The sequence below is a fragment of the Oryzifoliimicrobium ureilyticum genome (genome assembly GCF_037199735.1).
Taxonomy (GTDB): domain Bacteria; phylum Pseudomonadota; class Alphaproteobacteria; order Rhizobiales; family Rhizobiaceae; genus Rhizobium; species Rhizobium ureilyticus.
This window is the reverse complement of record NZ_JBBBVQ010000010.1, coordinates 112449-224030: the sequence shown is the minus strand read 5'-3', so window position 1 is coordinate 224030 and position 111582 is coordinate 112449. Positions and strand designations below refer to the sequence as shown.

Genomic DNA, 111582 nt, shown 5'->3' with positions numbered 1-111582 from the left:
GATCTCGGATATATCGACTTGGAACAGAGGACTTTGCAAACCATCGACAACCCGTTCGGCACGAGGTTGTTACCTATGTCTTAGGAACAGATTGTTACCTATGTATCCGGGTTGGACATTTGGAGAAATGGCGCACCCGACAGGATTCGAACCTGTGACCTTTGGAATCGGAATCCAACACTCTATCCAGCTGAGCTACGGGTGCATGCCCTAAGCGATGACTCGCTTTGTCCGATGGGTGGTTGTTAGCCCAGATCGGCGGCCGCATCAATGCCTATCGAGCGGCTCATGAGGAAATTTGATTGGGTGCATGAACCATGCGTGCGGCTTAGGCGTATCGTTGTCGAGAAAAACAGCACGCGCGGGAGCAGGCGGATGGAAACACTGGCGGATGGGTATCGTGCGTTGGTCGTTGGCGAGAGCGGCGGGATTGGATCGGCTGTTCTGGCCGAACTTGCCAGCGATCCGCGCTGCGGCAATGCGGTGGGACTATCGCGCAAGACCTCGGCCGGCTTCGATCTGACGGTGCCGGGCTCGATCGAGCGGGCGGCCGATGATCTGAAAGGGGAGGGACCCTTCGATCTCATCTTCGATGCAACAGGCGCACTTATCATCGAAGGCGTGCCGCCTGAGAAAACGATCAAGGCCTTGGACGCCGAGGCAATGGCGCGCCAGTTTGCGGTCAATGCCATTGGGCCTGCGCTTCTCTTCAAACACTTCCTGCCACTTTTGAACCGCAACCAACGTTCGCTGTTTGCCACTCTCTCAGCCCGTGTCGGTTCGATTGGGGACAATCATCTGGGAGGTTGGATTTCCTATCGCGCCTCCAAGGCGGCCCTCAACCAGATCGTGCGCACGGTGTCGCGTGAGGCGGCACGAACGCATCGCCAGTCCGTCATTGCCGCTTTTCATCCTGGGACCGTCGAGACGCGCCTGTCGGATGCTTATTGTTCGGGCAAGGAGCGTCAAAAGCCTGCGCAGTCGGCGACTGCCATGCTGTCGGTCCTCGATCGGCTGACGGCAGAGCAAAGCGGCGGGTTTTTCGCTTATGACGGAACCGCCATCGAATGGTAGCGGTACGTCATCTCATCCTTATTCTTGGCGATCAGCTCTCGCTGGACATCACAAGCCTTCAGGGTGCCGATCCGGCGCATGATCACATCCTGATGTGCGAGGTCATGGAGGAGGCTACCTATGTGCGCCACCATAAGCGAAAGATCGCCTTCATCTTCTCGGCGATGCGCCATTTCGCCAAGGAATTGAAAGATCGCGGCTTCAAGGTTACCTATGTGCATCTTGACGACGACGGCAATAGTGGATCGTTCACCGGCGAGGCCGAGCGCGCTGCCGCTCGCCTGAAGCCGCAGCGCGTTCGGGTCACCGAGGCCGGCGAGTGGCGGGTCATGGAAATGATGCGGGGCTGGGAACAGAACCTCGGCTGTCCCGTCGATGTTCTACCCGATCGCCGCTTTATCTGCTCGCATGAGGAATTCCGCTCCTGGGCAGGCGATAAGACACAGTTGCGGATGGAATTCTTCTATCGCGAGATGCGACGCAAGACGGGACTGTTGATGAACGGCGATGAGCCGGAAGGTGGGCGCTGGAACTTCGACAGCGAAAATCGCGAACCTGCCAATCCCGATCTCTTCCAGCCGCGGCATCTCGACTTCAAACCGGATAAAGTGACCAACGATGTGCTTTCCCTCGTCGCCAGCCGCTTCGACAACAATATTGGCAGCCTGGAGGATTTCAATTTCGCGGTGACGCGCCAAGACGCCGAAGCGGTACTCGATCATTTCATCGAGACCTTCCTGAAGGATTTCGGCGCGAAGCAGGACGCGATGATTTCCCGCGAGCCGTTCCTCAATCACTCTCTCCTGTCCTTTTACATCAATATCGGGTTCCTCGATGCATTGTCTGTCTGCCGCGCCGTCGAGCGCGCTTATCACGAAGGACAGGTGCCGTTGAATTCGGCCGAGGGCTTCATTCGCCAGATCATCGGGTGGCGAGAGTTCATGCGCGGAGTCTATTGGTTGAAAATGCCTGATTATACCGAAGGGAACTTCTTCAAAGCCAAGCGATCGCTTCCGGATTTTTACTGGACAGGCGAGACCGATATGAACTGCCTGTCGATCACCATTAGGGATACGATCCGGCATGCCTATGCCCACCACATCCAGCGGCTCATGATAACAGGCAATTTTGCCATGTTGGCCGGCATCAATCCGCGCGAGGTGCATGAATGGTACCTCGAAGTCTATGCCGACGCCTATGAATGGGTGGAGCTACCGAATGTGATCGGCATGAGCCAGTTTGCCGATGGCGGCTTCCTGGGCAGCAAGCCTTATGCCGGTGGTGGAAACTATATCGACAAGATGTCCGATTACTGCGGCGAATGCCGTTATGACGTCAAGAAGAAGACAGGTGAGGGTGCCTGTCCGTTCAATGCGCTCTACTGGGATTTCATAGCCCGCAACGAAGACAAGCTTGGTCGCAACAATCGCCTGCGACCGATCTATTCGGCATGGCGCCGCATGAGCCAGGAAAAGCGTCATGACTATCGAAAAAGCGCAGAGAGGTTCCTCTCCAAGCTTTGAAGTCAAATGAAGAAGGAGGCGGCTGAGGACGCCGCCTCCAAAGATCAGGCCACTTTCATGGCGCCGGGGCCTGGAATGGCGCCGGGCGGAACCTTGCCGAGAATGATCATGCCGAGCACTTCATCCTTGGTGACATCCTCTGTGCGGGCCTGTCCCACGACCTGGCCATTCTTCATGACCGTGACGCGGTCGGCGAGATCGAAGACGTCATGAATGTCATGGCTGATCAGGAAAATGCCAATCCCTTCCTTCTTCAACTGCTTGATCAGTTCGCCAACCTGCGCGGTTTCCTGCGGACCAAGAGCGGCTGTCGGTTCGTCCATGATCAGGATGCGGGCGTTGAACAGGATCGCGCGAGCGATCGCCACCGATTGCCGCTGGCCACCGGACAGCGCTTTGACCGGCTCCTTGAAGCGTTTGAAATTGGGATTGAGACGTCCCATCACTTCGCGCGTCGATGCTTCCATTGCAACATCGTCCAAAGTGCCCCACCGCGTCCTCAGTTCCCGGCCGAGGTAAAGGTTGGCGGCGGCATCGACGTTGTCGGCGACGGCAAGGGTCTGATAGATCGTCTCGATGCCATATTTTTTCGCATCGCGCGGGTTCTTGATATCGGCGGGCTCGCCGTTGATCATGATATCGCCCGTGTCGCGCTTATAGGCTCCGGACAGGATTTTGATCAGTGTCGACTTGCCGGCACCGTTATGGCCAAGCAGGGCCACGACTTCACCGGGGTAAAGGTTGATCGAGGCATTGTCCACGGCGTGGATGCCGCCGAAAGAGATCGAGATATTCTTCATCTCGACAAGAGGCGTCTGGGTGCCCGCCGAAATAGACTGGTCGGTCATGGGTATGTTCCTCTTGATCTGTTACTTGGCGCGGGCGCGATAGACGGTGTCGAGCCAGACGGCCACGACGAGCACGGCGCCGACGACGATGCTTTGCAGCGGTGTATCGACATGCGCTAGCACCATGCCTGATTGGAGCGACTGCATGACGAGTGCACCCAGCATAGCGCCGGCAATGGTGCCGGTGCCGCCCGCAAGCGACGTGCCGCCGATAACGGCTGCCGCGATCGTGTAAAGCTCATCCAGCGTACCCTGCGCATTGGTCGCCGCGTTGAGGCGAGCTGTGGAAATTGCGCCGGCAATCGCGCATAAAATGCCCATCAGCGTGAAAATGCGTACCGTAACCCAGCGCGTCTTGATGCCGGCAAGTTCTGCGGCTTCCGGGTTGCCGCCAATAGCGAACACGTAACGGCCGAAGCGAAGGCGCGTTGATATGAACGTCATGACAATGCCGACGACGATGGTAATCAGGACAGGGACGGCGATCCCGTAGGGGATATCGAGCCCGGTCTCCGGCCAAGGAATATTGTTAGCCTCGGCATATCTGCGAGCAATATTGATTGGCCAGTAATAGCTGTTGGCGATCCAGATCGCGCCAAGGATCAGCACGCAGGAGAGGATCACCAGAAAATACTCCGCCCAGACCGGGCGCTGCGGGAAACCGAAGCGCTTGCGCTGACGGCGCGCGTTCAAAATACCGCCGATGACGAAGAGGCAGGCAATGATGCCGACGATCCAACTCCAGGTCGCGCCAATCGAGCCTTCAGCCCCGCCGCCCATGATGCGGAAGGTCTGATCCATGGGGGCAACGGTCTGACCGCTGGTGACGAGCCAGGTTGCGCCGCGCCAGACCAGCAAACCGCCGAGCGTTACGATGAAGGACGGCACGTTGAGAAAAGCAATGATGAGCCCCTGGAAGCAGCCGATCAGGGCGCCAGCGGCAATCCCGACAATCAGCGTGATGAACCAGGTTGCGGAATTGTCGAAGCCGATCAGCTCAGGTAAGACCTTTGCCTGCATGACGCCCATGATCATGGCGCAAAGACCCAGCATCGAGCCGACAGAAAGGTCGATATTGCGCGTGACGATGACCAGCACCATGCCCGTGGTCATGATGGCGATATCGGTCGTTTGAACGGAAAGATTCCAAAGGTTGCGGGGCGTGAGAAACAGCCCACCTGTCATGAAGTGGAAGCCGATCCAGATGATCAACAGGGCGCCGACCATTCCCAAGAGGCGCGTGTCGATCTCGGTCGCGCGGAAGAAGCGGGTGATCAGCCCGGCTTCGGCGGTTCTCGGTCCGCTTGTTGTCGTTGTATTCACCATGTCGGTCATCGCTGTGCCAGTTCCCTTGCGAGCTTCCGCTGGGACGAGGTTGTCCTTTTGGATACTCAGACGCTTTTATTGCCCTTGACCCGGGCGAAGAGGGCTCGCTTTCGAGCGCCTGTCCATGTTGATGCGGAATTACCAATCAAGGTGCCGCGCCTCTGCATCCGAACCAAGTGTTACCTGGATGCCGGGGCCTAACGGCAACAATGCACTGCGACGGAGACCGTCGCAGCGCTCTTCAAGCCATCAATCGCAGGCCTTGATGCTCTTTGCCTTGACGCCCTGGCAGGCTTCAGCCTTGCTGATCCAGCCAGCCTTGATGACGACGTCGAGGTTGTCCTTGGTGATGGCAATCGGCTTCAGGAAGACCGACTGCATTTTGACGTGCTTCGGGCCGCCGTCAAAAGTCGTCACGCCCTTGATCTTGTCCATGGTCGTGCCTTTGGCGAGATCGAGTGCAATTTCAGCGGCACGCTTGCCGAGTTCACGGCTATCCTTCCAGATCGACACGGTCTGCGTGCCGAGCGCGATGCGGTTAAGAGCTGCCTTGTCGGCGTCCTGACCCGAGACCGGTACGGAGCCGGCGAGGCCCTGCGCGTCGAGAGCAGCGATTGCACCGCCTGCGGTGCCATCGTTCGAGGCGACGACGGCGTCGACCTTGTTGTTGTTGGCAGTCAGGAACTGCTCCATGTTACGCTGAGCATTTTCCGGCAACCAGCCGTCGGTATAAGCTTCGCCGACATTCTTGATCTTGCCAGCATCCATCGCCTTCTTCAGCACTTCCATTTGACCTGCGAAGAGGAAGTCTGCATTCGGGTCGGATGACGAGCCCTTGATGAAGACGTAGTTGCCTTCCGGCTTGACCTTGTAGACGCCTTCGGCCTGCATGCGGCCGACTTCCTTGTTGTCGAAGGTGATGTAGAAGGCATCCTTGTTCTCGATCAGGCGGTCATAGCCGACGACCGGAATACCTTCATCAGCGGCCTTCTCGATGGCAGGCGCGATGGCGCTCGAGTCCTGCGCAAGAACGATGATCGCATTCGCGCCCTGGGAAATCAGCGACTCGATGTCGGTCAGCTGCTTGCTGGCGGAAGACTGTGCGTCAGCGGAAATGTACTTTGCGCCTTTGGCTTCCAAAGCCTTCTTGATGGCGGCTTCGTCCGTCTTCCAACGCTCTTCCTGGAAGTTAGACCAGGAAACGCCGACCACCATGTCCTTGGCCATAGCAACCGTGTGCAGGCTCACCAAGACGGCCGCGCCGGCCATCAGTTTCAAAACAGACTTCATCATGTCCTCCCAATTGATATGGCAGCCGGGGCCAATGCCTCCTCCGGCCGCTGCTCCCGCTGTTCAGAGAAATTATTATTTTCTCGACAGTCGAGAAATTAACTGGCAGAGAATTTGGAGGCTGTCAACGGCCTCATTTTAGACGAAATGCAGAAAGGTTCTGGCACTCCATGCTGGCCAAATCGAGCACCGAGCTCATCAGGCAGCGCAACAGCCTTCTCGTTCTGGCGGCCTTGCGACGCCATGGCGCGTTGGCGCATACCGATGTGTCCGATCATACTGGCCTGTCGTCTGCAACCGTGTCCGCCATTACGGCCGATCTTGAAACGGCCGGCATTATCGAGAAGTCGGAGCAGCAGCCGGCCGGTGGGCGCGGCAGGCCACGCGTGCTTCTTCGTCAGCGGCGAGACTGTGCTTATCTGGCGGTTGTGATCATCACCTCCGACGGCGTCGAATATTCCCTTGTCGATTATTCCGGCCGGCTGATCGACCGCTTCAACGAGCAGCGTTCGCACGATCCCGCCGGGGCAGGGCTTTTCCTGGAAGTCATCGGCCAGGGCCTGGAGCGGCTCGCCGAACGGTCCCGGATAGAGCGCGACAAGCTTTTGATCATTTCCATCAGTAGCAAGGGCCTGGTCGACAAGACGCGCCCCATTTTGCTCTGGTCGCCCATTTTCGGCGCGGACCGAATCGATTTCGACGCAGGCCTGAAAAGTCGATGGAAAGGCCGGGTCATGCTGGCCAATGAGACTCTTCTGGTCGCAGCCGCACTTGGCGAAGAGGAGGAGAAGCGCCATTCGCACAAGCATTATGCGCTCGCGGCGCTTTCCCTCGGCCACAGCATCGGGCTCGGGATTGCTCGCATGACGCCACTTGGCGAGATGGACCTGACCGCATCTAACTTCGGCCATATGATGCATCAGCCTGATGGTGCGCTATGCCGCTGCGGCGCCCGCGGATGTGTCGAGGCCTATGCTGGCTTTTATGCGATCTTGCGCACTGCATTCGAGGTGCGGCTCGACACGATCCCTGCCAAGTTCGTGCCCTTATCGGAGATGGACAAGATTGCGCAGCGCGCAAGACAGGGTGACCGAATGGCCGGCTTTGCATTTCGTCAGGCCGGCTTGGCCCTCGGGAACGGTCTGTCGCGGCTGCTAAGCCTGACGGAGCCGATGCCGGTCGTCATCACAGGCGTAGGCACCCGGTACTACGATCTGATGCGGCGTGGCGTGGAAGAGGGATTTGCTCAGTCGCATATCGGCCGCTTGTCCGGCCTGCCGGAAATTCAGATCGCGGCCGATGAGCGCAATCTCGTTTATCAGGGACATCTGCGTCACGCGTTTGCGGAGATGGACCGCAGCATCGTCATGGCGGGCGCGTTGTCGTCCGGATAGGTTTGGCGGCAAAAAGCACTAAGAATGAAAAACGCCGCGCTCGATGAAAAGCGCGGCGTGAACTTCAAATATTTGATCGGCACTTTGGCTTAAACCGCGATCAGCTTGCCTTCCTTGACGGAGCGAAGGGCGGCATCGGCCAGTGCCAGTGCTTTCAGCCCATCGGTTCCANTGAAAAACGCCGCGCTCGATGAAAAGCGCGGCGTGAACTTCAAATATTTGATCGGCACTTTGGCTTAAACCGCGATCAGCTTGCCTTCCTTGACGGAGCGAAGGGCGGCATCGGCCAGTGCCAGTGCTTTCAGCCCATCGGTTCCAGTCGGTGTGATGGCAGCGCCCTGTTCGATTGCAGCAATGAAGCCTGCAATTTCGTTCGCATAGGCCTCGACATAGCGGGTCATAAAGAAGTCGTGGAGCGGTGGGCGTGTATAGCCATCGCCATTGGCGATTTCGATGGAGACAGCCCGCTGGTTTTCCGCTGCAACCATGCCTTTTGAACCGTGAATTTCAATCCGCTGATCATAGCCATATGTCGCGCGGCGCGAGTTTGAAATGATCGCCTGCTTACCGGATTTAGTTTGCAGGATGACAGAGACGCTGTCGTAATCGCCGGCTTGCCCAATCGCCTTGTCGACAAGAACGGCTGCCGTTGCAAGAACGGATACCGGCTCCTCGCCGAGAAGGAAGCGCGCCATATCGAAATCGTGGATGGTCATGTCGCGGAAAATGCCGCCGGAGCGCTTGACGTAATCGACCGGTGGGGCGCCAGGGTCGCGCGAGGTGATCGTCACCATTTCAACGTCGCCGATCCGGCCGTCGTCAATCGCCTTCTTGACCGCCATAAAGTGCGGGTCGAAACGGCGATTGAAGCCAACCATCAGCTTTGCCTTGGTCTCTTCAACGACCTTGATGCAGGACTTGACGCGTTCAAGGTCGAGATCGACAGGCTTTTCGCAGAATATTGCCTTGCCGGCGCGCGCGAAGCGCTCGATCAGGTCGGCGTGCGTGTCCGTAGGCGTGCAGATAACCACCGCATCGATATCCGTTGCGGTTTCAATGGCTTCGATGCTGCGAACTTCACATCCATATTGTTTCGCAATCGCATTCGCTGCCTCCGGGAAGGCGTCTGCAACAGCCACCAGCTTGGCATTTGCATCTCCCGTCACGGCGCGCGCGTGTACTTTACCGATGCGACCTGCACCGAGAAGGCCAAATCTGACAGTCATTACTTCCTCCCTGCATGCGGAACAAATGAACCGAATAGAAAATCGAATGGAATTTTCATTCCATTTTCCAAGGCTTGCGTCAAGCTTCGTTTTACCGTCTGACAGACGCATCCAGCCCGTCGGCGATTGATATGAATCAGGACTTACTCGTCAAGCTGAGATCGCCTAGGGACTTTTATAAAAGGCACAATCCTGTATGGTCCCGCTCCTTGCACGCGGAGGCACAATGCAGCTCATCGACCCGAAACATCCTGTCTATCGCCACCTTTGGGTTCGACTTTCCATCATTGCAGTCTGCTTTGCTTGGTGCTTGGTCGAGATCTTCGGAGGAGATCCGTTGTGGGCGGTCTTGTCCGGGGCCTGCGGCGTCTACGCGCTTTATATGCTCGTCATTACGTACAAGCCGCAGCCTGAAGAGGATGCGACACTCTCGAACGACCAGACATCGGAATGAGTCAGTAAGCGAGCCTGCGCAGGGCTTTGTCGATCAGACTGTTGGCAATCGTCATGCGGATCGTTGCATTAGGCCGAAAGTCGGCATGAACGCTGTCTGGATGGTTGGTCTTGGCAAAATGACGGCGCTTATCGCCGAGGCTTTGGACCGTATCTTCTGCGCTGATTGCAAGTTCGGCCTCAATTTCCTCAAGCGTGATGTGATTGAGATGCTCCGGCATTTGCGGGGCAGGGGGTTCTTCGGCAGGTTTCTCAAGATCGATAGCCTCTGCTGGCATGACGTCCAGCAGGTTATCCACATAATCCTGATCGGGCCGGCGGCTCGATTGCACGCTGAGGCACGGTTGCTCAACCGCAAATCCGCTGCCCAGGCCCTGAATGCGAGAAAACGAGGAGGCTTCGCCGTCGGCTTGCTCCTCGTTTTCAGCGTCCAGCCTGTCGAGAACGGATTGAAAGGGCGTGCGGCCCAACAGCATGCAACGGCTCTCCCGTAAAATTCTGTCAGGGCAACCTTTTCACCATGAACGTAGTGCGAGGCTTGTGAGCCTCTTCAGCCTGCCAACTGGTTGATCATCGCCTGCCTGCGTTCGGCGTCGCGGCTCTGGCTTTCCTTGACGATCAAATCATAAAGGAGACGGGCGCTGGGCGGCAGCGCGCGCTCGCGCACGGTGATCAGGCTGTAAGGCTTGACGGAAATGTCGAAATCGATCGGCAAAACCCGCACTTCCGAGGCGCGAGAACTTTGACCGGTCAGGAACTCGGCGACATCGACGGCGATGGGGGCGATCGCATCTGTGGCGCAGACCAGAGCACAGGTGAACAGAAGAGAGGACGTGTTCACGATATTGTTTGGTAGCGGAACGTCGTTCTTGAGGAAAAGATCCTCCAGCGTGCGCCTCAGCAATGTGCCTGGGGGCTGGAAGACCCAGTCTCGCCCGGCAAGATCTTCCATCGAAACGCGCTGTTGCAATAACAGCGGATGGCCGTTGCGCACAATCAGACAGGCTTTTTCCACACCTATTTCACGCGCATCGAACAAGCGCGGGTTCAGATCTTCGGGAACACGGCCGATGATAAAGTCCTGACGGGCGGCAAGAAGCTCACGAGCAAGCACATTGCTGGTCTCGATATCGATATTGACCTCGATGCCGGGGAAGGCGCGGCGAACCTTATCGATGACGGGCACAACGAGGCTCATGGCGGGGGCGGTGACTGCGCCGACGTAAACTGCCCCGCCTTTTCCGGTCTTCAACTCGGTGATTTCACGGTTGGCCTCACGCAGTTCCAGCATGATTTTCCGGGCGCGTCTGGCCAGTGCCGAACCGAATGTCGTCAGTTCCACGCCTCGGGCCAGCCGCTCGCAAAGCGGGGCCTTCATGACGGCCTCCATCTCCGACAGCATGCGCGATGCAGCGGGCTGTGAAATGTTGAGAAGTTCAGCTGCAGCCGATATTTGGCCGCTATCTTCGATTGCGATGATCATCCTCAGATGATTCAATTTCAATCCTGATCGCAGAAGCGGATCATTGCCGAATCTCTCGGATTCTAGGTCGATAAGACTGCCACTCATACCCGATTCATCTAACGCCATGGTTGCAGCCTCCCAACTGCGCACCCTCAAAAGTAATACTTTTTAACCGTATATCAAATTTGTTATGGCCTTAGCTAGTTATTCTATTTGACAGTTATGGGAATCCATACCAGTTTGCCGCCGTGTGCTGGACGGCGCACGACGCGTGGGATCGTGGAGGAGATCTACTTCTTTCTCACCAAGCTGAAGTAAGAATCCAAGACGGAACCTGCCACAGTTGGGGCGGGCGGTTTCGCGTCTCCGTAATTAACAAGGGAGAGAGAAATGAAATCCATTATCTCGTTGATGGCTGCAGCGGCCTTTGGCGTTGCTTCAATGGTCGTTCCTGCGATGGCGCAGGACAAGGGTTCGGTTGGTATTGCTATGCCAACCAAGTCGTCTGCACGCTGGATCGACGACGGTAATAACATCGTCAAGCAGCTCCAGGCTGCCGGTTATACGACTGATCTGCAGTATGCAGACGACGATATTCCGAACCAGCTTTCGCAGATCGAAAACATGGTAACGAAGGGCGTCAAGGTTCTTGTTATCGCTTCCATCGACGGCACCACGCTGTCCGACGTATTGCAGAAGGCGCACGATGCCGGCATCAAGGTCATCGCATATGACCGTCTGATCCGTAATTCACCGAATGTCGACTATTACGCAACCTTCGACAACTTCAAGGTTGGCGTCCTGCAGGCAACGTCCATCGTCGATGGCCTGAAGCTGAAGGACGGCAAGGGCCCGTTCAACATCGAGCTCTTCGGCGGTTCGCCGGACGACAACAACGCCTTCTTCTTCTATGATGGCGCGATGTCTGTTCTGCAGCCATACATCGACAGCGGCAAGCTCGTCGTAAAGTCCGGCCAGACCGGCATGGACAAGGTCGGTACGCTTCGTTGGGACCCGGCAACGGCTCAGGCTCGCATGGATAACCTCCTGTCGGCTTACTACACCGATGCCAAGGTCAATGCCGTTCTGTCGCCTTACGACGGTCTTTCGATTGGTATCATTTCGTCGCTGAAGGGCGTTGGTTACGGTACGCCTGACCAGCCGCTTCCGATCGTTACCGGTCAGGACGCTGAAGTTCCTTCCGTGAAGTCGATCATTGCTGGCGAACAGCATTCGACGATCTTCAAGGACACCCGCGAACTTGCAAAGGTTACGGTTGGCATGGTCAACGCGCTGATGGAAGGCAAGCAGCCTGAAGTCAACGACACCAAGACCTACGACAACGGTGTGAAGGTCATTCCGTCCTACCTGCTGACGCCAGTTGCTGTTGATAAGTCGAACTACGAGAAGGTTCTCGTAGAAAGCGGCTACTACAAGGCTGACCAGCTGAAGTAATAAACAAACGAGGGGCCGGTGCTTCAAAGCGTCGGCCCCGATTCCATTGATCGCCGCTCCAGCCTTGGGCTAGGCGGCGCTGGATTAAGAGAACATGACCAATACAATCCTCGAAATGCGGAATATCACCAAGACGTTTCCAGGCGTTAAGGCGCTGTCCAACGTCAATCTGAAGGTCAAGCAGGGTGAAATCCACGCATTGGTAGGCGAAAACGGCGCCGGTAAATCCACGCTGATGAAGGTCCTGTCAGGTGTTTATCCTGCCGGAACCTATGAAGGCGAGATTGCCTATGAAGGCGAAGTTCGCAACTTCAAGGCTTTGAAGGATTCCGAAGATATCGGCATCGTGATCATTCACCAGGAACTTGCCCTGGTGCCGATGTTGTCCATCGCTGAAAATATCTTCCTCGGAAATGAAGTGGCCACCAAAGGCGTCATCAAGTGGGAAGAAGCGTTCAATCGCACGCGTCAGCTGCTTGGAAAGGTAGGCCTTCGGGAATCGCCAGAGACGTTGGTGACCGATATCGGCGTCGGCAAGCAGCAGCTGGTCGAAATCGCCAAGGCGCTGTCCAAGAGCGTGAAGCTTCTGATCCTCGATGAGCCGACCGCCTCGCTCAACGAAAAAGACTCCGACGCCTTGCTCAACCTGCTCATGGAATTCCGCAAGCAGGGCATGACGTCGATCATCATCACGCACAAGCTCAATGAAGTGCGAAAAGTTGCCGACCAGATTACGGTTCTGCGCGACGGCATGACGGTCAAGACACTCGACTGTCACACCGAGGAAGTCAGCGAAGACGTCATCATTCGCAACATGGTCGGACGTGATCTCGAAGACCGCTATCCGCCACGCTCCGTGCCGATCGGCGAAACCATACTTGAAGTCAAGAACTGGAATGCCTTCCATCAGCAGCATCGCGATCGTCAGGTTCTGCACGATATCAACATCACTGTGCGCAAGGGCGAAGTCGTCGGTATCGCGGGTCTTATGGGCGCTGGCCGTACCGAGTTCGCGATGAGCGTTTTCGGCCGTTCCTATGGCCACAAGATTTCAGGCGACGTCCTGATGAACGGCAAGTCCGTCGATGTCAGCACTGTGCGCAAGGCAATCGATGCCGGACTGGCCTATGTGACCGAAGATAGAAAACATCTCGGTCTCGTCTTGGACGACTCGATCGTTCACAACACGACGCTTGCCAATCTTGTCGGTGTTTCGAACAACGCGGTTATCGATTCCATCAAGGAATCGAAGGTCGCGACGAATTATCGTTCGAAGTTGCGCATTCGCTCGTCTGGTATCTTCCAGCAGGCAGTCAACCTTTCAGGCGGCAATCAGCAGAAGGTCGTCCTGTCGAAGTGGTTGTTCTCGAACCCAGAGGTTCTGATCCTGGACGAACCGACGCGCGGTATCGACGTCGGCGCGAAATACGAAATCTACACTATCATCAACCAGCTGGCTGCCGACGGAAAGGGCGTTCTGATGATCTCATCGGAAATGCCGGAGCTCCTCGGAAACTGCGACCGCATCTACGTCATGAACGAAGGACGCATCGTCGCTGAGCTGCCGAAAGGCGAGGCAAGCCAGGAAAGCATCATGCGCGCTATCATGCGCTCAGGGGAGAAAAAATAAAATGACTCCTGTCAACACACCAGCATCCGAGGAGAGCCACGTGATGTCCGTCATGGATTATATCCGTGGCAACATCCGCGAATATGGCATGCTGATTGCCCTCGTGGCGATCATGGTCTTCTTCCAGGTTTACACCCAGGGCGTTCTGTTCAGACCGGTTAATCTCACGAACCTCGTGCTGCAGAACTCATTTATCGTCATCATGGCGCTTGGCATGCTTTTGGTGATTGTCGCCGGTCACATCGACCTTTCGGTCGGCTCGATCGTGGCGATTGTGGGTGCTCTAGCGGCGATCTTTACCGTCAATTGGCAGATGAACTATGTGCTCGCCGGCCTTCTATGCCTCATGCTTGGCGGGGTTATCGGAGCAACGCAGGGCTATTTCATCGCCTATCATCGCATTCCCTCCTTTATCGTTACCTTGGCGGGCATGCTCGTCTTCCGCGGGCTGACGCTCTTCATCCTTGACGGCAAGAACATTGGTCCGTTTCCGCGGGATTTCCAAATCATCAGCACCGGCTTCCTGCCCGGCGATATGATCACCGTTGCCGGAATGCCGCTGCATTCGACATCGATCATTTTGACCATCCTCATTCCCGTGATCCTGCTGGTTCTTGGCTGGCGTCGCCGTAAAGTGAACGAGAGCCACGGTATTGATGTTGCTCCTTTGAGCTTCTTTCTCGCCCAGAACGTCATCATCATGGGCGCGATTGTGTGGCTCGGCTACCAGCTGTCCACCTATAAGGGACTTCCAAACGTTCTTGTCGTCATGCTGGTGCTGATTGCCATCTACAGCTTCGTGACGCGCCGCACCACGATCGGCCGCCGCATCTATGCAATGGGTGGCAATGAAAAGGCGACCAAGCTTTCCGGCATCAATACCGAGCGCCTCAGCTTCCTGACCTTCGTTAACATGGGCGTCCTGGCAGGTCTTGCCGGCATGATCGTGGCAGCACGTCTGAACTCTGCTACGCCAAAGGCTGGCGTTGGCTTCGAACTGGACGTGATTGCGGCCTGCTTCATCGGCGGTGCATCTGCATCGGGTGGCGTTGGCAAGATCACGGGTGCCGTCATCGGCGCGTTCATCATGGGCGTCATGAACAACGGCATGTCGATCATCGGTCTCGGCATTGACTTCCAGCAGATGGTCAAGGGACTCGTGCTGCTCGCCGCCGTCTTCTTCGACATCTATAACAAGAACAAAGGCTAAGGCTTGGAAGGGGCTGTTTTGGCGGCCCCTTATTCTCTAAGGCGGCATGGGCGATGTGAGCCGACTCGATCGGAAGGCTCCCTCCTAGGTCCAGATGATGCCCCAATGGATTCAAGAGGACAGAAACGTGCTTATATCTCAGATCAAAGGATCGAACGGAGAGCTTCAAGTCGTCGTTCGTGAAGTGGGCCAGGCCGCCCATCTCGTTAAAGGTGCCAAGAGCGTTTACGCACTTGCTATGGAAGCTGCCAATGGCGGCAAGTCGCTCATCGAGGTCATCAAGGCCCATGGTTTTGGCGATGTCGTCGATCTGGGGGCCGCCTATGCCGAGGGCCGGTTCCTGACCCCCATTAGCCATCCGGATGCAGCCCACCTTCACTTGACCGGAACCGGTCTGACGCATCTCGGCTCGGCTGCGACGCGTGATTCCATGCATAAAAAAGCAAGCGAAGCCGACGCGGAAACGCTAACGGACTCGATGAAAATGTTCCGCATGGGCCTCGAAGGCGGCAAGCCGAAGCCTGGCGAAAAGGGTGTGCAGCCGGAATGGTTCTACAAAGGTAACGGTTATGCAGCCGTTGCCGCTGGCCAGCCTCTCGTCTCGCCATCTTTCGCGCTTGATAGCGGTGAAGAGCCTGAAATGGCTGGCATCTACGTGATCTCCGACAAGGGACAGCCGTTCCGCATCGGCTTTGCACTTTCAAATGAGTTTTCTGACCACGTCACGGAGCGCCAGAACTATCTGTTCCTCGCGCATTCCAAGCTGCGACAGGCAAGCTTCGGTCCTGAGATCCGCATCGGTGCGGCTCCTGAAGACATTAGGGGAACATCGCGTATTCGCCGCGGCAGCGAAGTCTTGTTCGAAAAGCCCTTCCTGTCAGGCGAAGCCAACATGTCCCACACCTTCGCCAACTTGGAATATCACCACTTCAAGTACGATCTCTTCCGCGTTCCCGGCGATGTCCATGTTCACATGTTCGGCACGGCAACGCTGTCTTTTGCCGATGGCATCAAGACGCAGCAAGGCGACGTTTTCGAAATCGAGGCTGCGGATTTCGGCCTGCCCTTGAAGAACCCGCTGAAGATCGCGAGCGAAGAGACGATCTCCGTCCAGCAGCTTTAAGCTTCTTCCATAGGGCGCATCGGATTTTTTCCGCTGCGCCCTTCTTCATGCTGCCGACCATCGGCAGTTTCCCGTCTCCGTCGGGTGTCTACCGGAAGAAATCCCCTATATTGCGCCCCTATCGCTCCCTCCCAAGCTATGGAGCGTCCCTTATCTTATATGGAAAGGATCAAATTCATGACGAATGCTGTGATTGACGTTATCAAGAAGCGCCGTACACAATATGCTCTCGGCAAAGACCTCCCACTTTCGCCAGATGCTGTCACTCATCTCATCAAGGAAGCTGTGCGCCATGCGCCTTCGTCCTTCAACTCGCAGAGCTCGCGCGCTGTCATCTTGTTTGGCGCTGAAAGCGAAAAGTTCTGGTCGATGGTCAAGGAAGCGCTTCGTAAGATCGTTCCAGAAGATGCTTTTGCAGCCTCCGAAGCGCGCGTGAATGGTTTTGCCGCCGGTGCAGGCACGATTTTGTTCTTCGAAGATCAGGACGTGGTCAAGGAACTGCAGGAAAAGTTCGCTCTTTATGCCGATAATTTCCCAATCTGGTCAGAGCAGTCGAGCGGTATGGCGCAGTTTGCAGTTTGGACAGCACTTGCTGAGTCCGGTATCGGCGCAAGCCTGCAGCATTACAATCCCCTGGTCGACGCAGAAGTCGCGCAGACCTGGGACGTTCCACCGTCATGGAAGCTGCGCGCCCAGATGCCGTTTGGTTCGAATTTACAGCCGTTTGGCGACAAGGCGTTTATTGACGATGCCGTTCGCTTCAAGGTTTTCGGCTAACAGTATTGGCGGTCGGCGGCAGCGCCCATCCATCTTCCGCTAACGCAAAATAAAACAACGGCGCAGCGCTTTGATGAAAGGCGCTGCGCATTTTTTCAAAGGCTGCTTATCGCGCTGCGCGTCATCCATGCCGTGGTTGAGCTTTCCAGCATTTAGCGGGCATCAGGATGCGCAGGCCTTGAGAAGACCAGGGACACTATTTCTGAGCACATGGTTCGGTAGCTCAACCGCCTTGATATGGTGGACTGAGGGGTGGGAACTTCGCCACAGTTTTGGTCGCTGCAAGAGCGTCAGCTCTGAGATTGGCTCTGCCCTTGGCTGCTTTGAGACTGTTCCGACCCCTCAACGCTGACGGACACTGACAAGGTTTCTCCTGGTGTTCCAATTCGCATACCCGAGACAGGTGCTGCATCTTTGTAACTCAGCCCGGAGGCCAGACGCACATATCGGTCGTCGGGGCAGATCTTGTTGGCCGGATCGAAGCCGACCCAGCCGAGACCAGTGATATGGGCTTCGGCCCAGGCATGGGTCGCTGTCTGCTGTGTCGTTTCTTCAAGCAAAAGGTAACCGGAGACGTAGCGTGCGGGTATCCCTATCGTCCGGGCGGCCGCAATGAAAATATGAGCGTGGTCCTGACAAACGCCACTCTTTTTTTCCAAGGCTTCCTCGGCCGTCGTTGCTGTCGTGCTTGCGCCGGGCTGATAATCGACATTCTCGCGGATCAGAGCCATCAATTCGTGCATCCTCGCCAATTCCTCTCCCGGCGGGACGCTTTTGACGAGGTCGCGGATGAGCTTGCCGCTTTTCGTCAGGGACGTTTCTCTGAGGAAAAGCCATAGTGGACAGAACCCGACATGGGGGCCCATCATGCCATTTCTGTCTTCCGTATAGATTTCGCCTTCGGCTGTGATGCGGGTGGTGTTCTGCTCTCCTTCGACAGAGACCAGGGTGACGTGGTTGCCATATTGGTCTTCGTAATTTGCTTCAGGCTTTGCGCCATCAACGTCGAGCCGCCAGTTCAAAACTGCCTGGCCTATGCTTGTCGGGGGCGTCAACCGCAAGCGCTGCAAGGAAAACTTGGCCGGCTCATCGTAGACATATTCCGTCGTGTGGCTGATTTTCAATCTCATCGCCGCCCCTTACGCATAGAACCGATAACCGTCGGAGATTTCGGCGCCAAGCTGATTGTTGCGGTTGACGAAATCCTCAAGGAATTCGTGCAGCCCGCGGTCCATGATGTCCTTGATATTATGCTCCTTCAGGGAACGGTGGATAGCGTCGGCGGTATCATGCGCCACCAGACGCTCGCCGCCGTAGCTTGCCGAAATATACGCAAGATTGCTGACGATCTTTTCGTAGCAATAGGCAAGTGAGCGCGGCATCTGACCATTGAGGATCAGAAAATCGGCAATGTTAGCGGATTTGTACTCGCCATCGTAGGCCCAGCTATAGGCGCGGTGCGCCGACACGGAGCGCAGGATCGATTCCCATTGAATGTTGTCGACGGACGAACCGACCTGCGATACCGATGGCAGAAGCACGTAGTATTTAACGTCAAGGATCCGGCTGGTGTTGTCGGCCCTCTCGATGAATGTGCCGATGCGCGCGAAGTTATAGAGTTCGTTTCGCAGCATGGAGCCGTGGAAAGCACCTCGGATCAGGCCGGCCCTGCGCTTGATCACGTCGATGACACCTGGAAGTTCGGCTGCCTTGACGCGCTTTTCTAACAGGCCCTTCAGTTCGATCCAGCACTCATTCGTCGCTTCCCAAGTCTCACGCGTCAGCGCCGTGCGCACCATACGGGCATTATTGCGGCCCGATTCAATGCAGGACATCACGCTCGAGGGGTTGGAGCGCTCACGCAACAGGTAATCGATGGCTTCGCTGTTGGTTAGTTTGGAGCGGTTTTTGTCATAGGCTTCGCGCACTCCCGCGCTTTGCAAGACGCCATCCCAGTTATCGTCGCCAGCGCCGCTGCGCGTCAGCGACATACGAAGCCCCGCGTCCACCAAACGTGCGATGTTTTCGGCGCGCTCGATGTAACGGAACATCCAATAAAGTCCGTCTGCAGTTCTTCCGAGCATCAGTCCTCCAATACCCAGGTGTCTTTCGTGCCGCCGCCCTGGCTGGAGTTGACCACCAGCGAGCCCTGCTTCAGCGCGACGCGGGTCAGCCCGCCGGGAATGATCCGCACCTTGTCCGACACCAGCACATAAGGCCTGAGATCGACATGGCGCGGTGCGATGCCTTTATTGACGAGGATCGGAACGGTGGAGAGCGAAAGCGTCGGCTGCGCAATATAGTTGGAGGGCTTTGCCTTTAGCTTGGCAGCAAAATCGGCGCGTTCCTTCTTCGATGCCGTCGGACCGACCAGCATGCCATAGCCGCCGGAACCATGCACTTCCTTCACAACGAGGTCTTCGAGGTTGTCGAGCACATATTGCAAGCTGTCAGGCTCAGAACAGCGCCATGTGGGGACATTTTCCAAGAGCGCTTTACGGCCGGTATAAAATTCGACGATTTCCGGCATGTAGGAATAGATCGCCTTGTCGTCGGATATACCGGTGCCAGGGGCGTTGGCAATGGTGATGTTGCCGGCTCGATAGACGTCCATGATCCCGGGAACACCGAGAGCCGAATCCGGCCGGAAGGTGAGGGGATCCAGAAAATCGTCATCGACGCGTCGGTAAAGAACGTCGATCGCCTCATAGCCGCGCGTGGTGCGCATTTTCACCTTGCCGTCGATAACGCGAAGATCCTGGCCTTCTACCAGTTCGACGCCCATCATATCGGCCAGGAAGGAATGCTCGTAATAAGCTGAGTTATAAATACCGGGCGTTAAAACCGCGACGCGGGGGCGGCCGGTGCAGCCGGGCGGCGCTAGAGACGCCAGCGATTGACGAAGCAGATATGGGTAGTCTTCGACGCGCTGCACCTTGTTCTCGTGGAACAGCTCGGGAAACATCTGCATCATGGTTTCCCGGTTTTCGAGCATATAGGACACGCCCGACGGTGTGCGGGCATTGTCTTCCAGCACATAAAACTGGTCTTCTCCGGTGCGGACGATATCGGTGCCAACGATATGCGTATAGACGCCGCCGGGTGGGCGGAAGCCGATCATCTCGGGAAGGAAGGCCACGTTGCGCTCGATCAGCTTTCTAGGAATGCGCCCAGCCCGCACGATCTCCTGCTTGTGGTAGATATCGTCAAGAAAGGCATTGAGCGCAATCACGCGCTGCTCGATGCCTTGGGCAAGTTTGCGCCACTCTCCCGCAGAAATGATGCGTGGGATGATGTCGAACGGAATAAGCTTTTCGGAGCTGTCCTCATGGCCGTAGACAGCGAAAGTAATGCCTGTCTTCCTGAAAATATTCTCGGCATCTCGGGACTTGTTGATCAGGTGTCCGCGATCCTGATTGTTATACCACTCAAAATATTTTTCATATGGTTTTCGAGGATGTTCGTCCTCGGTGATCATTTCGTCAAATGCCAAAGGCGCGCTCCCATTTTGTTGCATTTGAATACAACGAAGGAAGCAATGCAAGAAGCGTGCGCAGTTGCCTGGAAAAATCCTTCTTGCCGGAAAAATTTATCGATAACTCCCTGGTGCTTTATTTCGGCGCGACCGGAATATGTAAAAGCGAGACTTGGCGGGTGCTTTTCGAACTTGCTAAAAGGCGCGGCGCCGAAGCCGTTGACAGGCTGTATCGGTCTGATTTGTACATCGCACTTTGCGGTATCATGAGGTTCGGCAGGTCGATCCGAGGGGTCTTGCCCAAGCTGCGGCTGCACCGAGCCTCTTCCCCGTCATGCACGCCAAATAAGCATTTGCGTAAGACGCAGGCACTGGAAATGACATCGCCGCGCATTGCTGCGCGGCGATGGTCGGTTCTTCACTCTTTGTTGCCATCGCTGTCTTACAGGTGCAAGCGATCGTCAATTTGCAACCAGCAAGCCTGGTTTTCAGGCCGGCTGGGTTCCCGTTCGGCTCGGACGCGAAGGGCGGCGACGGTTTTTGTTGTTGTTGCGGTTCTGGCCTTCGCCCGGTGCCCGCGTCTTTGCGGTCGCACCCTCGCCAGAAGGCCGGCCGGTATGCTGGCGTCCTTCCTGACCGTGGAACTGTCCGTTACCATCGCCACGACTTGGCCTACGACGGCGACTCGCAGGACGCTCGCCTTCGGAACCTGCATCGCGTGGGCCGGCAGAGGCTGGCTTCGGTCCGCGATTGCGGCCACCGGCGCCATTGCGGCTGGAGTCACGGCGAGGAGCAGCACGCATATCGGTCGGTGCCTCACCGCCCGATACTGGAATGCTGATGCCCATCAGCCTCTCGATGTCCCGCAGCAGGCGAGCTTCATCCGGAGCGCAGAAGGCGATTGCGATGCCATCGCGGCCAGCACGCGCCGTGCGTCCGATACGATGCACGTAAGCGTCGGGAACTTCGGGCAGATCGTAGTTGAACACGTGGCTGACAGCCGGAATGTCGATGCCGCGTGCTGCAACGTCGGTTGCGATCAGCGTTTTGATGGCGCCATCACGGAACCCCTTAAGCGCCCGCTCGCGCTGGCCCTGGCTCTTGTTGCCGTGAATAGAGGCAACCGAGTACCCAACCTGTTCCAAATGCTTCGCGAGCTTTTCCGCGCCGTGCTTGGTGCGCAGGAAGACGATGGAGCGGCCATCGGGATTTTCCGACAACGACTTCTTCAAAAGATCGGTCTTGTCGTTCTTGCCGTTTACGAAATGAACATATTGTTCGATCTTGTCGGCGGCCTTACCTGGCGGCGTTACCTCGACCTTCACCGGGTCTGTAAGATAGCTGCCAGCCAGTTCTGCAATCGACTTCGGCATGGTTGCCGAGAAGAGGAGAGTCTGACGCTTTTTTGGAACCAGGCGGGAAATTTTCCGCAGATCATGGATGAAACCAAGATCGAGCATCTGGTCGGCCTCATCAAGTACCAGATAGCGAACCGCTGAAAGCAAGAGCGCATTGCGGTTGATAAGATCAAGAAGACGTCCCGGAGTGGCAGCAAGAATCTCGGTGCCCCGAACGAGTATTTCCTGCTGGCGATTGATCGAAACGCCGCCAACAACGGTGTTGATCCGCAGCGGCGAGCGGCGCACGAAGGCCTTCAGGTTGTCGGAAATCTGGTTCACAAGTTCGCGGGTCGGAGCCAGAATCAATGCATGCACATGGCGCGATTCGGCGCGTTTGTTGTCAGCCAGAAGCTTTTCAATCAGCGGCAGACCGAAGGCCGCCGTCTTACCGGTGCCGGTCTGTGCCAGGCCGATGAGATCCCGGCCTTCGAAAACAATAGGAATTGCCTTTTCTTGAATAGGTGTCGGCGTCTTGATGCCGAGACCGTCGAGCGTTGTTGCGATCTGCTTGGAAACGCCAAGCGATTCGAAACTAGTCAAAAGATATACCTTCCACGGTATGCGCAAAAACACGGCAGACGCGCGCTTGGCGTTTGCTCGGTGGTTTAGCGTCAAGAACCCCGCGTGAAGTGGGAACTTGTTTGTTGGAAAAAAGCTTCCAGCGCAGTCGCCGCCTCAGCGGCTCAACGAAAAATGCGCTTTTCCCTCTTCTCGTCATTAAAGACGATGGCGCGCTCACGCGGCGGCCGGAAGGTGAAAGCCATGCCGCATGTGGGACAGTTTGTGTTCAATGTCAAGCGGAATGGCTTATTTGTCTTTAGGAACCTGGTGCCAAAGCCAGTTGGCGCCCGGCGAACGGAACCGGGCGCAGCAGTCAATGCGCGCGATCAACGCGGGCAGACTTCGACCCTATATCGACCGCCCCAAGGGTTATAGCGCCATTCATAGTGGCAATAGACCGGACGATAATAGGTACGGTAGACTGGACCCTCATAAACGGGACCTTCATAAACGGGGTAAGCCGGATAGACCGGATAGGCTGGACGCGCGGCCTCCGATAACAATACGCCACCCACGGTTCCAGCAGCAACGCCACCCCAGAAGGAGCCTCGGCTCCATCTTGCTTCGGCATTAGTTGATGTCGCCAAGGCTGCGCCACCCAAAGTCAGCGCAATGAGCCCGGTTGTCGCAAATTTCTTCAACACAGACATGGGACGTTTCCTTTTTATGAAACTAGCTCATCCAGAGCTGTTGGAACGTTCCTCCCCAATCATGGCGGCCTTGGGATCTGAAATGCGGTGGCGAAATTAAATTTTTGTCAGAATTGCAATGCCTACCGCGGTGTTTGCCTGCGTAAAGATTGCCTTTATGGTTAAGCGGTTTTTAATCCGGCGCAACTTATAAACTGTACAGGATTTGGACTAAAGGAGGCGGGCGTTTGGCTGGGGCGGCACTTTTAGAATTGGCTTGCCGCCGGATCAAAGATCTGGACAGACCGGCATATGTGAAGAACAGCGAGCTGCGCTACATTGCCGTCAACGATGCCTATGCGCGCTTCTTCGGCAAAACTGTTTCCGAATTCATAGGTCATCGCAGCCGAGAGCTTTTCGATCGCTACGAGGAAGAGGATCGCGAAGACAAGGAGCGTCGCGCTCTTGTTTTTGGCAATGAGGAATGGGCTGTATGTATTGCCGAAGAAGGCAAAGAACGCAGCCGCGTCATGATCGAAAGCTTCGTTTCGGATGGCGACCGACCTTATGTTCTTGGGATTTTTGAGCTCGCTGCTGAAGCATCGTCGTCCCCTGATCGCGATCCCGACGATGCTGGCCTGCTGCGTGCGCTCCTCGACAGCTCGCATGAAGCCCTGTTTCTGACAGATGCAGACAACCGGTTGGTGATTGGCAACAAGGCCTTTTTCCAAACGATAGGAGCCTCGCCAAACAGCTCGCTTGAGACACTCCAAATCGATATCAGTCCAGATGATCGGGCAGAGATGCAAGGTGCTGCAGCGCCCATCTCGCTGCGTGTCCATATTTCCTCCTCGGTGGACAGGCTTTGCGATTTCGAAGGCGACTATACCATTTTCTTCAGCCCTATTGTTCATAGAGATGGCCGACAGTTCAACCTTTGTTCGTTGCGGAATTCGAATCAGGCAACTGGCAGCGGCCCCAGAGCTTTCGTCGCAAGCCAGGAGGTCGACGAACTGCAGGCTGACTTCCGAGAGATGCTGAAGGCGCTACCCGTCGGCGTCATCATCCTCGATGAAAACTACAAGATCCTTCACATCAGCGACGAATTTGCTCGCCTCTGGTCCGTTCCCGCGCCGCTTACCTCTTCGCTTGAGGGGAAACCCTTCTTTGAGTTGATTAGTGTTGGCTATCAACAGTGCGCCTACGAGCGCAGCGAAACACCTGAAGAAATCTTCGCGCAGCGTCTTGCCGTTTTAGAAAGCGGAAGCGACGAGCCCGTCGAACTGTTCGGAGCCAATGGTCGGCGCACTCTTTTCCGGTGCAGGCGCCTCCGTGAGAAACGCATTCTGCTTACCTACACGGATATCACGCAAATCCGCGAACGGGAAAGGGAGGCTGCGGAGGCGCAAGTCGCTGTGACCCGTCTTGGGGAGCTGATGCATGACGTAACGCAAGCCATCGCTCAAGGCATGCTTATCGCTCGCAATGGGGTCATTCTTCTGTCTAATGCCAGTGTCGCGTCAATCTTGCACGTGCCTTCGCATTATCTGGAAAGTGGGATGCCTTGGCAGGGTCTCTTCCGGTTTTGTGTTCGGCGCGGCGATTTTGGTTCTGATCCGCGCGCCGCAATCGCCTTCCTGAAGCCCTTCATCACACGAGGACGAACGATTTCTCTGCCGCCATACCTGGTCGAGGGACGATGGGTGAAGGTTGAGGCCAGCTTCACAGAAAAAAAGCATTGGGTTGCCATTTTCACCGACGTGACGGAGATGAAGCAAAAGGAGAGCGACTTGCAGCGGCTGCTGACGCTTTCCGAGGCAGCGGACCGCACCAAATCTGAATTTCTCGCCAATATGGGCCACGAGATTCGCACGCCGATGAACGGCGTCTTGAGCATGGCTGAATTGCTTTCACGCACGAAGCTTGATGCGCGCCAGCGCACCTTTGTCGATGTGATCGGCAAATCGGGGAAGGCGTTGCTGACGATCATCAACGACATTCTCGATTTTTCGAAAATCGAGACCGGCGACATGAAGCTGCGCAAAAGCATCTTCGATCCGCTTGAAGCTGCCGAAGATATCGCAACGCTTCTCTCCGCACAGGCTGTCGAAAAGAACTTACAATTGCTGGTGCGCGCAGCGCCCGATCTGCCCTCGGCTGTTATTGGCGATGCCGGTCGGTTCCGGCAGATTCTCACCAATCTGGTTGGTAACGCCATCAAGTTCACCGAGCATGGTCACGTTTTGATCGATCTAGCCTTTGTACAAGGCGCCGGCTCAGAAATCATGCTTGTGCTGCGGGTCGAAGATACCGGTATTGGCATAGCCTCTGATAGGCTCTCGATTATTTTCGAGAAATTTTCGCAAGCCGATACATCCGCCGTGCGCCGGCACGAGGGAACAGGTCTCGGTCTTGCCATTACGGCGGGTCTCGTCGAGCTGTTCGAAGGCTATATCGAAGTCAGCAGCGAAGTTGGCGAAGGATCAGTCTTTACTGCGCATCTTCCCCTAAAGGCAGCGCCTTCCATGAGTGCGCGCGACGTTTCCGTATCAAGCGTTGCTGGAGCAAGGGTGCTTCTCATCGATGGCGAAGAGGTCAGTCGACGAATTTTGGCGGAACGTCTGACATTTGCTCAGTTCGATATAGTGGGCGCCGAGAATGGGGAAATTGCCTTGGCGATCCTCGAGGAGGCTGCAGCTCTCAAGGTACACGTCGATGCCGTTATTATCGATCAGAACGTGACCGATGGCGTCGATCTCAAAATTGTGGAAGCAATTCGCGCTAGACCGCGATTTAGCAACCTGCCGGTCATCCTTCTAGCGTCGATTCAGATGTCGGAGGCGATGGCTCGCTTCGACACGAGCGAGTATCAGACCTGTCTGATGAAGCCAGTCCGAGCTAACGTTCTGCTCAAGGCTGTTGAGGACGTGGTGCGCGGCGCGCGCGCGAGTGCGCGTCCCAAAACAATGAACCGGATAGAGGAAGGGTCTTTGCCCTCCGATGCTGACCAGCGCAGCCTTTCCGTTGACAATATCGAGATTTTGGTGGCTGAAGACAATGAGGTCAACCAGATCGTTTTCACTCAGATCCTGCAGGCGGCGGGATTTCGCTTTCTGGTCGTCGGCAATGGGCGCGAAGCGGTTCAGGCTTGGGAGGAGTATCGGCCGCAGTTGATCCTGATGGATATTTCGATGCCCGTTATGAACGGACTGGATGCAACGCGCCTTATCCGTCTGCGAGAAGGTGCGGCCGGAACCCGTATTCCCATCATTGGCGTGACTGCTCACGCGCGTGACGCGGATCGTCAGGAATATCTTGCTGCAGGCATGAACGATTACATCTTCAAGCCTATCAGTCCCGAGATCCTCGAAGAAAAGATCGGGCTTTGGATGAAGTCGAAGGACTTTCCGCAGCAAATAGGTTCAAGCGGATCTGACGCCACATAGCATTTCACGTTTGCCGGCAAAGCCTTCGCGGCGCTCGACTGCAAAGCCTGCGGCGGCAAGGTTACGCCGTACGAAACCCGCAGCCGCGTAGGTCGCAAAGGTCCCGCCCGGTCTCGTCTTTTCGAACACCAAGCGCATCAGGTCGGCGGACCACATGTCACTGTTGCGTGAGGGTGCAAAGCCATCCAGGTACCATGCGTCGAACTTGGGGTCTGCGCTAGCAACACCGTCCAGCGCGCGGCCGCACACGACGCTGAGACGCGTCTGCGGATCGAGCTCGATCCTCACGATCCCTGCACAGTCATCGGGCCAAGCCCTTGTGAGGGCATCGGCTTCGCCGGAAATTTCCGACCAGCGGGAAAGCGCCCGTGCAATTGTCTCACGCGACATCGGATAAAGTTCGAAAGATATGAAATGCAGAAAGCCGTCTGGTTGCCGATGCACTTTCCACTGGCGCCAGGTTTCTGCGAAGTTAAGCCCGGTGCCGAAGCCAAGCTCGCCGATCACGAAGGAAGATTGACCGCGCCAGCGCTCGGGCAAACGGTTGCCGGACAGAAAGACATGTCCGCATTCCAGCCTCCCGTCGGTGCGACAATAAAAGTGATCGCCAAACAAAGGCGAATAAGGCATATCGTCTTCATGCCATTCGAGCGCCATCGTCGTGCCGGCGCTTTCATCGGGATTTTTTTCCATCATGCCGCAAGCCGATAGTCCGGCCTTACGACAAGGTCAACCGCAGACAGATTTGTTGATTGTCGGCGCAGGCGTGATGGGGCTTTGGGCTGGCCTTCACGCTGAGCGGCTCGGTATTCCCGCCACTGTGGTCGAGGCGAGGCGGCCGGGAGCTGGCGCAAGCGGTGGTCTGCTTGGGGCGCTCATGCCCCATATGCCTGACCGCTGGAACGATAAGAAGCAATTTCAATTCGACGCGCTGCTGACGCTTGAAGCAGAGATCGCAGCGTTGGAGGCAGCAACGGGACTTAGTGCAGGTTACCGCCGCTGCGGCAGGCTTATTCCGCTTGCCAAACCGCATTTGCGCCGTCTTGCTGAGGGCCACATGCGCGAAGCGGCGACGCTTTGGAAGGCGGAGGGACGAAGCTTTGGCTGGAATGTGGTCGATCAGCCACCGCTCAAGGATTGGATCGACCCTGGCGCGGGAGAGCACGGCTTTGTCTACGATACGCTAGCGGGCCGCCTTGCTCCGAGGGCATTGATTGCGGCGCTGACCGCCCATCTCCAGGCAGGACGCCATGTCCGCCTGCTCACCGACACCCCCGTCACCGCGATCGACGTTGAAAGGCGGCGGGCTGTCATTCACGGAACGGATTTTGCTTTCTCGAAGTGCATCATGGCCGCCGGACATCAGTCCTTTCCGCTTCTTCAGCCCTTTGGCAGCATGACGGCAAGATCCCTCGGGCAGCCGGTCAAAGGCCAATCGGCGTTGTTACAAGCCGATATTGATCCGGCCGTTCCAGCAATTTTCCGCGACGGTCTTTATATCGTTGCCCATGAAGGGGGCCACGTCGCCGTCGGCAGCACCAGCGAAGACAGTTTTGACAGTCCTGACGATACGGATGAAAGGCTCGACACGTTGATCGAGGCGGCGCGCGATCTTGTCCCCGCTCTCAAAGATGCGCCGGTCATCGAGCGTTGGGCGGGGTTGCGGCCAAAAGCTATCGATCGCGATCCGATGATAGGGCCGCACCCGACGCATCCATGGCTCTTTGCACTGACGGGCGGTTTCAAAGTCAGCTTCGGGCTGGCACATCGTCTGGCAGAAGCCGCCGTCCAGATGGCGGCAGGGCATGCGCTGCCCTTTCCCGTTCCAGCATCCTTCCAGTTTTCGCATCATCTTGACATCGCGGAACGGTAGAAACTGATACCGCGAATTTCTCTTGTAAATTGATGAGGTGGTGGGCTTTGCGGGCTTTCGTTCGTCATTCTGTCACGCAAATCACGTATCGCACGCAAGCTAGAGGCAACGGCTTGAACATGCCAATGCCGCCGGAGGTTGTCCATGCGCTATGCAATTTGCTTCACGCCGCCGCCAGGTGATCCCCTGTGCCATACCGGCATGCAGTGGCTGGGGCGCAATAGCTTCTCCGGCGAAGCTCTCGATCCGCCGCCCGTGCGCGGCCTAGACGTTCACGAAATTGCTTTTCATACGGCCGTGCCACGCCGCTATGGTTTTCATGGTCTCTTGAAAGCACCCTTTCGCCTTCTGGAGGAGGCGGATGAACCGCAGCTTCTACGCAGCTTGATGCGTTTTGCGGGATCGCTCGAGCCATTCGAGCTTCAGACCCTGGAGATCGGGCGCTGTGGCCGCAGCTATAGTCTCCTGCCGGCCGTTCCTTGCGCGGACATGGACTATCTTGCCGCTGCCGTCGTTCAGGAATTCGACCGCTACCGCGCGCCATTGACGGAGGCGGAAATCGAACGCGCCGATCCCGATGGTTTGTCGGCAGCCCAATTTGCCAATCTCCATCGCTGGGGCTATCCTTACGTCTTGGAAGAGTTCCGCTTTCATATGCCGCTGACTGGACCGATCGGGCCACTTGATATGCCTCGCTTCGAGCCGGTCTTGAAATCAGTCTTCGCGGGCGTCCTGGAGCGGCCCGTCATTGTTGCGAATCTTGCCCTCTTTGCCGAGGAGGCGAAGGGTGGGCCTTTCCGGGTTCACTCGCTCCATCCCCTTGGTAAAATCGGACTGCGACGCAGGGCATAGCTGCGCTGCGTCGCCGGCTTTGCCTCGAAAGCGTTGGACGCGGACACATCTTCCTTGACCACAGCCTTTACTTTCGGCTCTTGTGCTCGATGAGCAGCGCTGCGGCCGCCCGAATTGCGGCAGCGAATGCTGGACGATATGCGCCGATCGGAAAGGTGGTTTGAGATGATGTCCGAAGTCTATCCACGAAACCTTGTTGGCTATGGACGCAACAGTCCTGATCCAAAATGGCCGGGCGGTGCTCATATCGCCGTTCAATTCGTCATCAACTACGAGGAAGGCGGGGAAAGCTGCATTCTCGATGGAGACGGCGCATCGGAGTCCCTTCTTTCGGAGATCGTCGGGGCTGCCCCCTGGCAGGGGCAGCGCAATCTCAACATGGAATCGATCTATGAATATGGATCACGCGCCGGTTTCTGGCGTTTGTGGCGCATGTTCACCGGCTTGGGAGTGACTGCGACCGTTTACGGCGTGACGCTGGCCATGGCGCGCAATCCGGAAGCCGTGGCAGCGATGAAGGAAGCAGGCTGGGAAATCGCAAGCCATGGTTATCGGTGGCTGGAATATAAGGATTTTCCTGAGGAACTGGAGCGCAAGCACATCCTCGAGGCAGTGCGGCTCCATACCGAATTGACGGGAGAGCGGCCCTACGGCCTCTATCAGGGCAAGCCCTCCGACAACACGCTGCGGCTGGCTCAAGAAGAGGGTGGTTTTCTTTATTCCTCCGATTCCTACGCCGACGATCTTCCTTATTGGGTGAAGGGTGTCGACGCCAAACCGTTCCTGATCGTGCCGTACACGCTGGAGACCAACGACATGCGTTTTGCGACACCGCAGGGTTTCAATTCTGGCGATCAATTTTTCACCTATCTGAAGGATGCCTTCGATACGCTCTATGAAGAAGGTCGCGAAGGCAGTCCTAAAATGATGTCGGTTGGACTGCATTGCCGTCTCGTTGGGCGTCCGGGCCGTGCAGCCGCCCTACGTCGTTTCATCGAATATGTGTTGAAGCATGATCGTGTATGGGTTCCGCGCCGGTTGGAGATCGCTCAGCATTGGCACGCCCATCATCAACCAAACTGGTGATGGTTCGTCCCCCCGTTCCCGATTTCGCAGACGGTTTGAGGAACGAATGGCAGGCAAGCTGCAAAGGAAAGTGGAAGCGTGGATAAAGCAGAGTTTGTGGACCGTTTCGGCGGGATTTTCGAGCATTCGCCGTTTGTCGCGGAGAGAGCTTTCTCTCCGACCCTTGGCGAGGGGAGCCTGAGAGCCGAAACAGTCCATGACGCAATGGCAGGCGTTTTTCGCGGCGCCTCTCAGGAGGAAAAGCTTGGCGTTTTGCGGGCTCATCCCGATCTGGCCGGAAAGCTCGCGATTGCCGGAGAGCTGACGGAAGACAGCCGCCGTGAGCAGGCGGGGGCGGGGCTGGATCGCCTGACCGCGGAGGAGCATGCGCGCTTTACGGCACTTAACTCAGCCTATGTGGATAAGTTCGGCTTTCCTTTTATCATTGCCGTCAAAGGGCTCGGAAAAGACGATATCCTCAATGCGTTCGAAACGCGGATCAATAACACTCGTGACGAAGAATTTGCGACTGCTTGCGGGCAAGTCGAGCGAATTGCGCTTCTGCGGCTGCAGGCGCTTTTGGCGGCATCCTAGTTATGTCGGGCACTCAGATGGGATCCACCACGACGCGCGAACTGACAGTCCAGCCTCTCACGGCAGCCCGTTTTGCACCTTTTGGCGACGTGATCGAAGCACGGGACGCCGACATGCGGTTGATCAATGGCGGCACGACGCAGCGATTTCACCGCTTGGCGGTGGCGGAAGCGATGGGCGAGGGCGCAGAAGTCATCCTCAATATTTTCAGGGGCGAGCCACGCAGCTTTCCCTATGCGGTGACGATGATGGAGCGGCATCCGTTCGGAAGCCAGAGCTTTTCTCCGCTGTCCGGCCGGCCCTTCCTGGTTATTGTCGCCGAAGACAGAGATGGTCAGCCTGACGAGCCAAAGGTTTTCCTGGCGCGCGGCGATCAGGGCGTGAATTATCGCCGCAATGTCTGGCACCATCCACTGATGACACTTCGTCAAAGCAGCGATTTCCTGGTTGTCGACCGCAGCGGCCCAGGCGACAATCTTCAAGAGTTCTTCTACGATCAACCTTTCAGCATCAGCGAGCCCAGCCTATGACCGGACTGACGACGCATGTACTCGATACGGCTTTGGGTCGACCGGCCGAGGCCATGGCGATCGATCTCTATCGGCTGGATGGCGATATGCGCAGACTGTTGAAGCGCGTGGAGACCAATTCAGACGGACGCGTTGACGGTGGTCCCATTCTCATCGGCGAGGCCTTTGTTCGCGGCACGTACGAATTGGTGTTCCATGTCGGCGATTATCTTCGGGCGCTGGGTTCGGCGTTGACCGATCCGCCCTTTCTCGATCTCGTTCCGATCCGCTTCGGCATTGCCGACGAGAAAGGGCACTATCACGTGCCCCTTCTGATTTCGGCTTACGGCTATTCAACCTATCGCGGAAGCTGATTGCAAATGCGCTTTGCCGCGATTGCCGATATCCATGGGAATATCGATGCCTTGGATGCTGTGATTGCAGATATCCGCTCTCAACGCGTAGGTGATATTGTCAATCTCGGCGACTTTTTTTCGAGTCCGCTGGAGGCCGGCAAAACGGCTGACCGTTTGATGACGCTAGGCTTTCCGAGCGTTCGTGGTAATCATGATCGATATTTGCTGCAAAACGATCGGAGCAAGATGCATGCTTCCGATGCCGTTGCGTTCGATCAACTCTCGGCTCAGCATCTGAAGTGGCTTTCGCAGATACCCAGCCATCTCATCTGGCGAGATGACATCTTTCTTTGTCACGCAACACCTGAGGACGATGAGACCTACTGGCTGCACACGGTCGCGCGCGATGGGCTGGTCTGCACAAGGCCTCTTCCAGAAATCGAGGCGTTTGCCTCGGGGCTGCAGCAATCTTTGATCCTATGCGCACACACCCATATGCCGTGCGCGGTTCGCCTTTCAGACGGGCGTTTGATCGTGAACCCTGGGAGTGTCGGCTGTCCGGCCTATGACAGCGATCAGCCGTTTGACCACAAGGTTGAGACAGGTACGCCCGCAGCCTCCTATGCCATTCTGGAAAAGGTTGCGTCCGACCGGACTGTCGCTTTCCGGCTGGTGCCCTACGATACGGCCGCCATGGTCGCGCTCGCTCGTCACCGCGAACGGAGCGAATGGGCCGAGGCCTTGGCGACGGGATGGATCAAACAGTCTCACCCCTGACGAGCGCGCTTCAAATCAGCGCCTTTCAGCCTGTTCGTTGGGGCCTGTTCGGTTCCTCACGATGCTTTGCGGAGACCGGTTCCAAGAGGCAAGATCGACGTCGCTATCCGGCCGCGGTAAGGCCGCTCTTCATGGGGTGGCCGGCGACATAGGTTTCAACCACGGCACGGTCGTCCCCCATGGTTTGCAGCAGGAAGAGCTCTTCCGTCAGGCTGGTGACGACTTCCATCTTGAGCGTCATGGCAGGTGTCGCAGCAGCATCGAGGATCGTGATGTCGGCGTCCGTGCCTTCGTCTAGCGTCCCGATCTTGTCTTCCAAGCCAAGACTTTCCGCATTCCCGCGCGTCATAAGATAGAAGCTGTCCAGCGGATTGAGCCGCTCGCCGAGCAGCTGCTGGATCTTATAGGCTTCATCCATGGTCCGAAGCAGGGAATAGCTCGAGCCGCCGCCAATATCGGTTGCAACGGCAAGGCGGACCGGCTTATCGCGCCGTGAGAGCGCCTTCAGCGGGAACAGGCCAGATCCCAGGAAAAGGTTGGAGGTGGGGCAATGGACGGCGACCGCGCCAGCATCGCTCATGGCGTCGGCCTCGCGCTCAGTCAGATGGATGCAATGCCCAAACAGCGTCCGCGGACCCAACAGCCCATAACGGGCGTAAATATCAGTATAGTCCTTCGCATCAGGGTAAAGCTGGCAGCTATAGGCAATCTCGTCGTGGTTTTCGGACAGATGCGTCTGGATATGCAGATCGGGAAATTCCTGCGCCAGCCGGCCAGCCGCTTCCATCTGAGCGGGTGTCGATGTGATGGCAAAGCGCGGCGTAATGGCGACATGGTTGCGACCCTTGCCATGCCATTCGGCAATGACGGCACGCGTTTCATCGTAACCTGTCTCGGCTGTATCGAGGAGGCCCTGCGGCGCGTTGCGATCCATCATCACCTTGCCGCCGATCATAAGCATGTTGCGGTTCAGCGCTTCGGCAAAAAAGGCGTCGGCAGATGTCTTATGGACGGAGCAATAGGCAACGCCCGTCGTCGTGCCATGGCGGATCAGTTCATCGTAGAAGTGACGCGCGATGCGCTTGGCATGCTCACTCTCGACGAAACGGCACTCTTCCGGAAACGTGTAGGTATTCAGCCATTCGAGTAGGTTTGACGCATAAGATGCGATTACCTGCATCTGCGGGAAGTGCATATGCATATCGATGAGACCGGGGACGATCAGATGCGGACGATGGTCGATTTCCGCGGTGTTGATCGGCGACTTGGCCTTGACGGAATCATATGGGCCAATTGCTGCGATCTTGCCATTTTCCAGAAGCAGGCCGCCGTCGGGCTCGTAAAGATAGCTCTCGGTGTCTGTCATATCCTGCGGGGCGCGATGAAAGGACAAAAGGCGGCCGCGCAGAAGGGTCGATGTCATTCCGTTTTGTCTCCAGTGGCGCTTTGATACCAGGATATGAGAAGGCGGCGCTCCTCCGGCGTCACTTCGGTCACGTTGCCGGGCGGCATAGCATGGCTGCGACCGGCCTGGATATAGATCTCACGGGCATGCGCCGCAATCTCTCCATCTGCTTCCAGCATGACATTCTTCGGCGGACGAACAATGCCTTCGTAGACGGGCTCGGCAGCGTGACACATCGTGCAACGCGTCGAGATCAGTTGTTTAACGGCGGGAAAGTGCGGATCGGCCGCAAACTGCTGGAAGGCTGGCGCAATCGCCTCGGCTTGCTTATCGCCTGTCAAAACCTTGGGTACAGTCGACAGCCACATGATGAGAATGAAAAGAATGACGGTAACCAACCAGGTCCAGGTTGGCTTGCCTTTCCGGGCATGTGTCGTGTTGAACCAGTGGCGGATGGTAACGCCCATCAGAAAAACGATGGCGGCGATGATCCAGTTGAACTGCGTACCGAAGGCCAGAGGATAGTGGTTCGACAGCATGAAGAAGATAACGGGAAGCGTCAGGTAGTTGTTATGGAGCGAGCGCTGTTTGGCGATCCGACCGTATTTGGCGTCAGGCGTACGTCCGGCGATCAAATCCGCGACCACGATCTTCTGGTTCGGGATAATGATGAAGAAGACGTTTGCCGACATGATCGTTGCCGTGAAGGCGCCAAGATGCAGGAAGGCGGCGCGTCCGGTAAAAAGCTGGGTGTAGCCCCACGCCATGAACACCAGCAAAAGATAGAGAAGGATCATCAGACCCCAGGTATTCTTTCCGATCGGCGATTTGCAAAGCAGGTCATAGATGATCCAGCCACCAGCAAGAGAAGCGAGCGAAATGGCGATCGCGACGGGCACCGAGACATCAAGCACGTGACGGTCGATCAGGAAGAGATTGGCTCCACCGTAATAGACGATGCACAGCATCAGGAAGCCGGACAGCCATGTGAAATAGCTCTCATATTTGAACCAGGTCAGGTGCTCGGGCATCTGCGCCGGCGCGACGAGATATTTCTGGATATGATAGAACCCACCGCCATGCACCTGCCATTCCTCGCCATACGCGCCCGGCGGCAGATGCGGCCGCTTCACGAGGCCAAGGTCTAGCGCGATGAAATAGAAGGACGAGCCAATCCAGGCAATTGCAGTGATGACGTGAAACCAGCGGGCAGCAAAAGCCAGCCACTCCCACGCGATGGCGAATTCGTACATTCGGTTCCCCTGATGTTTTTCATATGTACATTGCAAAAACTGTAAGGCCGAGGGAAGCCCTTTCACGGATTTGCGCGACGCTTTACCCTGAAGCTATCAAGAGGGATGGCTCACTGTGACGCGCCTGTTACAGTTTTTGGAGGAGGCGTGAGTTTAGGACGTCCTGTTAAAAGCCTCGCCCGCAAGTTTGGCGTCGTCTGCCGCTTCCTTGAGGATCCAATCGCGAAACATGCGGATCTTCGAACTGTTGCGCCGAGAGTCGGGGTAGGTCAGATAGTAATCGGAGCCGTCTCGCGCATTCACTGAAAACGGTTGGAATAGCACGCCCCGCCTCACTTCATCGCGGTAGAAGGCAGGGGTAAGGATACCGACACCATAGCCCGCGATCGCTGCGCCCGCCTCGAGGGATTGGGCGCCAAGGCGATTTCTGAGGCTATGAGGTATAGACACCTCGCCAACACCAGCAGCCTTGAACCAGAGCACCCACCATTTGTCGCCGGGATCGATGAGCCGCAGTTTCAGGAGATCGGATGGCTTGCGAATGCCGCCGATGCTTTCCGCAAGCTTTGGGTTTAGCATCGGTGTGAAGTCTGCTTCCAGAACTTTATGGGCTCGCAGGCCAGGCCAGGCATCTGTTCCCCATCGGATGGCGACATCGGCATTATCGGCACCGATATCGGCTGGAGACTGGCCGGTGACGAGCCGCACGGCGACATTGGGATAGGCGATCTGAAACCGGCCAATGCGTGGCGTCAACCACTGATGCGCGAAGGTTGTCGTGGCATAGATGGTCAAGAGTTCGGTGCTGTCCCGGCTCGCGGCGGCTAAGCCTTCCGAGAGGAGGTCGAAGGCCTGTTTGACCGCCGGTGCGAGGCGTTCACCCGCCTCCGTCAGCGCGATCTGCCTTGTCTGCCGCAGAAACAGTCTCTCGCCGATTTTATCTTCAAGAAGCTTGATTTGATAGCTGACGGCCGTCTGGCTCATGCCAAGCTCTTCGCCCGCCTTCGTGAAACTTAAGAGCCGAGCGACGGATTCGAACACACGCAGTGCGTTTAGTGGCATCTGCCGAGAGAGTTTCATTCATAAGTTCTCTTTATGCATCGCTTTATTCATTCCATTGGAATGTTGGGGATTTATCCGCCAATACGCAAGCGAAGAGATCAAATTTACCAATGATATTGAGTTGCGATCATGATTGGCATCTGCTTTTCATGGCTCTCCAACTGTGTACAATGGACGGCTGACAAAGTCCTGTCGTGCGGTCGAAGGGACATAAATAGTATTGAGTTCGAGCATCTTTCTGATGCGCGTCTGCGAGACCTCGGCTTTCTGGACGGAAGAGAGCCGCGCTACGGCGACGACCGCTTCTGATGGCTCGTGAGCGCAGCCAAGATTTCGGCCGTTGTCATGGCGGCAATGACGGCTGGCCGTTTATCGGGTACCGCGGTGCCGCCGATCGGCAAAACGAGGCGCTCCAACCAGCTTTTCTCACCGCCTTCGCGCATCAGCCAGCTGGCAAAGGTTGCCCGCTTGGTGGCAGAGCCGATCATGCCGACATAGGCTAGGTCGTCACGCCGCAACGCCTCCCGCGCAATGAGAAAATCCAGCGCATGATCGTGGGTCAGCACGACGATGGCGCTCCCGGGCCGAAGCTTTGCGATGAGGGATTCTGGCATTGCGCTGTGACGCGTTTCAACATCCTCTGGTAGGCCTTCCAGTTCCTCCCGGCGCGTTTCAACGACCGTCGCTTTCAGCGGCAATGGCCTTAACGCCAAGGCCAGCGACTTACCGACATGACCTGCGCCGAAGAGGTAGACATCCGGCCATTCGTCGCGCTCGCCCTTCATGCGAAGGTTCAGCCCTTCGATGATCTCTGGCGAAGCAACGCGAAAACGTAACTCGGTTCGTCCTCCGCAGCATTGGCCAATCTCCGGGCCAAGCGGGATGTCCATGACTTCTACGCCGGCGCCGCGTAATAGATCGCGAGCATTGGCGATCGCCAGAAATTCAAACTGTCCGCCACCGATGGTACCCCAGATACCATTTGCGGAGACGAGCATGCAGGCGCCTTGCTCGCGCGGCGTAGAGCCCAAGGTCTTGGTTACTTCAACGAGAACGGCTGGCCCAGTTGCGAGGAAACTGACAAGATCCGTCATGCGAGGCAGACCTTCCGCGACCGCTTCTGATTGCGGCTGCCTCGATCTGCCTGTCCATAGTCGCAATGTTCAACCGATTGCTTGTCACAGTTGCACAGCCGGAACCAATGTGTTTTCCGGCCGTCCGGGAAACGAACCGAAGCCTCGCGCATCTCTGCTCACATCGCTTTCAAACGCTCAACAGCCATCAGGACGCGTTCGGGTGTTGCCGGTGCATCGAGCCGCGGGCAAACGCGATAATCTGCCACGCTGGCAACAGCCATGGAGAGCGCCTCGAAAACCGAATTAGCCAGCATGAAGGGCGGCTCTCCGACGGCTTTTGATCGTCCGATGGTCGGTTCGGCGTTTTCGGCCCATTCGGCCAGTTTCACGTTGAAGATTTTCGGACGGTCGGAGGCGAGCGGGATCTTATAGGTTGAGGGGGCATGAGTGCGCAGTCGGCCCTTGTCGTCCCACCACAGCTCTTCTGTTGTGAGCCAGCCCATGCCCTGCACGAAACCGCCCTCAATCTGTCCGATATCGATGGCGGGGTTCAATGAGCGGCCGACATCATGAAGAATGTCGGTTCTGTCGATCAGATACTCACCCGTCAGCGTGTCGATGGACACTTCGCTACAGGATGCACCATAAGCGAAATAGTAGAATGGACGGCCTTTTCCAGCGGCTCGATCCCAATGGATCTTGGGCGTTTTATAAAAGCCTGCGGCCGACAACTGGACGCGCGCGAAATAGGCCTGGCGGATGAAATCAGGAAAGGCGATTTCCATGTCGCCGATGCGAACGCGGTTTGGTAGGAAGACGACATCGGATATGGCAACGCCCCATTTTTCGCAGGCAAAGGCAACGAGCCTTTCCTTGATCTGGCGAGCCGCATCATAGGCTGCCATGCCGTTCAGATCCGATCCCGAAGAGGCCGCCGTTGCCGAGGTGTTGGGCACTTTGCCAGTGGTCGTCGCGGTGATTTTCACGCGCTCGATATCAACCTGGAAGGCATCGGCAATGACCTGCGCTACTTTCGTGTAAAGGCCTTGGCCCATTTCGGTGCCACCATGGTTCAGGTGGATCGACCCGTCTTGATAGATATGCACGAGAGCGCCGGCCTGGTTGAACGCGGTCATGGTAAAAGAGATGCCGAACTTCACCGGTGTGAGGGCAATCCCCTTTCGGATGTAGCGGCTGTCGCGATTGAAGGCGAGAACAGCCGCACGTCGCGCCAGATAATCGCAGCTTTCTTCCAACTCGCCGACGATCCGATTGAGGACGTTGTCTTCGACGTCCTGATGGTAAGGCGTCAGGGTACGACCCGATCCTGGCTCTCCATAGAAATTGAGCTTGCGGATTTCCAGCGGATCCTTACCAGTCGCATAGGCGATCTCTTCAATCATCCGTTCTGCGCCCAGCATGCCCTGCGGGCCGCCGAACCCGCGAAAGGCAGTGTTCGACACGGTGTGCGTCTTCAAGGGTTGCGACTGCAGACGAACATTCGGATAGAAGTAGCTGGAATCGGCGTGAAAAAGAGCGCGGTCCGTCACCGGTCCGGACAGATCGGATGAATAACCGCAACGTGCCGCATAGACGGCATCGACCGCAAGGATGCGTCCGTCTTCGTCAAAGCCGATATCGTAATCGAGCTTGAAGTCGTGGCGTTTTCCGGTCGCAACCATGTCCTCATCACGGTCAGGCCTGAATTTCACCGCGCGCTTCAGCTTTTTGGCCGCAATTGCAGCGAGCGCAGCGAACTGATTGCCTTGGGTTTCCTTGCCTCCAAAACCGCCGCCCATGCGCCTGATATTGACGGTGACGGCATGCGAGGGAATGGCGAGCACATGCGAGACAATATGCTGGATTTCGCTTGGATGCTGAGTCGACGACCAAACGCAGACATCGTCGTCTTCGCCGGGGATGGCGAGCGCGATATGGCCTTCGAGATAGAAATGTTCCTGACCGCCGATGCGCATGCTGCCTTTGATCCGGCGGGGGGCGCTTTCCAGTGCCGAAGCGGCATCGCCACGCGATAAGGTCATGGGGGTGATGACAAGCTTGCCGCCGTTGTCGCGGGCAGCATCGATGTCGGTCCAATGCGGCAGATCACGGTAATCGATCTTTGCTTTGCGCGCCGCGCGGCGGGCGATATCGCGGCTTTCTGCAATGACCGCGAAAATCGGCTGGCCATGGAACTCGACCTTCGTTTCCGCCAGAAGCGGCTCGTCATGGCTGCCATTGGACGAAACATCGTTGATCCCTGGGACGTCCTTGCCGGTCAGCACGCAGATTACGCCAGGGGTTGCGGCAACCTCCGAGAAATCCATGGAGACGATGTCGGCATGGGCGCGCTGCGAAAGGCCCAGGGCTCCATACAGAAGGCCGGCCGGCTCTGGAATATCGTCGATATATTCGGCGCTTCCGGTGACATGCTTATGCGCTGAATCATGCTTGATCGCCGCGTGCATCTGGCCGTTCACGACCACTTTATTGTTCTCGGTAATCGACTGATCCATCAGCGTGGGCCTTCCATCAATGCATCGCGGTCGAGGCGTCGTTCAGTCGTCATCATGCCATCTCCGCAAAGCGTTTCAACTCAGTCGGAGCGCCGGTTGTTTCGAGATAAAACCGAGTGAGCAGGTTCTTTGCCGCGAGCTGACGATAATCCGCGGTTGCGCGCCAGTCGGTAAGTGGCTGAAAATCGCTATCGAATTCAGCCTTCGCGGCCTCGATGGTGCTTTCGTTCCAGGGTTCGCCCATCAGCGCGGTTTCGACCGCACGGGCACGTTTCGGCGTTGCCGCCATACCGCCGAATGCAATGCGGATATCGCCGACATGGCCGTCGTCCGTCAGTGTCAGATAGAAGGCGCCAAGCGTCGCGGTAATGTCTTCGTCACGACGCTTGCTGACCTTGTAGATCGCAAACTTGGTGTCTTCTGCGGGATAGGGGATAAAGATGCTTTCGACAAACTCTCCCGGTCTACGGTCCTGCTTTCCATAGTCAATGAAGTAGTCTTCAAGGCGAATTTTGCGCTGGCCGGCGGCAGAACGCAATGTCAACGTCGCTCCAAGCGCGATCAGTGGAGGAGGGCTGTCGCCGATCGGCGAGCCGTTGGCGATGTTTCCCCCGATCGTGCCCATGTTGCGGACCTGGTCGCCGCCAATGCGATCGATCAGCCGGCCGAAGGCAGGTATTTCCTTTGCCATCACTGAGAAGGCTTGGCTGTAGGTCACGCCGGCGCCAATCGTTATGCCGCCGTCGCCTGCGGATGCTGTTTGAAGTTCGGAGAGGTGATTGATGAAGACGACCGGGTCGAGGCTGCGCATCTGCTTTGTTACCCAGAGCCCGACATCCGTCGATCCGGCAACCACGGTTGCTTGCGGTGCTTCAGCCAGAATGCGTGCGAGATCCTCGATCGATGAAGGAACCAGCATGCGGCCTTCTTGCGAGGAAATCTCAATCGTTTCGATGGCCTGCATTGCCCAGAGCTTCGCGACGATGTCCGATCGGGTGTTTTCGAGAGGATCGAAGAGGGCACTCGGGCGTGTCCGGCTCACCTGCTCGGCTGCCTTGACGATCGGCTCGTAGCCCGTGCAGCGACAGAGGTTTCCTTGCAGTGCCTTTTCGATATCGGCGCGCGTCGGTGCCTCATTGGCCAGCCATAGTCCATAAAGCGACATCACGAAGCCGGGCGTGCAGAAGCCGCATTGAGACCCGTTGCAGTCCACCATGGCCTGTTGAATGGGATGCAGCGTACCATCGGCGGCGGCAAGATGCTCGACGGTCACAACGTGCGTTGCATTCAACGATCCGAGGAACCGGATGCAGGCATTGACCGATTCATAGTTGAGCTTGCCGTCGACGAGCCTTCCGATGAGGACGGTGCAGGCGCCGCAATCACCTTCCGCGCAGCCTTCCTTGGTGCCGGTCAGCCGTCGGCGCAATCTCAGGAAATCCAGAAGGGTTTCCGTCGGACGTACCTGCGCAAGGCTGACCTCTTCGCCATTGAGGATGAAGCGGATGCAATTGTTCATGCCATTCCCTTATTCTTACGCCGCCTCGGCGCATCTTTTCCATCGGCAAAACGGGATGCGTCCCCTGCTGCTTCGCGCGATTGTCTAGCGTTAAGCCGCTGTCCAGCCACCGTCAATCGACAGGTGCGTGCCGGTCACCTGTCTTGCCGCATCGCTGGCAAGATAAAGGGCAAGAGCTGCAACGTCTTCAGCCTTGACGAAGTCCTTGGTCGGCTGCGCCTTCAAGAGAACCTCGGTCTTGACCTCTTCTTCCGTCATGCCGCGCGCCCGGGCAGTGTCGGGTATCTGGCGTTCCACCAGAGGGGTCAAGACGTAGCCGGGGCAAATCGCATTTACTGTTATGCCAAATTCCGCGAGTTCCAGCGCCGCTGTCTTTGTCAGGCCCAGTATTCCGTGCTTTGCCGCAACATAGGCCGACTTGAAGGGCGAGGCGACCAATGCATGCGCGGAAGCGATGTTGATGATGCGCCCCCACTTCTTTGTCTTCATCAACGGAATGACGGCACGGATCGTATGGAAAGAACTGGACAGATTGATGGCGATTATCTTGTCCCAGGCATCGATGGGAAAGTCTTCTATCTTGTCGATATGCTGAACGCCGGCATTGTTGACGAGGATGTCGACGGAGCCGAAGCGCCGAGAGGTGGCGGCAATGAGATCGGCAATTTCTTCAGGTTTCGTCATGTCCGCCGCATGGTGCATCGCGTCTGTCTTCGACAGTTGCTGCAGACGATGAACCTGTGCCTCGATCTCCTGCGTTTCCCCAAAGCCATTTATGGCCACCCGATCGCCTGCCTCAGCAAAAACGTTTGCGATCGCCAAGCCGATGCCACTCGTCGATCCAGTGACGACGACGTTACGCGCCATCCTCGTTCCTCCGTCTATTATTATTATGCGGACGATACGGCGCGGCGCCTTGCATGGCAATGCGCTCATATAGCTTGAGATTAATCCTCAAAATTTGCGCTTTGATTGCGTTTTATTTTCTTTTCTCTTTCGTTTTCATGATTTATTGATTTGCCAGCATATGTTTTGGGAGGAAGCATGAGCGGCTATATCTTAGCGATCGATCAGGGCACCACATCGACCCGTGCCATCATCTTCGATGGAAAAATGCAGATTGCCGGGATCGGGCAGCAGGAATTCAAGCAGATTTATCCCCGGTCCGGCTGGGTCGAGCATAATCCAGAAGACATCTGGACAAGTGTCGTTGCCACAGTGCAGACAGCCTTGTCAAAGGCAGGCATTACCGCCGACAAGCTGGCGGGGCTCGGGATTACCAATCAGCGTGAAACCGTCGTCGTGTGGGATCGCAAGACTGGAAAGCCCGTCGGAAATGCCATCGTGTGGCAGGACCGAAGAACGGCCAGCCTTTGCAACCGCCTGAAGGGTGAGGGACTTGAACGCACGTTCACGCGAAAGACCGGCCTGATCCTCGATCCCTATTTTTCCGGCACGAAACTGTCCTGGCTTCTGTCGAGCCAAAAAAGCCTCCGTGGTCGTGCCGCAAAGGGTGACCTGTGCTTTGGGACGATCGATACGTTCCTGATATCCAGGCTGACGGGCGGCAAAAGCTTCTTTACCGATGCGACGAATGCCGGCCGCACGCTGCTATTCGATATCGCCAAGAACAGCTGGGACGAGGAGCTGCTAAAGATCCTCGACGTTCCATCAGCCATGTTGCCCGAGGTCAAGGATTGTGCCGATGATTTTGGCGTTACCGATCCCGCCATTTTCGGAGCGGCCATTCCCATTCTCGGCGTCGCTGGCGACCAACATGCAGCCACCATCGGGCAGGCTTGCTTCGATCCCGGCATGTTGAAATCGACCTATGGCACGGGTTGCTTTGCCATTCTCAACACCGGCAGCGATATCGTGCGGTCCAAAAACCGGCTGCTGACGACGATCGGCTATCGTTTGAACGGCAAGACCACATATGCGCTGGAAGGCTCCATCTTTATTGCCGGCGCTGCCGTTCAATGGTTGCGCGATGGACTTGGTATTATCGGCAAAGCGGCGGAAAGCGGTGTCTTGGCCGAAAAAGCAGATCCTGAGCAGGACATCTATCTTGTTCCGGCTTTCACGGGCCTTGGCGCTCCACATTGGGACCCGCAAGCGCGTGGTGCCATTTATGGTCTGACCCGCAATTCCGGCCCCGCAGAATTTGCCCGCGCTGCGCTCGAGGCGGTCTGTTTTCAAACACGCGACCTTGTCGACGCCATGCATCGCGACTGGAAAACCGGAAATGGCGAGGACATGGTGCTGCGGGTCGATGGCGGCATGGTGGCCTCAGACTGGACCATGCAACGGCTCTCCGACATCCTGGATGCGCCGGTCGATCGGCCGGTTATTCTCGAAACGACGGCTCTCGGGGCCGCCTGGCTTGCAGGCAGCAAGGCCGGCGTCTGGCCCGACCAGCAGGAATTTGCCAAGCGCTGGAAACGCGATTGCCGCTTCAAGCCGGCCATGGACGAGAAGACGCGCCGCGTGAAATTAAAGGGCTGGCGTGATGCGGTAAGGCGAACCCTTTGCCGGGATTGAATGGATAAGAGTAGCCGGGAAATCTCCGGCTCTTCCTTTGCGTGATCGGCGACAGTTTTAAGGCCTAGAACATGATAAAGGTCGCGTTGCGAGAGTTCATCGCTATGCCTGCATGTGAACCTCGCTCGCTTGTCTTTGTGTGATTCCATCATGTTGTTTGTGCCGCTCCCCTTCGTCGTTTCGATCCTTCTCGTCGTTCTTTTCGCCATGGTGGCGCATCGAGATGCCGATGAACGAAATTCTGCTTTTCTGACGTTGATTCTGATCAGTGCCTTTCAGGCCTGTCTCTCTGGTCTGCGCTGGGGCTACGGTGTGACGGCGGTCATGTATATCGCGCCGGCCTTGGCTGCGATCGTGCCGCCCATCGCCTATGAGGGGGTGCGCCGTCTCGTGGGACAAAGCCGGTTCAGCCTTTCGGCACGCGCCGCCTTTCATGCCATTCCGATGGTTGTGATCCTGGTTCTGATGATCAGCAGGCGCGATGCAATCGACCTCGTGCTTGACCTAACTTTCCTCGGTTATGCGGCTGCGATCTTCCGCTTGATGAGGCCTGGAGCCGATGCCTTGCGCTTGGCGCCTTTCGAGGGGGCTGTGCCTGCCTATAGAGCCATCCTCTTCACAGGTTTTTCACTGATCCTGTCTGCTGGCGTCGATATCTTCGTTGCGGTCGATTTTGCTATGAATGGCGGCCGCTATGCTGTTTTCGCGATCATCACGGGAAATCTTGCAGCTCTGCTGATTTTGGCGACTGCAGCGGCCGCGGCGAGCCGCAGTCGCGCGCCGGAAAACGGCAGGGATGCTGCCTTGCCCAAACAAGAGGCTGAGGGGGACAGTGAGGTTATGGCGGCCATTCGCCAGTTGATGGAAATGAAACAGGCCTATCGCGACAGCGACCTCAACCTCGACCGACTTGCTCGCAAGGTGGGCATTCCCGCGCGTCAGATATCCGGAGCGATCAACCGGATGATCGGCAAAAATGTCTCTCAATATGTCAATGAATATCGTGTTGTAGAAGCGTGCCGGCTCCTGTCGAGCACCGATAAGCCGGTAACGGAAATCATGTTCGAATCCGGGTTTCAAACCAAGTCGAACTTCAACCGCGAATTTCGCCGCATCACCGACATGTCGCCAATGGAGTGGCGGCAGAAGCATGCTGCGGCGGGTTGAGACTGTCTTTCATGGAAACACAACTCCATTCTGATGCCTCCTGAGGCAGCTCGCGGCTCGCATGACAGGACGAGATCGCGATCGAGCACGACCTTAAACCTGTTCTAGGTCGCTATGACCGGGCGATCCGACATGATGCCGGTCATGAACACGATCACCGAACACGACCGAAAAATCTCCGAAGCGCTGACTGCGCTTTCGCTTCAACAAAATCAAAACTTCGACGATTCGCCGCGGATATCGCGGCGCATTGTCATTGCTGTGGGCATCACAATTATGCTTGCAGCCTCAACGATAGTTGCCGTTCGCTTTCATCCTGTTGCGCGCCTGTCCTTTGAAAACGCGACAGAGAGGCTGCCGTCAAAACCAGCCAAAGGTTTTGCGGAAAGAGATGAAGCGTCGCGTGCCTCGTCGGCTGGCGCGCCGGCGACGCCTTTTCCGCCGAGTGAGATCACGGGTTCTGGCTATGTCGTCGCTTTGCGCGCAACCACCGTCTATTCAAAATACGAAGGCGAGATTGCTGATATCCGCGTGGAGGCGGGCGAACATGTAGAGGCTGGCCAGCCCCTGATTTACCTAAGGGATCCCGGCGCCGTCTTTTCACTTGAGGTGGCAAAAGCGGCGAGACGATCTGCCGGGTTGTCGGTCGATGCAAAGCGCATCGAACTTGCGCAGGCTCTCTCTAGGCTCAATCGCAACAAGGCGCTTGCATCGGTTGTCGCTGGGCAGCAGCTGGAAGAGGCGCAAGCCAATTGGCAGAGTGCTACAAATGCGCTTGCTCAGGCAGAGCAAAACGAAACAGCTTCTGACCTCGTCATTGGCATTGCGCAGGAACGCGTCGATGCTCTCGTCCTGCGAGCCCCAATTGCTGGAACGGTAACGCGGCTCAACGCCCATATTGGCGACAGCGTTTTGGCGCGGGCCGATAGTCTGCGCGATACTGCAGGCCTTCTTACCATTGCCGATCCTAAGACCTCGGTCATCGATGCCGATGTGGCCGAAACTGCCCTTACGACACTTGTGACTGCGCTGAAGGGCGAGGCAGTGCTCGATGCCTATCCAGGCCGCAGCTTTCCAATTGTGCTCAGTCGGCTTGCGCCTGTCGTATCGGCCGAAAAGGGCACGATTTCCGTCCGATTTTCCATACCGCAACTGCCTGCCGGCATCCGGCCCGGCATGGCCGCACGGATCCGATTGACGCATGAAAGCCCAACGCAAGGAGAAGCAAAATGAGCCAATCTCTTGATACCACCTATATCAGCCTGAAGCAGGTGAGGAAGGCCTACAAGATCGGCAGCGAAACCATCTCGATCTTCGATGGGATGAGCCTTGATATCCAGCGGGGCGAGTTTCTCGCCATCATGGGACCGTCGGGGTCCGGCAAGTCGACGCTTCTCAATCTTCTTGCCGGGATCGAACAACCTGATGGCGGTGAGCTGACGATCGACGGGCGCCGGATCGACCTCTTGGGGGAGGCTGCGCGCGCCTCATGGCGGGCGCATCATCTCGGGATCGTTTTCCAGTTCTACAACCTTTTATCCATGCTGACCGTCGCAGAGAATGTGGAACTGCCCCTTCTGCTCAAGCCCTTGTCTCGGAGCGAGAGGCGCAGCCGCGTCACAACCGTTCTCGATCTCGTCGGTCTTGCCGGTCGCGAGAGGCAGTATCCCAATTCGATGTCCGGTGGCCAGCAGCAACGTATTGGTATCGCCCGCGCGATCGTTGCCGACCCGGGTTTTCTGCTTTGCGACGAGCCAACGGGCGATCTGGACCGCCGCTCTGCCGATGAGGTCCTGAAAATGCTCAGCTTTTTAAACCAGAGTCTCGGCAAGACGATCGTCATGGTGACACACGATCCGCAGGCTGCTGCATGCGCTGGCCGTACCCTGCAACTCGACAAAGGCTATCTGCTCCAAGACCGGAGGGTCGCCTGATGACCTTGCTAGGCTTGATGAGAAAAAATGCCCTTCGAAAGCCGCTCCGAACCTTAATGCTGGCGCTCTGCGTCTGTGTGGCCTTTATCATTTATGGATTAAGCCAAGGCTTTCTAAAAGGTGCGCAAAGTGCGTCGGCGGCCAGCGACAACGTTATCGGTGTCATGAGCGCTGCAGGTGGCGACGAGATGCTGCCGCTGGCTATGCGCGTCAAGATTGCAGGTGCGCCTGATGTAGAGGTGGTGAGCCCGATGGTGCGATTGAGGGGTTATGTCGGGACCGAGCGCAACAGGATCCCGATCAGTGCCGTCGATCCGCAGGCTCTGTTCGCTGCCAATGGCGATGAACTTGGGCTCGACGCGAGCCTGGTCGCCTCGCTGAGCGGGTCGCGTGATAAAATCCTGGTGGGTCGCGCGCTTGCCTCGACACAAGGCTGGAGCGTCGGACAGCGCATTGCGGTCACTGTCCCGCAACTGCGCAAGGAAAACGGCGACAGTGTCTGGACATTCGAGATCGCTGGTATCTTCGAAGGCAAAAGCGCCAGCACGGATACCTATTTCGGCATCGGCCGCTATGACTACGTCAATGCTGCACGGGCTGAAAAAAGGGACACGGTCAACGCTTTCATCGTTCGACCTAAGGCAGGGTTTGCCTCTCAAGTTGCCGCCGAACTCGACCGCGATTTCGTCAATTCCGCACATCCAACGCGGACGCAATCAGAAAAGCAGTATCTGGAAGCATTTTTACGCCAATATGCGGATATCGGACTTATCGCCAACCTCATTATCGGCGCCAGCTTCGTTACGCTTCTTCTGATTACGATCAATACCATGGTATTTGCCGTTGGTGAGCGCATCTTCGAGATCGGCTTGCTGAAAACGATCGGCTTTTCACAGCGTGTCATTCTCAGTCTCGTTCTTGGAGAAACTCTGGGCATCTTCCTGTGCGGCGGATGTTTCGGCCTCATGCTTGCAGGCGTTGCGGTTCGTTTCGCGGGACCTGACCTAGGGCTCGTCTTTACGACGTCCATCCTTGCCAAGTGTCTCATTATCATCCTCGCGCTTGGGCTGGCGACAGGGGTTCTCCCCGCCCTGATCGCGTTACGAACACCGATCACTGCTGCCTTCCGAAGGAGATAAGCCTATGTTTTCTTTGATCCGTCAGACGACTATGATGGTGCGCATCGGCCTTCTTGGCTTGCGCCGCCGCGTCGCTATCTCCCTCTCGATGGCGCTTTCGATCATGTTGGTAGTGATCGTTCTTGCTGGTTTCCTCTCCATGGCAAAGGGGTTTGAAGAGGCCTTGGAAGGGTCTGGTTCGCCACAAATCGCTGTCATTCTTGGCGGCACGACGCGGCAAGAGACATCCTCAAATCTCTCGGAGGAAATCATCCGCAGCATCATGGCTACGCGCGACGATCTTGGTCTTTCGCGCGATGCAAAGGGCGAGCTCATTGCCTCGCGGGAGCTTGTCGTCGCGGTCGATTTTACACCTGAAGGAGAGACCGAGGCGACGCGGGTTGCAGTGCGCGGAATGGATAGCGCCGGCCCATTTTTGCGCGACACAAGTAAACTTTCGCAGGGACGATTGTTTCGCAAAGGGGCGCAAGAACTTGTGGTCGGCGAAGATCTCGCTGCAAAGCTCCCGGGGCTTGCCGTTGGCGAGAAGATCAGGCTTGGCTCCGTAAGTTGGACGGTGGTCGGCCATCTCTCGGCAAAGGGCGGGGTTTTCGGCTCCGAGCTATGGGGGGATCTGGATGCGGTGCGCTCTGCCTTTGCAAGACAAGGCGACGTTCAAAGTCTTCGTCTGAGGCTGGAGGCCGCGACGGCCCTGGATCGGCTTCGCAGCAAGTTGGCGACATCAACGACAGAACCGCTGACGCTTCTGACCGAGGCGAAGCTTTATAGCGATCAGTCTGCGCGCACGGTAAAACTCATCCGCGTCTTTGGCTGGCCAATCTCACTTTTGATGGCGCTGGGTGCGACAGCAGGCGCGCTCAACACCATGGCGAGTTCTGTCTCGGCTCGGACCATTGAAATAGCGACCGTGCGCGCGCTTGGCTTCAGCCGCTTTTCTGCCTTTGCTTCGACTTGGGTCGAGTCAATCGTGCTGTCCGGCTGCGGGGCATTGGCGGGGATCGGGTTGTCCATGCTGATCTTCAACGGATGGCAGGCAAGTACGATCGGTGCGAACAATGCCCGCATGGCATTCACCTTTGCCGTCACCGGCGATGTCGTATTGGCCTGTGGGTTGCTTGGCCTTGCGATCGGCATCCTCGGAGGGATGGTTCCTGCGATGGCTGCGGCACGCATGCCCTTGATGGATGCATTGCGTGCAAGATCGTAACCGTACTTCGTCCTCCAAGTGAGGCCCTTGCCGGAATGATTCCGAAAGCCATCTCATGGTATTGATTTTGTTCGAATCTTTCCATCGATGACGGCGCTTGAAGACAGGCTCACGGCTTACAGCTGCGTGTTCCGAAATGGCAGTTGAGCTGGCTGCCATTTTTCCGATTGCTGCATGCCGGATCAGACCCTATGTGAGGAGATTGAAACTTAGCGGGATCAATTTGATGGAACTTGGCCTTTATACCTTTGCGGATGTCGACCCAAACCCGTCGCGCTCGCGCGGGGCGGAGGCAGCCGAGAGGCTGAAGCATCTGATCGAAGAGATCGAACTGGCCGATCAGGTAGGGCTCGATGTTTTTGGTCTGGGAGAGCATCACCGTCCAGATTATGCCGTGTCTGCACCAGCGGTGGCACTGGCGGCGGCCGCAGCGCGGACCAAAAACATCCGTCTGACGAGTGCGGTCACTGTTCTTTCGTCCGATGATCCGGTCCGCATTTTTCAGCAGTTTTCGACGCTCGATCTCATCTCCAATGGGCGAGCCGAGATCATGGCGGGCCGCGGCTCGTTCATCGAATCTTTCCCGCTATTTGGTTATAATCTCGAGGATTACGACACTCTCTTCGAGGAGAAGCTCGATCTCTTGATCAAGCTCCGTGATGAGGACGTGGTTGAGTGGACCGGCACGATGCGTGCGCCGATCAATGGACGTGGCGTTTACCCGCGACCCTTGCAGGAAAAATTACCCATTTGGATCGCGGTGGGTGGAACGCCGCAATCTGTGGCGCGCGCCGGTGTCCTGGGCCTTCCTGTTGCCATCGCCATCATCGGAGGTGAGTACCGTCGGTTTGCCCCGTTGATGGATCTTTATCGCGAGGCCGCGCGCCGCGCGGGTCAGGATGCATCACGGCTGAAAACTAGCATCAACGTGCATGGTTTTATCGCCGACACTACAGATATCGCTGCTGATCAATTCTACGGTCCACAGGCTGAAGTGATGGACCGGCTGGGGCGTGAGCGTGGTTGGGGACCAACCAATCGTGCGCATTTCGATTTGGCCCGGAGTCCAGCTGGCAATCTGTTCCTGGGAGATGCCGAAACGGTAACGGAGAAGATCGTTGCCGCTCACAAGGTCTTCAAGAATGACCGCTTCCTGCTGCAAATGGCGATCGGATTGATGCCGCATGATCAAATCATGCGTGGGATCGAACTTTACGGCACCAAGGTTGCACCCTTGGTGCGAAAGGCGCTTGCCCCTGCGGCTGAAATGGCAAAGGCAGACGAGGTTTAAAGATGGTCGTCGAGACGGAAGAAGAACTGGCCAAGATGAAAGAGGTCGGCCGGATCTGCGCCAATGCTCTTCAAGCCATGGGCGCGGCCCTGGAGCCTGGGATCACGACCCGTGAACTCGATGATATCGGACGGCGGATCATGGAAAATGCAGGGGCCCAATCCGCGCCGGAATTCTGTTATCGCTTTCCGGGCGCAACCTGCATCAGCGTCAATGAAGAAGTGGCGCACGGGATACCAGGAGCGCGCGTTATTGCTGCCGGTGATCTCGTCAATATCGATGTTTCTGCCGAGAAAGACGGATTTTTTGGCGATACGGGTGCGTCGTTTGCCGTCCCTCCAGTCAAGCCGAAGATCGAGAAGTTGTGCCGTGACGGCAAGCGCGCCATGTGGCTCGGTATCAACCAGGTTCGTAGCGGCGAGCCTCTGGCGAAGATCGGCAAGGCAATCGGTGCATTTGCGTCGAAGAACCGCTACACGCTGGTATCAAACCTAGCGAGCCATGGTATCGGGCGGTCACTGCATGAAGAACCATCCGAAGTTTCCACGTGGCCCGATCCATCAGAGCGGCGAATAATTACCGAAGGGCTAGTCTTTACGGTGGAGCCGTTCCTGTCGCTCGGAGCGACCTGGGCCGAAAGCGGCGATGATGATTGGACGCTTTATGCCGACCCTCGTGCGCCGACCGTCCAATATGAGCATACGTTGGTGGCAACCCGAAACGGACCTGTCATTTTGACGCTGCCGGACACTGCCGCCTGACGGCCTTGAGATATTCCTAGGTGCCGCTTAACGGTGCGGCACCGCAGGCCTCGATTTTGATAACCGATAAATCAGGACTGTTCGGGCTTACTCTTCGTCCTTGCGCCGTGACCCATTCAGAATATCGGTTGCAGCCTTTTCTAGGATTGCGGCAATTCTTGCCGCTTCGTCCTTCGACCAAGGCTGACGCAGCCGCAGCGCGGACTTCAAGAGGCCGTAGGCGGCCGTGACATTGTCGCTTTCCCGGCTGAAGGAATCTTCCGCAAACTCGTCGCCGCGCTGTTTTTCGAACATGCGCCGCATCTGCGCCATCTTCTGGCCAATCTGCTCAAGCTTGCGCATCACCAGCTCAATGGCGGCGCGATCTTCGTCCAGTTTCTTCCTTCCATCGTCTGTGATTCGGTACAGCTTTTTAGCGCCATCGTTCTCGACGTCTGCAAGACCGGTTTCCTCAAGATAGGTGAGGGCAGGATAGATGACGCCGGGACTTGGAACGTAAAAGCCACCCGACCGCTCCTCGAGCAGCTTGATCAATTCATATCCATGGCGCGGCTGTTCTTCCAGCAAAGCAAGAATAACAAGCTGCAGATCTCCAGCCGCGAGCTTTCGTCCCATACGCAGTCCGCCGCCCAATATGCCGTCGCGAAATCCTCTCATCGATAATCTCCTTGGATGTATCCGTTATATCGTAAGATATATGTTTTACGATATATCTTTACAAGGGCATCTGCTCGCTTGATTGAAAGATCAGAAAAACTGGCTTGTTGCGTGGGGCAGCTGCAGATAATCGAGGCGGATGTCAGAAACGCCAGAACATGCCCCGCTTTTTCCCACCGCTGTCGCTGGTATGATCTCTATGGCCGCCGCTATGGGGTTCGGGCGCTTTTCCTTCACGCCGATCTTGCCAGGTATGATGAGCGATCTGCGCCTCTCGCCGGGAGACGCAGGCCTGATCGCCTCTGCCAACTTCCTTGGTTATCTCCTGGGTGCGATCTTGGCTGGATATGGTTGGGCCCAGGGCCGTGAACGTTCTCTCGCGCTTGCCGCACTTGCGGGGAACGCCATTTTCCTCGCGGCGATGGCCGGCACTCAGTCGGTGGCTCTTTTCAGCCTGATCCGTTTTCTGGCTGGTCTTGCAAGCGCCTTTGTCATGATTTTCACCTCATCGATCGTGCTCGGCCATGCTGCTCGGGCCGGTAATGATCACGTTTCGGCGGCCCATTTTGGCGGGCCTGGCATTGGGATCGCCTTGTCGTCGCTTATGGTCATGGTGTTGAGCCTTGGTCTCATAGGGGAGCCTGTCGGCTGGCGCGGCGAGTGGATCGGTGGCGCTTTTTTTTCGTTTGCCGCCTTAGGATGCGTTGCCTGGCTGCTGCCGCAGACTGCCGGAAAAGGGAAGGGTGCGGTAGAGCCGGCGCTGCGATGGCCAACGTCAATGGTGCTGACCACTTTGTCCTACGGCGTGTTCGGTTTCGGCTACGTCATCACAGCAACATTCCTCGTTACCATTGCGCGACAATCGGCCTCGGGCCGCTGGACGGAGTTTCTATGTTGGCTCTTCGTCGGTCTGTCTGCGGCCGTTGCACTTTTCCTTTGGAAGCCTGTTGCGACGCGCATCGGTTTAGGGCCGATCTATCTTCTTGCCATCGTGGTCGAAGCGGTTGGCGTGCTGTTTACCGTTCTGCTTCCGCCTGACATCGCGCCGGTGCTTGGCGGCTTGCTGTTTGGTGGTACGTTCCTGGCAGTCACGGCTTACGGGTTGCAGATTGGCCGACGCCTGTGCCCGCAGAGCCCGCGCCGCGCCTTTGCCGTCATGACGGCGGCCTTCGGGCTTGGCCAGATCCTTGGGCCGATTGCTGCTGGGATTATCGCGGAACAGATGGGAAATTTCGTTGCCGCGACCTGTCTTGGAGCAATTGCACTCCTGCTCAGCGCAATTTTAGCGTTACCGATCATCCATAAAACCTCTTAAGCGATTACAATTGCGTAAGAATATGCTCTTGACCATTGCCGGTCGGCAGGAACTGCCTTAGGTTCGCCGGCAAATCAGGCTTTCGCCTTTTGCACGATCCCACATCAGGAAAGTTGCTCTTCCCGTGTTTCATTCATTCTTCCCGCAGCCCAAAGCGTTTTTCATTTCGGCTACCATTTGGTCGATCGTTTGTATTTTTGCATGGTATTTCATTGGAGAGCCGTCAGCCGTTTCTCTCGGCTTCGGGCCTCCGCCGGCCGACGCCCAGCCGCCGATCGGGCTCGGCTATTTTATCATGCCCGATAATCTCTTCTTTTACGCCTATTTCCTCCTTTGCACGGGCTTGTTCTGCGGCTTTTGGAATCTGAAGGCGCGAAATCATCCTTGGGCCAACTGGTCAATTTGGGGTTCTGCGCTGATCATTCTAGTTACCTATTTTGGGGTGCAGGTGTCTGTTGCGATCAACAACTGGCGTAGACCATTCGGCGATCTGCTGCAGAATGCGCTGTCAAAACAGCCTGGCGTCACCGTCGAAAACTTCTACAGTTTGATCATCATTTTTGCGCAGATCGCATTCCTCTCGATCTTTATCGGCGCGCTGACAGACTTTTTCACCAGTCACTATATCTTCCGCTGGCGCCAAGCGATGAACGACTTCTACATGTCGAAGTGGGAAAAGCTTCGCCATATCGAAGGCGCTTCACAGCGTGTTCAGGAAGATACGATGCGTTTTTCTTCCACATTGGAAACGCTCGGCATCAGCCTCATCAATTCGGTGATGACGCTGGTCGTCTTCCTGCCGATCCTCTTCGCGCTCTCAAGCTACGTATCTGAACTGCCCTTCGTGGGTGAAGTCCCGCATGCGCTGTTCTGGCTCGCGATTTTCTGGTCAATTTTCGGAACTGTGCTGCTTGCTGTCACCGGTATCAAACTGCCTGGATTGAACTTCAAAAACCAGCGCGTTGAAGCGGCCTATCGTAAAGAACTGGTGTACGGCGAAGATCATGAGGATCGCGCCCAGCCGCCGACGGTTAAGGAGCTGTTTTCGAACGTCCGGCGCAATTACTTCCGGATGTACTTTCACTATCTCTACTTCAATGTCGTTCGCTATCTCTATGTTCAGGCTGACGCCATCTTCCTGATCACCATGCTGGTCCCCACCATTGTCGCCGGCAAGATCACCTACGGTATTTATCAGCAGATCGCGACGGCGTTTGGGCAGGTGTCTAACTCGTTCCAGTACCTTGTGAATTCCTGGACGACCATCATTGAACTGCTTTCGATCCACAAGCGCCTGAAGGCTTTCGAGGCAGCCATCGATGACGAGCCGCTGCCGTCCATCGACCGGCACTATTTGGAGCAGGAACCCGGCACCATTCACAAGGATGGCTGATCATTGGATTAGTCTGAAGATTGCGCCGCGGATTACCATATCCGCGGCGTTTCTTTATCCCGAGATTTGCTTCAGTTTTCCGCGGCTTTCGATGATTGGAATAGCTTCGGAGTAGCTGACGCAGGCAACGTCAGGCATGTGGCACACATCTGAGGTCAGCCGGGCGAGGGCGCGCCAGTAGGCGCCACCATTCATCTCCACAAAGTGAAAGCCGAGTTGTAGCGGGATCCGGTCGCCTTCATATTGCTGATTGAACGCCTGTCGGAATGCATCATAGGCTCTGGCCTCGAAAGCGGCGCTGTCAGTGGCATCCTCGACTGCCTTGGAATGGCGAACGAAGAGGTTATAATCCATGCCGACGATCGGTTTTTCTGCCGGCCCCTCCGGGATCAGGGGCAGACCAAAACGGATCATGTCGTGTTCTTGCGTGGGCATTGCGGGGCCTTTTGTGATCAGGCTCGCATCATAGATAAATCCGGCTTTCTTTTCGGCTTCCAGCATCGGCGTTCCGGCCGTTGCCGAAAGATATGGCGCGCGAAATCCCTTCACGCCGTGCTCGACAAGATCCCGCCAACCATCAGGCTCTTTCAGCCCAACACTTTCCCAGGCCGTCAGCATGGTCTTGCGCACCGTGGCAAATTCTTCCGACCAATCTGCCGCGCTCCATTGTCGGCCGTCGAAATGGCCGCAGGCATGGCTGCCGATCTCATGACCTTCGAGATGAGCGTGCCAGATGTTGCCAAGCCGCTCCCGAATTTCCTCATCATTACGCGCAAAGCCGATGTTTGAACGCCCAGGTTTTTGATGCGGCGCCTGATAGGCTTTGCGTGCTGCCTCGTTCATAAGAAAGGTGCAGGAGAGGAAATAAGTGAAGTGCGCTCCAGTCCGAGACGCGAGTTCCCGGCTTTTTTGCCAGAGCGCGTTGTCATGCGCGCCATCGAAGGAGATCAGCAGGAGTTGCTTGGGTTTTTCTTCGGCATGGCTGGCTGGTGCGCCAAGCAAGGACAATGCGATAAAACTGGCGGCGGTCAGGCGACACATGACATTTCGACCTTCAAGCAATGACTGGGCGGAGCAGCGAAGCCGGATGACGGTCGCTGTTGAGGCGAACGACTACCCCGTGAGCGAGGCTGCTTGCCCGGCAATTGCGGCAAAGATCGGATGTTCGCGAGATATTGGAGAACTTACAGTTCACTCTTGCCTTTTCCGGTGCCATTCTCCGCTTTTGAGGGGCTATGATCATGGTTGTTTTGATTGCCGGTATTGTTCTTTTTCTTCTCACCCATTTGGTGCGCGTCATTGCGCCCGCATTTCGGCAAAAGATGCTGGAGCGCCTTGGCGACAAGGGCTGGAGGATCAGCTATTCGATTGTAAGCCTCCTCAGCTTGCTTTTGCTGATCTACGGCTTCGGCCAGGCGCGCTTGCAAACCGGCATGCTCTATTACCCGCCGCTGTGGATGTCGCATATCGCCATTCTTCTGATGCTGCCGGCAATGATCTGTCTGGCAGCTTCGCTTCTGCCGGCCGGCAATATCGCCGTCAAAACGAAGCACCCGATGGTTCTGTCAGTCAAAATCTGGGCCGTTGCGCATCTTCTCGCCAATGGTGAAACCGCATCGGTATTGTTGTTTGGCGCCTTTCTTGCCTGGGGCGTTGTTCTACGGATTTCCTTGAAGCGCCGTGAGCGGGCCGGCGAAGCTGTTCTTCCCAGCTTCAAGGGCAAGCAATTCGACGTCTACGCTGTTGCTGTGGGAGCGCTGGCCTGGTTTCTCCTGCTATGGAAGCTGCATGAATGGCTCATCGGTGTATCGCCTCTTGCGATGTAGAGTTTCAGCCGTAATGGACGAATATTCGTGATCCCCCTTACAATCGGGGAAAAATGGGGTAGAAGGCCCGACATATCGTGCAATCTGCGATGTGACGCCTTTATCCCGGCCGGAGACGAGAATGGCATTCAACGACGACAGCTTCATTCGTGAAGTCAACGACGAACTGCGATCAGATCAGATGAAGGGCGCCTGGCGGCGTTTCGGCGTCTATCTTATTTCGCTTGCCGTCATCATCGTTCTTGGCACGGCGGGCATGGTTTTCTATCGCTATTGGCAGAGTAATCGCTCTTCGGACATGAGCGATAAGTTCTTCAGCGCGCTGACGCTTGCCGATCAGAAAAAGACCGATGAGGCACTCGCTGCGCTCGACAATATCGCGAAGGAAGGCAATGGCGGCTATTCGGCTCTGGCGCGCATGAGAGAAGCCTCGATCAAAGCGGACAAGGGCGATACGGCCGGAGCACTGCAGATTTTCCAGGCCATTGCCAAGGATACTGATATCCCGCAGACGCTGCGTGACTTTGCGCATTTGCGGGCTGGGTGGTTGCTGGTCGATAACGGCACGTATGAGCAGGTTTCGGCTGAAGTAGAGGATATGGCGGCTCCGTCCCGTCCACACCGTAATTCGGCTCGAGAAATTCTTGGTGTTGCTGCCTATCGCGCCGGAAACTTCGCACAGGCACGCCAGTGGTTCCAGTCGATCGTGGACGATGCAGAGGCGGGCGGTGTTGCCAATCGTGCTCGGATCATGCTTGATAACATCAACGCATCCGGCAAGGCGCCGGCGGCACAAGGCTAAGCCGCGTTTTCTAGGACATGGAATGAGTTTCACCGTCGCCATCGTCGGCCGGCCCAATGTGGGCAAGTCAACGCTTTTCAATCGTCTCGTCGGCAAGAAGCTTGCGCTCGTCGATGATACGCCAGGCGTGACCCGCGACCGCCGTCCCGGCGATGCTCGCCTTGTCGACCTGCGATTTACGATCATCGACACGGCTGGTCTCGAAGAAGCGGATGCAGAAAGTCTGCAGGGGCGCATGCGCGCACAGACAGAAACCGCGATTGACGAGGCAGATCTGTCGCTTTTTGTCGTGGATGCAAAAACGGGACTGACGCCCGTCGACATGGACCTTGCCGAAATGCTGAGGCGCCGCGGCAAGCCAGTCGTTCTCGTTGCCAACAAGTCTGAGGCCAAGGGGTCCGATAGCGGCTTCTACGACGCCTATTCGCTAGGCCTTGGCGAACCGGTACCGATCTCAGCCGAGCATGGTCAGGGGATGATCGACCTGCGCGACGCCATTGTCGAGGCCATCGGCGAAGACCGTGCTTTTCCAGAAAAAGAGGATGTTGCCGTCACCGACGTCGAAGTGTCGGATTTCGAGGGTGATGAAGACGAAGAGCCTGCCTATGACGAAACGAAGCCGCTTCGTGTCGCCATCGTCGGGCGGCCAAATGCTGGCAAGTCAACGCTGATCAACCGCTTTTTGGGGGAAGAGCGTTTGCTGACGGGTCCTGAAGCGGGCATTACGCGCGATTCCATTGCAGTCGAGTGGAGCTGGAACGGCCGCACCATCAAGATGTTCGATACGGCCGGTATGCGTCGCAAGGCTAAAGTGATTGAAAAGCTGGAAAAGCTGTCCGTCGCCGATACTCTGCGTGCCGTTCGCTTCGCCGAAACAGTCGTCGTGGTTTTCGATGCAACGGTTCCCTTCGAAAAGCAGGATCTCCATATTGCCGATCTCGTGCTGCGCGAGGGTCGCGCCTGTGTGCTTGCCTTCAACAAGTGGGATTTGATCGACGAGCCGCAGGCTGTCCTTGCCGATCTTCGCGAGAAGACAGAGCGTCTTTTGCCGCAGGCGCGCGGTATTCGCGCCGTCCCGATCTCTGGCGAAACAGGTCGTGGCCTTGATAAACTGATGCAGTCCGTCATCGACACCGATCGGGTTTGGAACCGCCGTATTTCGACATCGCGGCTCAATCGTTGGCTTGAGACCCAACAGGTCCAGCATCCGCCTCCGGCGGTCTCTGGCCGTCGTATCAAGCTGAAATATATGACGCAGGTTAAGGCGCGGCCGCCCGCTTTCATGATTTCGTGCACGCGTGCAGATGCGTTGCCGGAATCTTACACGCGCTATCTCATCAACGGGTTGAGAAACGATTTCGACATGCCCGGCGTGCCGATTCGCATTCATTACCGTGCGCCGGAAAATCCATACGAGTCGAAAAAGAAGCGGACCTGAAACGCCTGATGGGCTCCTACGGCTCAGGCTGAGGCGTTGCCAGTCTTAGCGCTTGCCTTGAAGGGAAAGCGCAGCCATCGCGTTCTTGCAATGCCGTTGGCGGTGCGGATGTTCGTGATGAACTGTTCCGTCGCCGCTTCCCATGAATAGCGTGTTGCCAGGGTGCGGGCCTCGTCGCGCGAGGCTCCAAGGGCGGCTAGGCAAGCCTTGCCGAGATCGTTATCGAGTGCACCGACACTTACCTTGTCGCCGATGATGTCAAGTGGTCCGGTTACAGGATAGGCGGCGACCGGCACTCCGGAGGCCAAAGCCTCCAGGATCGTGTTGCCAAATGTGTCAGTCTTCGACGGGAAGACGAAAACATCGGCTTGTGCATAGGCATGGGCTAGTTCTTCACCGAACTTCACGCCGGTAAAGAGCACGTCAGGATACGCCTTCTGCAACTCTGCGCGCGCTGGACCGTCACCGACCACGACTTTTGACCCGGGAAGATCAAGGTCAAGGAAGGCTGGCAGGTTCTTTTCAGGTGCAACGCGCCCGACGGTCATGAAGATTGGGCGCGGCAGACCAAATGGTCGATCTTCCAATGCGTTCGGTTTGAATAGGTTCGTATCGATACCGCGGCTCCAGGGCATGAGGTTCCTGAGACCGCGATGCGACAATTCTTCCGCAAGGCTCGGCGTCGCCACCATGCAGCCTGCGCCGCTATTGTGAAAGCGGCGCACAAAGCTGTAGAGCCAGCTTTCCGGGATCGGCAGCCGCGCGGCAACATATTCCGGGAAACGGGTGTGGTAGCTTGTCGAAAAGGCCATGTTGTTACGCAGGCACCAACGCCGCGCGCGAAAGCCAAGAGGGCCCTCCGTAGCAATATGCACATAGGCTGGCTGGTGCCGCTCGATTTCGGCGGCGACTTTTCGATAACTTGCGATGGAAAGACGAATTTCAGGATAGGTTGGGCAGGGTACGTTGTGGAACTGGCCTGGAGTGACCATTGCCACTTCGATCCCCATTTTTGCCAATTCACGGTTTGTGTTTTCAATAGACCTTACAACGCCATTCACCTGCGGGTGCCAGGCGTCAGTCACGATGACAAGGCGCTCGCGACCTTCGATAAAATTCGGTCTCTGCCGAGCGGAACTTCCTGTTGCGACCAAGGCGCTTTGCGGCATCTGCGGCTCTCACTTCGTCCGCCTTCTTGCGGAACCTAAGAATAAGGCCGTTGACGAGGTCATCCCGAGACGGCGCTGCCGGCGTCCTATCGCCTGAACGGGCGAAACGGAGCCATTGGCAGAATCGGCGCTGCCGATCCACCTCCTAGTGTCGCGTTTGTCTGTAATGGAATTATAACAGGCCGACCGTCGTCCTTACGTTCAAGAATGACGGCACAGTTCAAGCCGCCGGCAAACCGAGCTTATCCCATGCAATCAGGGCACCGTGCTCGCAGATCACACGTGCGGCAATGCCCGCAGCAAACCGTGCTGCTTCGGAAGCATCTTTAGTTTCGACATAACGCGCGAGGAAGGCGCCGTTAAAGCTGTCGCCGGCGCTCGTCGTATCCACCGGCTTTTCCACGGGCACCGCTGGAATGGTTGCGCTTTTGCCGTCGCAATCTACGAGCGCGCCTGCTGCGCCATTCTTCACAATTACGCTTTTGGCGCCAAGAGATTTGTAACGATGGATCGTGTCTTCGACAGAAGCGTCGCCAAAATGCATGGCTTCGTCGTCGAAGCTTGGCATAACCATCACCGAAGATCGCGCGCCTTCGGTGATCGTTGCGTGCATCGCCTCATAGCTCGACCAGAGACGCGGCCTGATATTTGGATCGAACGCGACCAGCTTTCCAGCGGCCTTTGCCCGTCTTACCTCGGCCAAGAGACCTGCAGCCGCATCCGCTGACAGAATGGCGAGTGTGATACCGGAGAAATAAATGATGTCCGATGCTTCAATCGCATTGCGCAGCTGATCAGGATCGTCGGCGAGCTGGCGCGCGGCAGAACTGTCTCTCCAATAGCTGAAGGACCGTTCACCGTCGCGGAGGCTGATCATGTAGAGGCCGGGCGCCTTGCCGCGAATGCGTCTGACGAATTGAGTGCCGATATTGTTTTTATCGAAAAAGGCCGCCATCTCGTCCGACATGGCTTCGTCGCCAAGAGCGGTGAAATAGTCAACGCGCCAATCTTTGGTAAGGCAGGCGCGCGCATACCAGGCTGTGTTCAGGGTGTCGCCGGCAAAGCCCTTTCGCAGCAGGCTATCCCCAGCCTGCGACAGTTCAACCATGCATTCGCCGATCGACAAAAACCGCCCGCTCATTTGTCCTCCACGCGTTAGGTGGAGGCAGATAAGCCATTTTTGTTGCGAAATGGCAAGGCGACAAAAAGAAGCCGCCAGCAGAGCCGGCGGCGAGTGCGTGAATAATCCGATCTGTACAAGAACTCCGATTAGAGTTCCGGGCAACCGCGGCGGTTTGCAAACGTGATGCGATCCGGGCCGTCGCTGGTCCAGCCGCGAACGGTAACGCTGCGGTCAGTGATGCGAACAACTTCCGGACGGCGGAAGCCTTCGTCGCGCGCGGCCTCGATTGCCTCGCGCGGGCTGCATCCGCCACGGCGGCGGAAGTCACGATCGCGATCGGGGTTTTCGACCCGAAGCCCATCAGGGCCAACACGAAGCTGGACGTCTTGCGCTTGTACGACTGAAAATGATCCTGCGAGGGCGCCGCTGACGACCGCTGCTGCAATTGCTGTCCTGGTCATGAAACGAAACATAATATGTCCTCCTCGTTTCCCCTACGGTTCGACTGTTCTTGGAGTGACAGCACCGTAGTATTTTTAAAAATCTCATGTTCGTCCGTTGGACGTATCCGTTCGAGCGCGACATGAAGTGGGCATTTCGGAGTAACAAATGCGTGAGGGGGCTTAAGGTTCCGCAGCCCCACCCGCTTATTGGTCGATATGGTAACAGGCGGCCGTATGCGCGGGACCAAGTCGCTCCGTCGGAGGGAACTCCTGGCGGCAAACCTCTGTCGCCTTGAAGCAACGCGGTGAGAACACGCATCCGGGCGGTGGATTGAGCGGCGAGGGCGGATCGCCCTGCAGTCGGATACGGTTTCGAGCCCGTGCCAGCTTCGGATCCGGGATCGGCGCGGCGGAGAAGAGGGCCTGCGTGTAAGGATGCGCCGGTTTGTCGAAGACGGCAGCACAGTTGCCTGCTTCGACAACTTTGCCGAGATAGAGAACCAGCACATCGTCGGAAATCAATCTGACGACCGAGAGATCGTGACTGATGAAGATCAGAGTCAGACCGAATTCCTTGCGCAATTTGCGCAGCAGCATGATGACCTGCCCCTGGATGGACACGTCGAGGGCGGAAACCGGCTCGTCGCAAACGATCAGTTTCGGCCGCGTTACGACAGCGCGGGCGATGCCGATACGTTGGGCCTGGCCGCCCGAAAATTCGTGCGGATAGCGGTTGATCATCTCCGGCACAAGACCGACTGCCGCCATGATCTCTCGCACGCGGGCCGTGCGCTCGGCTTTCGACAGGCTCGGTTCAAAGACCGTCAGCGGTTCGGCGATGATGTCGCCTACCGTCATGCGCGGATCGAGCGAGGCGATGGGGTCCTGGAAGATGATCTGCATATCGCGGCGCATCATGCGCATCTCTTCTTCGGAAAGATCGAGAAGATTGCGTCCTTGCCAGAGGATGCGGCCTTTTTGCGCCTTGAGCAGACGCAGGACAGAGCGGCCGAGGGTGGATTTGCCGCATCCTGATTCACCTACGATGCCAAGCGTGCGACCTTCGATCAATTCGAAACTCACGTCATTGACGGCGGTCAGAGTCAGCGGCTTCTTAAAGAAGCCCTTGGTCGGAACCTCGAATTCCGTCGTCAGATGCTGGACGCTGAGCAGAGAACGTTCAACCATTGTTTAGTACCTCCTCGCGGCGCGGGAATGGATCGAAGCAGGCGGCGCGATGGTCTGGCGCGAGTTCGGCCAGTTCGGGTGGCCCATCGATGCAGCGGTCCTTCACCTTCATGCACCGAGGAGAAAAGTTGCAGCCTTTCGGCAGGTGCATCAGGTTTGGCGGGCGTCCGGGGATGACGGCCAGCGCGTCCACATCCTGGTCTGGACGCGGGATCGAAGCTTGCAGTGCGGCTGTATAGGGATGTGCCGGCTGATCGAAAAGTGCTTCAACCGGCGCCTCCTCGACGATGCGGCCGGCATACATGACAGCGACGCGATCGGCGAGGCCGGCCACGACGCCGAGATCATGCGTGATCATCACGAGTGCGGTGCCCATATCCGCGGTTAGATCGTTGAAAAGATCGAGAATCTGCGCCTGGATCGTCACGTCGAGCGCTGTTGTCGGTTCGTCCGCGATCAGAAGCTTCGGCCGCGTCAAGAGCGCCATAGCGATGACGATGCGCTGGCGCATGCCACCTGAAAGCTCGTGCGGATAAAGCTCGAACCGGCGTGTCGGATCGGGAATACCAACTCGCTTCAGCATATCGAGCGCTGCTGCGGATGCGGCCTTGGCGGAAAGACCTTGATGCACTTCGAGCTGCTCGGTCAGTTGCCGCGAGATCCGAAGCGACGGATTGAGAGCCGTCATCGGATCCTGAAAGACCATCGCCATCTCCTTGCCGCGGATCTGGTCGAGTTCCCTCCCTTTCAGGCCAATCAGGTTGCGGCCGTCCAGGATGGCTTGGCCGCTGGTGCGCCCATTGCGGGCCAGAAGTCCCATGATGCCCAGAAAGGTCTGGCTTTTGCCCGAACCGGATTCGCCAACGATCGCCACACGCTGGCCGCGCTTGATCGTCAGATTCATATTCGAGACTGCCTTCACTTCGCCGTCCGGCGTGGTGAAAGTGATCGAATAATCCTTCAGTTCGAGGAGGACGTCATTTTGCTGTGCTTTTGTCATGTTATCTGTCCTTCGGGTCGAAGGCATCGCGTAAGCCATCACCGATGAACAAGAGGCTCATCAGCAGCGATACGAGGAAAATGGCCGGAAAAACCAGGAGCCAAGGGCCGCTTTCGATGGCATTTGCGCCTTCGGCAATGAGAGTTCCGAGCGAGGTCAGCGGCTCTTGGACGCCAAAGCCGAGATACGAAAGAAAACTTTCGGTTGCGATGATTTCCGGAACCGTCAGTGCCGCGAAGATGACGACAGGCCCGACAAGGTTCGGGATGATGTGTCTGACGATGATCTTGAACGGCTTTTGCCCCGAGGCGCGGGCTGCCTCGACGAACTCGCGTTGTTTGATGGAAAGGGTTTGTCCGCGCACAATGCGCGCCATCGTCAGCCATTCCAGCGCCCCGATGGCGGCGAACAGAAGGTAGACGTTTCGCCCGAACACCACCATCAAAAGGATAACGAAGAGGATGTAAGGCAAGGCGTACATGATGTCGACGAAACGCATCATGACGGCATCCACCTTGCCACCCACATAGCCGGCCACGGCACCGTAGAGAACGCCGATAAAGACCGACACGAATGTCGCGGTCACGGCAACGGCAAGCGAAACGCGCGTCCCGTAGAGCACGCGAGCCGCAAGATCCCGGCCGTTGGCGTCCGTACCGAAGTAGTGGCCCGCCGATAGATCAGGCGGCGCACGGAAAGCGGCCCAATCGGGATCTTCGTAGTTGAAGGGCAGAAAATAAGGTCCGAAGAGAGCGGCAAGAACAAGAAGGACGAGAACCACGACGGCGGCAACGGCCGCTTTGTTGCGTGACAATCGTCTCAGGGCATCGACCGTCAAGGAACGGCTTTCGCCAGTTAGTCCTTCTGCCTCGAGCAGTTCAGCGACCAGAAGTTCCTTCTTTGCTGGATTGAGGATCATCGGTTTCTCACTTTCGGATCGAGCCAGGCATAGGCGATGTCGACGAGAAGGTTCAAAAAGACGATCAGAACCATGTAGAAAATGACGGTGCCGAGAACCATGCCATAGTCGCGGTTTAGCGCGGCGGTGATGAAGTAGCGGCCGATGCCGGGCAGGCCAAAGATGCTTTCCACGACCAGTGAGCCCGTCAAAAGATAGCTCGCCGCCGGCCCTAGATAGGACACAACGGGCATCAGCGCCGGCTTCAAGGCATGCCGGATGACCGTCAGGCGCGGACCAATGCCCTTTGCCTTGGCCGTACGGATGAAGTTCTGGTTCATCACCTCGATCATCGATCCGCGCATGATTCTCGAAATACGTCCGGCGTGCGGAAGCGCAAGAACAACAACTGGCAGGATGAGGTATTTGATCGATCCATTGCCCCAGCCGCCCACCGGCAGCCAGTCCAGCTGGATGCCGAAAATGAGCTGGAGGATAGGCGCAACCAGGAAGTTCGGCAGAACAAGCCCGGTCAGCACGATCAGGCCGATCAGATAATCCGGCGCTTTGTTTTGATAAAGCGCCCCGAGACAGCCTGCGGTGATGCCAATGAGGATCGCCAGAATAAACGCCGACCCGCCGATCGTGAAAGTATAGGGCAGTCCACCCATGATCTGCTGCGTCACGGTAAAGTCCTGATTGGCAAAGGATGGTCCCAAATCGCCGACGAGAACATTGCCGAGATATATGAGATACTGCTGAATGAGCGGCTTATCGAGGTTATAGTGGGCCGCAAGGTTTTGCATAATGACGGGCGGTAATGGCCGCTCGCCATCGAAAGGGCCGCCCGGCGCAAGGCGCAGGACGAAAAACGAAAGTGTGATCGCGATCCACAAAACGGGGATCGTCGATAACAAACGACGAAACGCATATTTTATCATGGTGCCAATGGGCGCTCTTCAGGGAACTGAGCCTCTACCAGGCCCGTCGCCGGTTATCCCGCAGGGGACTATTCGAACTGAATTGAGACGCGCGGCTTCAGCCTGCGGATCTCAAGGCGCTTCTTCTTCTCCAAATGGCCGAAAGGGTCAACGGTCGATGCCGAACCCTTCCTGCCGATCAAGAGAATGTGATGCATTGTACTATCGATACGTCTGCCCATTCTATCATTGGCAGCGCCGCATCCATCGTATGTTCGAATGTTCCAAAGACCGAAACACGGTCATCCAATCAGGAAGGACCTGCGACAGGGGCGCAAGCTGGCTCGCGTCCCCTGTCCAAGCGTCTCCTTATTCCTTGACTGTCAACCAACGGGTGCGGTGGATGTCCTTGATGTTGTCGACGAAGCCAGAGACTTTCGGCGACACCATGTTTTTGGAAACATAATAATAGATCGGGATTGCGGCGCTGTCGTCGAGCGCAATCCGTTCAGCCTTTTTGAAGATCTCGGCGCGCGCTTTAAGGTCGGTCGTTGCGTTGCCTTCCTTGATCAGCTTGTCGTAGTCAGCATTGCTCCAGCGGCCGTAGTTCATCTCGACGCCGGTAACGAGCAGGTTCAGGAAGTTGTCCGCATCGTTGTAATCGGCAAGCCAGCCGGCACGGCCGATTTCCACCTGTCCACGCTGCATCTCGTCGTAGTGCACCTTGGTTTCGGTGTTGTAGAGCTCGATCTCAACGCCAAGCGGCTTCCACATTGACGCAATGGCGGAAGCGATCCGCTTGTGGTTGTCATTGGTGTTGTAGCGCAGCTGAGCCTTCAGCGGATGATCCGGTCCAAAACCAGCTTCCTTCAGAAGCTTTTTGGCTTCCGCCACCTTTTCAGAATACGGCATGTCCTTCCAGGTCACATATTCCGGTTCGCCATAATTGGCGACGCCCGGCGGAACCCAGGAATAGGCCGGCAATTCGCCGGTGCCCAAGACCTTCGGACCGATGACTTCACGGTTGACGGCCATGGAGAGAGCCTGGCGCACGCGCTTGTCGTTGAAAGGAGGCTTGGTGGCGTTCATCACGTAATAATAGGTTCCAAGGAAGGGAACCACGTGCGCCTGACCCGGCAGGTTCTTCTTGATCCATTCATACTGATCGGCTGGGAAGTCCGTCAGAATGTCAAACTCGCCGGCGCGGTAGCGCTTCAGCGCGGCTTCCTGATCTTCGAGCGTAAAGAACTTTGCGCCCTCGATCTTGATGTCTTTTGCACCATAATATTGGTCGTTCTTGACGGTCGCAACATGCGAGCCTGGAACCCACTCGACCGGCTTATAGGGGCCGTTCACGACGATATTGCCGATCTTGACCCAATCGTTGCCCTTGGCATCGATCACGTGCTTCGGCAGGGGGTAGGCTGTATAGTGCATCAGCGCGTCAAGGAAATAAGGGGTCGGGCTTTCCAGCGTGATCTCGACAGTCTTGTCGTCGATTGCCTTGACGCCGAGCTGGTTCAGATCGGTAATTTCGCCGCTATTGATCTTGGAGGCATTTTTGATGGGGAACTGGAGATAGGCGTACTTTGCAGCGTTCTTCGGATCCATCAGGCGCTGGAAGGCGAAGACGAAATCGCCTGCCGTGACAGGATGGCCGTCCGACCACTTGATGCCGTCGCGAAGCTTGAAGGTGTAGACTTTACCGTCGGGCGAAATGGTCCAGCTTTCAGCCTGGCCTGGGATCGGCTGAGCCTTGGCATCTTCCGTAACGAGACCTTCAAAAATATCGCCGGCAATGCGGTTTTCCCAGTCGCCGGAGAGCTTTTGTGGATCGAGCGATGTTGCATCGCCACCGTTGTGGATGTTGAGCGTCGCTGCATGCGCAGAAAACGTCAGCATTGACGCCGCGAGCGCCGAGACGAAGAATTTTTTCGAGAAATGTATCATGCCAAGTCCACCTTTCCAGGCTTTTCACCCGTTTTAGATTTTTATTTCGAGCTTCTGCCCGTTCCCCCCAGAACCGGCCGAAGTCGACGGCGCAGATTACCCAAAAGGCTTCGCCATGCAACCCCTGCAATGCCGCCTTGCACAAAGGCTTGTCGGTGCGGTTGTCTTTTATGGTTGCCGCTTTACTGTAGGGCTGGTTCGTAAAGACGATGGAGATGTAATTTATGGCTCTTGAGCGGAGTTCTGCGCAGGATTGGTGGCGCGGCGCAGTGATTTACCAGGTTTATCCGCGTTCTTTCCAAGATACCAATAGCGACGGATTGGGTGATCTCAAGGGTGTCACGAAGCGCCTGCCGCATATTGCCAGCCTCGGCGTCGACGCCATCTGGCTATCACCGTTCTTCACGTCTCCCATGGCCGATATGGGTTACGACGTTTCCGATTATTGCGATGTCGATCCAATCTTCGGTGTGCTTGCAGATTTCGATGAGATGATGACCGAAGCCCATCGGCTGGGCCTGAAGGTGATTATCGACCAGGTCATCTCGCACACTTCGGACCAGCATCCTTGGTTTATCGAGAGCCGTGCCAGCCGGACCAATCCCAAAGCTGACTGGTATGTGTGGGCCGACCCGAAACGGGACGGAACAGCGCCCAACAACTGGCTTTCCATCTTCGGCGGGCCAGGCTGGGAATGGGACGGCGTGCGCCGGCAATATTACCAGCATAATTTCCTTGCATCCCAGCCTGACCTGAACTTCCACAATCCAGAGGTTCAAACCGCCGTGCTCGATGCCGTGAAGTTCTGGCTGGATCGCGGTGTGGACGGCTTCCGCCTGGACACCGTCAACTACTATTTCTGCGACAAGCAACTCAGGGACAACCCGCCGCATGAGCCTGATGAAAGCGATGCCGGCCTCGATGCGCCAGAGAGCAATCCCTATGGCATGCAGAATCATCTCTACGACAAGACACAGCCGGAGAATATCGAGTTCTTGAAGCGATTCCGCGCGCTTCTCGATCAGTATGATGGACGCACGACCGTCGGCGAAGTTGGTGATGGCGCAAGATCACTGCAAACGGTCGCAGCCTATGTAAGCGGCGAAGACAAGCTGCATATGTGCTACACATTCGACCTGCTGCAGCCGGATTTTTCAGCGGCGCATATCCGCAGATGCGTGGAATCCTTCCAGACGCTCGTCTCGGAGGGCTGGGTATGCTGGGCCTTTTCAAACCATGACGTGGTCCGTCACGTCAGCCGGTTTGCTGCGACAGCCGAAGAGCAACCTTTGGTAGCCAAGCTGGCCCTTTCGATCCTGGCAACCTTGCGCGGATCAATCTGCCTCTATCAAGGCGAGGAGCTCGGATTGCCCGAGGCTGAGCTTGCTTTTGAGAATTTGCGCGATCCCTACGGTATTCGGTTCTGGCCTGCATTCAAGGGGCGGGATGGATGCCGTACGCCCATGCCCTGGGAGGCCGGCAAAGCCCATGCCGGCTTTACCTCCGCCGGTAAATCATGGCTCCCCGTGCCCTATGAACAAGCCCGGCTTGCTGTCGATGTGCAGGAAGGTGACGAGCAGTCGGTTCTTGCCCATTATCGCAGTACGCTGAGCTTTCGCAAAAGCCAGCCCGCCCTGATCGACGGAAGCATGAGTTTTATCGATGCCGGCCCACTTCTGGCCTTCATCCGCGAAAAGGGCGATGAACGCTTGCTGTTCGTGTTCAATACAACGCGTGAAGCGGTAGATTTCAGACTGCCGGCGGGCCTTGCGATCAAGGAACCGGTCGAACTGCCTGGCTATGCGCCAGTCTCAGGAGTTGGCCCTTTCACAGTCGAGGCCTTACAAGCTTTCTGCGCCCGTATCTGATGCAATCTTGGCCTGCTATGCGGTCTTCATACGCCAAGCGGAGCAGTGGGTGTCACCGCTCCGCTTGAACCATGAAAGTTTCCAGGAACTGCCGTCCGAAGATGAGATAGCGGTACCGGCTTTATCTTTATCGGATAGCCGGTACGATCTGCTTTTCGAACAGCGCCAGCGCCCGCCCGCAGGCCTGGTCCATATTGTAATAGGCGTAGTCGCCAAGACGTCCAGCAAACCAGACCTTTCCTGACAAGCTGCCTGCCAGTTCCTGATAGGGCTTCAACATCTTCGACGTGTCGGGTGTCGGCACCGGATAGTAGGGTTCGTTCTTTCCGGCGACATAAGCTTCGGGATATTCTTCGATCAGGAGCGTGCCATCGGCGCGGTCGCGCGTCAGGTGTTTGAGCTCAGTGATGCGCGTGAAATCAAACTCGTTGGGATAATTTACTGTGCCGACCGGCTGCGCCCATTGATCGGGCTCCTGCCGCATTTCAAAGCGCAGGCTGCGGTAGGGCAGGGCGCCGAACTGATAATCGAAAAACTCATCGATCGGGCCTGTGAAGACGACGCGGGCATCCGGGTTGCTTTCCACCGCATGCTTGTATTCGGTTTCCAGGCTGACATGAATGTTCTCGTGATCCAGCATGCGCTCGAAGAGGCGCGTGTAGCCCTCGCGCGGCATGGCCTGGTACGTATCCTGGAAGTAGCGATCGTCTCGGCTGATAAAGAAGGGCACGCGCGCCGTCACCATCGGATCGAGATCTTCCGGACGCAGATTCCACTGCTTGAAGGTGTAGTTCTTGAAAACCTTATCGTAGACGTAGTCCGCGATGTAGCGCATGTTCGGCGCGTCGGTTTCGCGCAGCTTCATGATCGGGATTTTTTTCCCGAAGCCGTAGGTCTCAACCAGTTCCTCGCACAGCCGCTGGGCCATGCCTTGTGGGAACGTCATCTCAATCGAATTGATGTTGAAGGGAATCGGCACGAACTGGCCATCGACGCTGCCCACAACCTTGTGAAAGTAAGGCATCCATTGGGTAAAGCGTGACAGGTAATTCCAGACCATTTTGCTATTGGTGTGGAAAATATGCGGGCCGTATTTGTGAACCAGAATGCCAAGTGGCCCACGATAATCGTAGGCATTGCCGGCAATATGATCGCGGCGGTCGACGACCAGAACCTTCTGGCCCAGTTGTGAAGCGATACGCTCTGCAAGCACGGCTCCGGTGAAACCCGCTCCAACAATGAGCCAATCGTATTTTGCCATGTTTTCTCCCCGGCTGCTGCCTAGCCTAAAACGACCCTTATCTTCTCGTTAGTCAAGCAAGCTCGCTTGAAACTGGAGAAGCAAGAAAAGCGCGATCTGTTGTGAAGAACAGCATAGCGATACTGACACGGGCTTTCGCGAAATGGCGGCTACATGGGAAGTTCGTAGCCCAAAGCGCTCTCGATATCCAAAACCTTCGAAACAGCAGGACGCTTCATCATGCGCTCATAAAAGGCATTAAGGCGCGGCAGCTTGTCAAAAGCAGGATTAAGACTGTTGCGAAATCTCCAGAGCAATCTGAAGAGATGAATATCAGCAATCGAGTAGTCGTCCCCGAGTACGAAAGCATGATCGCAGAAGCGCTTTTCGACAATCTCGTACATCGCAAGGGCGTGGCCTAGGCCTTTGCGACGCGCCGGATGAACTGAAGACGCGAGGAAAGACATCCAGGACACGATGCGAGCTTGCCTCTCTGGTGCCGCAGGCAGGGCAAGGTGGCTTTCTGGGAAGAGCATGGCGAGATAGAACAATATGCCTGCGACTTCCGTCAAGGGGCGCTCATCAACGAGCAAGGTAGGAACTTTTCCTTCGGCATTGATCCTAAGATAGTCGGGTGATCTATTCTCTCGCTTCTCGAAGGAGATCGGCACGATCTCGAACGGGGCGCCGATTTCATAAAGCGCGATGTGAACGGCCATGGAACTTGAGCCCGGTGACATGAAGAGCTTGAGCATGGGCAGATCTCACGAAAAGGCCTCGCCTTGACGGCGAGGCCAACTTACAGCCTCCAAATGAAGGCACAAGCTCAAAGACACCGCGCCCCGATTCTAACGCAGGACGCAGCAATCTTACTGAAGCGGAACAATCTTGCCGCCTTCCCACTTGAACAAGGCAAAGCTTTGCGACGTGAGGTCGCCATTTTCGCCATAGGTCAGTTTGCCGATCGCCGTTTGGACGGGTTCGCCCGTCTTCAAGGCCTTCGCGACAGCTTGTCCGTCTTCGGCATTTTTTGCCTTTTCAATGCCAGCCTTGATCACTTCGACGGCAGCGTAGGCATTCAGAGTGAAGGCCTCTGCAGGAATCTTGCGGGCTGCAAGCGCGTCGGCAGCAGTCTTTGATTCTGGGTTCTTCGTCGCGTCGGTCGCATTCGTGAAAATCGTCCCATTGGCCGCTGTGCCGCCGATCGCATTGAACTCGCTGTTCGAGAGGCCGTCTCCGCCAATGATCGTGGCTTTTACGCCGATATCTGCGAGCTGACGCGCCAGAAGGCCGCCTTCTGGATGATAGCCGCCGAAATAGATGACATCGACCTTTTCGGATTTCAGGCGGCTCGTCAAAGCGCCGAAGTCTTTTTCGCCAGCCGAGAGACCATCATTGAAGACTTCCTTGACGCCCGCAGCGTTCAGCGTTGCCTTGAACGCATCGGCCAAACCTTTGCCATACTGGCCCTTGTCATTGATGATGGCGATGCGCTTGTCCTTGAAGTTCTTAGCAACATAATTGGCAGCCACTTCCGCCTGCTGATCGTCGCGCCCGCAGGTGCGCAGCACGGTTTCGAGCCCGCGTTTCGTCAGATCGGGCGCGGTTGCTGTGGGGGTAACCATCAAGACACCGTTTTCCGCAAAGACATCCGATGCAGGAATCGCGACGCCAGAGGTGACAGGTCCGACAACGAAGTGAATGCCTTCACCGACGATCTGGTTGGCAGCCGATACACCTTGCTTCGGCTCGCCGGCGTCGTCGGCAAGTTTTAGGATCAGCTTTTCGCCGAGCACGCCGCCCGCCTTGTTGATTTCATCGACCGCGACCTGAGCACCGTTCTTCACCTGCTCGCCATAGGCGGCAACGGGGCCCGTTAACGGCGCGACAAGACCGATGGTAACGTCCGCGTGAGCGGACTGGGCAGCACTTACCAATGCCAGCGCGGCTGCGCTTGCCAGCAATTTCAACTTCATGTTTGTCTCCTTGGTATGATCCATCAGCGCCGGATGTTTCCGGTCTGGTGCGGCGTTTCCCGCGCGCGCACTGCTGTTACTTCTTTATTGACCCATGATCCGCACAGGCGAACCAGTACGGATATGGACCGAGCTTTAACGCTTCAATCCGGATTCCCCCGCTGACATGAGCAGGATGGCCTGTTCATGTCAGTTGCTACCTTAGGCGTGCGCGGTGTGAAGACGCAACCTCAAGTTAAAAGATCGGTGTCGTCAGATGTTGCTGTTGAGAATTTCCCTCAGTTTTCCGAAGATCTCATCGATGTGGTGCTTTTCAACGATCAGCGGTGGAGACAAGGCGATGATATCGCCCGTCGTGCGGATAAGCAGCCCGTTTTCATAGGCCTTCAAGAAGGTTGAGAAGGCGCGCTTGGTCGGCTCTCCCGCAATGGGGTCCAGTTCGATTGCGCCGATGAGTCCGAGATTGCGAATGTCGATCACATTCGAGCAATCCTTGAGCGAGTGCAGTCCATCTTCCCAATAGCTGGCCAATTCGCTGGCGCGCGTCAGCAAGCCTTCTTCCTTATAGGTGTCCAGCGTCGCAAGCGCCGCTGCCGAGGCAATCGGGTTTCCGGAATAGGTATAGCCGTGGAAGAACTCGATCATGTGCTCAGGGCCATTCATGAAGGCATCATGAATCTCAGAGGTGACAAACACCGCGCCCATAGGAATGACGCCGTTTGTCAGTCCCTTTGCCGTCACGATGATATCCGGCTTGACGTCGAAATACTGAGCCGCGAATGGCGCGCCGAGACGACCGTAGCCTGTGATCACCTCATCGAAAATCAGAAGAATGCCGTGTTTGGTGCAGATTTCCCGGAGCTTCTGGAGGTATCCCTTCGGCGGAATCAGCACGCCGGTCGATCCGGCAACGGGCTCGACGATGACAGCTGCAACAGTGGAGGCATCGTGAAGCGTGACGATACGCTCCAGTTCTGTCGCAAGATCGCCGCCGTGTTCGGGCATTCCGCGTGTGAAGCGGTTCTTGTCCGGCATATGGGTATGCGGAAGATGGTCGACGCCCGTGAGCAGCGTCCCGAACATCTTTCTGTTCGAGACGATGCCGCCGACGGAAATGCCGCCGAAATTAACGCCATGGTAGCCGCGCTCGCGGCCGATGAGACGAAAGCGTGAGCCGTTGCCCTTCACGCGATGATAGGCGAGGGCAACTTTCAAAGCCGTTTCGACCGATTCGGAGCCCGAATTCGTATAAAGTACGTGATCAAGCCCTTCCGGCGCGAGGTCCACCAGCCGGTTGGCCAGCTCGAATGCCTTGGGGTGGCCGAGCTGGAAGGCAGGAGCATAATCCAGTTCGCCTGCCTGCTGGCGAATGGCTTCGGTAATTTTGGGGCGGCAGTGTCCGGCATTCACGCACCAGAGGCCGGCCGTACCATCAAGGACCTTCCTGCCATCATGCGTGGTATAGTGCATGTCCTGCGCGGCCACGAAGAGACGCGGTTCTTTCTTGAACTGCCGGTTTGCGGTGAACGGCATCCAAAAGGCGCGTAGATCGTTCGGCGTTGAATTCAGGCGGTTTGACATGCTGCTCTCCTGTCCGCTGCGGCCAATCCGCTTCGGCCCTCTAATTTGATCATTTGGTCAAATTATCAGGGCGCACAAATCGGTCAAGGAGAGGATCGGCCTGGAACCGACCTGCCGCACAAAAGATGATGGCAAGCAGTTGCCTTGTCGGCAAAAGCGGGGCTGGCAGCGCGTCGGCATACCAGTCCCCACTCTTCACTTTACGCGGCTGTCTTCTTGCGCGATGGCTGCGGCGCATAAATTTCGCCGAGCGTGCTCAGAAGCTTCATGACAGGTTCGGAGCTACTGGAATAATAAATGGTTTGCGCGTCGCGTCGCGTGTTGACCAGTTTCTGGGCGCGCAATTTCGAAAGATGTTGGGAAAGCGCCGACTGGCTGAGGCCGACTTGAGCCGCGAGAACGCCGACGGGAATTTCCGCCTGGGTGAGGCTACGCAGGATCAGAAGCCGCTTGGGATTTGCAAGAGCAGACAAAAGGGCAGCTGCTGCATTAACATGGTCCACGATATCGCTCTTTTCCATTCTCAATCTTCCTAATTTGTTTCTCCGAGCAATCTTCCAGGCAGGGAGCGCCTGTGCGAAAATCGGAATGATTAATGGTAGTAAATGACCGTTTTTAGGTTTTTGTAGTAACAGATGCTATTTTAGCTATGTTTGAATATGTGGCATCGAGGCTGGTGACAAGCGCCTCCCAATTGTATCGGATAAAAAGTTCGCCTTCTGCGATGTCCAACCCTTCGCAATCCACGCCGGCAACGCGCCAGGCCGAGTTGGCTGTTTTTCGACTGACTCCCGAAGCAGCAGCGATATTATCGAATATATGAGGAAATTTTTCGTAGACGTAGCGTTCTATTTCGTCTGCATGATCCGCGATGAGCGCATTTGCGGGAGAGTGGATCAGTAAATCTCGCCCTTCGATCCGATACGCCCGGCCAAATCCGCCATTGAGGCTTGCCCATTCCGGCATCAGGCGGAAGAAGCAAAAGTCTGTAAAATCAATGTAGAGCGCAGCCTTTGGATGCCGCGCCAAAAATCGCTTTCGAAGGCGTTTATGGTCGATGCCATCCCGATCAACCGCTTTTGCGCGGCACTGTATGGTCATCCGTGCATAAGCAAGCGGATCACCCTTTCCGGGCTCTCCTACAAGAAGTGAGGCTCTGCCGTCTTCTCGCAAGGCCGCCGTGTGTGTCGCCAGAGCGGACACCAGCACTGCCGGGCATCCATCCATGTCGGTGCAAAGCAGGATCCGGCTTGCGAATGGGAACTGGGTTTGGGGATCAATCACTGCCAAAGCGGCGTAAGGCGATGTGTGTTGAAGCTTGCGCGCAAGCTCCAACGCGTCGTCATCCGTCTGCCGCAGTGTGGATGTCTGATCCTTCATTAGGATTTCTTGACGTAAAGCTTGGTTGCAATCAAGCTTCTTCGCGGCGTCTGTGGCGGGTCAAGCCATGTAATATATCACGTTCCCGGATTGTTCCGACGATAGTGCCGTTATCGACCACACCGATGACCCCCGGCTGAAGCGCCAGACGGTCCATAATGTCTACCAAAGGTGTATCAGCGGTCGCGGTTGCACTGACTGGCTCGTTGCTGTCCGTGATTCGCGGCTGCATCACATCGCTTGCTCTGAGCATCGCGATCGGATTGAGATGCTGAACGAAGTCCGCAACATATTTGTCCGCCGGGTCGCGAACGATGTCTTGCGGCGTGCCGCACTGGATGATCCTGCCACCCTCCATGATGGCGATGCGATTGCCGATGCGAAACGCTTCGTCGAGGTCGTGGCTGACGAAAAGGATCGTCTTTTTCAGGCGCCGTTGAAACTCCAGCAACTCGTCCTGCAGGCGCGTGCGAATAAGGGGATCGAGAGCAGAAAAAGGCTCATCCATCAGCAAAATCGGAGCGCCCGTGGCAAAGGCGCGCGCCAGTCCGACACGCTGCTGCATACCACCAGACAATTCCCCCACTTTACGGTTTGCCCATTTTGAGAGGTTGACGAGTTCCAACTGTTCGCCGACACGCTTCTTGCGTTCGGCTTCGGGCACACCGGCAAGCTCAAGCCCAAAGCCGACATTGGAGGCGACACTTCGCCACGGCAACAAGGCAAACTGCTGGAACACCATCGAGACCGTGTGCATGCGCAGATCGCGCAGCGCTTTGGCACTTGCCTTGTAAGGATCGACGGGGCCGCTTGAGGTCGAAACGGATACGGAGCCTCGTACAACGGGCGCAAGCCCGTTGACGGCGCGCAACAAAGTGGACTTTCCGGAACCCGACAAGCCCATGAGGACCAAGATCTCTCCTTCCTCGATGCTCAGCGACGCATCTGCAACGCCAAGTACGAGACCGGTAGCGGCACCGATTTCGTCGCGCGTCTTGCCCTGATCGGCAAGCGTCAGCGCTTTCTCCGGTTTGTTACCGAAGACGATGGAAACATTGTCGAAACGAACTGCCGTCATGACGCCTCTCCTTCGTCCGAAGTGCGGAACATCCGGTCGAGAATGATCGCCAGCACGACGATGCATAGGCCGGCATCAAAGCCCTTGGCGATGTTCACCGTGTTCAAGGCTCGAAGCACCGGTACGCCAAGCCCGTCTGCGCCCACCAAAGCCGCTATGACCACCATGGACAAAGAGAGCATGATGGTTTGCGTGAGGCCCGCCATGATCTGTGGCTTGGCAAAGGGAAGTTCGACCTTCTGCAGGATCTGCATCGGTGTGGCGCCAAAGGCGGCGGCTGCCTCGACCAGCGACGGCGGCGTTGAAATAATCCCGAGCCGCGTCAGGCGGATAGGGGCGGGGATGGCAAAGATAACCGTTGCGATCAGTCCGGGCACCATGCCGAGACCGAAAAGAATAAGAGCTGGAATCAGATAGACGAAAGTTGGAATGGTCTGCATGAGATCGAGGATCGGTCTTAGCAGTGTATAGACCCACGGCCGGCGGGCGGCCGCGATGCCGAGCGGAATGCCAACGATCATACAGACAAAGGTGGATGCGATGACGAGTGCCAGCGTTTCCGTCGTTTCCTTCCAGTAGCCTTGATTGACGATCAGAAGAAGGCCGAGGCAGGTGAGGACGGCAATCAGGATCGAACGGCGCAACCAAAAACCAATTGCTGCAATCGCAACAATGACGATCAGCGGATGGGGTCTTTGCAGCAGGAAAAGCAGCCCGTCGATCGTTCTGGTGATCAGAAATGCGAGTTCGTTGAAAAACCAGTCAGCGTTCGATGTCAGCCAATCGACAAACGCCTTGGCCCACAGGCCGATCGGAATTTTTTGATCAGTTATCCAGTTCAAGGTCCCGCCTATCCATCATGAGCAATCGTTTTTGTTCAAAGACGTGCAGCATCTGCGTCGGCAGTTCATCCGCATGTTCGCCGCTAATGCGGGCTTCACTACGGCTGCCATAAGCTTCCAGCTTTTGCGCGATGCACGCGAAAAAGGGGAGCGGCCGCGAGCCGCTCCCTATGCCTCAAAGACCGAGGCTCTTCTTGACAGCCGCAGCACCGTCACCTGAGCCATCGAGCGTCTTCACGCCGGCCAGCCATTGGTCGATTGCGGCGGGATTTGCTTTCAGCCAATCCGTGGCGGCTTTTTCCGGCTCTTCGCCGTCATTCAAGATGCCGCCCATGATGTGATTTTCCATCGGCAGCGAGAAAACCAGGTTCTTCAGCAGGGCGCCGACATTCGGGCATTGCTGCAGGTAACCGGCCCGAACATTGGTGAAGACCTTGGCGCCGCCAAAATCAGGACCGAAGACATCGTCGCCGCCTGTCAGATAGGTCATTTTGTAGGTTTCATTCATCGGGTGGGGTGCCCAGCCGAGGAAAACGACCGGCTTTCCAGCCTTGTCGGCACGGGCGACCTGAGCGAGCATCCCTTGCTCGGAGGATTCGACAACTTCCATGCCCTTCATGCCGAAGGTGTTTTTGTCGATCATGTCCATGACGAGACGGTTGCCGTCATTGCCGGGCTCAATCCCGTAGATCTTGCCATCGAGCTCGTCCTTATGAGCTGCGATATCCTTAAAATCCTTTATGCCGAGTTCCGCACCCTTTGCATTGGTAGCGAGCGTGTACTTGGCGCCAACCAGATTGGGTCCGAAGGATTCGACGGACTTATCGTCGATATAGGGCCGTACGTCCTTTTCCTGGGTCGGCATCCAGTTGCCGAGGAAAATGTCGATGTCCTTGTTCTTCAGCGATTGATAGGTCACCGGAACCGACAGAACCTTGACATCGGGTGTGTATCCAAGGCCCTTCAAGATGACCGAAGTCGTCGCGGTGGTTGCCGTGATGTCGGTCCAGCCGACATCAGATAGTCTGACCGTCGAACAGCTTGACGGGTCAGCGGAAAATGCAGTGCCGGCAAGTGCCAAGCTGGCGAGCGCCGTAGTAGCAATAAGACGAAATGCGCTTGTCGTTTTCATTTTAGACTCCCAGTCTTACGTTCCCAAGCCAACCACCAATAGCGCGGATTGACAAGCGCCCTCGTTGCGTTTGCGTCGCAATGAACTATCCGAATGCGACGTCGCCGATTTTTTGCTCCGGTTTTAATGCTCTCCCGGCAAGCCAATTTTCTGTGGTTTTTTTCATTTTCTGTGGCTTGTTTCAAAGGTGACTTTTATTTCAGGCCGGAGGAGGTCAAAAACCGGCGCACGGAGGCCATGATGGCGAAGCTTTATTTTCATTATTCAACAATGAATGCCGGCAAGAGCACCATGTTGCTGCAGGCCTCTTACAATTATCAAGAACGCGGCATGCGTGTGCTTCTGCTGTTGGCGGCCTTCGATAATCGTGCAGGGCAGGGTTTAATCGGCTCGCGCATCGGACTTCAAGCCCCGGCTGTGGTTTTCCATCTCGACACCAACTTGTTTGATCTTGTCAAAGAAGCAAATGGAGAAGGGGAGCCTATTGCCTGCGTCTTCGTGGATGAATCTAATTTCATGACGCGCGAGCATGTCTGGCAACTGGCCCGGGTGGTGGATTGCCTCGGGATTCCGGTCATGGCCTATGGATTGAGAACGGATTTTAAGGGCCGGCTTTTCCCAAGCTCGGAAGAGTTGATGGCGATTGCCGATGAACTGCGTGAGGTTCGCACCATCTGTCATTGCGGCCGAAAGGCAACCATGGTGGTGCGTCTTGACGCGCAGGGCAAGGTCCTGACGGAGGGCGCGCAGATCATGGTCGGCGGCAACGAGAGCTATGTTTCGCTCTGCCGCATGCACTGGGACGAGGCGGTGAACGGCCCTTTCCGATGCGATCCAGCCTCTTGACGAGCATCTAAGGCGCGCCTGTTTTTCGGCTTTATAACTCTGCTCCCTTTATCGACGTCCTCTTCTTGCTGTAGATTGATTTGAGGGGTTGGCGGCTTCGGACAAGAAGCCGCTCTGAAACGCAACAGGTCGCGCCGTGACGGGGATGCCATTTTTGTTTTTACGCCGCAAAGCCTCTTATGAGGACACTTTTCTTCAGGCTTCACAGGCTGTCGATCGCTTTGCATCCGAGACCGAGCGGCTCGTCATCCGTCTTGAGCCATCTGTGGATCCCGCAGAGGTCAGCCTGGGGCTTCCTGATGACTCTGATGATGGTGTGGCTGCTGTTGAAGCTTCGCATGACGAGCGTCGCCGTCTCCTCGGCACTGTTATCCATCGGCTTGACCTGCTGTCCGAGGCTGCCTTTTTGCAGCTCGACCAGGTGCGAATGCCGACGCGAAGTGAACGTCTCGCTGGCCGCTTTTCGCGGCGTTTGATGTGGCGTCGGCACAACAGGCGATTGCGGCTTAGCTCGGCTGTGGGCAGGCTGGTCGATCTTATCGCAAAAACCGACGAGGTTTTGACGTTGCTGCGCCGCTATCAGCAAGTCGCCAATCTCGCTCGGGATGCGACCGAAGAATGCGCAGCGCGACTTGGTCGGCATCGCCGGCAATTGCTGTCCGATCGTGAGACGGCGCTGAAGGACCAGAAGAAAATTGCAGCGCGCGCGCTCGTTCTGGCTGGGCGCATTGGGCTCTATGGTGACGAAGATGATCAGCATCGAATGCAGGAGGAGCGAAAGACCCTTCTTGCCGAAGCCAAAATTCTCGAGAAGAAGGCAGGGCAGCTTCGTGTCGAGGCAGACCTCGTGATTGAGGCTGCGATCAAGATGGAGGCGCTCGTGGCGTGCTTCAACCGCGATGTCGCCGTGGCCAATGCCTTGCTTCGCAAAGTTATCCTTGATGCGGAGGAACGAGATGTCGGCTATCGGGCGCATGTCGATCTGGGCGCAGCGGCGGCGGGTTTCGTCGGTTCTTCTGCGCCGTCACTCACGCTTCCGGCTTATGAGCTTGGGCGCAGGAAGAGCATCGCAGAGAGCACCTTCCTCAAGCTCTTCCCGGAATATATGCCCGCTGAGCATGCGACCGGTGCACCCTTGATCGATATGGCAATGAGGCGGATCCCCCGCTGGCGTCTGCGGTTCCGTCTGTAAAAGCGAGCATGGCGGCCTTCGGGTTTGTCGATCGTGGAGACGCGAACCGACCTTTGTTTGGCGCGATTCTTCGGCTCGGCTGTTGTTCTTCCGTTCCCGGCTGCATATGTGAGGGCCGTAAGGAAGCGAACCTCGCCGCAAGACGGCTTGCCCTAGATGGAGGAAGAAATGCTCGACCGGACTGGCGGGTTCTTTAATCGCGTAAAAGCCGCCTTGGTGCGCACCTTTGGCATAGTGGCTGCCGCCGTTACTTGGCCGTTTCGTGCCCGATCGGCAGGCCACTCTAGAGCCGGCATCGTTCTTCGCTTCTTTCTTTCGGGGCTGGTTGTCCTGCTGGTCCTGCTTTATGGCAACTTCATCTGGCAGACTCAGGTCTGGACGAACTTCAACCCGAACTTTGTCGACGAATATCGGCTGAACGAGCGGAAAGTTCCGGCCGGCCAGGAGCTTCCCAGCGCGCCTGTGGCGCAGACAAGTGCTCAGGCCGGTGCCGAGACAGCAGCTCCTGCGGCGACGGCGTCCGCTCCGAAGAGCTGCCAGCGTTCAGCGATTGTCGACGTCGCTGCCGATCTGACGGACTTCAACGTCAACCAGAATTCCTGGATCTCTTCCATGCTTCTCTATCGTCTCGGCTTTTTCGGGCTCGATTGGGACAGCACACCATTTCTCGACAACAAGGCGAGCTTTCAACGCGGCGTCAATCAGGCCGTTCGCCGGACTTCGATCGAGCTTGTCGATACGCTTGGCCGTGTTCGCGGTACGTCCGGCATCAACAACGACCTGCAGAAGGCGCGCGGCAATTTGCAGTTCGACGAGTTCAGCTGGTATTTCGGTGTCAATCCGTTCGGCCCGAAGACGCCGACGCCGAGCTATTATCGATCTGCCATCGATAGCCTAAGGCGCTTCAATACCGATCTGGCGAGCTGCAATTCTGTGTTCGACGGTCGCGCCGACAATTTCGTCCAGTTCATCGACCGGATCGCGAACGATCTCGGCAGCACCTCGGACATGTTGGCCGAGCGTTCCGAAAACCATAATTTCGGCTGGTTCGATATGCGCGCCGACGATCGTTTCTGGTTCGCCTACGGCCAGCTTTATGCTTATTACGCGATCATTTCGGCTGCCAATGCGGATTTTTCGCAGGTCGTCTCAGAGCGTAACCTTGGTGCCATCATGAATGGCACAAAGCGCCAATTCCAATCCGCTTTGCGCATCCAGCCGATGATAATTTCCAATGGTGCAGAAGACGGTTCGATCATGCCAAGCCATCTTGCGACAATGGGCTTTTACATCCTGAGGGTTCGCTCCAACCTCGTCGAGATGCGGTCCATTCTTGATCGCTAGGGAAACTCGCGGGCTTTGCCGCGTTCGCGGCAGGCCAGTCGTCTCTTCTTTTAGACGGGGAGCAGGCTTGTGCTTTTGACTTCTTCCATGACAGCATAGGTGTGCGTTTCGCGCACGCCCGGCAGCGACAAGATGACATCGGTGAGGAAATGCCGATAGTCGTCCATACCGGCCAGCCGTGCCTTGACGAGATAGTCGAAGCCGCCCGCCACCATATGGCACTCGATGACGTCATCGCTTCGCCGAACGGCATCGGCGAAGGAATCGAAGATATCGGGCGTGGTCCGGTCGAGCTTGACTTGAATGAAGACGAGAAGCGAACGGCCCAGTTTCTCCGGTGAAAGCACCGCCATATAGCCCGTGATATAGCCGTCCCGCGTGAGGCGTTTCACGCGTTCGGCCGTTGCTGTCGGCGAGAGGTTGACGCGCTCCGCTAACTCGATATTCGAGAGCCTTCCTTCCTTCTGAAGGGCGCGAAGGATCTTGCGATCTAGTCTGTCTAATTCCCTCATTTTTCGCTGTCTTTGCCCCTGCCGCTAGCGGAAGAAAATTTCTGACCATCTTTGTTTGGTGAGAAAAACTATGATAGTCGATATATGTTGTGGATATCACGGAGATCGCCGCATGACCACCCTCGATTCCACGAAAATACCTGCTTTCAACGCTCCATTTGCCGGGGACGACGACCAATTGCTCGCCCGTTTCTCGGAAAGGCTCGCCCTTTCGTCTTCCCATGAGGTTGGCATCGATAAGCGTGCCACCGGGATGATCGAGGCGATCCGCGACAATGCGGGGTCCATGGGCGGCGTGGAAGACTTCCTGCGGGAGTATGGTCTGTCCACCAAGGAAGGTCTTGCTCTGATGGTTCTTGCGGAGGCGCTGCTGCGCGTTCCAGATGCGCTGACGCAGGATAAGCTGATCGAGGACAAGCTGAAAGAGGGCGGCTGGAGCGAACAGGAAGGACGCGGGGATAGCTGGTTCGTCTCCGCTTCGGCCTGGGCGCTTGGCGTGTCTTCGCGTCTCATTCGTCCTGGCGAAACGCCAGAAGGCGTGGTGCGCGGCCTTGTAAAGCGGCTTGGCCTCCCGACGGTCCGTAGCGCGACCAAGCAGGCGATGCGATTTCTCGGCCATCATTTTGTTCTCGGCGAAACGATCAAGGACGCGCTTTCCCGTGCAGCCAAGAGTGAAAAGAAAGGCTATCGCCATTCTTTCGATATGTTGGGCGAAGGGGCGCGCACTGCGGAAGACGCCAAGCGTTATTTCGAGTCCTATTCTATGGCGATCGAGGCCATCGGCACCTGGATGCGCAAGAATGCCGAAGGGCACGAGCTTCCGGACCGCATGGGAATCTCCGTGAAGCTTTCCGCCCTGCATCCTCGCTACCTTGCAACGCATCGAGACAGGGTAATGAAGGAGTTGGTGCCCGATCTTCTAAAGCTTGCTCAGATGGCCAAGGCTCACCGGCTTAACTTTACCGTCGATGCCGAGGAAGCAGATAGGCTGGAACTGTCGCTCGATGTGATTGCCGCGGTCTTTTCCGATCCCTCCTTGGCGGGCTGGGATGGCTTCGGATTAGCCATCCAGGCCTATCAAAAACGCGCTATCTCCGTCATCGATTACATCGACAATCTTTGCGCCTCACTTGGCCGCCGGATGATGGTGCGCCTCGTCAAGGGCGCCTATTGGGACACCGAAATCAAGAGAGCGCAGGAGCGTGGTCTCGACGATTATCCCGTTTGGACGCGTAAGCAGGCGACCGATCTTTCCTATCTGGCCTGCGCGCAGCATATGTTGTCCAAGCGCCAACGTATCTTTCCGCAATTTGCAACGCATAATGCGCTGACTGTCTCGACCATTTTGGAACTCGCCGGTTCAGACCGTACGGGGTTCGAGTTCCAGCGTCTGCACGGCATGGGCGAGGCCCTCTATAATCATTTGCTTGAAAGCAATGATCGTATTGCGTGCCGTATCTACGCACCCGTTGGCGGTTACCGCGATCTTCTCGCTTATTTGGTCCGGCGGCTCCTTGAGAACGGCGCAAACTCCTCGTTCGTTGCGATGGCCGGCGATCGCAACGTTCCGATCAAAACTTTGCTGGAGCGCCCCGCTGTAAAATTGCAGCTGGATGTCGGGGCGAGCGCCCGCAACGGCAAGATCCCGATGCCAAGGGCGATTTATGGTAGCCGCAAGAACAGCGCCGGTCTGGAATTCGGTCATCGCGAAACGCTGAGCGCGCTTCTGGAAGGCGTTGGCCGTCAAACCTCGGCGATTGCCGCGGGTCCGCTTGTTCCCGGGGTCTCGGCGTCGGGTTCAGAAGAAGCGGTTTTATCTCCAGCCGATCAAAGTCGTCGGGTTGGGACTGTGAAAAACGCGACGGTTGCCGATGTCGAAAAAGCATATGCAATCGCGGCCAGGGGGTTTCGCGCATGGTCGCGTACCGACGTTGAGCGACGTGCCGCAGTGCTTGAGCGCATGGGTGATCTCTTGGAAGAGAATCGCGACAGGCTTCTCCATCTCCTGGCCCTCGAAGCGGGAAAAACATTGGACGATGGCATCGCGGAAATACGCGAAGCAGTCGACTTTTGCCGCTATTATGCTGGAGAGGCGCGTCGTTTGTTTGGTTCTACCCATCGCATGCCAGGCCCTACAGGCGAGGACAATCGTTACCTTTGGCGCGGGCGAGGCGTCTTTGCCTGCATCTCACCGTGGAATTTTCCGCTTGCTATCTTCCTCGGTCAAGTGTCGGCAGCGCTTGTCGCTGGCAATGCGGTGCTTGCAAAGCCTGCACCTCAAACCCCACTGGTCGCGTACGAAGCCGTCAAGCTCTTCCACAAGGCCGGCATTCCGGCCGATGCACTCCTTTTCTTGCCGGGCGGTCCAGAGGTTGGCGCTGCCATTACAGCCAATCCCATGCTTGGTGGTGTCGCCTTTACCGGTTCAACGAAGACTGCGTGGTCGATCAACCGCAGTTTGGCCGCAAAGGACGGACCGATCGTGCCCTTGATTGCCGAAACCGGCGGCCTCAATGCAATGATCGTCGATGCCACCGCTCTCAGCGAACAGGTTGCGGACGACGTCGTTCTGTCCGCCTTCCGTTCAGCTGGTCAGCGATGCTCTGCGTTGCGGTTGCTCTTTCTGCAGGAGGATGTCGCAGAACCCATGACGCGCATGATCGAAGGCGCCGTAAAGGAATTGCAGCTCGGCGATCCCTTGCGCGCCGATACCGACATTGGTCCGATCATCGATGCCAAGCAGAAAGCCCTGCTGGATGCACATATTTCGGATATGCGCGCCAGCCAGAAGGTCCGTTATGCCGGCCAGGCGCCGAGCAGCGGCAGCTTCTTTGCCCCGCACATCGTTGAACTCGATCGCGCTGCGTCTCTGAAGAAAGAAGTGTTCGGGCCCGTGCTGCACATCGTGAGGTGGAAAGCGCGGGATCTGCCGCAGGTCCTCGAAGAGATTGCCGGTTCGGGCTATGGGCTGACCCTTGGCGTCCATAGTCGCATCGAAAACACGGTGCGGACCGTGACCGATGCGCTCGACACGGGCAATATCTACATCAACCGAAACATGATCGGAGCAGTTGTCGGCACGCAGCCTTTCGGTGGCTCGGGCCTGTCGGGAACCGGTTTCAAAGCAGGTGGTCCGGCCTATCTGCTGCGCTTTGCGCTGGAGCAGGTGATTTCGATCAACACGGCAGCGGCGGGCGGCAATGCTAGCCTCATCGCCATGGGAGAATGATGGGCGGATCTATCACTCTACTCGTTGGGGCGCAAAGACAGATATATCTCTTTTGGACAGATCTCGTCTTTGCGCCAAAGCCACTTTCGATCGCTGCACGCTGCCTGTAAGACTTGACCCTCAACGTTGAGAGGCAGGCTATGGCTGAGGTGAAATCAGATATCGAAATTGCGCGCGCTGCGCAGAAGAAGCCAATCTTTGCCATAGGAGAAAAGCTCGGCATTCCTCAGAAGGCCCTCGTTCCTTATGGGCACGATAAGGCGAAGATCGATGCGGGCTTCATTGCTTCTCTCAAGGACAAGCAGGATGGCAAGCTGATCCTCGTGACCGCCATCAATCCAACTCCCGCGGGCGAGGGCAAGACGACGACGACGGTCGGTCTCGTCGATGGCCTCAACCGGGTGGGAAAGAACGCAATGGTGTGTGTGCGTGAACCCTCCCTCGGTCCATGCTTCGGCGTGAAAGGAGGAGCGGCAGGCGGCGGCTACGCGCAGGTTGTTCCGATGGAGGACATCAACCTTCATTTTACCGGCGATTTTCATGCAATCACCTCGGCGCACAATCTTCTTGCCGCAATGGTGGACAACCACATTTATTGGGGCAACGAGCAGAATATCGATATTCGTCGCATCACCTGGCGCCGCGTCATGGACATGAACGACCGAGCGCTGCGACAGACGGTCTTTTCGCTGGGCGGTGTTTCGAATGGTTTTCCCCGGCAGGCTGGGTTCGACATCACGGTGGCCTCGGAGGTTATGGCCATTCTTTGTCTTGCCAACGATCTTGCGGATCTTGAACAGCGGCTCGGCGGGATTATCGTCGGTTACCGATACGATCGTACGCCTGTGTTTGCCAGAGACCTGAAAGCGGACGGAGCGATGGCGGTTCTTTTGCGGGATGCAATGCAGCCCAATCTCGTACAGACGCTTGAGAACAATCCCGCCCTTGTGCATGGCGGGCCATTTGCCAATATCGCTCATGGCTGCAACTCGGTGATTGCGACGAAGACGGCACTTAAGCTTGCCGACTATGTGGTGACTGAAGCGGGTTTCGGGGCTGATCTCGGAGCGGAAAAGTTCTTCGATATCAAGTGCCGCAAGTCAGGCCTGCGGCCGGATGCGGCCGTTATCGTAGCAACCATTCGTGCCCTCAAGATGAATGGTGGGATTGCTAAAGATGCTCTCGGCGTCGAAAACGTAGAGGCCGTGCAGCGCGGCGTCGTCAATCTTGGGCGTCACATCGCCAATGTCAGCGGCTTTGGTGTTCCCGTCGTCGTGGCGATCAACCATTTCCTCTCCGATACGCCTGCCGAGATCGAAGCGGTCAAGGCTTACGTAAGAGGGCAGGGGGTCGAGGCGATCGTCTGCAGACATTGGGCTGAGGGATCGGCCGGGATCGAGGATCTTTCCCGGAAGGTGGTCGAGCTGGCAGAATCCGGTATAGCGGATTTCCAGCCGCTTTACCCTGATGATCTTTCGCTCCTTGACAAGATCGAAACGGTGGCCAAGCGCATCTATCGCGCTGGTGAAATCACTGCCGATAAAGCGGTTCGCGAGCAGCTTCTTCAGTGGGAACAGGAGGGATATGGGCACCTTCCGGTCTGCATCGCGAAAACCCAATACTCCTTCTCCACCGATCCCACACAGCTTGGTGCACCGGAAGGGCATGTTGTGCCTGTGCGTGAGGTGCGGCTTTCCGCCGGCGCTGGCTTCGTGGTGGTTTTGACGGGTGAAATCATGACCATGCCCGGTTTGCCGCGATCGCCTGCGGCAGAGCGCATCCATCTCGATGAGGACGGTCAGGTCGAAGGCCTGTTTTAGCCGATCTGGGCGGGCCGCACCGCCCGGCCTGCCGCGACAAAACCGATGATCGCGGTTATCAGAGATATGCCGAAAAGGCTGAAGGCTGCTTGCGCATTTCCGTCCATGCCGCCCGCATCGTTCAACCCGGCAGCATTTGCAATAAAGCCTGCCAGGGCACCCGCCGTGGCGCTTGCCAGCATCTGGATCGTTGTAATCGCGGTTCCCGCCAGATGATGCTCTCGGCTTGGCGTATGTTTCGTTGCCAAACTCAGCAAGTGCGGCCAGACCAGACCCATACCGACGCCGAGCGCCGCCAGAGCGCAACAGATCGGGACGAGAGCGAGCATGTGCGTCGGCCCCCACAGGGGCATGAAGATCGCAAGCACTGAGGTTGCGATGATCAGGAGGATCGGACCTGCTCTGACGGCGCGAGCAGCGACTTTTCCTTGGGCCCCTGATATGAAAACTGAACTTGCCGTCCAGCCCAACGCCACGAGTGACGACAAATATCCGGCCCAAAGAGCGCTGCGACCATGCAGCACCTGCAGAAAAAACGGCGTGAAGATCTCGGCGATCGTCAAGGTCATGGTGAGGAGCCATATCAGAGCATAGAGCGCGAACCCGGATGTCCGAGGCAGAAGAACTGCCGAGGGTAGAAGCCTGTGCTGGGCCTTTTTCTCCATGGCGACAAAAAGGCTCGCAAAGCCGATGGCCAGCGCCGCACCGACAAAAGCCGTGAGGATGTTTACAAGCGATCCGATGAAGGACAGGGACAGCAGCGCAAGGCACAGGACCGTGAGCCGTGCCGCAGGGATAGGTGCGGGCTTTATCGTCGTGGGCAGTTTTCCAGGAAGGACGACGAAAGCGATACCGGCGAAGCCAACGGTGAATGGCAGCGATGTCCAAAATGCCATGCGCCAGATGCCAAGTTCAGCAAACACTCCGCCAATTGCTGGCCCAATCACTGTCGCAATGCCCCACATGCACGCATTCAAGGCGATAGCACGGGGCCATAGCGCTTCCGGGAAGATGATGCGGATTATCGTGTAAGCGAGAGCGACAAGGAAACCAGCTCCCAGTCCCTGCACAAAGCGCCCAGCCAGCATGATCGGCATCGAGGGTGACAGCGCCGCCATGACTGCACCTACCGCAAACAGCAGTGCTGCCGATGCATAGGCCTTTCGGGGGCCGACGCGATCCAGCAGAGCGACGGCCAGCACGGAGGCCGTGATCGATGCTATAACGTAGATCGTTGTGTTCCAGGCATAAAGGTCGATGCCGCCAATATCCCGCACAACGGATGGCCAGATGGTCGTCACGATGAAAATATTGGTTGCGTGTAGGGCGATGCCGCCTGCCAATGCTATGGAACGCAGCCCATTTGTGCCTGATAACAAGGCGCCCCAGCTCGCCACAGGTTGATCGCCGGCGACCGGATTTTGATCCGTCATGTCAACTTCTCCGATTTCGATGCGCCTTGCGGGGCATTATTGCAACGGCAAGCTGACATCTCTTATAAAACCTCATCCAAAGATGAGGTCAATAGGTCTTCATGGCGACTGAGAACAAAGCTTTCCTTTCTGTCGGTGACGTCGCCAAACGCGCCGGCGTCACTGTTGCGACGATCCATTTCTACGAGACGAAGGGCCTCATTAGCGCATGGCGTAGCAGCGGCAACCAGCGCCGCTATGCCCGCGAGGTGCTGCGTCGTGTCGCGATCATCAAGATTGCGCAACGCGCCGGCGTTCCGCTTGCCATGATTAAAGATGCGTTCGACAATCTGCCCTCCGGACGACCAATTTCCGCAAAAAACTGGGCCAAGCTGTCAGAGGCATGGCGAGACATGCTTTCCGAGCGCATCCGTGCCCTCACGCAGCTGCGCGATCAACTCGAAGGCTGTATCGGCTGTGGCTGTTTGTCAGTGGAAACCTGCCCAATGCGTAATCCTAGCGATCAACTGGCAAGCAAGGGATCTGGCGCCGTGTTGCTAAAGGACTGATCTGCCATAAGCCATTGCTCAATGGCAGTATCGGAAATCGCCTTTCCGATCGAGAAGGTCGAGATGGAAGTGATTTTCGTGAGCCTCATCGCTTTCAGGGTCCAGCACCGTGCGAAAATAAAGGCAGGCGGAGGCGCTGACGGCGCGCTGAAAGGCTCCTGGCAGCGTGGAATCTTCCTTACGGGGTTTGACGGCAATGTCCTCCCCCTTTTCGAAACTGAAGCTCGCTATATCGATCGCATCTCCGCGGGCATGCTCGGAGATCTTGCCGGTCTCCGCGCTATTCCGAAGACGGCATATGTAGGACGACGCCTGATTGACGGTGGTGATTTTTCCCTGCTCCGGAACGGCGACATTTGCTGCCGGAATGACGCTTTCCTTCAGCCAGCGAGCAAGTGCCAAGGCAACGGGGCAGCGGAACACCGCGTCGGGTTTCATCGCGATGCCGGGCAGGATGACTTTGAGCTTGATTGGTTTGTCGATGCCGCATCCATTGCCGTCGTCAATTCGAGAAATCGTTTCGAATTCGGCGCCAAGGCTGCGCAGTTCTTTTTCGCATTCGCTGAAAGCGGCAGGATCTTCCGCAGCAATCGTATTATGCTGTTCTTCCAACGTCTGGCCAGCAGGCTTTTCTGCATTGTTCTGTTGAACCGGTGCTTCGGTTGCCGGTGCGCCAGTCGGTTTATCTGCCTGGCTGGCTGGAGCGGAGGATTCTTTGGGCTTTTCCTGGTCTTGTGTCTTCTGCGGTTCAGGATTTGTGTTCTCCCCCGCGCTGTTCGGCTTCGGTTCAGGCTTTGGCACGTCGCTCGCAGCCGGCGCTGCAGGGGTTGCCACGCTCGGTTCCGCTTTTGAGCCAACGTCCGGCGTTGCTTTATCCTGGGGGGCTGCCGCTTGCGGCGGACGCCCGGTTGGCAGTGGGCCGTTTTCAGGAAGACTGGCCGCGGTTAGCAGGATAACGGCGGCGCAAGCCGCTAGAGCTTTTGTGATGAGCTTCATGCAGTTTCCCCTCGATGCCGTTCATGAACGCATCAACTGCCGATTTCGTTTCATTCCTACATCGAAGGGACTGTTGTAGAGGCCTTGGAGAACGGCCTTGCGCTTCCTGAAAGTTCGCGATATCACTCCTGCCATGAAGATGTCTTTAAAGAATGCGATTTGGTGGTGGGCACGCTAAGGCGGCCACGATCAACCGTGTCTTAACGACGACGAGTGAGCCGCCCGGATAAAGACCAGGCGGCTTTTTTGTTTTCCGGCCGCCTGTAAACGGGCTCCTGAGGGAAGAAAACGATGGTGACGATCCATATGGATGACGGCGGAGAAAGCTACGAAACGAAAGGCGGCATCACCATTACGCGGCGCCGCCGCGATGTGGGATACGAGGATGCAGTGTCCTCCTTCATCGACAAGCTCGACGAAAGGCGCGGTGCGGTCTTTTCTTCCAATTATGAATATCCTGGCCGTTATACTCGCTGGGATACGGCAATCGTCGATCCTCCCCTTGGTATTTCGTCCCACGGCCGCAATGTCTGGATCGAAGCCTATAACGAGCGTGGCGAAGTTCTGCTTTCCTTCATCGTAGAGCGCCTGCGCCAAGTAAAGGAACTTGAGCTCGGCGCACTTTCAGCCCACAGGCTCGATCTTACGGTCAAGATGCCCGATCGCGTCTTTACGGAGGAAGAGCGCTCCAAAATGCCGACGGTCTTCACCGTCCTTCGAGCCGTCACGGACCTTTTCTTCTCGTCAGCAGATTCAAATCTCGGGCTTTACGGCGCCTTCGGCTACGATATTGCCTTTCAGTTCGACTCCATCGATCTGAAGCTCAAGCGTGCTGAAGATCAGCGTGACATGGTGCTCTTCCTGCCGGACGAGATTCTTGTCGTTGACAACTATTCGGCTCGCGCCTGGATCGACCGCTATGATTTCGCAAAAGCGGGAGCCAGCACCGAGGGCAAGTCGGGCGAGGTGGCACCTGAACCTTTCAAGCGGACAGATACGATTCCGCCAAAGAGCGATCACCGTCCCGGCGAATATGCCGAACTCGTGGTGAAGGCCAAAGAGAGCTTCCGAAAAGGCGACCTCTTCGAAGTCGTGCCGGGACAAAAGTTTATGGAGCGGTGCGATAGTGCGCCGTCGGCAATCTCAAGACGTCTGAAGGCGATCAATCCCTCGCCCTATTCCTTCTTCATCAATCTCGGCAACCAGGAATATCTGGTTGGTGCCTCACCGGAAATGTTTGTGCGCGTGACTGGTCGGCGCATAGAGACATGCCCGATCTCTGGCACGATCCGGCGCGGAGAAGATGCCATCGCTGATTCTGAGCAGATCCTCAAACTCTTGAATTCCAAGAAGGACGAATCGGAACTGACAATGTGCTCCGATGTCGATCGTAACGACAAAAGCCGGGTCTGCGAGCCCGGCTCCGTTAAGGTCATCGGGCGGCGTCAGATTGAAATGTACTCGCGTCTTATCCATACGGTCGATCACATCGAAGGCCGATTACGCGACGACATGGACGCTTTCGACGGCTTCCTGTCGCATGCCTGGGCCGTTACGGTCACCGGAGCTCCCAAACTGTGGGCCATGCGCTTTATCGAGGAGCGTGAAAAGAGCCCACGCGCCTGGTATGGTGGAGCGATCGGCATGGTCTGCTTCAACGGTGACATGAACACCGGCCTGACGTTGCGCACCGTGCGGATTAAGGACGGCATCGCAGAGGTGAGGGCGGGCGCTACCTTGCTGAACGATTCCGATCCGCATGAGGAAGAAGCCGAAACCGAACTGAAGGCCTCCGCCATGCTTGCTGCCATCAGAGATGCAAAAGCCGGAAATTCTGGGCGCACGACGCGGGACGTTGCCGCTGTCGGTTCCGGTGTGAAGATCCTGTTGATTGATCACGAGGACAGCTTCGTCCATACGCTGGCCAATTATTTCCGCCAGACAGGCGCATCAGTGTCTACCGTTCGCACGCCTGTGCCGGAGGAAGTCTTTGATCGGCTGGATCCCGATCTCGTGGTGCTTTCGCCCGGGCCCGGTACCCCGAAGGATTTTGATTGCAAGGCGACGATCAAAAAGGCGAGGGCGCGCAATCTTCCGATCTTCGGCGTCTGCCTCGGTCTGCAAGCACTGGCAGAGGCTTATGGCGGTGAGCTGCGGCACCTTGCCGTGCCGATGCACGGAAAGCCGTCACGCATTCGAGTGTTGGAACCTGGTATCGTCTTTTCAGGGCTATCGAGGGAAGTGACCGTCGGGCGCTATCATTCGATTTTCGCCGACGCATCGACCTTGCCCAGCGATTTCATTATTACCGCTGAAAGCGATGATGGCACGATCATGGGGATTGAACATGCGAAAGAGCCGATCGCCGCAGTTCAGTTTCACCCGGAGTCGATCATGACGCTTGGTCAGGATGCGGGTATGCGAATGATTGAGAATGTCGTTGCTCATCTTTCCCGCAAGAGCAAAACCAAGGCTGCCTGATCCCATCCTTCCGTCATTTGCGGCACGGTTTTTTCGTCCGCAGCTTTGACAAATGGGACGATTTGAGAGATAGAAGCCTCAAATTCGCCTGCGCTTTTCGAGCGCGGGCGATTTTGCGTTTTAGGACCCGGTGCTGCAATTCATTCGCATCAGCATCGGGTGAGATACGAGGGTGTGATGGACGCGGCTGGAAATCGAAATGTAAGACGCCTGGCCCTGATAGGGATTCCAGTGGCGTTTGCCGTGATGGGGCTGAAACTGGTGGCATGGTGGGTTACGGGTTCGGTCGCCCTGTTGTCCGATGCCCTGGAATCGTCCGTTAACGTCGTGGCTGCCTTCATGGCGCTCTTTGTCGTTCATTATGCCCAGCGTCCGGCCGATCACGATCATCCTTACGGGCACCATAAAGCGGAATATCTGTCTGCTGTAACGGAAGGCGTCTTAATCGTTGTGGCTGCCTTGCTGATCGTGAAGGAGGCTCTTCCGGAGGTCTTCAATCCGCGGCTTCTCGATGCTCCAGTTCTCGGTCTTGCGATCAACATGGGTGCTGCCGTTGTGAATGGCATTTGGGCAAAGATCCTGATCAATGCCGGCTCCAAATATCGCTCCGCTGCGTTGAAGGCTGACGGACAGCATATCATGTCCGACGTTGTGACCTCCGTTGGCGTTCTCATTGGCCTCGTGCTTGCAATTTTAACCGGTTACGCCATCTTCGATCCATTGCTGGCCGTTGTCGTGGCGGGCAATATTCTTTATCAAGGCGCCAAGGTTATCACGCATTCCGTGGGCGGCTTGATGGACCAGGCCGTTTCCTCAGAAGAGGAAGAGGCCATTAAAACCGTTATTTCCGCCAATGCGCCAGGTGCTCTCGGGGTTCATGACCTGAAGACCCGCCAGGCCGGTGCCGCTACATTCGTCAGCTTTCATCTTGTCGTGCCGGCGACAATGGCCGTTAGTGCCGCCCATGATATTTGCGACCGCCTGGAGTATGCCATTCAAGAGGTTCATCCGGGCTCGCATGTGACCATTCACGTCGAACCCGAAGGCGAAAAAGCGCATGGGCTTCGCGTCAAGACTGTAAAGGAAGCCTAATGCCGCAAACCGATGTCTCGAACCTTTCGATGCTGGGCCAGCAGACCGAAACCGCTCGAACGCCAGAAGAGGCTGTTCTTGAAAAGGTGCCGAACGGCAATCCTGGGACGGACTATGTCGTGCGTTTCACCGCGCCGGAATTCACATCGCTGTGCCCAATGACCGGGCAACCAGATTTCGCCCATATTGTCATCGACTACATTCCGAACAGCTTTCTCGTGGAATCAAAGTCCCTGAAGCTCTTCCTTCATTCCTTCCGCAATCATGGCGCTTTTCACGAAGACTGCTCGGTTTACATCGCAAAACGGCTGATCGATCTTTTGGAACCGAAATGGTTGCGGATCGGCGCGTATTGGTATCCGCGCGGCGGAATTCCTATCGACGTTTTCTGGCAGAGTGGGGAGCCGCCGAAGGGTGTCTGGCTGCCGAATCAAGGCGTTCAGGGCTATAGAGGACGCGGCTGATCGAAACACTGGGCGATGGCAACGCGCTGTCTCCGGCGTGCTGCTATGTTCGCGGGGCGAGCTTTCATCTGAGGGATGAAGACTGATCAGACGAGCGAGGAATCGTCATCGTCATATCCGTTATCGAAGTCAGGCTGGTCATCGTCATAATCGGCCTGCTGAATGCCTCCGTCTCGGTCATCGCCACTGGAAGCGTCGCGAATGGCATCGTCGCCGTAATAGTTGTTGTTGATGACCGTTTCCTCGACAGGTGCAGCCGCCTCAGAAGCGCCGAACGGGTTTGCGCCGGAGAATGGCGAACCCCAGCCGAGTGACGACGTATGATTACTGAAAATGCTGCTCAACGAGTTGGCGAGCAACATTCCGCCTGCCACGCCGGCTGCTGTACCGAGCGCGCCGCGCAGGAAGCTTCCGCCAGCGGAAGGAGCGGCCTGCTGAGCGTTCCATGGCGCTGACACCGGCTGCTGCATTTGGCGAGGCATCTCGTCGTAATTTCTTTGCGGTGTCTGATAATCCTGCCGCGAGACGCTGCCCCACGGGCCGGCTGCGGGGACAGGTGGGTTTGCAGCTGGTTGCTGGCTCTGTCCGCCGAAAATTGAGCTCAAGAATCCACCGCCTTGCTCGGCCTTGCGCGGTGCGCTCTGGTCGGCTTCGAGCTGGCGCACCCGCTCTTCCAATTCCTTGATGTGGTTGGCTGCCGCTTCCAGACCCTTTTCCTGGACGATGACCGCCTGCGCCAGGTAATAGGTCGCATAAGGCTGCTCACGTACGGCACGTTCGATCAGCTCCTCGGCTTCCCTATCGCGCGGCGTCGCTGAGGCGGTGCGCACGCGGTCGAATAGCGCGGTAAGCATTTGACGTTCCTCGGGCGACATTGTCTGGCTCCTTCTCTTCAGGGCGCGTTGGTTTCTACAATAGATGAGGTAAGAACGGATTTTGGCAAATCAAAGCCTGGCCTGCTTACAATTCGGTAATCTCGTTGTCGCTTTTTCTGGAGCGAAAGCGTCTTGGCCCCTTCCACCTTTTCCTTTTGTCAGCATTGTTTTACGCATTGAGTCGCATTATGTGCGAGATACACGAAGTGGACGTGAAAGAGGTTCGAATGAACGACGAAGAACAAGACGACAAGGTCAAGGAACTGCCGCTCGGTAAGGAAACGGAGGCGAATCTTTTCAAGTCGCGTTCGATCTTCATTTATGGACCGATCAATCAGGAACTTGCGCAGAAGGTCTGCACGCAGCTGGTGGCTCTCGCCGCTGCAAGCGACGAGGATATCCGCATCTACGTCAACTCGCCGGGCGGTCACGTCGAGTCGGGCGATTCCATTCATGACATGATCAAGTTCATCAAGCCGAAGGTTTGGATGATCGGAACAGGTTGGGTCGCATCGGCTGGCGCGCTGATCTACGTCGCGGCACCTAAAGAACGGCGTATCTGCCTGCCAAACACGCGCTTCCTGTTGCATCAACCATCTGGCGGTACGCGCGGCATGGCGTCTGACATTGAGATTCAAGCGCGCGAAATCATCAAGATGAACGAGCGCCTCAACAAGATCATGGCAGAAGCAACCGGCCAGCCGATTGAAAAGATCGCCGCCGATACGGATCGCGACTACTGGCTGTCTGCTGAAGAGGCAAAAGCGTATGGTCTGGTATCGAGGATCGTGACATCGCAGGCCGAAATCGGCTGAGATTTATCTGCCGCCCGACAGGCTTGGGCGGCAGACTCACAGCGGAAAGCCTCGAGGCTTCCCTCGAATTCCGCTTACAGCAAACAGCGCACGCTCATTTTGCCGATTGTGCTTAGTTCAGGCGTTTCGCCTAGGTCTGCGGACGTGTTCTTGCTTTGACTACAGAAGGCCACTTGCGTTTTTGCCACACCGGCGCGGCAGCAGTTTACTGGTCGGCTTACAGACTATCGCGGTACTTGGCTGGCGTAGGCGCATAACCACTCGTTAGCACATAGGCCTAGTGGGTTCGAAATCTTCAGTAGCTGTCGCCCTTCCATCTCGTTTCGACGAGTTCTTGCGCCAGCTCGAAGATCCCTTCTTCGTCATCACCGGCATTATCTGACAGAAGCCGAATAGCGCCGTCGTAAACGGAAGTCTCTTCATCTTCTGATAGAATTTCTTTGTCTACGAGAGAGCGAATAAGCGAAGCAAGTACAGCTGCCGAAGAAAGATGTGCTGCAGCGTGGCTGAGATATTCTGATTCCTTCATAATGCAAAGCTCACCGTTAATACGAAAGATCGGCCATAGACGTTGGTTCTTACTTAATTTTTGTGAATTGTATTCCACCGCCGGTTTATTAACAAATTATTTATCAGAACGTTCCCTCCGTACCGAAGCAATTCATACTGCGCTTGTCCCGCGACGCCTGTTTGTGCTTAACGAAACTTCTCACGTGGAAGTAAGATCATGCTCAAGGATTTCTCGACACAAAGTCTGTTCATGGGGTGTCTCGCCGCGTTTGTAGGCTTTGCAAGTTCATTCGCTGTCGTCTTGAATGGCCTTCATGCCGTCGGTGCAAGCGATGTCGAGGCAGCTTCGGGACTGATGGTTCTGGCTTTATCCATGGGGCTCTGCGCCATTGTCCTCAGCATCACCACGCGTCTTCCTGTCAGTATTGCCTGGTCAACGCCTGGAGCGGCGCTTCTCGCTGGCGTCGGGACAATTGACGGCGGCTTCCAGACGGCTGTCGGCGCATTCATTCTGTGCGCTTGTCTGATTGTCCTTGCCGGCTTGTTTCGTCCACTCGGGCGCGCGGTTGCGGCCATCCCTCAACCTCTTGCCAATGCCATGCTCGCTGGTGTCCTTCTTGGACTTTGTTTTGCGCCGGCAAAGGCCCTGGCTGCCGACCCGGTCTACACTTTGCCAATCGTTCTCGTATGGGCTCTCGTCGGAGCTTACCGGCGTTTATGGGCGGTGCCGGCCGCACTTGCCGTTTTTGCGCTGGTGGTTGTCTACGATTCGTCACAGGGGCAGGGCTCTGCGCATGCTCTTGGTAGCCTGTTGCCCACGGTCGCTTTCGTGATGCCAGCGTTCAGCTTCCACGCCTTTGTATCGATCAGTCTGCCATTGTTCATCGTGACGATGGCCTCGCAGAATATCCCCGGTATCGCGGTTTTGAAGGTCAACGGCTACGAGCCGAAGCCGGGGCCGCTATTTGCGACGACCGGCTTCTTTTCAATCTTAGGTGCGCCTTTCGGCGGTCATGCCGTCAATCTTGCCGCGATCACGGCTGCCATGTGCGCGGGGCCCGATGCCCACGCCGATTCGCGGCGGCGTTACTGGGCGGCCATAATCGCAGGCGTGGGCTATATTATCTTCGGGCTCCTGGCTGGTGCGGTGACCTATCTTGTATCTCTTTCACCGCCACTTCTTATCGAAGCCGTTGCCGGGCTCGCTCTGATCGGTGCGTTTTCCACATCCGTCGTCGCTGCATTTCAGCCGCCGGACAGCAGGGAGGCTGCAGCAATTACGTTTTTGATTACGGCATCGGGCGTGTCTTTTGCGGGCATTTCCGGTGCATTCTGGGGTCTGTTGGCCGGTGGGCTGATGATGGCGCTGACGAAACTGCGAAATGCTTCGCGCTGAGGTCTAGCTTAGCGGTCGGACTGAAAAAATCTCAGGCTGCTTGCCAAGCCTTGGGTCAGAGGATATAGAATTTTCTCATGAACAACGCCGTCATCCAGATTTCGGATCGAATTTTGCGTCAGCGCGCCGCGCTGGAACGCAATAGCTGCGTTGTCGCGTCTCTTCTTCTCCTCGGCCTTACACGCGGTTGCCGGGTTCGTTGAGGAGCGCCCGGCGGCCGAAACGCCTGCCGTGCGATCGCTCCTCGAGATAAACCTGCAGACCAATCGAGACAGGCATTTGCTGTCGCAATGGCGGGCATGATCGGCTAAATAGCGCACGTCTGCCGGCACGAAGAGAGATGAATAGAATGGATACGACCGCTCAATCTTCCACGAGCTCAAAACCCACAAAGGGCATGCCGACGGCCTCCGGTAAATACAGACCTTATCCGCAGGTCGATATTCCAGATCGCACTTGGCCGGCGAAGACCATGACGAAGCCGCCGATCTGGTGTTCGGTCGACTTGCGCGACGGCAATCAAGCGCTGGTCGATCCGATGGGACATGACCGCAAGGCTCGCATGTTCCACCTTCTCATGCAGATGGGTTTTCCTGAAATCGAGATTGGATTCCCCTCGGCATCGCAGACCGACTTTGACTTTGCACGCTGGTGCGTGGAAGAGGGCAATGTTCCTGACGGGGTGTCCTTGCAGGTGTTGGTGCAGTGCCGGCCGGAATTGATCACGCGCACATTTGAAGCGCTCGAGGGGGCGCGTCAGCCCATCGTGCATTTTTATAATTCGACCAGCGAGCTGCAGCGTCGCGTGGTCTTTGCCAAGGATGTCAGCGGCATCAAGCAGATTGCCGTAGATGCTGCGAAAATGATCACCGATATGGCGGCGAAGGCCGGCGGGGATTACCGGTTCGAGTATTCCCCCGAAAGCTTTACGGGTACCGAGCTGGAAGTCGCTTTGGAAGTCTGCAATGCGGTCATTGCCGAGGTGAAGCCGACGGCTCAGAACAAGCTGATCATCAACCTGCCGTCGACCGTGGAAATGGCGATGCCGAACGTTTATGCCGATCAGATCGAATGGATGTGCCGCAACCTCGACAACCGCGAAAATCTGATTATTTCGCTTCATCCGCATAACGATCGCGGGACAGGGATTGCTGCAGCCGAGCTCGGGCTTTTGGCTGGCGCTGATCGCGTGGAAGGCACGTTGTTCGGCAATGGCGAGCGAACCGGGAATGTTGATGTCGTGACCATGGCATTGAACATGTTCACACAGGGTATCGATCCCGGCATCGATTGCTCCGACATCGAGCATATAAAGGAAGTGTTCGAATATTCGAACCAGATGAACATCGGCGAGCGCCATCCATACGTCGGCGAGCTCGTTTACACGGCATTTTCCGGCTCGCACCAGGATGCGATCAACAAGGGAATGAAGGCGCGGAAAGTCGCCAACCATCCAATTTGGGAAGTGCCTTATCTGCCGATCGACCCGCAAGACGTCGGTCGCTCCTATGAAGCGATCATCCGGATCAACTCACAGTCCGGCAAGGGCGGGATCGCCTACATCCTGCAGGAGGACTACGGCCTCAACCTGCCGCGTAATATGCAGGTAGAGTTCCGGGAAGAGATCCAGCGGATTACGGACGAAGAAGGCAAGGAGCTGCCATCCAAACGGATTTATGAGCGCTTCATCGAGCGTTATGTGTCCCAGCCAGAGGGACGGATCAAGTTCGTTGATCACCATACCTATCCGGATACGGTACACAAAGGCGTGAGGATTGTTGCTGCCGAGATCACCGATAATGGCGAGACCCGCCAGATCGAAGGGAGAGGTAATGGCCCGATCGACGGCTTCGTGAACGCATTGTCGTCCTATCTCGGCGTTGAAATGTCAGTGCAGGATTATTCGGAGCACTCGCTCCAACATGGTTCGAACGCCGCCGCTATTTCGTATGTGGAGATTGTTCATGCAGGCGGAAAGCTTTTTGGCGCCGGCATCAACACCAATATCGTAACGGCGTCCTTAGAAGCCATTGTTTCTGCTGCCAACAGCCTGCTTGCTTCCGGTGAAGTTCAATAAACCAAGACCGCGCTCAGATGTCGCATCTGAGCGCGCTATTCCGCAAGGTGTCAAAGGATCAATTAGATTGCGGTCGCAATGTCTGCGGCAAGCTGATTGAGCGAGGCTTCTGCAGACGGCCCGACGAGTACGTAAGCGTTTCCGGCATTATGCCAGCTCACGAGGCCAAGCTCATCGCGAATAGCCTCTTTGAAGTCTTCCAACTCAGCAGGTTGGTTGTCTTTGCGAAAGACGATCGAGATGACATCCCCGTCATTGCCGGTGTAGATCAGCTGTCCGGCAGGGCGCCCATCCGCGAGAATGACGCGGGCGCCTTGAAAGGTCCAGCCTTGGCTGCTGAGATCCGGGATCCTGAAAGCAACGCCAACCGACGAGGTCAACCAGCTCGAAATCTCCTCTTTCTGGTTCGCCGCAACCTCCACAAGGTGCCGCGGCTGACGCAGAATGAGCCGATGATAGGCCGTGATATCGCTCAGCCAATTGCTTGGTGCCGGTGCAGGTGTCGCTACCTGATTGACGATGGTGGTTGGTGGAGACGGAAGCTGCGAGACAAGGTATCCAACACCAAGACCCACCCCGAGAAGGGCAAGGCCCGCAATAGCGGACTGGCGGGCGGTGGGGGCAAATTTCGCTGTGGATTTGGCCACGCGGGGTGCCACCGGTGCCTTGGGCGGCTGGACACTTTTGATTGAGCGAACGAGCGCGAGAGGCACGGGTTCTTTCAAGATTTCGCCGAAACGATGCCGGCCGAATTCCCCGCCATGTCGCAACTGTTCGTAGAGCCGGCGTGCACCTTCATCACGCGCAAGACGCGCCTCAAGTTCGTGCTTTTCCTCAGGGCCCGCTTCTCCGTCGATGAGCGCTGCGAGTTGGGCGTCGAGAGGAAGTTTTTTGAAATCTCGCAATGATTTATCCGTGAGAATAGTGTTGTGCAGCCGCTGCAAAATAAAGACGTGCCGATGCGAGGCGGGAAGCGATGCTGTCGGGAGACACTCCCATGATTTCTGCAGCTTCCTTGTGGGTATGGCCTTCAACACAGACCAAAAGAAAGAGGCTTGCTGTTCCCTCAGGCATTGCCGAAACAAGTTGATTGAGGGCGTCGGTTTCGCCACTACCGGCGCGCTCGCGCGCCGCTTCCCTGATGTCGGTCACATTGCCGCGGCCAGTGGGGCTATGCCGCATCTTCCGCTTCCGGCTCTCCTCGATGAAAATCTGGCGGATCAGGGTATAAAGCCAGATCTCCAGTCGGCCGTCCCCCTTCCATTGATGCGACTTCGCCACCGCGCGATGACAGGCAACCTGAACGAGTTCATCAGCTTCAAGCGTGTCGGACGCTAATGTCATGGCGAAGCGCCGGATCCGGGGCAATAAGCCGACGAGATCACGCCTGATGTCTGTGTTCGTAGCGGGTTGGCGCATCGGGATCCTAACGGGATTTTTGCTGAGACGAAGCAGCATTAATGAAATATTTATATCTCATCTGTGGCCTTTATGAAACAATTCAATGGCGCTTCGCAAGGGTTCCAGTCGAATGAATCCTGTTGTCAAAAAGTTTTTACCGATGCTGTCTTTCTGAGCTTCAAGCGCAACTGCAACTTGCTGAGAAAGTGAGTCCGGTGGCTGGCCTAAGTCCCAAATATATCAACACTTTCGGTCGATACGTCGTCGCCCGATCTGCTGAGGTTGAACCGTTCTCCCTTCAGCTCCCATGCGCCGGGGCTGCCGGCAATGGAAAACAGGTTATACGCGGCCGGTGGCTTGGAGCCGCCGAGGCCTTGCGAGGCAGAGGCAATGCCGACCACGGGAACGGGACCTGTTTGGCCGCGCAGCCAGTGGACCGTGTTCAAGTGCGTATGGCCGTGCAGGACGAGTTCAGCGCCACCAGAGGAGACCACTGCAGCAAAGCGTCTGATGCCTATCATCCTCTTGTGAAAGGATGTCGCCCCACGGATCGGCGGATGGTGGATCAAGATAACGCGGAAGAGGCCAGCTTCCCCTGCAGCGCGCAGGACATTGACGGTCTCTCTCGCCTGTCGCTTGCCGAAGTAGCCGCTTGCTGAAAACGGCGGCGTCGCAACTGCCGTGGAGCAGCCAACGATAGCAACTTTGTCGCGCACGCGGACATAGGGGAAAATGCGTTTGTCTTCCTGCCACTCGACTGGGGCGAGATCGCCCCTCACATAGTCATACCATGCGCGCATGGACTTCTCATAAGCGCCGGGCACATAGGCATCGTGATTGCCGGGAACGACAGAATGTTGGGAAGGATCGCCGAGTTCTCTCAGCCAGGCCGCCGCTTTTCTGATCTCGATGCCGCTTGCGAGATTGACAAGGTCGCCCGTCACCGCAACATGATCCGCACTCTGTCTGCGGATATCGTCAAGCAAGATGTCGAGCGTGCTGCCGAACAAATGCATGCGACGATTTCGATGCCAGTTCACGAAGCCGGTGATGCGTTTGGAAAATAGCTCTCGGAAAGAGAGTGACGGGAGCGGGCCGAGATGTATATCTGAGATATGAGCAAGCTTGAACATGAGCTGAGAGATAGACCAGGCGAGGCGCAAATCAAACCGGTTCTGCCCAAGCGACAAAATAAACAGGAGAGAAGGTGAAACTGCAGCTCAAGGAATGGCAGTCGCGTCTTCTTCTCGGCGTGGTGCACCGGTACTTTGCCGTTGCGCGAGGCATGACGCTCGGCGTGCGCGGAGCGTGCTTTGATAAGGACGGGCGGATCTTCCTCGTTCGTCACAGCTATGTGCCGGGGTGGCATATGCCGGGCGGCGGTGTCGAGCGTGGGGAGACTGTGGGGCAAGCGCTCGAGAAGGAACTGCGGGAAGAGGGCAATCTGCGCATGCTGGAGCCACCGCAATTGATCCATGTCTACTTCAACAGTGCGGCCAGTGCGCGCGACCATGTGGTTTTCTACAAAGTCTTGGTGGAACAGACAGCGCCGCGGCCGGCTGATCTCGAAATCGTAGAATGCGGCTTCTTTGCCCTTGACGCTTTGCCGGAAAATCTTTCGCCAGCCACGCAGCGGCGTCTCGTCGAGCTGGAGGACGAAACGGTTGCTAAAGCGGACCGCTGGTAGCCTCAGCGGCTCCGCTGGCGGATGCCGGCAGTCCACTACCCCCGTTTATTTTCGTCCATGAGGCTGCAGAAGATCTAGCTTCGGCCCGATGGGAACAATGCCCGTCGGATTGATCGTCTTGTGGCTGCGGTAGTAGTGATGCTTGATGTGATGGAAGTCGACCGTATCGGCGATACCAGGAACTTGGTAAAGATCGCGGAGATAACCAGACAGGTTCGGATAGTCGGCGATCCTGCGGATATTGCATTTGAAGTGTCCGACATAGACCGCGTCGAACCGCACGAGGGTGGTGAAAAGTCGCCAATCGGCTTCCGTCATCGCGTTACCAAAAAGATAGCGGCCTCTGCTCAGTCTTTCTTCTAGCTGATCAAGCGCATCGAAGAGACGAACGACGTTTTCCTCGTACGCCTCCTGCGTGGTTGCAAAGCCCGCTTTGTAAACGCCATTATTGACCCTGTCGTAGATTATCTCGTTCAAGGCATCGATGTCTGTCCTCAACGTTTCAGGATAGAAATCTTCCTGTGAGCCAGTCACTTCGTTGAAGGCGCTGTTGAACATACGGATGATTTCGGCGGACTCGTTGTTGACGATCGTCGATTTTTCCTTGTCCCATAAGACGGGAACGGTGACGCGACCGGAGTAGGATGGGTCGGCCTTCACATAGACTTGCCAGAGCTTGCTCATTCCGAATAGGGGATCGCTTTCCCCGCCATCGATGCCACCAAATTCCCAGCCGTTTTCAAGCATGATGGGGCTGACGACCGATACCGAGATGTGAGGCTCTAGCCGCTTCAGCTTGCGGAAGATCAGGGTACGATGCGCCCACGGACAGGCAAGCGACACGTAAAGATGATAGCGACCCGTCTCCGCCTTGAAGCCGCCATCGCCACTTGGGCCGGCACTGCCATCAACCGTGATCCAATTGCGAAACCGGGACGCCTCCCGACGGAAATGGCCGCCGCTCTTCTTGGTATCATACCAGACATCCTGCCACACGCCGTCGACGAGCATACCCATGATTTTTCCTCAGCCATGATGGTTTTCTGTCATATAGAGCTGCAAAGGATCGCCTGCCAGCCAGTGTGCAACATGAGCCACGACATGTATGGACAGTGTTATGCGAGCCTCACTCATCCCATGAACTGAACGCGCGAGCCAGGACCTGCAACGGTTCTCCTGCGCTCGCTCATACCAGCGCCGCTCTTGCGGATGCTGACCTTTAAAAGGCCTATTCTATTGAGGTGTCGCAAGGCGCTTTTGCAGGAAACTGCGGGTGCGACCTGTGGGAAAATCCGCAAGCTCGCCAAAAACGGCATAGCCTGCCCGTTGATAGGCCTTCAGCGCCGCGGGATTAAAGGTGTCGATCCAAGCTGAGTGACAACCTCGTCCCAACGCCTCTTCTTCGGCGAGCAGAAGCATTTTGCCCGCAAGGCCTTTTCCTCGCTCTGTTTCCGGTACGATCAACTGCTGGATGTAAAGCCAGCCCCAGGCGGTATAGCCGCTAAGGCCGCCGGTTATCTTTCCTTCGGTATCGCGAATGAAAACGGCAATAGGCATATGGTGCTTCGGTCCGACGTCGTCTTCGTTGAACGCGGTCAAAGCGCTTCCGATCAGCGAAACGTCCTCTGGGGCAGGCGCGCAGGTCAGTTCCAGCTGGGCCATGCTTAACGCCCTTCTCGCCACCACATCGCAGCAAAGGCCAACAAAAGAACGCCCACACCGGCAAAGCCTGCGAACAGGGGAAGCGTGTTGACCCCTTTCAGGACGGTTTCGTCCGTCAAACGAATTTGTATACGATCATTATCAGCGATGCGCACCTGATTATGGACGGGAAGTATTGGTGGAACTGAGACCGCCCCTTGCGCATCGACAATCCTTTGGTCGATCCCGCGCGTGCGGTCGGCGATCTGCTTCAAAGGACCTGTCGTTGAAATCATGGCCTTGAACTCCGGCGCGTCGACAGCTCCAACATGAACCAAAGTCGAAAGGTTCCCGTTGGAAATCTGGAAAAGCCCGACTTCTTCCATATCCTTCTCGGCTGTGAACAGGCCCGGTTCCTTCTGAGAAAGCGCCAGTCGTTCCGTTCGACCCGAGGGATAACGGACGAGGGCTTCGCCAGGAGGACCACCAATCGTCTGGCGCGTAATCTCAAGTCTGCGGCCGGACGCTTTTGCAGTCAGCGCTTCCTCTTCCAGGGAAGGCTCCTTCATCAGCCAGTGCGCAATGCGCCTGTAAAGCGACACATGCGGCCCGCCGCCTTCAAAGCCGCGCGCCCAGAGCCAGCCCTGATCGGAAAGAAGCATGGCGACCCGTCCTTCGCCAGCGCGATTGAGGACAAGAAGCGGATGATTGTCGGCGCCGACCATCACGGTCTGACCTTGCGGTGGATCTACATCGACGGTGCGGAACCAGCGGCCCCAGCGGGGCGGTTCCTGCGTTGAGCCGTCCAGCCCCCGCGTGACTGGATGTTTGCGACCTTCTTCAGACAAGCGGGGATAGAAGGGCTTATTGATCATCTGGCCCGTCGGGGCGGCCGGCAGAACCGCCTCAAGCGGGGTCAGAGCGATCGAATCCTCGCCTGCATGTTCAGGGCCTGCAGCAATCAGCAGCGCGCCGCCCTTCTGCACATATTGGACGATATAATCGTAATAGAGGATCGGCAGCACGTTGCGGTGCTGGTAGCGGTCGAAGATGATCAGATCGAAATCATTGATCTTCTCGACGAAAAGCTCACGCATCGGAAATTGGATGAGCGAAAGTTCGTTGATCGGTGTCCCGTCCTGTTTTTCAGGCGGGCGCAAGATAGTAAAATGAACAAGGTCGACCGAGGCATCGGACTTGAGCAGGTTGCGCCAGGCACGCTCGCCGGCATGTGGTTCGCCGGAAACCAGCAGCACTCGAAGGTTGGACCTGATACCGTCGATCAGATGGACAGTGCGGTTGTTGGTCTCGGTGATTTCTCCGGGCAGACCGGCCACGGAAAATTCAAGGACATTGCTGCCGCCGCGCTGCAGTTTGAACGAGAAGGGGGTTTCCTGTCCCGGTACGGCCTGAATGGTGGCAATATCGTTGCCGTTTAGGCGAACATTGACCTTGGCAACGCCGCCGGGGCTCGGTCCGTCATCGACGACGCGCAGGACGACCTGCTGTTCCTCATTGACAATGCCGAAGCGAGGGCCGCGCACGACTTCGATGCGCCTGTCGAACTCGTTAGCGCGTCCGGTAATAAGGGAGTGGATCGGGGCGTCGAAGCCCAAAGCTTGGTTAGCGCCGGGAACATCGTGCACCTCACCATCCGTTACGAAAATCGCACCGCCGACACGCGATGGAGGAACGTCCGAGATCAACCCCTCAAGTGCATGGAAAAGACGAGTGGATGGTGCGCCGCCTTCCTCAGCATCCTTCGCTTCGAGGTACCGCGGCTCAATATTGGGAAAGCGAGCTAGTCGTTCCTTCAGCGCGGCAAGTGCTTCGTCGGTCTGGCGGATGCGCTCAGGGATTTGCTGGCTCTGGCTCCGATCGATGACGACAGGCACGATCGTTGTCAGAGGTTCGCGATCTTCTTGCATCAACAGCGGATTTGCCAAAGCCGCCAGGAGGGCGAGGGCTGCCAGTGAGCGGATGGTGGCGCCGCGAAGGCCGCGCCAGAGCGCGATGGCGCTGACAAGAAGCGCGATTAGCGCCAGGACAGCCAGGACAGGCCACGGGACGAAGGGTGAGAAGTCGATGGTCATTCTATTGCCCCAGCCTTTCCAGGATCTGAGGAACATGCACTTGATCGGCCTTATAGTTGCCGGTGAGCATATACATCATGATGTTGACGCCTGCGCGATAGGCGTATTCGCGTTGCATGTCGTCTGGCGGCACAGTCGGCAGCAATGGCGTTCCGTTGGCATCTACGGCCCAGGCGCCTGCAAAATCATTACCAGTGATAAGAATTGGAGACACGCCATCGCCCGAGGCCGTGGACTCACGATCATTTTTTGCTCTTGCATCCTGGCGCGCCTCTATCCAAAGCGGGCTTCCGGTATAGCGGCCGGGGAAATTCGAGAGCAGGTAGAATGACTTGGTGAGTACGTGATTTGCCGGCACCGGTTCGAGCGGCGGGATGTCGAGGTTGCCGATGATCTGTTGCAGACGCTGCACATTGGGGCTCGGTCCGCTATTGTTATCCAGGGCGCTGAATTGATCACGCGTATCGAACAGGATCGTACCGCCCGATCGCATGAAGGCGTCGATTTTGTTGATGGCCGCCTGTGATGGCATTGGCGCCGTCGCCGAGATCGGCCAATAGATCATCGGGAAAAAGGAAAGTTCGTCCTTGTCCAGATCGACACCGACCGGTGGCGCGGGTTCTAACGTCGTTCTATAGGTCAAAAATTGCGTAAGGCCCTCAAGCCCGCGCTCTGAGATGTCATCGACATCTTTTTCCCCTGTGACCACGTAAGCCAGGTGCGTGTTGTCGAGGCGCTGCATGATGATGTCATCGCCGGGCTTGCTGTCATCGGCATATGAGCGATGAGGTTGCAATAGAGCTCCGGCGAAAACGGCCAGCGCGAGAAGCGATGCCGCGGCCCGCGTTGATCCTGCCGAGCGCCGGAAGGCACCATTCATCAGGATGACAATCAGCCCGTCGGCCATCAGAAGCACCAAAGCAAGGACGAAAAGCGCTGGTTTTGCGGACCAGGAATCTTCGCCGAGCAAGCCTTCCTGTTTAAGAGTGATACCGGAGGTATCCAGGGGCTTTAGCTCAGCCTTTTCGGGCAAAACGTTCAATGCGGTAAAGCCTTCTTCGGAACCGTAAAGGCCGGGCGGATTGTCGAAATTTGTGACCGGCGCTGCTTGACGTGTGACAATCAGAGGACGGGCCGATCCGGTCTGCGGCGTCATCGCGCCTTTTGCCGTCAGCAGGCGAAAGGGAGGAAGGGCTCTATCGCCGGCAGAGTTGTCGGCGCTGGTTCCCCCTGATTTGGAGAGTTGCACGACGCGTCGCAGCATTTCCACGAAACTTCCCGAAAGCGGCAGATTGGACCAGGTCGCCTCCGCGCTGACATGGAAGAGGACGATCCGTCCGGCTTTCATCGTTTTGGTGGTCACCAGAGGCGTGCCGTCGGCGAGGCTTGCCCAGGTGCGTTCCGCCAGATCAGGTGTCGGCTCTGCAAGAACCTGGCGCTTGATCGTCACATCACTCGGGCGGGTTATGCCGGCGAATGGGCTGTTTGCGGGGAATTCTGCTAACTGCTGAGGCTCTGCCCACGACAAGGCGCCGCCCAAAGCACGCTCTCCTTGCCGAAGAGTAACTGGAACCAGCGGATCATCGGCGGGTGCAGCAGCAAGACGGGGACCCGCGAACCGCAATAAAATACCGCCATTTTCGATCCAGCGCCTTAGCGGATCGTAGGTTTCTTGTGGCAGGCGGCCGATATCGGCCAAGACGATGACCGATGGATTTTGCGCAAGTACGTCAGGAATAGCAGCAGCCAGATCGGCCGTATTCGGATCGATTAGGTCGGCATAGGGTTGAAGAGCACGTTGAATGTAATAGAGCGGGGAAAGCAAGGGCTGGAAATCGTCGCGCGTTTCGCCCGATAACAGCACCACACGGCGGCGCTTGAAGCCATCGTCCAGCAGGTGAACAGCGCCTGCCGTCTGATGTCCGTCGAGGCTGACGCGTGCAAAATCGTTTCGCATTTCGAACGGCGCGGAAATCGACCCCGTAGCAGTGGTTTGTCCGGCTGCGAATTGAATGGTGCCCGCTGCAATCGCGCGTCCCTGGGCGTCCTGCGCGGTCACGGGGAGCGAGAGAGCTTGTCCGCCTTTCAGGCGGCTAGCGGTGACCTCCATGGCGTCGGCGTTGTTATCGATGTCGGTCAATGCAATATCGGCAGAACCATCATCTTCCACGAGGCGGAATTCCCCTGGTCTGAGGTCAGCCAGGCTGCGAACCGTTGCATCGTCTTTCCTGGCGGCAATGCCGTCGGTCACGAACACGAGGGTTCCGGGTGCTGTGTTGCCGAGCGCGGTTCTTAAGGCATCGATGGCACGCGCGCGGTCCGGCACAAGCGGCTGTGGTTCGGCCGCCTGCAATTTCTCGCGCGCAGCCGGGGCCGAACTCGCCGTTGCGTCGTTCGAGGCGTTGGCCGTGAAGGTGATGGAAACGGGAATGCTGCTTCTTTCAGCATCATCGATGAGAGCGGAGACCGACTTGACCCTGCGTTCCCAGTCGGACACTGATGCCCAACCATTGTCGATGACAAGAACAAGCGGCCCGCCGCGCATCAAGGTGGCAGAGCGAGGGTTCACCACGGGATCCGCAATCGCCAGAATGACGGCGGCGGCGAGCGCCATGCGCAGAAGCGTGAGCCACCATGGGCTTTTGGCCGGCGTCTCCTCGCGCTTGAGAACTTTGGCGAGGATGCGCAGAGGGGGGAAGACCTCAACGATCGGTCGCGGCGGCGTCAACCGTAGCAGCCACCAGATAGCCGGTAGTGCAACAAGCGCCGCAAGGATCGCGGGATAGGAAAAGGCAAACGGCAAACCCATCATGGACGGTTTCCCCCAACCGCATTCGCCGGCATTCCCGAAAGATACATGTGAATTGCGATCAATGCTTCCGAGGCGAGGTGATCGGTGCGGTGGGGCGTAAAGGTCCAGCCCAAGTGTCGCAGCGATTGTCCTAGCGATTCCCGCCGTGCCAGATAGGCTTGCCGATAATCATCGCGGATATTTTCAGCGCGGCCGGCGACGATCCGTTCGCCGCTCTCCGGGTCCGTAAATTCCGTGCGTCCGCTATAGGGGAAAAGTTCTTCGGCCGGATCAGCGACTTCTACCAGATGGCCGCGAAGACCGCGCCGACCGAGCGGACCGAGACGCGCCATGATAGCATCTGCATCGTCCAGAAAATCACCGATCAGCACAAGATCGCTCCAGCCGCGCACCATCCCCACATCCGGCAGGCCGGTGGTGGAGGGAGTATGCATCAGCGCAGTCGCCAAACGCTCTGCAGCATTGCGCGCCGCGATGGGTTCCATCAAGCCCGGTGAACCGATCCGTTCGCCCGAACGAGCGAGAATTTCGGCTAAGGCCAGCATAATCACGAGAGCGCGGCTTTCCTTTGAGACCATGCCATAGCTCGACTTGAACATCATGGACGGTGAAAGGTCCGCCCAGAGCCAAATCGTGTGCGCCGCCTCCCATTCTCGGTCTCGCACATACATATGGTCATCACGGGCGGATCTGCGCCAGTCGATGCGTGAAAGGCTTTCGCCTTCCGCATAAGGGCGGAACTGCCAGAAGTTTTCGCCGATGCCACGCTTGCGACGCCCATGCCAGCCAGCAATCACGGTATTGGCAATGCGCCGTGCTTCCACGAGGCAGTCCGGCACGAGCGCTGCGCGTTGCCGTGCTCTTGCGAGTGCGTCTTTACCGGGGGTCGGATCGACGGTTTGTCCGATAGATGCCACGCGGGACTGTTCCTTGCCGTTTTTGTTCAGCCTTTGGAGTGCTTGACGAGATCGGCGATTACATCGCGCACCGACATGCCTTCCGCCCTCGCGGCAAATGTCAGCGCCATACGATGCTCCAGCACTGGTTCGGCCAGCGCATAGACATCATCCAGCGATGGGGCGAGCCGTCCTTCATAGAGCGCACGCGCCCTTGCGCAGAGCATCATGGCCTGGCCGGCTCTTGGGCCGGGACCCCACGCAATATGTTTGTCCGTATCCTGGTTGCCTTGGCCGGGACGCGCTGAACGCACCAACGCAAGGATCGCGTCGACCACTTTGTCGCTGACCGGCATCTGGCGGATGAGCTTTTGGATGTCCGTCAGGCGACCGGCATCGAGAACAACCTCGGCCTTTGCTTCCGACACGCCCGTTGTGTCGAGAAGGATCTGCCGCTCTGCCGTCAAATCCGGGTAATGTACATCGACTTGCAGCAGGAAGCGGTCGAGCTGAGCTTCGGGCAGCGGATAGGTGCCTTCCTGCTCCAGCGGGTTTTGTGTGGCAAGAACATGGAACGGCGATGGCAAATCATACCGCTGCCCCGCCATCGTAATATGATATTCCTGCATCGACTGAAGCAGGGCCGACTGTGTGCGCGGCGAAGCGCGGTTGATTTCGTCCGCCATCAGAAGTTGGGCGAACACCGGCCCTTTGACGAAACGGAAGGAGCGCCGGCCTGTTTCGTTCTGATCCATGACTTCCGAGCCGACGATATCTGATGGCATCAGATCGGGTGTGAACTGGATGCGGTTCCAGGCAAGGCCCAAAACATCGCCAAGTGTCGTCACAAGCTTGGTCTTGGCAAGACCAGGAACCCCGACCAACAGAGCATGTCCGCCGGACAGAACTGCCAAGAGCGTGTTTTCAACGACGCTTTCTTGGCCAAAGATAACTTTTGAAACCTCTTTGCGAACGGCAGCGATTTCGGAAAGGGCGCGTTC

At 56.8% G+C, this 111582-nt stretch carries 96 protein-coding genes and 1 tRNA gene (1 of these 97 cut by a window edge); 44 read left to right on the top strand and 53 right to left on the bottom strand.

The features are described 5' to 3' along the window. Window positions 1-128 precede the first annotated feature (128 nt). Window positions 129-205, bottom strand: a tRNA-Arg gene (locus VQ830_RS15680). Between the two features lie 170 nt (window positions 206-375). On the opposite strand from VQ830_RS15680, the gene VQ830_RS15675 reads away from it, so the two are divergent. Next, entirely contained in the window at window positions 376-1074 is a 699-nt protein-coding gene (locus VQ830_RS15675) for an SDR family NAD(P)-dependent oxidoreductase (RefSeq protein ID WP_337269070.1), read from the top strand. Continuing rightward, on the top strand, window positions 1068-2597 hold the full coding sequence (locus tag VQ830_RS15670) for a cryptochrome/photolyase family protein (protein WP_337269069.1): 1530 nt from the start codon (window positions 1068-1070) through the stop codon (window positions 2595-2597). The genes VQ830_RS15675 and VQ830_RS15670 overlap by 7 nt, the downstream gene beginning before the upstream one ends. A 44-nt stretch (window positions 2598-2641) precedes the next feature. Here VQ830_RS15670 and VQ830_RS15665 read toward each other — a convergent pair whose 3' ends face one another. From VQ830_RS15665 to xylF, 3 genes are all read right to left on the bottom strand, one after another. Next, complete coding sequence (locus VQ830_RS15665) at window positions 2642-3445, bottom strand: ATP-binding cassette domain-containing protein (protein ID WP_337269068.1); 804 nt, start codon at window positions 3443-3445, stop codon at window positions 2642-2644. Between the two features lie 21 nt (window positions 3446-3466). After that, window positions 3467-4780 (bottom strand): sugar ABC transporter permease, encoded by a 1314-nt coding sequence (locus VQ830_RS15660; protein WP_337269067.1) that lies wholly within the window; start codon window positions 4778-4780, stop codon window positions 3467-3469. Between the two features lie 240 nt (window positions 4781-5020). After that, window positions 5021-6061, bottom strand: coding sequence for a D-xylose ABC transporter substrate-binding protein (gene xylF, locus VQ830_RS15655; protein ID WP_337269066.1), 1041 nt, complete (start codon window positions 6059-6061; stop codon window positions 5021-5023). 170 nt (window positions 6062-6231) lie between these two features. On the opposite strand from xylF, the gene VQ830_RS15650 reads away from it, so the two are divergent. Beyond that, entirely contained in the window at window positions 6232-7455 is a 1224-nt protein-coding gene (locus VQ830_RS15650) for an ROK family transcriptional regulator (RefSeq protein ID WP_337269065.1), read from the top strand. 236 nt (window positions 7456-7691) lie between these two features. On the opposite strand, the gene iolG is transcribed toward VQ830_RS15650, so the two are convergent. Then, the gene (gene iolG / locus VQ830_RS15645) at window positions 7692-8681 is read right to left on the bottom strand and encodes an inositol 2-dehydrogenase (protein WP_337269064.1); all 990 of its coding nucleotides are present in this window, start codon (window positions 8679-8681) and stop codon (window positions 7692-7694) included. A gap of 226 nt (window positions 8682-8907) precedes the next feature. Here iolG and VQ830_RS15640 point away from each other — a divergent pair, with 226 nt between their 5' ends. Beyond that, the gene (locus VQ830_RS15640; RefSeq protein ID WP_337269063.1) at window positions 8908-9135 is read left to right on the top strand and encodes a hypothetical protein; all 228 of its coding nucleotides are present in this window, start codon (window positions 8908-8910) and stop codon (window positions 9133-9135) included. A gap of 1 nt (window position 9136) precedes the next feature. Here the strand turns inward: VQ830_RS15640 and VQ830_RS15635 are convergent, their stop codons facing one another. Together VQ830_RS15635 and VQ830_RS15630 are read right to left on the bottom strand one after the other, a co-directional pair. Next, a complete protein-coding gene (locus VQ830_RS15635) occupies window positions 9137-9610 on the bottom strand; it encodes a hypothetical protein (protein WP_337269062.1) in 474 nt (157 codons plus the stop codon). 74 nt (window positions 9611-9684) lie between these two features. Next, window positions 9685-10725: a LysR family transcriptional regulator gene (locus tag VQ830_RS15630; RefSeq protein WP_337269061.1), complete on the bottom strand. Its 1041-nt coding sequence runs from the start codon at window positions 10723-10725 to the stop codon at window positions 9685-9687. A 264-nt stretch (window positions 10726-10989) separates the two neighbouring features. Between VQ830_RS15630 and chvE the strand changes: the two genes are divergently transcribed. The 5 genes from chvE to VQ830_RS15605 all read left to right on the top strand — a co-directional run bounded on the left by chvE (window position 10990) and on the right by VQ830_RS15605 (window position 16794). After that, window positions 10990-12054, top strand: a complete 1065-nt coding sequence (chvE, locus tag VQ830_RS15625) for a multiple monosaccharide ABC transporter substrate-binding protein (protein ID WP_337269060.1) — start codon at window positions 10990-10992, stop codon at window positions 12052-12054. Between the two features lie 94 nt (window positions 12055-12148). Further along, the gene (gene mmsA, locus VQ830_RS15620; RefSeq protein ID WP_337269059.1) at window positions 12149-13684 is read left to right on the top strand and encodes a multiple monosaccharide ABC transporter ATP-binding protein; all 1536 of its coding nucleotides are present in this window, start codon (window positions 12149-12151) and stop codon (window positions 13682-13684) included. A gap of 1 nt (window position 13685) precedes the next feature. Further along, on the top strand, window positions 13686-14894 hold the full coding sequence (gene mmsB, locus VQ830_RS15615; protein WP_337269058.1) for a multiple monosaccharide ABC transporter permease: 1209 nt from the start codon (window positions 13686-13688) through the stop codon (window positions 14892-14894). A 127-nt stretch (window positions 14895-15021) separates the two neighbouring features. Continuing rightward, window positions 15022-16017 carry an AraD1 family protein gene (araD1, locus tag VQ830_RS15610; protein WP_337269057.1) on the top strand — a complete coding sequence of 332 codons (996 nt, stop codon included), beginning with the start codon at window positions 15022-15024 and terminating at the stop codon, window positions 16015-16017. Between the two features lie 177 nt (window positions 16018-16194). Continuing rightward, window positions 16195-16794, top strand: coding sequence for a nitroreductase family protein (locus tag VQ830_RS15605; protein ID WP_337269056.1), 600 nt, complete (start codon window positions 16195-16197; stop codon window positions 16792-16794). Between the two features lie 290 nt (window positions 16795-17084). Here the strand turns inward: VQ830_RS15605 and VQ830_RS15600 are convergent, their stop codons facing one another. From VQ830_RS15600 to VQ830_RS15580, 5 genes are all read right to left on the bottom strand, one after another. Then, the gene (locus VQ830_RS15600; RefSeq protein ID WP_337269055.1) at window positions 17085-17924 is read right to left on the bottom strand and encodes a transglutaminase family protein; all 840 of its coding nucleotides are present in this window, start codon (window positions 17922-17924) and stop codon (window positions 17085-17087) included. A gap of 9 nt (window positions 17925-17933) precedes the next feature. Next, window positions 17934-18878 carry an alpha-E domain-containing protein gene (locus VQ830_RS15595; protein WP_337269054.1) on the bottom strand — a complete coding sequence of 315 codons (945 nt, stop codon included), beginning with the start codon at window positions 18876-18878 and terminating at the stop codon, window positions 17934-17936. Further along, the gene (locus VQ830_RS15590; RefSeq protein ID WP_337269053.1) at window positions 18878-20287 is read right to left on the bottom strand and encodes a circularly permuted type 2 ATP-grasp protein; all 1410 of its coding nucleotides are present in this window, start codon (window positions 20285-20287) and stop codon (window positions 18878-18880) included. The genes VQ830_RS15595 and VQ830_RS15590 overlap by 1 nt, the downstream gene beginning before the upstream one ends. Before the next feature lie 470 nt (window positions 20288-20757). Beyond that, entirely contained in the window at window positions 20758-22209 is a 1452-nt protein-coding gene (locus VQ830_RS15585) for a DEAD/DEAH box helicase (RefSeq protein ID WP_337269052.1), read from the bottom strand. Window positions 22210-22556: 347 nt separating this feature from the next. Next, entirely contained in the window at window positions 22557-22880 is a 324-nt protein-coding gene (locus VQ830_RS15580; RefSeq protein WP_337269051.1) for a hypothetical protein, read from the bottom strand. Between the two features lie 227 nt (window positions 22881-23107). On the opposite strand from VQ830_RS15580, the gene VQ830_RS15575 reads away from it, so the two are divergent. Continuing rightward, window positions 23108-26305, top strand: coding sequence for a response regulator (locus VQ830_RS15575; RefSeq protein WP_337269050.1), 3198 nt, complete (start codon window positions 23108-23110; stop codon window positions 26303-26305). Here the strand turns inward: VQ830_RS15575 and mnmC2 are convergent. Then, complete coding sequence (mnmC2, locus tag VQ830_RS15570) at window positions 26282-27001, bottom strand: tRNA (5-methylaminomethyl-2-thiouridine)(34)-methyltransferase MnmC2 (protein ID WP_337269049.1); 720 nt, start codon at window positions 26999-27001, stop codon at window positions 26282-26284. The genes VQ830_RS15575 and mnmC2 overlap by 24 nt on opposite strands. Here mnmC2 and VQ830_RS15565 point away from each other — a divergent pair. The 7 genes from VQ830_RS15565 to VQ830_RS15535 all read left to right on the top strand — a co-directional run bounded on the left by VQ830_RS15565 (window position 27000) and on the right by VQ830_RS15535 (window position 32331). Next, on the top strand, window positions 27000-28178 hold the full coding sequence (locus VQ830_RS15565; protein ID WP_337269048.1) for an NAD(P)/FAD-dependent oxidoreductase: 1179 nt from the start codon (window positions 27000-27002) through the stop codon (window positions 28176-28178). The two genes, mnmC2 and VQ830_RS15565, sit on opposite strands and share 2 nt — an antisense overlap. 144 nt (window positions 28179-28322) lie before the next feature. After that, window positions 28323-29030 (top strand): DUF1045 domain-containing protein, encoded by a 708-nt coding sequence (locus tag VQ830_RS15560; protein ID WP_337269047.1) that lies wholly within the window; start codon window positions 28323-28325, stop codon window positions 29028-29030. A 165-nt stretch (window positions 29031-29195) separates the two neighbouring features. Further along, on the top strand, window positions 29196-30116 hold the full coding sequence (gene puuE, locus VQ830_RS15555; protein WP_337269046.1) for an allantoinase PuuE: 921 nt from the start codon (window positions 29196-29198) through the stop codon (window positions 30114-30116). A 78-nt stretch (window positions 30117-30194) separates the two neighbouring features. Then, window positions 30195-30689, top strand: coding sequence for a 2-oxo-4-hydroxy-4-carboxy-5-ureidoimidazoline decarboxylase (gene uraD, locus VQ830_RS15550; RefSeq protein ID WP_337269045.1), 495 nt, complete (start codon window positions 30195-30197; stop codon window positions 30687-30689). Between the two features lie 2 nt (window positions 30690-30691). Next, a complete protein-coding gene (locus tag VQ830_RS15545) occupies window positions 30692-31219 on the top strand; it encodes an ureidoglycolate lyase (RefSeq protein WP_337269044.1) in 528 nt (175 codons plus the stop codon). Then, entirely contained in the window at window positions 31216-31572 is a 357-nt protein-coding gene (uraH, locus tag VQ830_RS15540; protein ID WP_337269043.1) for a hydroxyisourate hydrolase, read from the top strand. The genes VQ830_RS15545 and uraH overlap by 4 nt, the downstream gene beginning before the upstream one ends. 6 nt (window positions 31573-31578) lie before the next feature. Continuing rightward, a complete protein-coding gene (locus VQ830_RS15535) occupies window positions 31579-32331 on the top strand; it encodes a metallophosphoesterase family protein (RefSeq protein ID WP_337269042.1) in 753 nt (250 codons plus the stop codon). A gap of 103 nt (window positions 32332-32434) precedes the next feature. On the opposite strand, the gene guaD is transcribed toward VQ830_RS15535, so the two are convergent. The 7 genes from guaD to VQ830_RS15500 form a co-directional block, all read right to left on the bottom strand. After that, a complete protein-coding gene (gene guaD, locus VQ830_RS15530) occupies window positions 32435-33754 on the bottom strand; it encodes a guanine deaminase (protein ID WP_337269041.1) in 1320 nt (439 codons plus the stop codon). Beyond that, window positions 33751-34989, bottom strand: coding sequence for a urate hydroxylase PuuD (locus VQ830_RS15525; protein WP_337269040.1), 1239 nt, complete (start codon window positions 34987-34989; stop codon window positions 33751-33753). Before VQ830_RS15525 ends, guaD begins: the two co-directional genes overlap by 4 nt. 153 nt (window positions 34990-35142) lie before the next feature. Then, window positions 35143-36069 (bottom strand): LysR substrate-binding domain-containing protein, encoded by a 927-nt coding sequence (locus VQ830_RS15520; RefSeq protein ID WP_337269039.1) that lies wholly within the window; start codon window positions 36067-36069, stop codon window positions 35143-35145. A gap of 269 nt (window positions 36070-36338) precedes the next feature. Next, complete coding sequence (gene xdhC / locus VQ830_RS15515) at window positions 36339-37145, bottom strand: xanthine dehydrogenase accessory protein XdhC (RefSeq protein WP_337269038.1); 807 nt, start codon at window positions 37143-37145, stop codon at window positions 36339-36341. 158 nt (window positions 37146-37303) lie between these two features. Continuing rightward, on the bottom strand, window positions 37304-39643 hold the full coding sequence (gene xdhB / locus VQ830_RS15510) for a xanthine dehydrogenase molybdopterin binding subunit (protein ID WP_337269037.1): 2340 nt from the start codon (window positions 39641-39643) through the stop codon (window positions 37304-37306). A gap of 52 nt (window positions 39644-39695) precedes the next feature. Beyond that, complete coding sequence (xdhA, locus tag VQ830_RS15505) at window positions 39696-41162, bottom strand: xanthine dehydrogenase small subunit (protein ID WP_337269036.1); 1467 nt, start codon at window positions 41160-41162, stop codon at window positions 39696-39698. A gap of 90 nt (window positions 41163-41252) precedes the next feature. Further along, the gene (locus VQ830_RS15500) at window positions 41253-42029 is read right to left on the bottom strand and encodes a 3-hydroxybutyrate dehydrogenase (protein ID WP_337269035.1); all 777 of its coding nucleotides are present in this window, start codon (window positions 42027-42029) and stop codon (window positions 41253-41255) included. Between the two features lie 177 nt (window positions 42030-42206). Here VQ830_RS15500 and glpK point away from each other — a divergent pair, with 177 nt between their 5' ends. The 8 genes from glpK to map all read left to right on the top strand — a co-directional run bounded on the left by glpK (window position 42207) and on the right by map (window position 51202). Beyond that, complete coding sequence (gene glpK / locus VQ830_RS15495; RefSeq protein ID WP_337269034.1) at window positions 42207-43703, top strand: glycerol kinase GlpK; 1497 nt, start codon at window positions 42207-42209, stop codon at window positions 43701-43703. Between the two features lie 150 nt (window positions 43704-43853). Further along, complete coding sequence (locus VQ830_RS15490) at window positions 43854-44870, top strand: helix-turn-helix domain-containing protein (protein ID WP_337269033.1); 1017 nt, start codon at window positions 43854-43856, stop codon at window positions 44868-44870. A gap of 144 nt (window positions 44871-45014) precedes the next feature. Further along, window positions 45015-46103, top strand: a complete 1089-nt coding sequence (locus tag VQ830_RS15485) for an efflux RND transporter periplasmic adaptor subunit (RefSeq protein WP_337269032.1) — start codon at window positions 45015-45017, stop codon at window positions 46101-46103. Next, window positions 46100-46804: an ABC transporter ATP-binding protein gene (locus VQ830_RS15480; protein WP_337269031.1), complete on the top strand. Its 705-nt coding sequence runs from the start codon at window positions 46100-46102 to the stop codon at window positions 46802-46804. The genes VQ830_RS15485 and VQ830_RS15480 overlap by 4 nt, the downstream gene beginning before the upstream one ends. After that, complete coding sequence (locus VQ830_RS15475) at window positions 46804-47943, top strand: ABC transporter permease (protein WP_337269030.1); 1140 nt, start codon at window positions 46804-46806, stop codon at window positions 47941-47943. The genes VQ830_RS15480 and VQ830_RS15475 overlap by 1 nt, the downstream gene beginning before the upstream one ends. A 4-nt stretch (window positions 47944-47947) precedes the next feature. Beyond that, entirely contained in the window at window positions 47948-49150 is a 1203-nt protein-coding gene (locus tag VQ830_RS15470) for an ABC transporter permease (protein WP_337269029.1), read from the top strand. A gap of 226 nt (window positions 49151-49376) precedes the next feature. Beyond that, window positions 49377-50441, top strand: coding sequence for an LLM class flavin-dependent oxidoreductase (locus tag VQ830_RS15465; protein WP_337269028.1), 1065 nt, complete (start codon window positions 49377-49379; stop codon window positions 50439-50441). Window positions 50442-50443: 2 nt separating this feature from the next. Further along, window positions 50444-51202, top strand: a complete 759-nt coding sequence (gene map, locus VQ830_RS15460) for a type I methionyl aminopeptidase (RefSeq protein ID WP_337269027.1) — start codon at window positions 50444-50446, stop codon at window positions 51200-51202. 87 nt (window positions 51203-51289) lie between these two features. On the opposite strand, the gene VQ830_RS15455 is transcribed toward map, so the two are convergent. Next, window positions 51290-51859, bottom strand: coding sequence for a PadR family transcriptional regulator (locus VQ830_RS15455; protein WP_337269026.1), 570 nt, complete (start codon window positions 51857-51859; stop codon window positions 51290-51292). Window positions 51860-51998: 139 nt separating this feature from the next. Between VQ830_RS15455 and VQ830_RS15450 the strand changes: the two genes are divergently transcribed. Together VQ830_RS15450 and sbmA are read left to right on the top strand one after the other, a co-directional pair. After that, window positions 51999-53174, top strand: coding sequence for a YbfB/YjiJ family MFS transporter (locus VQ830_RS15450; protein WP_337269025.1), 1176 nt, complete (start codon window positions 51999-52001; stop codon window positions 53172-53174). Window positions 53175-53298: 124 nt separating this feature from the next. Beyond that, window positions 53299-54567, top strand: coding sequence for a peptide antibiotic transporter SbmA (gene sbmA / locus VQ830_RS15445; protein WP_337269024.1), 1269 nt, complete (start codon window positions 53299-53301; stop codon window positions 54565-54567). Between the two features lie 54 nt (window positions 54568-54621). Here sbmA and VQ830_RS15440 read toward each other — a convergent pair whose 3' ends face one another. Further along, a complete protein-coding gene (locus VQ830_RS15440) occupies window positions 54622-55608 on the bottom strand; it encodes a polysaccharide deacetylase family protein (protein WP_337269023.1) in 987 nt (328 codons plus the stop codon). A 200-nt stretch (window positions 55609-55808) separates the two neighbouring features. On the opposite strand from VQ830_RS15440, the gene VQ830_RS15435 reads away from it, so the two are divergent. From VQ830_RS15435 to der, 3 genes are all read left to right on the top strand, one after another. Further along, on the top strand, window positions 55809-56393 hold the full coding sequence (locus VQ830_RS15435) for an NnrU family protein (RefSeq protein WP_337269022.1): 585 nt from the start codon (window positions 55809-55811) through the stop codon (window positions 56391-56393). A 121-nt stretch (window positions 56394-56514) separates the two neighbouring features. Further along, window positions 56515-57195, top strand: a complete 681-nt coding sequence (locus VQ830_RS15430) for a tetratricopeptide repeat protein (RefSeq protein WP_337269021.1) — start codon at window positions 56515-56517, stop codon at window positions 57193-57195. A 22-nt stretch (window positions 57196-57217) separates the two neighbouring features. Continuing rightward, window positions 57218-58633, top strand: coding sequence for a ribosome biogenesis GTPase Der (gene der, locus VQ830_RS15425; RefSeq protein ID WP_337269020.1), 1416 nt, complete (start codon window positions 57218-57220; stop codon window positions 58631-58633). 23 nt (window positions 58634-58656) lie between these two features. On the opposite strand, the gene VQ830_RS15420 is transcribed toward der, so the two are convergent. The 8 genes from VQ830_RS15420 to VQ830_RS15385 all read right to left on the bottom strand — a co-directional run bounded on the left by VQ830_RS15420 (window position 58657) and on the right by VQ830_RS15385 (window position 67324). Then, window positions 58657-59802: a glycosyltransferase family 4 protein gene (locus VQ830_RS15420; RefSeq protein ID WP_337269019.1), complete on the bottom strand. Its 1146-nt coding sequence runs from the start codon at window positions 59800-59802 to the stop codon at window positions 58657-58659. Between the two features lie 220 nt (window positions 59803-60022). Beyond that, on the bottom strand, window positions 60023-60943 hold the full coding sequence (locus VQ830_RS15415; RefSeq protein WP_337269018.1) for a sugar kinase: 921 nt from the start codon (window positions 60941-60943) through the stop codon (window positions 60023-60025). Between the two features lie 128 nt (window positions 60944-61071). Continuing rightward, entirely contained in the window at window positions 61072-61398 is a 327-nt protein-coding gene (locus VQ830_RS15410; RefSeq protein ID WP_337269017.1) for a hypothetical protein, read from the bottom strand. A gap of 174 nt (window positions 61399-61572) precedes the next feature. Next, a complete protein-coding gene (locus tag VQ830_RS15405) occupies window positions 61573-62556 on the bottom strand; it encodes an ABC transporter ATP-binding protein (RefSeq protein ID WP_337269016.1) in 984 nt (327 codons plus the stop codon). Continuing rightward, complete coding sequence (locus VQ830_RS15400) at window positions 62549-63556, bottom strand: ABC transporter ATP-binding protein (RefSeq protein WP_337269015.1); 1008 nt, start codon at window positions 63554-63556, stop codon at window positions 62549-62551. The genes VQ830_RS15405 and VQ830_RS15400 overlap by 8 nt, the downstream gene beginning before the upstream one ends. 1 nt (window position 63557) lies before the next feature. Further along, entirely contained in the window at window positions 63558-64475 is a 918-nt protein-coding gene (locus VQ830_RS15395) for an ABC transporter permease (RefSeq protein ID WP_337269014.1), read from the bottom strand. Continuing rightward, window positions 64472-65395 carry an ABC transporter permease subunit gene (locus VQ830_RS15390; protein WP_337269013.1) on the bottom strand — a complete coding sequence of 308 codons (924 nt, stop codon included), beginning with the start codon at window positions 65393-65395 and terminating at the stop codon, window positions 64472-64474. Before VQ830_RS15390 ends, VQ830_RS15395 begins: the two co-directional genes overlap by 4 nt. A 348-nt stretch (window positions 65396-65743) precedes the next feature. Beyond that, window positions 65744-67324 (bottom strand): peptide ABC transporter substrate-binding protein, encoded by a 1581-nt coding sequence (locus VQ830_RS15385; protein ID WP_337269012.1) that lies wholly within the window; start codon window positions 67322-67324, stop codon window positions 65744-65746. Window positions 67325-67548: 224 nt separating this feature from the next. Between VQ830_RS15385 and bglA the strand changes: the two genes are divergently transcribed. After that, entirely contained in the window at window positions 67549-69192 is a 1644-nt protein-coding gene (bglA, locus tag VQ830_RS15380; RefSeq protein WP_337269011.1) for a beta-galactosidase BglA, read from the top strand. A gap of 127 nt (window positions 69193-69319) precedes the next feature. On the opposite strand, the gene glf is transcribed toward bglA, so the two are convergent. From glf to VQ830_RS15335, 9 genes are all read right to left on the bottom strand, one after another. Further along, window positions 69320-70453: a UDP-galactopyranose mutase gene (glf, locus tag VQ830_RS15375; RefSeq protein ID WP_337269010.1), complete on the bottom strand. Its 1134-nt coding sequence runs from the start codon at window positions 70451-70453 to the stop codon at window positions 69320-69322. A 149-nt stretch (window positions 70454-70602) separates the two neighbouring features. After that, window positions 70603-71187 carry a glutathione S-transferase family protein gene (locus VQ830_RS15370; protein ID WP_337269009.1) on the bottom strand — a complete coding sequence of 195 codons (585 nt, stop codon included), beginning with the start codon at window positions 71185-71187 and terminating at the stop codon, window positions 70603-70605. Window positions 71188-71301: 114 nt separating this feature from the next. Then, on the bottom strand, window positions 71302-72408 hold the full coding sequence (locus VQ830_RS15365) for a branched-chain amino acid ABC transporter substrate-binding protein (protein ID WP_337269008.1): 1107 nt from the start codon (window positions 72406-72408) through the stop codon (window positions 71302-71304). Window positions 72409-72660: 252 nt separating this feature from the next. Next, window positions 72661-73989 carry an omega-aminotransferase AptA gene (gene aptA / locus VQ830_RS15360; RefSeq protein WP_337269007.1) on the bottom strand — a complete coding sequence of 443 codons (1329 nt, stop codon included), beginning with the start codon at window positions 73987-73989 and terminating at the stop codon, window positions 72661-72663. Window positions 73990-74189: 200 nt separating this feature from the next. Continuing rightward, window positions 74190-74510: an ArsR/SmtB family transcription factor gene (locus VQ830_RS15355; protein WP_337269006.1), complete on the bottom strand. Its 321-nt coding sequence runs from the start codon at window positions 74508-74510 to the stop codon at window positions 74190-74192. A gap of 94 nt (window positions 74511-74604) precedes the next feature. Continuing rightward, window positions 74605-75369: a HugZ family pyridoxamine 5'-phosphate oxidase gene (locus tag VQ830_RS15350; protein WP_337269005.1), complete on the bottom strand. Its 765-nt coding sequence runs from the start codon at window positions 75367-75369 to the stop codon at window positions 74605-74607. Window positions 75370-75400: 31 nt separating this feature from the next. After that, entirely contained in the window at window positions 75401-76447 is a 1047-nt protein-coding gene (gene choV / locus VQ830_RS15345; protein WP_337269004.1) for a choline ABC transporter ATP-binding protein, read from the bottom strand. After that, window positions 76444-77289: a choline ABC transporter permease subunit gene (gene choW, locus VQ830_RS15340; protein ID WP_337269003.1), complete on the bottom strand. Its 846-nt coding sequence runs from the start codon at window positions 77287-77289 to the stop codon at window positions 76444-76446. Before choW ends, choV begins: the two co-directional genes overlap by 4 nt. 175 nt (window positions 77290-77464) lie before the next feature. Then, window positions 77465-78421 carry a choline ABC transporter substrate-binding protein gene (locus tag VQ830_RS15335; RefSeq protein ID WP_337269002.1) on the bottom strand — a complete coding sequence of 319 codons (957 nt, stop codon included), beginning with the start codon at window positions 78419-78421 and terminating at the stop codon, window positions 77465-77467. 240 nt (window positions 78422-78661) lie between these two features. Here VQ830_RS15335 and VQ830_RS15330 point away from each other — a divergent pair, with 240 nt between their 5' ends. From VQ830_RS15330 to VQ830_RS15320, 3 genes are all read left to right on the top strand, one after another. Beyond that, complete coding sequence (locus VQ830_RS15330; RefSeq protein ID WP_337269001.1) at window positions 78662-79267, top strand: thymidine kinase; 606 nt, start codon at window positions 78662-78664, stop codon at window positions 79265-79267. A 154-nt stretch (window positions 79268-79421) separates the two neighbouring features. After that, the gene (locus VQ830_RS15325) at window positions 79422-80459 is read left to right on the top strand and encodes a hypothetical protein (RefSeq protein ID WP_337269000.1); all 1038 of its coding nucleotides are present in this window, start codon (window positions 79422-79424) and stop codon (window positions 80457-80459) included. 168 nt (window positions 80460-80627) lie between these two features. After that, window positions 80628-81803 carry a DUF2333 family protein gene (locus tag VQ830_RS15320; RefSeq protein ID WP_337268999.1) on the top strand — a complete coding sequence of 392 codons (1176 nt, stop codon included), beginning with the start codon at window positions 80628-80630 and terminating at the stop codon, window positions 81801-81803. Window positions 81804-81853: 50 nt separating this feature from the next. Here VQ830_RS15320 and VQ830_RS15315 read toward each other — a convergent pair whose 3' ends face one another. Continuing rightward, entirely contained in the window at window positions 81854-82315 is a 462-nt protein-coding gene (locus VQ830_RS15315) for an Lrp/AsnC ligand binding domain-containing protein (RefSeq protein ID WP_337268998.1), read from the bottom strand. Window positions 82316-82427: 112 nt separating this feature from the next. Between VQ830_RS15315 and putA the strand changes: the two genes are divergently transcribed. Together putA and VQ830_RS15305 are read left to right on the top strand one after the other, a co-directional pair. Next, window positions 82428-85544 (top strand): bifunctional proline dehydrogenase/L-glutamate gamma-semialdehyde dehydrogenase PutA, encoded by a 3117-nt coding sequence (gene putA, locus VQ830_RS15310; protein ID WP_337268997.1) that lies wholly within the window; start codon window positions 82428-82430, stop codon window positions 85542-85544. 140 nt (window positions 85545-85684) lie between these two features. Beyond that, entirely contained in the window at window positions 85685-87364 is a 1680-nt protein-coding gene (locus tag VQ830_RS15305; RefSeq protein ID WP_337268996.1) for a formate--tetrahydrofolate ligase, read from the top strand. On the opposite strand, the gene VQ830_RS15300 is transcribed toward VQ830_RS15305, so the two are convergent. Continuing rightward, the gene (locus VQ830_RS15300; protein ID WP_337268995.1) at window positions 87361-88797 is read right to left on the bottom strand and encodes an MFS transporter; all 1437 of its coding nucleotides are present in this window, start codon (window positions 88795-88797) and stop codon (window positions 87361-87363) included. The two genes, VQ830_RS15305 and VQ830_RS15300, sit on opposite strands and share 4 nt — an antisense overlap. 101 nt (window positions 88798-88898) lie before the next feature. Between VQ830_RS15300 and soxR the strand changes: the two genes are divergently transcribed. Then, entirely contained in the window at window positions 88899-89345 is a 447-nt protein-coding gene (gene soxR / locus VQ830_RS15295) for a redox-sensitive transcriptional activator SoxR (RefSeq protein ID WP_337268994.1), read from the top strand. 18 nt (window positions 89346-89363) lie between these two features. Here the strand turns inward: soxR and VQ830_RS15290 are convergent, their stop codons facing one another. Continuing rightward, entirely contained in the window at window positions 89364-90341 is a 978-nt protein-coding gene (locus VQ830_RS15290) for an extensin-like domain-containing protein (protein ID WP_337268993.1), read from the bottom strand. A gap of 291 nt (window positions 90342-90632) precedes the next feature. On the opposite strand from VQ830_RS15290, the gene VQ830_RS15285 reads away from it, so the two are divergent. From VQ830_RS15285 to queF, 3 genes are all read left to right on the top strand, one after another. Then, a complete protein-coding gene (locus VQ830_RS15285) occupies window positions 90633-92822 on the top strand; it encodes an anthranilate synthase (RefSeq protein WP_337268992.1) in 2190 nt (729 codons plus the stop codon). A gap of 177 nt (window positions 92823-92999) precedes the next feature. Next, entirely contained in the window at window positions 93000-93914 is a 915-nt protein-coding gene (locus VQ830_RS15280) for a cation diffusion facilitator family transporter (RefSeq protein ID WP_337268991.1), read from the top strand. Next, window positions 93914-94378, top strand: coding sequence for a preQ(1) synthase (queF, locus tag VQ830_RS15275; RefSeq protein WP_337268990.1), 465 nt, complete (start codon window positions 93914-93916; stop codon window positions 94376-94378). Before VQ830_RS15280 ends, queF begins: the two co-directional genes overlap by 1 nt. An 86-nt stretch (window positions 94379-94464) precedes the next feature. Here the strand turns inward: queF and VQ830_RS15270 are convergent, their stop codons facing one another. Continuing rightward, a complete protein-coding gene (locus VQ830_RS15270) occupies window positions 94465-95253 on the bottom strand; it encodes a DUF2076 domain-containing protein (protein WP_337268989.1) in 789 nt (262 codons plus the stop codon). A gap of 227 nt (window positions 95254-95480) precedes the next feature. Here VQ830_RS15270 and VQ830_RS15265 point away from each other — a divergent pair, with 227 nt between their 5' ends. Continuing rightward, complete coding sequence (locus VQ830_RS15265) at window positions 95481-96068, top strand: ATP-dependent Clp protease proteolytic subunit (RefSeq protein WP_337268988.1); 588 nt, start codon at window positions 95481-95483, stop codon at window positions 96066-96068. Window positions 96069-96363: 295 nt separating this feature from the next. On the opposite strand, the gene VQ830_RS15260 is transcribed toward VQ830_RS15265, so the two are convergent. Continuing rightward, window positions 96364-96597 carry a hypothetical protein gene (locus VQ830_RS15260; RefSeq protein ID WP_337268987.1) on the bottom strand — a complete coding sequence of 78 codons (234 nt, stop codon included), beginning with the start codon at window positions 96595-96597 and terminating at the stop codon, window positions 96364-96366. Window positions 96598-96795: 198 nt separating this feature from the next. Here VQ830_RS15260 and VQ830_RS15255 point away from each other — a divergent pair, with 198 nt between their 5' ends. After that, window positions 96796-97974, top strand: a complete 1179-nt coding sequence (locus VQ830_RS15255) for a benzoate/H(+) symporter BenE family transporter (RefSeq protein ID WP_337268986.1) — start codon at window positions 96796-96798, stop codon at window positions 97972-97974. A gap of 349 nt (window positions 97975-98323) precedes the next feature. Beyond that, window positions 98324-100051, top strand: coding sequence for a 2-isopropylmalate synthase (leuA, locus tag VQ830_RS15250; protein ID WP_337268985.1), 1728 nt, complete (start codon window positions 98324-98326; stop codon window positions 100049-100051). Window positions 100052-100113: 62 nt separating this feature from the next. Here leuA and VQ830_RS15245 read toward each other — a convergent pair whose 3' ends face one another. The 3 genes from VQ830_RS15245 to VQ830_RS15235 all read right to left on the bottom strand — a co-directional run bounded on the left by VQ830_RS15245 (window position 100114) and on the right by VQ830_RS15235 (window position 102585). After that, entirely contained in the window at window positions 100114-100956 is an 843-nt protein-coding gene (locus VQ830_RS15245; RefSeq protein ID WP_337268984.1) for an anti-sigma factor family protein, read from the bottom strand. 4 nt (window positions 100957-100960) lie between these two features. Then, window positions 100961-101470: an RNA polymerase sigma factor gene (locus VQ830_RS15240; protein ID WP_337268983.1), complete on the bottom strand. Its 510-nt coding sequence runs from the start codon at window positions 101468-101470 to the stop codon at window positions 100961-100963. A 206-nt stretch (window positions 101471-101676) separates the two neighbouring features. After that, the gene (locus tag VQ830_RS15235) at window positions 101677-102585 is read right to left on the bottom strand and encodes a metallophosphoesterase family protein (protein ID WP_438617968.1); all 909 of its coding nucleotides are present in this window, start codon (window positions 102583-102585) and stop codon (window positions 101677-101679) included. A 152-nt stretch (window positions 102586-102737) separates the two neighbouring features. Here VQ830_RS15235 and VQ830_RS15230 point away from each other — a divergent pair, with 152 nt between their 5' ends. Next, entirely contained in the window at window positions 102738-103139 is a 402-nt protein-coding gene (locus VQ830_RS15230; protein ID WP_438618001.1) for an NUDIX domain-containing protein, read from the top strand. Between the two features lie 45 nt (window positions 103140-103184). Here VQ830_RS15230 and VQ830_RS15225 read toward each other — a convergent pair whose 3' ends face one another. The 6 genes from VQ830_RS15225 to VQ830_RS15200 form a co-directional block, all read right to left on the bottom strand. Next, window positions 103185-104156 carry a glutathione S-transferase family protein gene (locus VQ830_RS15225; RefSeq protein WP_337268980.1) on the bottom strand — a complete coding sequence of 324 codons (972 nt, stop codon included), beginning with the start codon at window positions 104154-104156 and terminating at the stop codon, window positions 103185-103187. Between the two features lie 216 nt (window positions 104157-104372). Continuing rightward, window positions 104373-104801, bottom strand: a complete 429-nt coding sequence (locus VQ830_RS15220) for a GNAT family N-acetyltransferase (RefSeq protein ID WP_337268979.1) — start codon at window positions 104799-104801, stop codon at window positions 104373-104375. Window positions 104802-104803: 2 nt separating this feature from the next. Then, the gene (locus VQ830_RS15215; protein WP_337268978.1) at window positions 104804-106873 is read right to left on the bottom strand and encodes a hypothetical protein; all 2070 of its coding nucleotides are present in this window, start codon (window positions 106871-106873) and stop codon (window positions 104804-104806) included. A gap of 1 nt (window position 106874) precedes the next feature. Next, window positions 106875-109685, bottom strand: coding sequence for a DUF4159 domain-containing protein (locus VQ830_RS15210; protein ID WP_337268977.1), 2811 nt, complete (start codon window positions 109683-109685; stop codon window positions 106875-106877). Beyond that, entirely contained in the window at window positions 109682-110602 is a 921-nt protein-coding gene (locus VQ830_RS15205) for a DUF58 domain-containing protein (RefSeq protein WP_337268976.1), read from the bottom strand. Before VQ830_RS15205 ends, VQ830_RS15210 begins: the two co-directional genes overlap by 4 nt. A gap of 26 nt (window positions 110603-110628) precedes the next feature. Beyond that, window positions 110629-111582 carry the 3' portion of an AAA family ATPase gene (locus tag VQ830_RS15200; RefSeq protein ID WP_337268975.1) on the bottom strand. 57 nt of this gene lie beyond the right edge of the window, so the window shows 954 of its 1011 coding nt (coding positions 58-1011); its start codon lies beyond the right edge, outside the window — the gene reads right to left on this strand; it ends in the stop codon at window positions 110629-110631.

Excerpts from the sequence above, each read along its gene's own strand:
- VQ830_RS15675 (WP_337269070.1), top strand. The coding sequence starts at position 376 with ATGGAAACACTGGCGGATGGGTATCGTGCGTTGGTCGTTGGCGAGAGC.
- VQ830_RS15670 (WP_337269069.1), top strand. The coding sequence starts at position 1,068 with ATGGTAGCGGTACGTCATCTCATCCTTATTCTTGGCGATCAGCTCTCG.
- VQ830_RS15665 (WP_337269068.1), bottom strand. The coding sequence starts at position 3,445 with ATGACCGACCAGTCTATTTCGGCGGGCACCCAGACGCCTCTTGTCGAG.
- VQ830_RS15660 (WP_337269067.1), bottom strand. The coding sequence starts at position 4,780 with ATGACCGACATGGTGAATACAACGACAACAAGCGGACCGAGAACCGCC.
- xylF (WP_337269066.1), bottom strand. The coding sequence starts at position 6,061 with ATGAAGTCTGTTTTGAAACTGATGGCCGGCGCGGCCGTCTTGGTGAGC.
- VQ830_RS15650 (WP_337269065.1), top strand. The coding sequence starts at position 6,232 with ATGCTGGCCAAATCGAGCACCGAGCTCATCAGGCAGCGCAACAGCCTT.
- iolG (WP_337269064.1), bottom strand. The coding sequence starts at position 8,681 with ATGACTGTCAGATTTGGCCTTCTCGGTGCAGGTCGCATCGGTAAAGTA.
- VQ830_RS15640 (WP_337269063.1), top strand. The coding sequence starts at position 8,908 with ATGCAGCTCATCGACCCGAAACATCCTGTCTATCGCCACCTTTGGGTT.
- VQ830_RS15635 (WP_337269062.1), bottom strand. The coding sequence starts at position 9,610 with ATGCTGTTGGGCCGCACGCCCTTTCAATCCGTTCTCGACAGGCTGGAC.
- VQ830_RS15630 (WP_337269061.1), bottom strand. The coding sequence starts at position 10,725 with ATGGCGTTAGATGAATCGGGTATGAGTGGCAGTCTTATCGACCTAGAA.
- chvE (WP_337269060.1), top strand. The coding sequence starts at position 10,990 with ATGAAATCCATTATCTCGTTGATGGCTGCAGCGGCCTTTGGCGTTGCT.
- mmsA (WP_337269059.1), top strand. The coding sequence starts at position 12,149 with ATGACCAATACAATCCTCGAAATGCGGAATATCACCAAGACGTTTCCA.
- mmsB (WP_337269058.1), top strand. The coding sequence starts at position 13,686 with ATGACTCCTGTCAACACACCAGCATCCGAGGAGAGCCACGTGATGTCC.
- VQ830_RS15605 (WP_337269056.1), top strand. The coding sequence starts at position 16,195 with ATGACGAATGCTGTGATTGACGTTATCAAGAAGCGCCGTACACAATAT.
- VQ830_RS15600 (WP_337269055.1), bottom strand. The coding sequence starts at position 17,924 with ATGAGATTGAAAATCAGCCACACGACGGAATATGTCTACGATGAGCCG.
- VQ830_RS15595 (WP_337269054.1), bottom strand. The coding sequence starts at position 18,878 with ATGCTCGGAAGAACTGCAGACGGACTTTATTGGATGTTCCGTTACATC.
- VQ830_RS15580 (WP_337269051.1), bottom strand. The coding sequence starts at position 22,880 with ATGTCTGTGTTGAAGAAATTTGCGACAACCGGGCTCATTGCGCTGACT.
- VQ830_RS15565 (WP_337269048.1), top strand. The coding sequence starts at position 27,000 with ATGCCGCAAGCCGATAGTCCGGCCTTACGACAAGGTCAACCGCAGACA.
- mnmC2 (WP_337269049.1), bottom strand. The coding sequence starts at position 27,001 with ATGATGGAAAAAAATCCCGATGAAAGCGCCGGCACGACGATGGCGCTC.
- VQ830_RS15560 (WP_337269047.1), top strand. The coding sequence starts at position 28,323 with ATGCGCTATGCAATTTGCTTCACGCCGCCGCCAGGTGATCCCCTGTGC.
- puuE (WP_337269046.1), top strand. The coding sequence starts at position 29,196 with ATGATGTCCGAAGTCTATCCACGAAACCTTGTTGGCTATGGACGCAAC.
- VQ830_RS15545 (WP_337269044.1), top strand. The coding sequence starts at position 30,692 with ATGTCGGGCACTCAGATGGGATCCACCACGACGCGCGAACTGACAGTC.
- uraH (WP_337269043.1), top strand. The coding sequence starts at position 31,216 with ATGACCGGACTGACGACGCATGTACTCGATACGGCTTTGGGTCGACCG.
- VQ830_RS15535 (WP_337269042.1), top strand. The coding sequence starts at position 31,579 with ATGCGCTTTGCCGCGATTGCCGATATCCATGGGAATATCGATGCCTTG.
- guaD (WP_337269041.1), bottom strand. The coding sequence starts at position 33,754 with ATGACATCGACCCTTCTGCGCGGCCGCCTTTTGTCCTTTCATCGCGCC.
- VQ830_RS15525 (WP_337269040.1), bottom strand. The coding sequence starts at position 34,989 with ATGTACGAATTCGCCATCGCGTGGGAGTGGCTGGCTTTTGCTGCCCGC.
- VQ830_RS15520 (WP_337269039.1), bottom strand. The coding sequence starts at position 36,069 with ATGAAACTCTCTCGGCAGATGCCACTAAACGCACTGCGTGTGTTCGAA.
- xdhC (WP_337269038.1), bottom strand. The coding sequence starts at position 37,145 with ATGACGGATCTTGTCAGTTTCCTCGCAACTGGGCCAGCCGTTCTCGTT.
- xdhB (WP_337269037.1), bottom strand. The coding sequence starts at position 39,643 with ATGGATCAGTCGATTACCGAGAACAATAAAGTGGTCGTGAACGGCCAG.
- xdhA (WP_337269036.1), bottom strand. The coding sequence starts at position 41,162 with ATGAACAATTGCATCCGCTTCATCCTCAATGGCGAAGAGGTCAGCCTT.
- VQ830_RS15500 (WP_337269035.1), bottom strand. The coding sequence starts at position 42,029 with ATGGCGCGTAACGTCGTCGTCACTGGATCGACGAGTGGCATCGGCTTG.
- glpK (WP_337269034.1), top strand. The coding sequence starts at position 42,207 with ATGAGCGGCTATATCTTAGCGATCGATCAGGGCACCACATCGACCCGT.
- VQ830_RS15490 (WP_337269033.1), top strand. The coding sequence starts at position 43,854 with ATGTTGTTTGTGCCGCTCCCCTTCGTCGTTTCGATCCTTCTCGTCGTT.
- VQ830_RS15485 (WP_337269032.1), top strand. The coding sequence starts at position 45,015 with ATGAACACGATCACCGAACACGACCGAAAAATCTCCGAAGCGCTGACT.
- VQ830_RS15480 (WP_337269031.1), top strand. The coding sequence starts at position 46,100 with ATGAGCCAATCTCTTGATACCACCTATATCAGCCTGAAGCAGGTGAGG.
- VQ830_RS15475 (WP_337269030.1), top strand. The coding sequence starts at position 46,804 with ATGACCTTGCTAGGCTTGATGAGAAAAAATGCCCTTCGAAAGCCGCTC.
- VQ830_RS15470 (WP_337269029.1), top strand. The coding sequence starts at position 47,948 with ATGTTTTCTTTGATCCGTCAGACGACTATGATGGTGCGCATCGGCCTT.
- VQ830_RS15465 (WP_337269028.1), top strand. The coding sequence starts at position 49,377 with ATGGAACTTGGCCTTTATACCTTTGCGGATGTCGACCCAAACCCGTCG.
- map (WP_337269027.1), top strand. The coding sequence starts at position 50,444 with ATGGTCGTCGAGACGGAAGAAGAACTGGCCAAGATGAAAGAGGTCGGC.
- VQ830_RS15455 (WP_337269026.1), bottom strand. The coding sequence starts at position 51,859 with ATGAGAGGATTTCGCGACGGCATATTGGGCGGCGGACTGCGTATGGGA.
- VQ830_RS15450 (WP_337269025.1), top strand. The coding sequence starts at position 51,999 with ATGTCAGAAACGCCAGAACATGCCCCGCTTTTTCCCACCGCTGTCGCT.
- VQ830_RS15440 (WP_337269023.1), bottom strand. The coding sequence starts at position 55,608 with ATGTGTCGCCTGACCGCCGCCAGTTTTATCGCATTGTCCTTGCTTGGC.
- VQ830_RS15435 (WP_337269022.1), top strand. The coding sequence starts at position 55,809 with ATGGTTGTTTTGATTGCCGGTATTGTTCTTTTTCTTCTCACCCATTTG.
- VQ830_RS15430 (WP_337269021.1), top strand. The coding sequence starts at position 56,515 with ATGGCATTCAACGACGACAGCTTCATTCGTGAAGTCAACGACGAACTG.
- der (WP_337269020.1), top strand. The coding sequence starts at position 57,218 with ATGAGTTTCACCGTCGCCATCGTCGGCCGGCCCAATGTGGGCAAGTCA.
- VQ830_RS15420 (WP_337269019.1), bottom strand. The coding sequence starts at position 59,802 with ATGCCGCAAAGCGCCTTGGTCGCAACAGGAAGTTCCGCTCGGCAGAGA.
- VQ830_RS15415 (WP_337269018.1), bottom strand. The coding sequence starts at position 60,943 with ATGAGCGGGCGGTTTTTGTCGATCGGCGAATGCATGGTTGAACTGTCG.
- VQ830_RS15410 (WP_337269017.1), bottom strand. The coding sequence starts at position 61,398 with ATGTTTCGTTTCATGACCAGGACAGCAATTGCAGCAGCGGTCGTCAGC.
- VQ830_RS15405 (WP_337269016.1), bottom strand. The coding sequence starts at position 62,556 with ATGGTTGAACGTTCTCTGCTCAGCGTCCAGCATCTGACGACGGAATTC.
- VQ830_RS15400 (WP_337269015.1), bottom strand. The coding sequence starts at position 63,556 with ATGACAAAAGCACAGCAAAATGACGTCCTCCTCGAACTGAAGGATTAT.
- VQ830_RS15395 (WP_337269014.1), bottom strand. The coding sequence starts at position 64,475 with ATGATCCTCAATCCAGCAAAGAAGGAACTTCTGGTCGCTGAACTGCTC.
- VQ830_RS15390 (WP_337269013.1), bottom strand. The coding sequence starts at position 65,395 with ATGATAAAATATGCGTTTCGTCGTTTGTTATCGACGATCCCCGTTTTG.
- VQ830_RS15385 (WP_337269012.1), bottom strand. The coding sequence starts at position 67,324 with ATGATACATTTCTCGAAAAAATTCTTCGTCTCGGCGCTCGCGGCGTCA.
- bglA (WP_337269011.1), top strand. The coding sequence starts at position 67,549 with ATGGCTCTTGAGCGGAGTTCTGCGCAGGATTGGTGGCGCGGCGCAGTG.
- glf (WP_337269010.1), bottom strand. The coding sequence starts at position 70,453 with ATGGCAAAATACGATTGGCTCATTGTTGGAGCGGGTTTCACCGGAGCC.
- VQ830_RS15370 (WP_337269009.1), bottom strand. The coding sequence starts at position 71,187 with ATGCTCAAGCTCTTCATGTCACCGGGCTCAAGTTCCATGGCCGTTCAC.
- VQ830_RS15365 (WP_337269008.1), bottom strand. The coding sequence starts at position 72,408 with ATGAAGTTGAAATTGCTGGCAAGCGCAGCCGCGCTGGCATTGGTAAGT.
- aptA (WP_337269007.1), bottom strand. The coding sequence starts at position 73,989 with ATGTCAAACCGCCTGAATTCAACGCCGAACGATCTACGCGCCTTTTGG.
- VQ830_RS15355 (WP_337269006.1), bottom strand. The coding sequence starts at position 74,510 with ATGGAAAAGAGCGATATCGTGGACCATGTTAATGCAGCAGCTGCCCTT.
- VQ830_RS15350 (WP_337269005.1), bottom strand. The coding sequence starts at position 75,369 with ATGAAGGATCAGACATCCACACTGCGGCAGACGGATGACGACGCGTTG.
- choV (WP_337269004.1), bottom strand. The coding sequence starts at position 76,447 with ATGACGGCAGTTCGTTTCGACAATGTTTCCATCGTCTTCGGTAACAAA.
- VQ830_RS15335 (WP_337269002.1), bottom strand. The coding sequence starts at position 78,421 with ATGAAAACGACAAGCGCATTTCGTCTTATTGCTACTACGGCGCTCGCC.
- VQ830_RS15330 (WP_337269001.1), top strand. The coding sequence starts at position 78,662 with ATGGCGAAGCTTTATTTTCATTATTCAACAATGAATGCCGGCAAGAGC.
- VQ830_RS15320 (WP_337268999.1), top strand. The coding sequence starts at position 80,628 with ATGCTCGACCGGACTGGCGGGTTCTTTAATCGCGTAAAAGCCGCCTTG.
- VQ830_RS15315 (WP_337268998.1), bottom strand. The coding sequence starts at position 82,315 with ATGAGGGAATTAGACAGACTAGATCGCAAGATCCTTCGCGCCCTTCAG.
- putA (WP_337268997.1), top strand. The coding sequence starts at position 82,428 with ATGACCACCCTCGATTCCACGAAAATACCTGCTTTCAACGCTCCATTT.
- VQ830_RS15305 (WP_337268996.1), top strand. The coding sequence starts at position 85,685 with ATGGCTGAGGTGAAATCAGATATCGAAATTGCGCGCGCTGCGCAGAAG.
- VQ830_RS15300 (WP_337268995.1), bottom strand. The coding sequence starts at position 88,797 with ATGACGGATCAAAATCCGGTCGCCGGCGATCAACCTGTGGCGAGCTGG.
- soxR (WP_337268994.1), top strand. The coding sequence starts at position 88,899 with ATGGCGACTGAGAACAAAGCTTTCCTTTCTGTCGGTGACGTCGCCAAA.
- VQ830_RS15290 (WP_337268993.1), bottom strand. The coding sequence starts at position 90,341 with ATGAAGCTCATCACAAAAGCTCTAGCGGCTTGCGCCGCCGTTATCCTG.
- VQ830_RS15285 (WP_337268992.1), top strand. The coding sequence starts at position 90,633 with ATGGTGACGATCCATATGGATGACGGCGGAGAAAGCTACGAAACGAAA.
- VQ830_RS15280 (WP_337268991.1), top strand. The coding sequence starts at position 93,000 with ATGGACGCGGCTGGAAATCGAAATGTAAGACGCCTGGCCCTGATAGGG.
- queF (WP_337268990.1), top strand. The coding sequence starts at position 93,914 with ATGCCGCAAACCGATGTCTCGAACCTTTCGATGCTGGGCCAGCAGACC.
- VQ830_RS15270 (WP_337268989.1), bottom strand. The coding sequence starts at position 95,253 with ATGTCGCCCGAGGAACGTCAAATGCTTACCGCGCTATTCGACCGCGTG.
- VQ830_RS15265 (WP_337268988.1), top strand. The coding sequence starts at position 95,481 with ATGAACGACGAAGAACAAGACGACAAGGTCAAGGAACTGCCGCTCGGT.
- VQ830_RS15260 (WP_337268987.1), bottom strand. The coding sequence starts at position 96,597 with ATGAAGGAATCAGAATATCTCAGCCACGCTGCAGCACATCTTTCTTCG.
- VQ830_RS15255 (WP_337268986.1), top strand. The coding sequence starts at position 96,796 with ATGCTCAAGGATTTCTCGACACAAAGTCTGTTCATGGGGTGTCTCGCC.
- leuA (WP_337268985.1), top strand. The coding sequence starts at position 98,324 with ATGGATACGACCGCTCAATCTTCCACGAGCTCAAAACCCACAAAGGGC.
- VQ830_RS15240 (WP_337268983.1), bottom strand. The coding sequence starts at position 101,470 with ATGCGCCAACCCGCTACGAACACAGACATCAGGCGTGATCTCGTCGGC.
- VQ830_RS15235 (WP_438617968.1), bottom strand. The coding sequence starts at position 102,585 with ATGTTCAAGCTTGCTCATATCTCAGATATACATCTCGGCCCGCTCCCG.
- VQ830_RS15230 (WP_438618001.1), top strand. The coding sequence starts at position 102,738 with ATGACGCTCGGCGTGCGCGGAGCGTGCTTTGATAAGGACGGGCGGATC.
- VQ830_RS15225 (WP_337268980.1), bottom strand. The coding sequence starts at position 104,156 with ATGGGTATGCTCGTCGACGGCGTGTGGCAGGATGTCTGGTATGATACC.
- VQ830_RS15220 (WP_337268979.1), bottom strand. The coding sequence starts at position 104,801 with ATGGCCCAGCTGGAACTGACCTGCGCGCCTGCCCCAGAGGACGTTTCG.
- VQ830_RS15215 (WP_337268978.1), bottom strand. The coding sequence starts at position 106,873 with ATGACCATCGACTTCTCACCCTTCGTCCCGTGGCCTGTCCTGGCTGTC.
- VQ830_RS15210 (WP_337268977.1), bottom strand. The coding sequence starts at position 109,685 with ATGATGGGTTTGCCGTTTGCCTTTTCCTATCCCGCGATCCTTGCGGCG.